Origin of the sequence: Tardiphaga robiniae, assembly GCF_001618955.1 — a bacterium.
GTDB lineage: Bacteria > Pseudomonadota > Alphaproteobacteria > Rhizobiales > Xanthobacteraceae > Tardiphaga > Tardiphaga robiniae_A.
On sequence record NZ_LVYV01000009.1, the window covers coordinates 1 to 111,037 of the forward strand.

The window sequence follows — 111,037 nt, forward strand, 5'->3', positions numbered from 1 at the left end:
CAAGGTCGCACTCATCGCCGTTGCCCGAAAGCTCCTCATCACCGCCAACGCGCTCGTCAAAGCCAACAAACACTATGACGGAGAGACCCAGCCTCATTGACACACAAGACAGTCGCCGGGTTCGCGTCCGGCAAGTGCCGGCCGCGCCCCGGAATGACAGCGTGGGCGGCCCAAACATTTTTTCCTATTCTCCTTGACAACATCCCCATCAGGTTTATATTCCCCGTCGTCCTGCCCCACCGAGAGGGGCGATCGCGATCGTCACGTTCGCGGGGTGGGATGCGGTGGACGCCGGAGATGCGGCGTCGCGCGGTTTGGGGGGTGACGTCTGTCTTCGGGCAGGACGGATCTGCGCCAGCACTGCCACTGGCAAGGAGACGGCCGGCCTTCGGATGGAAAGACCCTCTGGACAGTGTGACGGACGACCAAGTCAAAACGCGTTCGGCCCAGTCGCTTGAGGCTCCCTTCCCATCGCCTTGGGACTTTAATTCGGTGATCGGATCGTTCGCTGAGGCAAGTGCAAGCAACCGAAAAAACACCGCATGCGGAACGCCGGGCAATCGCTCGTGCTTCCGAAAGTCCTGATGCATTATCCTTGCGGAAGACCGCATCAGCATCAGGCCCAAGGGTGCATCGGGCACCCGGCGTTCCGCACGCCCTCTTGATTGAGGGTGGGAAGGAATGCTCATAGCTCGGACGCTTCGGCGCCGCGAGACTGCGAAATCGTGCCTGATTGGCAATCTCCGGCCGCCTGCGTTAACAAGCGACAAGCAATGGAGCACTGCATGAACGATCTCTGGCGCCTGTCGGCAACTGACCTCTCCGCACTCATTCGCGACCGCAAGGTGTCCGCCAGGGAGGCGACGGTGGCTGGCCTCGCGCGGCTCGATGCAGTGAACCCGTCCATCAACGCGGTGGTCGACCATCGCCCCGAAGAGGCGCTGGCACGGGCGGATGCGGTCGATGCCGCCATCGCTGGTGGAGAGGATGTCGGTCCGCTCGGTGGCGTGCCGATCACGGTCAAGGTGAATATCGATTACGCGACCTATCCCACCTCGAACGGCGTGAAGATCCAGAACGAGATCATCGCGACGACCAACAGCCCGGTGATCGACAATCTGCTGAAGGCCGGCGCCGTCATCATCGGCCGCACCAATTGCCCGGCATTTTCCTATCGCTGGTTCACCACCAATCAGCTCTATGGCGATACCAAGAACCCGCGCGATCCCTCGCTGACGCCGGGCGGTTCATCCGGCGGCGCGGGCAGCGCGGTTGCGGCCGGTATCGGACACATCGCCCATGGCACCGATATCGCGGGCTCGATTCGCTATCCTGCCTATGCCTGCGGCGTGCACGGTCTGCGTCCGACCGTCGGTCGCATCGCCGCCTATAATCAGGCGCTGCCCGAGCGCATCATCTCCGGCCAGATCACCGCGGTGTCCGGTCCTCTGGCGCGCACCATCAACGATGTGCGCCTCGGCCTCGCCGCGATGTCGCAGCCCGATGCACGCGATCCCTGGTGGGTGCCGGCACCGCTTGAAGGCCCGCCACGCGCGAAGCGCGCCGCCATGTGCCTGCGGCCCGATGGTCTCGCCATCACCGCCGATGTGGAAGCTGCCGTGCGCGATGCCGGCAAGCGACTGGAGCGGGCAGGGTGGATTGTCGAGGAAGTCGAGAACACGCCGGCGCTGCGCGAGGCCGCCGCGCTGCAGACGCAGATCTGGTTCGGCGATGGCTATCAGGGCATGCTCGATGCCGCCGAGCGCGAGGGCGATCCCGCGGCGCTGGTCTGCCTGCGCGGCCAGAAGGACAAGCTCGTCGATTTCGACAAGGGCGGCCTGTCACGCCCGCTGGTGCGACGTTCGACCTTCGTGCGCGACTGGGAGATGTTCCTGCAGATCTACAGCGTGGTGTTGATGCCGATGTCCGGCGAACTGCCATTCCCGGATCATCTGGATATGCAGGGCCAGGAATCGTTCGATCGCGTCTGGGCCGCGCAGATGCCGCAGATCGGCATTCCCTTCATGGGCCTGCCGGCGCTGAGCGTTGCCACGGGCCTTGTCGGCCGTGCGCCGACCGGCGTGCAGGTCGTCGCCGGCCGCTACCGCGAGGACCTGTGTCTGCTGGCCGGCGAAGCCATCGAGGCCGGCGGTACCCCGCCGATGCCTTGCGACCCCGTGACGGCCTGAGAAGGGATTAGTTCGATGACTGGCATCTCCGATTTCTCTGCGTATGCGCTGTCCGGTGAACCGGTCGCGCTGAAGCAGTTTGAAGGAAAGGTGCTGCTGATCGTCAATACCGCCAGCGCCTGCGGGTTCACGCCCCAATATGCCGGGCTGGAAAAACTGCAGCAGGATTTAGCGCCGCGCGGATTTTCGGTGCTGGGCTTTCCCTGCAATCAGTTCGGCGCGCAGGAGCCCGGCGATGCGAAAGCGATCGAGAGCTTCTGCGAGACCAATTATCACGTCACCTTCCCACTGTTTGAGAAGATCGACGTGAATGGCGCTGACGCCCATCCATTGTATAATTACCTGAAATCTGAAAAGTCCGGATTGCTGGGTTCGGGAATCAAATGGAATTTCACCAAATTCCTGATCGACCGTTCCGGACGGGTCGTCGAGCGTTTTGCGCCGACCACCAAACCTGAATCACTGCGAGAGAAAATCGAGGCGCTGCTATGACCGATAACACCAATGCATCAGCCGATCTGCCCGATCGCCTGTCCACCGATCCGCGAAGCCCGTTCTACAATGCCGAAGTGCTGCAGCGCGATGTCGGCATTCGCTTCAAGGGCGCCGAGAAGACCAATGTCGAAGAATATTGCGTCAGCGAAGGCTGGGTGAAGGTGCCCGCCGGGGCGGCAAAGGACCGGTACGGCAATCCGCTGCTGATCAAGCTGTCGGGGCCTGTGGAGCCGTATTTCCGCGACTAGACGCACCAAAGCGCCGAAAGCCCTGCTGCGGGAAGCTGACCTGTTCGCAGCAGGCGCTGACTAGCAAAAAGGCGTTGCCCGCATAAATTTGAAGCTTAAAGTAATTGCAGTTTCCGGCTAGGCTGCGTCCGTCAGCATGATGGACACAGTCGGGCCGTCGTGATTGCAATGCGTGCATGGCAAATGAAGGACCGGGAATGCAGGTGGTGTCGCTACGTTCGGACGCTCACGCCGAGTCGGACCCTCTGTCCGGCCGCAAACCCGCTTCAGCCATGATCGAGATCGAGCACGTCTCGCAGCGCTTCCAGACCTCCGGCAAGCAAAGCCATCTGGCGCTGTCGGATATCAACCTCACCATCGAAGACGGCGCCTTCGTCTCGATCCTCGGCCCGTCGGGCTGCGGCAAGTCGACCTTGCTCTATATCGTCGGTGGCTTCGTGCAGCCCACCGATGGCGTTGCCAAGGTGAAGGGCAAGGCGATCACGGGACCGGGTCCCGATCGCGGTCCGGTGTTTCAGGAATTCGCGCTGTTTCCGTGGAAGAACGTGCTCGGCAATGTCATGTATGGCCTGCGCCAGCAGGGCGTGAAGAAGGCTGAAGCGGAAGCGCGCGGCCGCAAGCTCCTGGAAATGGTCGGCCTCAAGGGCTACGAGAATTTCTATCCGAAAGAACTCTCCGGCGGCATGAAGCAGCGCGTCGCCATCGCGCGCACGCTGGCCTATGATCCCGCCGTGCTGCTGATGGACGAGCCATTCGGCGCACTTGATGCGCATACCCGCACACGGCTGCAGAACGACCTGCTCGACATCTGGGATCGCCAGCGCAAGACCGTGCTGTTCGTCACGCATTCGGTCGAGGAAGCGGTCTATCTGTCCGACAAGGTGATCGTGATGTCGCGATCACCGGGCTCGATCAAGGAGATCGTCGATATCGATCTGCCGCGGCCGCGCAAGCGCGCCGATCTCTTGCTCGATGCGCGTTTCCAGAAATACATCGTCGATATCGAGAAGATGATCGACGACGGCGGCAAGGACGATCTGTGATGACTGCGCGCGGCGTGCTGAAGACATTGTCGCCGCTGTTCGCCTGCATCGGCTTGCTGTGTGTCTGGCAGGTTGCGTCGTTGCGGCTCGATACCGAAAGCTTTCCGACCGCGCTGGAGGCGATCAAGGCCATTCCATCGATTCTCGGGGACAAGGGATCGTTGCTGAACATCCTCGACTCCATCCGTCGTATGGCTATCGGCCTCGTGCTCGCGGTGATGTTTTCAATCCCGCTCGGTCTGCTGATGGGGCGCATCAAGGCCGTGGCGTCGTTCTTCAATCCGCTGATGATGATCATCTATCCGGTGCCAAAAGCAGCGCTGATGCCCATCATCATGCTGTGGATGGGCGTTGGCGACGTCTCCAAGATCCTCGTCATCTTCCTCGGCGTCAGCCTGCCGATCATCTATCATGCCTTCCAGGGCTCCAAGGCCGTCGAAGAAAAGATGCTGTGGTCGGGGGCGGCGATGGGCATGTCGGCGCCAATGCGCATGCTCCGCATCGTGCTGCCCGCAGCGCTGCCTGAAATTCTCACCGGCTGCCGCACCGGTCTGGTGCTGGCATTGATCACGATGATCACCTCGGAGATGATCGCGCGCCAGTCCGGTGCCGGCAACATCCTGTTCAACTCGCTCGACATGGCGCAATACGATACGGTGTTTGCGATGATCCTGATCATCGGCGCCATGGGCATCGTGTTCGATGCGGCGTTCGAGAAGCTTCGCCTGTCGCTGGTACGCTGGTCGCAGCCGCGCGACGACATGCCTCTCAGCTTTACGTGAGCGCAACATGAACCAGGAACGCATCAATTCGGTTCTGCTGGGCATCACGCCGATCGTGCTGTTCATCGCGCTGTGGCAGTCGCTGATCTCCTTCGGCTTCGCACCGACGAGCTTGTTGCCGCCGCCGGGCGCGGTGTTTGGAAAGCTCGCGAAGGACTTCTTCAACGGCGACTTTCTGCACGACATCGCCGCGACGCTGATCCGGCTGTTCGCCGGCTTCGGCATCGCCGTGGTCGTCGGCGTGTTCATTGGCCTTGCGGCGGCGGTGAGCCCGGCGGTCAATGCCGTGGTCAAGCCGCTGGTGCGGGTGCTGGCGCCGATCCCGAAGATCGCGCTCTATCCCGCGCTGTTGCTGATCCTCGGCTTCGATCACGCGTCCAAGATCACGCTGGTGACTGCCGACGCGCTGTTTCCGATCCTGCTGTCGACCTATTACGGCGCGTCGATGGTTGAGCAGAAGCTGATCTGGTCGGCCATGGCGGCGGGCACGCCGCGCTGGCAGATCCTGTTCAAGGTCGTGCTGCCGGCCGCGATGCCGTCGATCCTCACCGGCTGCCGCATCGGCCTCGTGATCTCCTGCATCGTGGTGTTCCTCGCCGAGATGATCACCTCGACCGACGGCCTCGGTCACATGCTGGTGCAGGCCGCGCGCACGTTCCAGACCGTGGACATGTTTGTGCCGCTGATCATGATCTCGATGCTCGGCCTGATCCTGAACAGCCTGCTGCACTGGCTGCGCAGCTATCTGCTGAGGGGCTTCCCGGAAGTATGAAGTATAGAGGCAGCTCTGCCGCTATTACTCGCTAGCCTTTATAACTAAAACTCGTCATGGCCGGGCTTGACCCGGCCATCCAACTGTCTTCGGCATTTGCGGCAAAGATGGCTGCCCGGGTCAAGCCCGGGCATGACGAGAGAGTAGAGCGCGGTGCCTCAAAGCACCGGCGGCTTCTGCAACTGGAAGTGCTTCAGCAAATCCACAAACGCCGATAGCCGACCCTCGCGATAGGCATCGACATCGAGCCCCTCGTAATTGAGAAAGCCTTCGCCGGTCTTCAGGCCGATCTTGCCCTCGGCCATGTTGCGGCCGACGATCTCCGGCGATGCATAGCGATCGTTGTTCAACGCGCCGGTCAGATACTTGCTGGCGTAGTACAGAATATCGCCGCCGCCCCAATCGACGAATTCGAGCAGGCCCAGCACTGCGAAGCGGAATCCAAAACCGTACTTGATCGCCTTGTCGATATCCTCGGGGCTCGCAACGCCTTCCTCGACCATGCGCGCGGCTTCGTTCATGGCCATCGCCTGGATACGCGGTACGATATAGCCGGGCGTCGCGGCGCAAACCACCGGCACCTTGCCGATGCCTTCGAGCATCTCCTTCACCCGCGCGGTGATTGCCGGATCGGTCTTGGCACCGGGCGAGATCTCGACCAGCGGCACGAGATAGGCCGGGTTGAGCCAATGCGCGTTGAGAAAACGCTCTGGATGCTCGACGGCGCCGGAGATGTCGTCGACGAGAATGGTCGATGTAGTCGAAGCGATGATCGGCGAGGGGCCGGCAAGCTTCGATGCACGTGCCAGCGCATCGCACTTCTGGTCGAGCACCTCAGGCACGCCCTCGAAAATAATCGCCGAGCTGCTCAGCGCGGCGCCGGCGCCTGCTTCCGGCACGACGCTGACGCGCGACACCAGCGTCTCGATGTCGGCCTCGGTGAGCAGGCCGAAGCGCGCCATGCTGGCGAAGGTCTTGCGGATCTCGCCAAGTGCTTCGGCTTCCAGCGCCTTGAACTTGTCGGCCTCGCGCGCCTTGAAATCAACGATGGCGACATTGTGCCCTGCATAGGCAAAAGCAACAGCAATGCCGCGGCCCATGCGACCTGCGCCGAGACAGGCGATGGCGGGACGGGCGCTCATGCGGCAAAGCCTTCGCGCAGCAGCTTCAGCAAGCCGTCGCGATCCAGCTTGCCGAAGCCGAGGCTCTCGAGCGTGCGGCCACCTTGCAGGAAGTTCTCTCCGCAGATCGCGCCGCCAATGGCGAGGAACGCCTTGACCAGCGGGGTCTCGACGCCGGCGAGCTGAGCGCAGGACAGGAAAAACGACAGGCCGGTGCGCAGATCCTCGCGCATGTAGCGATGCTCGGTGAGCACGATGTGCTCGCGCCAGTCGCCGCTGTCGGTGAGGCGATCATGCGAGCCGCGGCCATACATCCACTCTTCGCCTTCCTTGGCGTAGTGATCTGCCAGCGGGAAATGCGCGCCATTGTAGCCGAAGGCCTCGCGGATCGCGATGCGCTCGGCGTCGAGCTGGTCGGTGACGCGGCGGATCGCGGGCTGCGTGCCTTCCTTGTGGATGTCCCATGTCGGGAAATGCTCAAGCGGGCCGGCATTCATCACGATCAGCGGCGGATGGATGATCGGCCCGGCATTCATCAGTGCGCCCGACAGCGCATCGCCGCACGGTTCGATGACGCCGGGGAAGGCCTTGTCGATCACCTTGCAGGCATAGTCGGACATCGACAGCGGGAACACGCCGGTCGGTAGCCGCTTGGCGCGGATGGTGATCGCGACCTCAAACGGGCCATGCTTGCGCGCCAGCCAGGGCAGCGTGCCGGTCTCGGCGAAGGCGACCTTGGCAGTGTTGCCGGCGTCATGCGCAGCCTTGGCAAAAATCATCGAGCCGAAGGTGGCCGGCGGCAGATAGACGACCTGGCCGTCCGCAAGATGCGGCGCGATCCGCTTGGCGATATCGGGCTGCGCAAAGGCGGGCGCCGGGCAGAGGATCAACTCGACGTCCTTGATCGCTTCCGTAATGTCCGCCGTTACCAGCGTCAATTGCGTATTGTGCGTGCCCTGCGCATTCTTGACCTTGATGCGTGAGCCAGCCTTGTTGTGTTCAGCGACAGCCTCGGCATCGCGCCGCCACAGGCGGACGTCATGGCCCTGCAGTGCGAAATCACCCGCGGCCGCGAACGAACCGTTGCCGCCACCCAATACTGCGATCTTCAATTGGTCTCTCCGTCGCTCGGCGTTGCCGCCTGAACCTGCTTCAGTTTGAAATGCTGCACCTTGCCGAGCGCGGTGCGCGGCAGGTCTGTGACGAACACGATGTCGCGCGGCTGCTTGTAGCGCGCGAGCTGCGTCAGGACATGCGCCTTCAACGCTTCGGCGCTCACGCTGCAGTTCGGCCGCAGCAGCACATAGGCGACGGGCACTTCCTGCCATTTGGGATCGGGAACGCCGACGACGCCGCAATCGGCGACATCGGGATGCTCGAGCAACACGCGTTCGACTTCGGCGGGATAGACGTTCTCGCCGCCGGAAATGATCATGTTCTTCTTGCGGTCGTGGACCCAGAAGTAGCCGTCATCGTCTCGGGTGCCGATATCGCCGGTGCGATACCAGCCGTCATGCAGCGCCTCCCGCGTTGCCGCTTCGTTGCCCCAGTATTCGTAGAACACGTTGGGGCCGCGCACGGCGATCTCACCGGTCGCCTTGGCGGGAAGTTCATTGCCGTTGTCGTCGATGATCATGGCTTCGCAGCACAGGCCGGGCAAACCCGTCGATCCCGCGCGCGCGAGATCACCGCCGAGCCGCGTATAGACCGAGATCGGGCAAGTCTCGGTCGAGCCATAGACCTGCAGCACGGGAATGCCGCGCGCCGTCAGGCGCTCGATCAGATGCGGTGGCACAATGCTGGAGCCGGTGGACACGGCCTTGAGGCAGGACACGTCGGTCGCAGCCCAGCCGGGATGCTCGCTCATCGCCTGAATGATCGCGGGTACCCAAACGGTCAGGGTGGGTCGCTCCCGCGTGATCGCTTCCAGCGTGGAGTCGGGCGTGAAGCGCGCATGGATTGTCACGGTGGCGCCGTGATGCAGGGCCGGCGTGGTCTGGATGTTCAGGCCGCCCACGTGGAAGAACGGCAACACGGTCAGCACATGATCGTTCGACGTGAGGCCATGCATGTGCTGGCTCATCACGCCGTTCCACAGCAGCGCTTCCTGACGCAGCACGGCGCCTTTGGGGCGGCCTGTGGTGCCCGACGTATAGACGATCAGCAGCGGGCAGGAGAGGTCGGTATGTGGATTGCGGCCGTCGCCGGAGGCGCACGACAGCAGGGTATCGAAGGTCTGGCCGGGCGCATCAGGTGTGAAGTCGAGCGCGACCACGCGGGTGTCCGGCAGCTCTTTCGCAAGCGACGGAAGGATCGCCACAAAGCCTTCTTCCAGCACCAGCACCTTCACGGAGGCGTCGGAGAGGATGAACAATTGCTCGGCGACTGCGAGCCGCCAGTTCAACGGCACCATGATCGCGCCGAGCCTGGCGCAGGCATAGAGCAGAACCAGATAGTCGGGCCGGTTCATGCTCAGGATCGCGACGCGATCGCCGCGACCAACGCCGCATTCCGCCTTCAGTGCCTTCGCGGTCGCCTCGATCCGCGTATTGAACGCGGCATAGCTGAGCGTCGCCCCCTCGAAATGAATCGCGGGCTTGTCCGGCGTGAACGCGGCATTGCGTGCGATGAGGCTGGAGAGATCCACGATTACTCGTCTTTCTCACCGGCCTCGTAGAGTGCTTCGCGGCCGATGCGGTCGAGGCAGAGTTCGGCCGTCCAGGGCAGCATCAGCGCGCCGCAGCGGCTGTCGCGATAGATGCGCTCCAGCGGCAGCGTTTTCAGCATGGCCTGACCGCCGCAGGTGCGGATTGCCAGTGCCGCCAGTTCGTTGGCGCCTTCCATTGCGGTGTATTGGGCGGCGTAGGCGCGCAGCACCTGCTCCTTCGACGGATTGGCGCAGGCCTCGGTCACGGCCTGGAACCAGGTCGACTTGAGCTGCTCGAGCTTGATCTGCATCTGCGCCACGGCGATCTGCTTGGTCGGATACATCCGGCGCTTGACTGGCGGCATGCCCGGGATTTCGCCGCGGAGATACTTCACGGTGAAATCATACGATGCCTGCGCGAGACCAACATAAGTCGGCGACAGCGTCAGGAACATGTGCGGCCAGCGCATCGCGGCCTGGAAGTAGACGCCGCGCGGCATCAGCGCTGCATCTTCCGGCACAAAGACGTCCTTGAAGATCAGCGTACGCGAAACGGTGCCGCGCATGCCGAGCGGATCCCAGTCGCCGACGACGGAGACGCCTTCGGACTTGGCGGAAATCGCCAGATACAGCGTGTTGCGGCGCGAAGCCTTCTCGCCCTCAGCGACCTCGGTGCAGAGCACGCCGTAGTAATCGGCGAAGCCCGACAGCGACGCGAAGATCTTCTTGCCATTGACGATCCAGCCACCTTTGACGGGCCTGGCTTCGGTGCCGAATGCAACGCCGCCTGCGGCCGCTGCGCCGCCTTCCGAGAACGGCTGCGAATAGATCGCGCCGTCTTCGACGATGCGCTTGTAGTGGATGGCGCGGCGGCGGTGCTGTTCAGCGCGCATCTGGTCATCCATGTCGAGGTCGTCGGCCAGCGGGCCGGACCACAGCGTCGAGCACACATGCATGTTCCAGGTCAGCGCGGTGGCGCCGCAATAGCGGCCGATTTCGGCAGCAGCGAGCGAATAGGTCTGATAGCCGGCGCCCGACCCGCCGTTGGCTTTCGGGATCGAGATGCCCAGCAGACCCGCCTTGTGCAGGTCCTTGTAGTTCTCCAGCGGGAAGGTGGCCTCGGTATCCCACTTCGCTGCGCGGCCGGCGAAATTGGCCTGGGCCAGTTCGCGCGCCTTGGTGATCAGCCCGGCCTGTTCTTCATCGAGGCGATAGGCCTTCGGATCGAACATCGGCTTGTCGAGAACGATGCTGTCGAGGTCGGGCTTGCTGGCAGGCTTGTTCATGATGATGACCCCGAAAGGTTGTGGCTGGTTTTGAGGAAGTCGGCGAGTACTTCGTTGAATTCGTGCGGACGTTCGAAACTGGCGAGATGGCCGACGCCCTCGAGTTCGACATAGGTCGACCCGGGCACGAGGCCCGCCATCTTTGCCATCGTCTTTGCCGGCGCGTTGTTGTCTTTCGAACCGGATAGGACTAAAGTCTGTATTTTGATGTTCGCGATGTTCTTGCGCAGATCGAAGCCGATCATCGCCTTCATCGAGGCGCGGTAGGTGTCGGGCTTCACAGACGCCATGCAGTCGCGTGCGAGTTCAAGGCCGGCAGGATCCGGATTGTCGCCGATCAGGCCTGCCACCAGCTTCGGCGCCATCGACACCATGGTCTCGCCACGGTCGAGCGGGCCAAGCCGGGCGTCGATGAAATTCTTCTGCCATTCGCCGTCGGAGCTGCCAAAGGCCGAGGTGGTCTGCGCCAGCACGATGGCGCCGGCGAGATCGGGATAGTCCACCATTAGCCGCTGCACGATCATGCCGCCGATGGAGTGGCCGACCAGCACCGGTTTCCTGGCTCCAATCTGCGCGAGGAAATCCTTCAGGGCTTCGGCGAAGGCCGGGATGCTGGGCGTCTCAAGTTGCTTCGAACCGCCATAGCCCGGCGAGTCCCAGCCGATGGCGTAGTAGCGGTCGCCGAACGCCTCGATCTGGTTACGCCAGCCGCGGCCGGCGCCACCGATCCCGTGCAAAAACACCAGTGGCGTTGCTGCGGAATCGCCTTTGGCTTCAAAGCCGAAGCGGCCGTCCTTCGTCGTCAGGGCTGCAGAATTTGGCATGCATAGGCCTCCTGTGCTGTCGGACAAGGTGATCCTAGCATGTCCGAGATATATGAAAAGCGATAGTTTTAGACTTAAAGGGTTGTGGATTGCCTCATCCGGAGGCACGTCGTTGTTAGAGGTTGGGTCTCCGGGTGATGGATCCTGCGCCTGCCGCTTGGCGATGTTGTGATGTTCGGCCATCGCCCTTGTCCGAAACTTCTTTAGGTTTAAAACAATGTCGATTGCCGATGCATCGAGGGAGGAAGCCATGTCCGATCAGTCATTTTTGTCCTGGCCGTTTTTCGAGGACCATCACCGCGAGCTGGCCACGAGTCTGTCGCGCTGGGCCAAAACGACGCTGCCCGGTCTGGTCGATCACCATGACGTCGATGGTTCCTGCAAGCGTCTGGTGAAGGCGCTGGGTGACGGCGGATGGTTGCGCGCGGCGGTGCCGGCAAGCCATGGCGGAATGTATCCGACATTCGACGTGCGCTCGCTATGTCTGATTCGCGAGACACTGGCCTATGAGACTGGTCTTGCCGACTTCGCCTTCGCGATGCAGGGACTTGGCACCGGGCCGATCAGCCTGTTCGGTTCGGAAGCATTGAAGTCGCGCTATCTGCCGCGCGTCGCCAGCGGTGAAGCCATTGCAGCTTTCGCATTGTCAGAGCCCGATGCGGGTTCGGATGTCGCTGCGATGACGACAACGGCGGTGCCTGATGGTCCGGATCATGTCCGCATCAATGGCCTCAAGACCTGGATCTCGAATGGCGGCATTGCCGACCAGTATGTCGTTTTCCTGCGCACCGGCGAATCCGGCGCGCGTGGCATCAGCGCCTTTGTGGTCGATGCGGACACGCCGGGCTTCACGATCGCGGAGCGGATCGATGTGATCGCGCCGCATCCGCTGGCGACGTTGAAATTCGAGGATTGCCGTGTGCCCGTGGCGAACCGCATCGGCAAGGACGGCGAGGGCTTCAAGGTGGCGATGGCGACGCTCGATGTGTTCCGCTCGACCGTCGGTGCGGCCGCGCTGGGTTTCGCGCGTCGCGCGCTTGACGAAGCACTGCATCGCTCGGTCACGCGAAAAATGTTTGGCCATACGCTCGGCGATCTGCAACTGACGCAGGCTGGACTTGCCGAGATGGCGACCTCGATCGATGCGTCGGCGCTGCTGGTCTATCGCTCGGCCTGGACCAAGGATCAAGGCGCAGCGCGCATCACCCGCGAAGCCGCCATGGCCAAGATGTTCGCGACCGAAGCGGCACAGACAGTGATCGACCGCGCGGTTCAAATCTTCGGCGGCATGGGCGTGCAGTCGGGCGTCAAGGTCGAGGAGCTCTATCGCGAGATTCGCGCGCTGCGCATCTATGAAGGCGCAACCGAAGTCCAGAAGGTCATCATCGGTCGCGAGCTCATCAAGGCCGCGCAGACCAATTGAGCGGAAAAGGCGAGCCGATCACGGCTCGCCTCACATTTCACGCGGCTGTCGCGTCCGCTTTGTAGTTCGGCGCGGAGGCGAGAAATCTGGCATAGGCGTCGGCATCCGGCGGCGTGAATTTCTCGACCAGCGCGCCGCGCCGTTTGCTGGTGGCGCCCATGTCGTCGAGCAATTCGTCGAAATGCTTGAAGTGATAGGGCGCCACACACAGTCCGCCATAGACACCGGCCGCCGGACGCTCAACGCGCTTGAAGTGCAGTATCCTGTCCATATCCTGATGCATCTCGGCAGGCGTTGGCTGTTTCGCCAGCTTGCCGTCGGCATAGCGCACCAGCCAGTTGGCGGCCATTTCCGCCGTCAGTACCGAGCAGAAGCTGGAGTTGAAGCCGACGAAACCCATGTCCGCCAGATCCGGATTGGCGATCACGCGATACAGCCGATACTGCCCGTCCGACTGAATCAGCTTGTCGCGATATTCCTGCGGCAGGAACGGTACGCCGAGCTTGAAGCCGATCGCGAGAACCGCGACATCGGCCTCGACGCGCTGGCCGCCTGACATCATGATGGTCTTGCCATCGTAATGATCGAAGGTGCCGCGGATAGCCTTGATGCGTCCGTCGGCAATCATCGGGAAGAAGTTCGGCGTGGCGATCGGCACCGAGCAGTTGATACCGTCCTCGATGCGGCCTTCAGGTACCATGTCGCATTTCTTCAGCTTGAGCTGGGTCTTCAACATCGCCTCCAACCCGCGCCAATTGGCCCAGATGAACGGCTTGGCGATGGCGTGATTGAGCCGCGAGAGCGCACTCAGGCCCCAGCCCCGAAACATCTCTTCCTGCGCTCGGATATAGAGGATGCGCTTGAAGTTGATGAGGCCGCCGATGAAATAGGGAATGCGCCAGACAGGCTCGCGATAGACAAAGGTAACGGCGCTGGCGCCGGCATTGACCGAATGCGCGGCGATATCAGTGGCCGATTTCGATCCGCCGAGCACCACGACCTTCTTGCCTTTGACGATGGATGAATCCGTGTGCTCCGCCGAATGCAGGATGATACCGCCGGCGGCCTTGAACTTGTCTTCGCCGGGATGATGCAATTCCTTGCGCTCGTTGAATTGCCCGGTACACACCGCGGCGAAATCGAATGTTTCCTGCGCGGTGTTGCCAGCAGCATCGCGTGTCTCAAGTGTCCAGCCGGGGAGGCCATCTTCGCGGCGTTTCATGCTCACGACGGTCGTGTTGAAACGCATCAGCGGAATCAGATTATGATCGCGTGCATAGTCTGTGAGATAGGCATGGACCTGCGGCCCCTTCGGCCATTCCGGATAGCTGGCCGGCATCGGCTTGTCGGTGAAGCGATAGAGTTCCTTGGGGCTCTGGGTCTGCACCTCTGGATAGGAGCGCGCCGGCTCCCAGACGCCGCCGAGGTCGCCGCTGCGTTCCAGGACCGTTACCTTGTGACCGCGTGCAGCAAAAGATTTAGCGGCGGCAAGGCCGGCGATGCCGGCGCCGATGACGCAAACATTCTTCTGTTTGACCATGGCTTATCTCCTGTTTGAATGCAGCGACGGGTCGCGGGCGCGCGGGTTCCCGCGCGCAGGCACTGGCCTGCGCGGAACGTCCGCGATGTGTGACGTTAGGTCCGGTCGCCGAAGCTAGTCGTTGGCTTCCGGCGGCAGGAAGTTTACTTCATGCTCGGCAGAGACGCGGACGATGGCTTCGATATCGCTCATATTGTGCAGTTGCTTGAACAGGGCTTCGAGCTTCTGCGTCGGCGAGACCCAGAACAGTGCGCGGGCAGGTTTGTCCGACTTGTTGAAATAGCCATGCGGAATGCCGCGGGGCAGGCGGACCAGGTCGCCGGCATGGGCGCGGACCCACTGGCCGTCCAGCTTGAGGTCGAGCACGCCTTCCTGCACCAGGATGAATTCTTCCTGGGTCGGATGGATATGCACCGGCACGAACTGGCCGGGATCGCTGTTGGTCTCGAAGGCAAAGGTGGAGTCGGTCACGGCCTTTGGAAAATAGACCTGCCCGAGAATATTCCACGTGGTGCCCCCATATCCGGTGCCGTTCTGGGTGATGCCTTTTTCAAGTGCCGCCATGGTCCTGCTCCCTTGGGTTTCACGTCCGCAAGGATGCTGCGTGACCTCGGGGCCTGTCTCTAGCCGTTGAACGAATCCGCTATCCAAACGACGAAATAATTACCGGTAGGGGGAGGGGCGCAGGCGCGTTGCGCTGCACACTCATCTTTGGAAGACGCTGGCCTGCGCATTCGTTGTGCAGCACGGCAATATTTACAGCGGGGCGCCGACTATGCGGCGTGACGGGACATGGATAGTCTAGGCTTCAAATAACGCAGGCGATCGGACCATGGTGTTGGACGCAGCCGTATCAGGGAATGCCCAGCCGGTCCGCGCCGCAAGGCTTGCGGCATTCTCTCGCGTTTTCACCAGGGATATCGACGAGGCTGCCGACTCGATCGGGCGCATCTTCTGTCCGCATGCGCTGGATCCCTTGCAGCGCTCATGGCCGGATTTTCATGCGCTCCACAATTGCGCGGCGTTCGATGGCTTCTCGGTAAACTACGTCTCCTATGGCGGTTCGGTATCGATCGACCCCGGCTGTCTCGACCGCTTCTTCCTGTTGCAGATCCCGCTGCATGGCGGTGCCCGGATCAGTACCGGCGGCCGGACGATCGAGGTCTCGGCAGGGCGTTCCGCGTCCTTGCTCTCGCCGACAATGCCTACAAAGATGGTCTGGCAGGACGATTGCGCAAAATTGATCCTGCTGGTTGAACGACGGCTCGTCGAGGAGCGCGCGGCGGCGCTGGCGGAGAGATCCGGAGCGGTCATTGAGTTTGATCCGGAGGTCGATCTCAATACGCCGTTCGGTCTCGCGATCCGGTCCCAGATCGAATATCTCGTCGATCTCGCGGAGCATCGTGGGCCGGGGCAGCGGATCTCGCCAATGATGGCGGCGACCCTGCGTGACTCCGTGATTGGACTGTTGCTGACCGGTCAGCGACATACGCTCACCGACACCATCGATCGCTCCCTCGCGCGCCTTGGTCCGCTGCCTTCAGTGCTGAGAAAGGCACGGGACTATCTTGAGGCTCATGCCACTGATTCGCTCGATCTCGATCGGCTCGCTCGCGCAGCTGGCATCGGGATACGTTCGCTGCAGCTCGGCTTCCAGAAGCATTTCGGCATGTCGATTTCCGATGCGCTGCTGGATATCCGGCTGACGCATTTGAATGCACGGCTGCTGCGGGCTGTGCCGGGCGAGCGTGTCATCGATATGGCGTTCGATCTCGGCTTCACCCATCCGAGCCGGATGGCCAGCTTCTACCGCGCCCGTTACGGCGAGAGCCCGTCGGATACGCTCCGCCGTAGCCGCTAGCAGCATGGCCTGCCTGTTTCTTGCAAAAGCTTGAAGTCTAAAATAATATCCAGACAGGCTCATGGAGAGCCTGCGGAAGGTGACGCATGTCCGGACTGTCTCGCTCCTCCCACGCTTTGGTGACCGGCGGTGGCCGCGGTATCGGCCGCGCCATTGCGGCATCCCTGGTGCAGGCCGGTGCGACCGTCACCATCATGGGCCGCAATCTTGCAGTGCTGAACGAGGTCGTTGCGGCGGGTGACGCGCATTATGCTGTTGCCGCCGATGTGTCCGATCAGACCGCGCTGAATGCTGCGATCGCCGATGCTGGGAAGCGCCAGCCGATCGATATTCTCGTGGCCAATGCAGGCGCCGCAGAATCCGCGCCCTTTATGAAATCCGATGCAGCGCTGTTCCAGCGCATGATGGACGTCAATTTCATGGGTGTCGTCTATGCGACGCAGGCTGTGCTACCCGAAATGGTCAAGCGCAAGAGTGGCCGCATCGTTGCTGTTGCTTCGACGGCTGGCCTCAAGGGCTATGGCTATGTGAGCGCCTATAGCGCTGCGAAGCACGCCGTTATTGGAATCGTGCGCTCGGTGGCGCTGGAAGTCGCCAAGAGCGGCGTCACCGTGAATGCGGTCTGCCCAGGCTTTACCGAAACCGATCTGCTCGAAGGCAGCATCGACAACATCATGAGCAAGACCGGCCGCACGCGCGAACAAGCTGTTGCCGAATTGGCCAAGCATAATCCGCAGGGGCGTCTGGTGACGCCCGGCGAAGTCGCCGATGCGGTCCTGTGGCTGTGCGGCGCTGGTGCCGGTTCCATCACAGGACAGAGCATCGCCGTCGCTGGCGGCGAAGTCTGATCGAACCGCAACAACAAGAACCGAACTGTCTTCAGGGAGCCAACATGTCTGTCATGGTCAAGAACAAGGTCGCCAATCCCGTCACGTTGCCGCTGGCCGAGTTCAAGCCTGAGCATTTCCTGCTGGTGGTGGCCGATGGCATCGCGACGGTGACGCTGAACCGGCCCGAGCGCAAGAATCCGCTGACCTTCCAGAGCTACCGCGAGCTGACCGATTTCTTCCGCGCCTGTGCGATGGATGACGACGTCAAGGTCGTGGTCGTCACCGGCGCCGGCGGCAACTTCTCGTCGGGCGGCGACGTGTTCGAAATCATTGGCCCGTTGATTGAGATGAACACCAAGGATCTCACGGCCTTCACGCGCATGACCGGCGATCTGGTCAAGGCGATGCGTGCCTGCCCGCAGCCGATCGTGGCGGCCGTGGAAGGCATCTGCGCCGGTGCCGGCGCGATCATGGCGATGGCCTCCGACATGCGTCTGGCTGCGACCGGCACCAAGGTCGGATTCCTGTTCAACAAAGTGGGGCTGGCCGGCTGCGACATGGGCGCTTGCGCAATCCTGCCGCGCATCATCGGCCAGTCCCGTGCGTCGGAGCTGCTCTATACCGGCCGCTTCATGACGGCCGAGGAGGGCGAGCGCTGGGGCTTCTTCAGCCGCATCGTCGCGCCTGCAGAGGTGCTGAGCCAGTCACAGACACTGGCGAAACAGATTTCCGAGGGGCCGACCTATGCCAACACCATGACCAAGCGCATGCTGTCGATGGAATGGGCGATGTCGGTGGAAGAGGCGATTGAAGCCGAGGCGGTGGCGCAGGCGCTGTGCATGACCACGGAGGATTTCGCCCGCGCGTTCCACGCCTTCGCGAACAAGCAGAAGCCGAAGTTCGAGGGTAATTGAGACACACGCACCGTCATGCCCGGGCTTGACCCGGGCATCCATCTTTGGCGGCAATGCGGGTGGTAAGATGGATGGCCGGGTCGGCCCGGCCATGACAGAGTTTCAACAGGTCGCCTCGCGCCGATTGACAATTTGATGTGCATCAAAGCTGCCGAATTGCCGGTTTGTCAGGCTTGCCAGGAATTGTTTTAGGTTTAAAATATCTCCATCCAGGCACGACTGCGGAGGCTGTCATGAAGATCGCGATTATCGGTGGCGGGCCGGCGGGCCTCTATTCTGCGATCCTGCTGAAGAAGCAGCGGCCGCAGGCAGAGATCACGGTTTATGAGCGCAACCGTCCTGACGACACCTTCGGCTTCGGTGTGGTGTTCTCCGACGCCACCCTCGATAATTTCGAGAAATACGATCTTCCGAGCTATCAGCGCATCACCCAGGAATTCGCTTACTGGGACGATATCGCCGTGCACTTCCGCGGCACTGTCCATCGCGTCGGCGGCAACGGCTTCTGCGGCTGTTCGCGCCGCACGCTGCTGATGATCCTGCAGGACCGGGCTCGCGAACTCGGTGTTCATCTGCTGTTCGAAGTCGATATCACCGACGAAGCACGTTTCGCCGATGCCGATCTGATCGTGCTGGCTGACGGCATCAACAGCCACTTCCGCAACAAGTATATCGAACACTTCGCGCCCGAAGTAGATTTGCGCTCGAACAAGTTCACCTGGATGGGTTCAACCAAGCCGCTCGATGCTTTCACCTTCCTGTTCCAGGAAACCGAGTGGGGGCCGTTCATTGCGCACGCCTATCAGTATGAGGCTGGCCGCTCGACCTGGATCTTCGAGACCGATCCGGAGACCTTCAAGCGCGCCGGCCTCGAAGGCCTCGGCGAGCAGGAATCCGCTGATCGCATGCACGATATCTTCAAGGGCTTCCTTGGCGACCACAAGCTGTTGATCAACCGCTCGATGTGGCGCAATTTTCCGATGATCCGCAACAAGCGCTGGGTCAAGGACAACATGGTGCTGCTTGGCGACGCCAAGGCGACCGCGCATTTCTCTATCGGTTCGGGCACCAAGCTGGCCATGGAAGATGCCATCGCACTGTATGATGCAATGGCGAAGGCACCGACCGTCGAGGCCGCGCTGCATGACTATGAACACGGTCGCCGCGAGGAGGTCGAGAAGATCCAGCATTCGGCGGACGTGTCGCTGGTCTGGTTCGAGCACGTGGATCGCTTTTGGGACTTTGACCCCGTGCAGTTCGCTTTCGGCGTCATGACCCGTGCCAAGGCGATTACCTACGATAACCTGACGCTGCGCGCGCCGGACTTCGTCAAGGAAGTCGACAAGTCGTTTGCGCAGAAGGTGCAGGCGCAGGGCTTCGACGTCGATGTCGATAAGCCGGAAGTGCCGATGTTCCAGCCGTTCAAGATGCGGGATATGGTGCTTGCCAATCGCGCCGTAGTGTCGCCGATGTGCATGTATTCGGCGGAAGAGGGTGTGCCGAACGATTTCCATCTGGTGCATTATGGCTCGCGTGCCATTGGCGGCGCCGGTCTCGTCTTCACCGAAATGGTCTGCGTCGGCCGTGACGCACGCATCACCCCCGGCTGTGCTGGTCTGTGGACCGACGAGCAGGAAGCGCAATGGAAACGCATCGTCGATTTTGTGCATAGCACGTCGGCTGCGAAGATCTGTCTGCAGCTCGGCCATGCCGGTCGCAAGGGTGCGACCAAGCTGATGTGGGACGGCATGGACCGCCCGCTCGCCGATGGCGCTTGGGACATCGTGTCGGCGTCGCCGCTGCCGTATTATCCGGATAGTCAGGTGCCCGCAGAGATCGACCGTGCGGCCATGGATCGCGTCAAGGCAGAGTTCGTGGCCGCCACGATCCGCGGCGAGCGCTGTGGCTTCGACATGCTCGAGATGCACACGGCGCACGGCTATCTACTGGCGAGTTTCCTGTCGCCGCTGACCAACAAGCGCACCGATGAATATGGTGGCTCCCTTGAGAACCGGCTGCGCTTCCCCCTCGAAGTGTTCGAGGCCATGCGTGCGGCCTGGCCGGCGCATAAGCCGATGTCGGTTCGCTTCTCGGCGACCGATTGGGCCGAAGGTGGCAACACCGGCGACGACGCGGTGCAGATTGCCCGCGCCTTCGCCGAGGCTGGCGTCGATCTCGCCGATATCTCGACAGGGCAAACCGTCAAGGAGTCACGGCCGATCTACGGCCGTATGTTCCAGACGCCGTTCTCGGATCAGGTCCGCAACGAGGCGCGCGTCGCCACCATGTGCGTCGGCAACATCACGTCAGCGGATCAGGTCAACACGATCCTGGCCGCCGGCCGCGCGGATCTCGTCGCGCTCGGCCGTCCGCACCTGACTGACCCGTCCTTCACCATCAAGGCGGCGGCCTGGTATGGTGCAAAGGACGCCTATTGCCCGCCACAATATATGCCCGGCAAGGACCAGATTTTCCGCAACAGCGTCAGGGACAAGCAGGATTTCGAAGACCTGAAAATTAAGGCTAAGCCGAAGACCCGCGCCGAGATGCGGGCGGAGGCCGCTAAGCCACTTGCAGCTGAATGACTGGGCATGCGAGTTTATTGATCACAATCGTAGGATGGGTAGAGCGAAGCGAAACCCATGACTGCGGCGCGTATCGTTGATGGGTTTCGCAAGGGCTCTACCCATCCTACGGCATTGTATCGAGTGGAGTTGAGCTGATGAAAGCAATCATCGTGGGTGGCGGCGTTGGCGGTTTGACCACCGCCTTGATGCTGCGGGCGCGGGGCATCAATTGCGAACTCTACGAACAGGCTGACTCAATCCGCGAACTCGGCGTTGGCATCAACACGCTGCCACACGCGATCCGCGAACTCGCTGGTCTCGGTCTGCTCGATCGGCTCGATGCGGTGGCGATCCGCACCGATGAGCTGCATTATTTCAACCGTCACGGGCAGGAAGTCTGGCGCGAGAAGCGCGGCTTTGGCGCCGGCCACGACGTGCCGCAATTCTCGATCCATCGCGGCCGTCTGCAGAGCGCGATTCATCGCGCGGTGGAAGAGCGTCTTGGCACCGAGGCGATTCATACCGGTCGTCGGCTCGGTTACTTCACGCAGGATGAAGGTGGCGTCACCGCTTATTTCTTCGATCGCAATAACAATCACGTCGAGACCGCGCGCGGCGACATCCTGGTCGGCGCCGACGGCATCCACTCCAAGGTCCGCAGCACGCTGTTCCCGAATGAAGGACATCCGGTCTGGAATGGCCTGATGCTATGGCGCGGTGCGCGCGACTGGCCGGCTTTCCTCACCGGCAATTCCATGATCGTTGCTGGCGGTCTCCACGCCAAGGTCGTGGTCTATCCGATCGCCGAAGGTGAGACGCCGGGCAATCGGCTGACCAACTGGGCCGTGCTGGTGAAGACCGGCGAGGGTGGCACGCTGCCTCCGCGCCGCGAGGACTGGTCACGTCCCGGCAAGCGCGAAGAACTGATGCCGCATGTGGCGCGTTTCAATGTGCCTCATATCGATGTGCCGGCGCTGATCACGGCGACGCCGGAATTCTGGGAATATCCCTGCTGCGACCGCGATCCGCTGCCGTATTGGTCCGGCGGCCGTGTCACGCTGCTTGGCGACGCCGCGCATCCGATGTATCCGGTCGGCTCCAACGGCGCCTCGCAGGCGATCCTCGATGCGCGCGCGCTGGCTGACTCGCTGGCTCATGCCGAACATCCGCGCCAGGCGCTGATGGCCTATGAGCGCAAGCGCCTGCCGATGACGGCCGAGATCGTGCGCTCCAATCGTCGCGGTGGCCCGGAGGGCGTGATCGATGCGGTCGAGCAGATCGCGCCGGATGGTTTCGACAATGTCGAGAACGTTCTGAGCTACGCGCAGCGTGAAGCGATTGTGAAGGGCTATGCGCACAAGGCTGGCTTTGCTGCGCAGCCCGGGCTAGCGGTGGTGAACGGCTGATCCAACCGCTACATGCGCGATCAAGTTGATACGAAAATGGCCGGGCAGAGCCCGGCCATTTTGCGTCGATGTCTGTAGCTAATAGCGCCGCGCCTTACGCGCCGGGAGGCGGCGGCAGGAAATGGATGTTGTATTCGGCGGCGAGCGCCACAACGTCCTCGGGCTTCTGCTCTTTCATGTTGTGGATCGCCCAGAACAGATCATAGAGCCGGCGGCTTGGCGAGACCCAGAACAGCACCTTGGCGTTCTGATCGGACTTGTTGAAGATGCCGTGCGGAATGCCGCGCTGCAGGCGCACGAGATCGCCCGGCGTGGCCGAAGTTTCGGAGCCGCCGAGGAAGAAGTCGAGCTTGCCTTCGAGGATGTAGAGATACTCATCCTGGTCGGGATGGATGTGCGGCGGCACGAAGGTGCCGGGCGGGAAAGTGGCGTGCCACGAGAACGAATCCTCGCTGCAGTTCTTCGGCACATAGGTCTGGCCGAGGATGTTCCAGGTGATGCCCTGCATGCCTTCATTGGCGCGGGTGATGCCGGCGATCTCGGTCTTCATGGTTGGTCCTTCCTTGGGTCACGCATTACGACGCATCGGGTGGTACTCGAAAACAGTTGATCAAACGTGGAGGAAACGGTCCTTCACGGTGGAGTCGCTCTTCAGTTGCTCGGATGTGCCGGTCCACACCACGCGGCCCTTTTCGATCACCACGTGGCGATCGGCGAAGCCGGCCAGCGCATCGACATTCTTGTCGATCACGAGAATGGACTGATGCTCGGCTTTGAGCTTCTTCAGGCAATTCCAGATTTCGAGGCGAATGAGCGGCGCGAGGCCTTCGGTGGCCTCATCGAGAATGAGCAGTTTCGGATTGGTCATCAGCGCCCGGCCGACCGCTAGCATTTGTTGCTCGCCGCCCGACAATTGCGTGCCGAGATTGCTGCGGCGTTCCTTGAGACGCGGAAACAGCTCGTAGATTTTGTCCAGCGTCCAGCGCGCCGGCGGATGGCGCACGGCGGCCGTGGCGATCAGGTTCTCTTCCACGGTGAGCGTCGGGAAGATCTGGCGACCTTCCGGCACGAGGCCAATGCCCGCCTGGGCGATACGATAGGACGGCAAACCGGTCATCGGCTTGTCGTCGAAGGTGACGGTGCCACCGGTGGGATGGATCAGGCCCATGATGGCGTTGATGGTGGTCGTCTTGCCCATGCCGTTGCGACCGAGCAGGGTAACGACTTCACCGGCATTGATGGTGAGCGAGATATCGAACAGCACCTTGGCCGCGCCATAGGCGGCCTGGAGATTTGAGACTGAGAGCATCAGGCGGCCTCCTCGCCGAGATAGGCAGCGCGCACTTCCGCGTTGTCGCGAATGCTCTGCGGCGAACCGGACGCGATGATGCGGCCATAAACGAGGACCGAGACGCGATCGGCGAGCGCGAATACAGCGTCCATATCGTGTTCGATCAGCACGATGGGAAGCTCCTTGCGCAGTTCCTGCAGCGTGTTGATAAGCCGCTGCGATTCATCGTGGCTGGTGCCGGCAAGCGGTTCGTCGAGCAGCAGCAGCTTCGGTTTCGCCGCCAGCGCAATGGCGATTTCGAGCTGCCGCTTTTCGCCATGAGACATCTGCCCGGCCGGCACGCCTGCGCGGGCGGCGAGGCCGAAGCGCGACAACAGCGCTATCGCGGCGTCATTTAATGCCGGCTCCTTCGACGCATTACCAAAGAAGCTGAAGCTTGAGCCGCTGCGTGCCTGAACGGCGATGGCGACGTTTTCCAGTGCCGAGAAGCGCGGCAGGATCGAGGTGATCTGGAATGAGCGCACCAGGCCCATCCGCGCGCGTTCCGCCATCGGTAGCCGCGAGACATCCTGGCCGTCAAAGATGATGCGCCCGGAGTCCGATTGTGCGTGGCCGGAGATCTGATGAATCAGCGTGGTCTTGCCGGCGCCGTTGGGGCCGATGATGGCGTGCAACTCGCCGGCTTCGATGTTCAGCGACACGTCGTCGGTGACGCGCAGCGCGCCGTAATTCTTGCAGATGTTCTGCAGCTGAAGCGGAGCATTACTCATGACTTGCTCCCGAACAGGCCGGTGATGCCGCCGCGAGCATAGAGCACAACGAGGATCAGGATGGGTCCAAAAATCAAAGCCCAGTTCTCGGTGTAATGCGACAGGATATCCGCCAGCAGGCTGAATACGGCCGCGCCGATGATTGCGCCATGCAGCGAGCCGAGGCCGCCAAGGACCAGCACGAAAATCAGGTCGCCCGAGCGCTGCCAGGCCGTATAGGCCGGGCTGACGAATTCGGTCTGGTTGGCGAGCAGAAAGCCCGACACGCCGGCGATCATACCGGCGATAACATAGGCCGTGAGCTGATAGCGATAGGGCGCAAAGCCGATCGCTTCCATCCGTACCGGGTTCTCACGGATGCCGCGCAGTACCCGGCCGAAGCGCGACGCAACGATGGCACGCAGCAATAGATAAGCGCCGAGCAGCACGCCGAAGGCGACGTAATACATCGCCACGTCGTTCTTCATGAACTTTGAGCCGAAGAACATGCTGCGCGACGCCAGCGTCAGGCCGTCGTCCCCGCCATAGGCGGCCAGCGAGGTGCCGAGGAAGAACAGCATCTGGCCGAACGCCAGCGTGATCATGATGAAATAGACGCCCTTGGTCCGCAGCGATATCGCGCCCGTGAAAAAAGCGAAGATGAGCGAGACACTAAGCGCAACCGCGAGCTGGATGAAGCCATCGGTGATTCCATGGCTGGCAAGGATCGCGACGCTATAGGCGCCGAGGCCGACATAGGCGGCATGGCCGAACGAGATCATTGCGCCGTAGCCGATCAGCAGATCGAGCGACATGGCGGCGAGCGCCAGGATCATGATGCGCGTGACCAGCGCCAGGATGAAGCTCTGCGATCCCCACAGCACCGAGAGCGGCACAAGGGCGAAGATCGCGAAAACGATTAGCGGCAGCAGATAGGCGCGGTTGGCACGCCGAGGCGTTGCGAGGGCCGGCGAAGCGTGGGCGTCGAGGTCGACGAGATTGTTCATGGTCTGCTCCCGTTACTGCTTGGACGGGAACAGGCCGGATGGCCGGAAGAACAGCACCGCAGCCATCAGGATATAGATCAGCATCGGCGCAATGGCGCGGCCGGTCTGGCTGGCCGCCGAGGGATCGAGCAGCAGCTTGAGCAGCGTGGGCGCAAAGAAACGTCCGAGCGTATCAACGAGACCGATCAGCAGGGCGGCGATGAAGGCGCCGCGGATCGAGCCGATGCCGCCGATGACGATCACCACGAAAGCAAGAATGAGCACGTTGTCACCCATGCCGGGCTCGACCGAGAGGATCGGTGCGACCATGGCGCCGGCGAAGCCCGCGAGCATGGCGCCGACGCCGAACACGATGGTGAACAGCAGGCGAATGTTGACTCCGAGCGCGGAGACCATAGCAGCGTTGCTGGCGCCGGCACGCACGAGCATGCCGAGCTTGGTCTTGTTGACGACGAGATAGAGCGCGAGGCCGACAGCAAGACCGACGGCGATGATGACGAGACGCCACACCGGATAGAGCATGCCGTCGGTGATCTCGATCGCGCCCGACAGTGCATCGGGAATTGCGACGTTCAGCGGCGCGGCGCCCCAGACATACTTGACGGCCTGATTCAGGAAGATGATGACGCCAAAGGTTGCAAGCACCTGATCCAGATGGTCGCGATCATATAGATGTCGAAAGATCAGGACCTCCAGTACGAGCCCAAAGATCAGTGCGGCGGGCAGTGCCAGCGCGAGGCCGGCGACGAAACTGCCGGTCATGGCGGTGAAGGCGGCGACCAGATAGGCGCCGACCATGTACTGCACGCCATGCGCAAGATTGATGAAGTCCATGACGCCGAACACCAGCGTCAGGCCGGCGGCGATCAGGAACAGGATCAATCCAAACTGCAGGCCGTTCAGGATCTGGACGAGGGCAAGCGTGAGGGTCATCAGATAACTTGGTTTCTATACTGAGATAAACACGGGCAGATAAAACACCGGGCCGTCCCGCCTTCGCGGCAACGGCCCGGTGATGACTGATCGCCAGGGCGATTACTGCGCGGCGCAGTCCTTGGCGTAGCGATCGCCGTAGTTCGAGAACACCTTCTCGACGATCTCGGTCTGGAACTTGCCGTCAGCGCGCTTGGCGACCTTGGTCAGGAAGAAGTCCTGAACGGGATAGCCGTTGTTGCTGAACTTGAAGCTGCCGCGGATCGACGGGAAGTCGGCCTTCTTCATAGCCGCGGCCACCTTGGCCTTGTCCGAGAGATCACCCTTCACGGCAACAACGGCGCTGTTGATCAGCATCGCTGCGTCATAGGACTGGAAGGCGTAGGTCGCCGGCACGCTGTTATAGGCCTTCTCGTATTCCGCGACGAACTTCTTGTTCTGTGCGGTGTCGAGGGTGGGTGCCCAGTTCGAGCCACCGAACATGCCGATCGCGGCGTCCTGCTGAGCCGGCAGCGTCGATTCATCGACGGTGAAGGTCGACAGGAACGGGATGCGGTCGAGCAGGCCGGCCTGCTTGTACTGCTTGACGAGGTTCACGCCCATGCCGCCGGGCATGAAGGTGAGAACAGCGTCAGGCTTCATCGATGCGATCTTGGAGAGCTCAGCCTGGAAATCCAGCGTGCCGAGCGGGATGAAAGACTCTTCGAGAATCTCGCCCTTGAAGTCCATCTTCACGCCGGCGACGAAGTCCTTGCCGGCCTGATAGTTCGGGGTCATCAGGTAGATCTTCTTGTAGCCGCGCTTCTGGGCGACGTTACCGAGTATCTGGTGGATCTGGTCGTTCTGATACGATGTCACATAGAAGTACGGATTGCACTCCTTGCCGGCGTAGCTCGACGGGCCGGCATTCGGCGAGATCAGGAAGGTCTTGTTCTCGGTGACCGGCTTGTGGATCGCGCCCAGGATGTTGGAAAAGATCGGGCCGACCACGAAGTCGACCTTGTCGCGCTCCAGAAGGCCTTTGACCTTAGTGACAGCGACGTCGGGCTTGAGTTCGTCATCGATGACGATGACCTCGACGTCCTTGCCGCCCATCTTGCCGCCGAGATCCTTGACCGCGAGATTGAAGCCGTCGCGGGCCTGCTGGCCGAGCACGGCACCGGCGCCCGACAGCGACACGATCACGCCGACCTTGATCTTTTCCTGCGCCATGGCCGGGATGGCCGAAACGCTCATCATCAGGGCGGCCAAACCGGCCAATTTGAGAGACTGCTTCATTAACTTCTCCTCCACTCGGCCGCGACAGGCAGCCGAAAAACGTGCCAACCCAGAATTCTGTTCTTTTGCCTAGATTATGCTCACGACGGGCGCAGCCGCAAGCAATGTAAATGACTTCCAGGCGTCAGAAATCAGCCGAATACGCTATGCAAACCGTAGGCCAATTTATTTGAACCTTAAAGAAATATTCAAAATCGACGGCGGTCAAGTCTGCGGCGTTTTGGCTTGCGGTCGGACGGAAATTCCTTGAAGGTCAAAGGATCGGTATGGGGCGGTACGAGATTGTGGATTGCCGGTCTCTCGGCCGCCGCAGGAGCTTCAAGCAGGTAAGATTGCATCATGATTCTCGATTCCGAGACCAAGGCCGTCGAACTTCCCGATGATCACGGCGATGAGCTGCGCCTGTGGCTCCGGCTCCTGACCTGTACGACGTTGATCGAGGGTGAAGTCCGCAGCCGCTTGCGCGAACGCTTCGATGTCACGCTCCCGCGCTTCGATCTGATGGCCCAGCTCGACAAAGTGCCCGACGGTATGACCCTGTCGGATGTCTCGAAGCGGATGATGGTGTCGAACGGCAACGTGACCGGCCTGGTCGAGCGTCTTGTCGAATCCGGCCACGTCGATCGCCGCACCTCCGACACCGATCGTCGGGTGCAGGTGATCCGGCTCACCAAACTCGGCCGCGCCGAGTTCCGCAAGATGGCCGAAGAACACGAGACCTGGATCGCCGAAATCTTCAGCGATCTGGCGCCGAAGGATGTCCGCGAGCTGATGCGTTTGCTGGCCAAGACCAAGGCTTCCGCGCAGAAGGCGGCGCAAAAGGCAGCGAACGGAAAAGCGCCGTAAACGCGACGCGGTGAGTGCAGTGATCGATCTCGAAGCCGAATACAACAATCGCGCAAAAGTCCCGGAAAGCTCTGTGCTGATCGCTGGCTGGGCACAGGACGCCAAAGCCTATCGCTACAGCTTCCAGGGCAAGCGCGTTATTCCCTATGGCACCGGTGCGCGCCACAACATCGATTACTTTCCGGCCGGGGGGGAAGGTCCGATCGTCGTCTTCATTCATGGTGGCTATTGGCAGGCGCTGGACGCCTCGTTCTTCAGCCATCTGGCGCGGGGGCTGAATAGCCATGGCATCAGCGTGGCGATCCCCAGCTACGATTTGTGTCCGAACGTCTCGGTCGGCGACATCATTGTGCAGATGCGTGCGGCGACCCGCGAACTGGCAAAGCTTGGTCGGCGGCTTGTCGTGTCGGGGCATTCCGCGGGCGGTCATCTCGCCGCCTGCATGCTGGCGACGGATTGGCGCGCGCTCGATTCCGCGCTGCCGCAGGACCTGATTGTTGGTGCTTATGCGATCTCCGGCCTGTTCGATCTGGGGCCGCTGGTGCCGACGTCGATCAACAATGCATTGCATTTGAACGATGCCGGCGCTCGTGGGGTGAGTCCGCTTTACTGGCCTGCGCCATTGCGTGGCTGTCTCGATGCGGTCGTCGGCGGCGATGAGGGCGCCGAGTACTTCCGGCAGAGCCAAAGTATCGTCGATGCCTGGGGTGCCCATATTCCCACGCGCTTCGAGGCGCTTCCCGGCGCAAATCATTTTACCGCCGTCGCGCCGATGTCCGATCCGCAGTCCGCCATGGTGCTGCGTCTGAAGGCGCTGGCCACGCTTTAGGCGCGGTTGCCTAAACAAACTGCGCAAATCGACGTTGTCAGCCGAAAATTTCGGCGTGCCGCAGGACTCCGTAGTTGCGGAAAACTGTTTTAAGTCTAAAATGATATTAGGATGACGTTGCCGGGCATCTGACGTGACGGGAGCATTGCAATGGCCGCTGATACTCAGCTGACAAAGCCTTATACGGCGCATGTTGATACGTTTGCGCGGGACAATATGCCCCCGCCGGAACAGCTGCCGGAGTTTTTGTTCACCCGGCCCGAATTTCATTATCCGCCGCGCATCAACTGCGTGGTGCCGTTTCTCGATCGCTGGGTCGCCGAGGGGCGCGGCGATGCGCCGTGCATGATCGGCCTGAACGAGAGCTACACCTATCGCGAGCTCTATGAGCTTGTGAACAAGATCTCCAACGTGCTGGTCAACAAGCTCGGCCTTGTCACCGGCGGCCGCGTGCTGCTGCGGTCGGCCAATAATCCGATGATGGTTGCGACCTATCTCGCGATCATCAAGGCCGGCGGCGTTTGCGTGTCGACCATGCCGCTGCTGCGCGCCAAGGAACTGTCTTATCCGCTGCAGAAGGCGAAGATCTCGCTGGCGCTGTGCGACAGCAAGCTGTCCGACGAGATGGAGAAGGCCAAGGCGGTTTCGCCTGAACTCAAGCGCGTTGTCTATTGGGGCGCGGGCGAGGCCGAACTCGACAAGATGATCGCCGAGGCCGGCCCGGAATTCACCGCCGTCGATACTGCCTCGGATGATATCTGCCTGATCGCCTTCACTTCGGGCACGACGGGCGATCCGAAGGGCACCATGCATTTCCATCGCGACATGCTCGCGGTGTGCGACGGCTTTGCACGCAACGTGCTGCGTGCCAGCCCGGAAGATCGCTTCATCGGTTCGGCGCCACTGGCCTTCACGTTCGGTTTCGGCGGCGTACTGTTCCCGCTGCATATTGGCGCGTCCTTCGTGGTGCTCGAGAAGGCCGGCCCGGAAGAGCTGCCGTTGGCCGTTGCCAAGCACAAGGTCACGGTCTGCTTCACCGCACCAACTGCCTATCGCGCCATCCTCGGCAAGATTGATCAGTACGATCTTTCGACGCTCCGCAAATGCGTGTCGGCCGGCGAAACGTTGCCGAAGGGCACCTATGATGCATGGCTGAAGGCGACCGGCATCAAGCTGATGGACGGCATCGGCGGCACCGAAATGCTGCATATCTTCATCTGTGCCATCGAAGAGGAGATTCGTCCGGGCTCGACCGGCAAGCCGGTGCCCGGCTATGTCGCCAGGATCATCGACGACGAAGGCAACGAAGTGGCACCCGGCACGTTAGGCCGTCTCGCCGTGAAGGGCCCGACCGGCTGCAAGTATCTTGCTGATCCGCGTCAGCTTAAATTTGTGCAGAACGGCTGGAATATCACCGGCGACACCTTCCTGATGGATGAGGACGGCTACTTCTGGTACCAGTCGCGCTCGGACGACATGATCGTGTCGGCGGGTTACAATATCGCTGGCCCCGATGTCGAAGCGGCTTTGCTCACCCATGAAGCAGTTGTCGATTGTGGCGTGGTCGGTTGCCCCGATGCCGATCGCGGCATGATCGTGAAGGCTTATGTCGTTCTGGCTCCCGGTCAGGCGGGGAGCGACGCGCTGGCGACCGAGCTTCAGAACCACGTGAAGCGCGAGATCGCGCCTTACAAATATCCGCGCGCCATCGAATTCGTGACGCAACTGCCCAAGACCGAGACCGGCAAGCTGAAGCGCTTTGCGCTTCGCCAGCAGGCCGCGGCGGGCGCGTCACCGACCGTTGCCGCATAAGTTTGAAGAACTGTTTTCAGGGAGGATTGCCCGGTGAATGCACCTAAGGGCCCGACATTGACCGTGGTGCCAAACGCAAAGGGCGATGCCGTATCGTCTGCGTCACGCGTGCTGCAGCCGAGCGGATGGCCGATGCCCAAGGGCTACGCCAATGGCATGACTGCCGATGGCCGCATCGTCGTTACCGGTGGCGTGATCGGCTGGGACGCCGAGGAGAAGTTGAAGCCGGATTTCGTGTCGCAGGTTCGTCAGGCACTGCAGAACATTTCCGAGATCCTCGCGGAAGGTGGCGCGAAGCCCGAGCATCTCGTGCGGCTGACCTGGTATGTCGTCGATATGGAAGAATATCTCGGCAATCTGAAAGCGCTCGGTCAGGCCTATCGCGAGATACTTGGTGCACACTATCCGGCCATGGCGCTGGTGCAGGTCGTGCGTCTGGTTGAACTCGCTGCGCGCGTCGAGATCGAGGCGACTGCGGTGGTGCCGCGCTAAGCGGCGCTACTTAGCCTCGATAAACTCCGTCGGGCTCTTGCCCGTCACTTGCCGGAATGCGTGGGAAAACGCGGAGAAGCTTGCATAGCCCAAATCGGCAGCGAGCTGCTTCACCGACGCGTTGCGGTTCATCGACAGTCGTTCGATCGCCTCTGCGATCCGCGCGCGTTGACACCAGCTCTTGAAGCTCAATTGCGTCTCTGCCGAAAAAAGCCGCGATAGTGTACGTGCAGACGTGCCGACGGTGCGCGCCAATGTTTCGATCTCGTAAGTCTGCGTCGGATCGGCCAGCACCATCTCCGCCGCGCGTCGGCAGCGCGGCTCTTGCGGCAGCGGCATGAAGGTGGCTGGATCGCCAGCCTGATGCAGTTCGAGCATGGCAATCTCGATCAACAGCTGATTGCGCGCGACGTCATCGCGCCCATCGAATAGCGCCAGGATCGACTCGTGCAACAGGCGCGACACGCGAACCACGAACTCCGCTGCGAGATCGCCATTGCGTCGGTCCCGCGCCAGCCAGTCGACGTTGAAATACAACGAGCGCATCTCGATGTCGGCCAGAACGTCGATGGCGTGGGGCAGGTGGGCCGGCACCCAGACCGCGCGGTCCGGTGGCACCAACCAGCGGCCCTTTGGAGTCGTGACCTGCATAGTGCCCGCAGCGGCGAACACGAGTTGCGCCTCGCGATGGGCATGGGTGTCCAGCCGGATGCCCTTGCGGTAGCGCGTCGCCAGGATGTGGACGCCATCGATCGCCGGGCGCCGGCGCTCGGATAAGTCCACGATTGGCGGTTCGGCGACATTCATTGGCAACATCCCGTTAGAGCAAGCTCATATAACGACATTCCAAGATTGCCAAGGAATCGATTCATGAACGTCCCCAGCCGGGTCATCACCCTCGTCAATGTCGCCCATTTCATCGACCATTACGCGATGCTGATCTTTGCGGCAGCGGTGCTCGTGATGGGTCCGGCCATGAATATGACCTATACCGAGCTGCTGCCCTATGCGACGCCGGGCTTCATGGCGTTTGGCGCCGGCTCGTTGGTGACCGGTTGGCTCGGGGACCGCTGGAGCCGTCGCCATATGATGGTGATCTTCTTCTACGGCATCGGTCTGTCGATGATGGCTGTCGGCCTGGTGCAGACGCCTTTGCAGCTTGGTGCGGCGCTGTTCTCGGTTGGCCTGTTCGCGTCGATCTATCATCCGGTCGGTACGGCGATGATCGTCTCCTATGCCGACAAGCTCGGCAGCGCGATGGGCATTAACGGCGTGTTCGGCAATTTCGGCGTGGCATCTTCCGCACTGATCACCGGCGTACTCGGTCAGTTCCTCGGCTGGCGCTGGGCCTTCATCATTCCCGGCCTCGTCACTGTTGCAGCTGGTGTTGTCTTCATGCGCGAGGTCGCGCATGAAGATCGCTCGGGATTCAAACAGGCCGCGGCGCAAGCGCGCGTCGCGAAGTCCGACATGTGGCGTGTGATCCTTGCTCTGTTGGTCACGGTGGTCGCGATCTCCACCGTCTTCAACGCCATCACCGTCGCGCTGCCAAAACTGTTTGCCGAGCGCTTGTCCGAATTGACGGACAGCCCGGCATTGCTCGGCATCATTGCCGCCTGCGTTTACGTCTTCGGCGCGGCAACCCAGTACAACATCGGCAAGCTGATCGATAAGCACTCGCTGAAGGCGGTGAGCGTTCCGTTGTCGCTGGTGCTCGCGCCGTTCCTGTATTTCGCAGCGTCGCAGTCAAACGTTTCACTGATTGTCGTCGCGATCGGCATTATCATTGGTCTGTTCGGGCAGATCACCGTCAATGAGGCGATCGTTGGCAAGTATACAAGCGAGGAGTGGCGGTCGCGCGCTTATGCCGTGCGCTACTTCGTCGGCTTCACCGCAGCAGGTGCTTCAGTCGGCCTCGTCGCATGGTTGTACGAGCAGGGTGGCTTCATCATGATGTTGCACGCTTTTGCCGCCTTGTCGGCGCTGGTGATCGTCGCCGCATTGATTTTGCCGCGGGAGTTGCCGCCAGCAAAAGCGCCTGTGGCGTAAACCTCTCGCTTTCCACTGGCGAGCAGCGCGGGACCGGTCTAGTCAGGCGGTGGCAATGCCATTCGCCTCCTGAACGGCGGCAGGCGAAAGTGGCATTTCGCGCACATCATCATCGCGATCGCAGATTTCCGAATGGTCTCGGGAATTGTCTGGTGTCTGTGGTGTTGCATGATGGGTGCTGCTTTTTGACTCTGACGACCGAGACGCGAGCCGCCGGAACCGTTTTGCTGGATACGTCCGTGAACTTTGAAGTGCTCGTCGACGAAATTTATGAAGCCGGGATTCTGCCGGAGCGTTGGCCACAGGTATTCGACCGGCTTGCGGAGATTGCGGATGCGGAAGGTTCGCTGATTTTTGCGGCGGCGCCGGGCACGCCGCGCTGGATGTCATCGGAAAAGATTCGCGAACGAATTGATCGCTGGACGAAGGGGCCCTTCGCTCACAACAACCCGCGCGCTGAGCGATTGATTCCGAACACCGAGCCGCGATTTTTGACTGATCTTGATCGTTTCACGGTGGAAGAGCTCGATAATGAGAGCTTTTATCGGGATTTGCTGCGGCCCGGAGGGCTCGGATGGTGCGTTGGCACCTCGATCAGATCGCCGTCAGGAGACATGCTTGTCTTGTCGGTTGAGAAGGCGTTTGCGAAAGGGCCAGTTCCTCGGGCGATTGCGGAGCAATTCGACCAGCTTCGGCCGCATCTGGCGCGGGCTGCTGTATTGGCCGGGCGCCTCGGTTTCGAACGCGCGCGTACCGCTGTCGCGACGATGGAGATGATCGGGCTGCCCGCTGCAGCGCTAACGCAGGCGGGACGGGTGGTCGCAACCAATCCCGGTTTCCTTGCCAGCACGGCTACGGTCAGCGTGGGCGCGCAGGATCAGGTGCAATTCAGCTATCCGACCGCCAACACGCTATTCCTGGAGGCGCTCGCCAAGCCTGTGTCTCTGGCCAAGACGGGCCGATCCATTCCCATCGCAGGTACTGACAAGAGCCCGCCTTTGATCGCGCATGTGCTGCCGCTCCGTCTGGCTGGCCTGGATGTTTTTGCGGGCGCTGTCTCGATCCTGTTCCTGACGCCGATCACTCAGCAGCGCAGCCCGGGTCCGGAGCTTTTGCAGGCTCTGTTCGATTTGACGCCGGCCGAAGCGCGGATCACCAGCCTCCTGATTGATGGCAACTCAGTCGACTCCATCTCGAAAATGCAGAGCGTCAGTCTGAATACCGTGCGGACTCAGCTGAAATCCGTCTTCATGAAAACTGGCGTTGATCGGCAGGTGGACCTGGTTCGGCTTCTGGGCCAGCCGCGAGTTCAATTGATCCCGGATCGGGACGCCTGAAAAATCCACGAAAAAGGCCGGCACGATGGCCGGCCTTGATGCGTAGTATGTCCCGTGAAAATCGTGCAGTCGTCAATACACGGTCCGCCGAAGCGGTAATAGGAAACCGCTGTCATGTTGCTGACGCGGCCGCTAAACGATTCCCCGGTATCGACGTAGGTTATTCCTGCGACATCCGCGTCACCAATTTGGGTGAAGCGCCCGACTATTTGTATACAACGCAGGGTTTCAGGAATTCACGTGAACAAAATCACGCAGCAGCGGGTAGATCTCGTTGTTCCAGCGGCGTCCGCTGAATACACCGTAATGGCCTACACCGGCCTGCATGTGATGGACTTTGCGATAGGCTCGCACGCCGGTGCATAAATCCTGGGCTGCCAGAGTCTGGCCGATCGAGCAGATATCATCCTTCTCGCCCTCGACCGTCATCAGCCCCATGCGTTTGATCGATGCGCAGTTCACGGTCCGGCCCTTGTAGGTCAGCTTGCCCTGCGGCAACAGATGCTCCTGGAACACGTCGCGGATGGTGTCGATATAGAACTCTCCCGGCAGATCCATCACGGCGAAATATTCGTCGTAGAACGTCTTGATGACTTCCGCCTTCTCGGTCTCGCCCTTGGCGAGATGGTCGGCGAGATCGACATGTGACTTGATGTGCCGCTCGAGATTCATCGAGACGAATGCAGTCAACTGAATGAAGCCGGGATAGACTTGCCGGAACGCGCCTTTGCACTGGAACGGCACGTAGTTGATCATGTTCTCTTCGAACCACTTCAACGGTTTGCTCTTGGCGAACTCGTTGACCTTGGTCGGCTGAATGCGTGTATCGATCGGGCCCGCCATCAGTGTCAGGCTTGCCGGGCGCGCCGGGTGATTGTCCTCCGACATGATGGCAGCTGCGGCCAGCGCTGACACGGACGGCTGGCAAATCGCGACCATGTGCGAACGCGGACCGAGCTCATTCATGAATGTGATCAGGTGCTCGGTATATTCGTCGAGGCCGAACTTGCCCTGATTGAGCGGTATGTCGCGCGGGTTGTGCCAGTCTGTGATATAGACGTCATGATCCTGCAGCAGGGTCTTCACGGTGCCGCGCAGCAGCGTCGCGAAGTGGCCGGACATCGGCGCCACCAGCAGCATGCGGGGCTGTTCCGGCGCATTCTCTTTCTTGAAGTGTAGCAGCGATCCGAATGGCGTCTTGAAGGTGACTTCTTCCGTCACCTCGTGCTCGTCGTTGCCGACCATCACCTTGCCGATATCGAATTCGGGCCGATGATAGGTGAGGGCGGAGCGTGAGATCAGCTCAAGTGCTGCCGCGAGGCGGCCGAACGGTTTCTCGGACGTGCCGGCCGGGACGAGATTGAGGTACTTCAATGCGGCAGATGCACCGGTGCGCCAAGGTGCTGTCAGATCCATGTGATTCTGGTAGGCCTGATACATCATTGACATCATCCGGAGCTATCCCTGCTTTGTTGCTATGCAATATTGAAGCCAGAGAAGAGTCAATTCGTCTGGAAAACTGGCATGTGGTTTGCTGAATAAAATTAAAGCAGCACAAGCAATGGGCAGCCGGGAACCGGTTACCCCGAGGGCTGACGGGCTGCCTGGGTTCGGGCGTAAGGGGGATAAGTCATGGCCAACGCAACACTCACCATCAGCAGCAAGAACTACTCGTCGTGGTCATTGCGAGGGTGGCTGCTGACAAAATTCTCAGGCCTTGAGTTCGACGAAGTCGTTACGGCGCCGGACGATGCCTCCGCCAAGGCCGAGATCCTGTTGCTGTCCTCATCGATCCTGGTGCCCTGCCTGCGCCATGAAGGGGCGGTGGTCTGGGATACGCTGGCAATCGCCGAATATCTCAACGAGATCATGCCGGAAGCCAAGCTACTGCCGGCGGACCGCATCCTGCGGGCGCATTGCCGCTCGATTTCGGGCGAAATCCACTCCGGCTTCACGACATTGCGGGCGTCGTTGCCGGTCAACATCAAGGGGCATTTTCCGAACTTCAAGGTGTGGTCGCGGGCACAGGCCGACATCGACCGGATCTGTACGATCTGGCGCGAGTGTCTGTCGAAGTCCGGCGGCCCTTTCCTGTTCGGCGCCCGCAGCATGGCGGACGCCATGTATGCGCCGGTGGTGACGCGCTTCGCGACCTATGACGTCAAGCTCGATCCGCAGCTATCAGCCTATGCCAGCACCATAATGAACCTGCCCGAAATGCAGGAATGGATTGCCGCGGCCAGGCAGGAGCCTACCGATATCGAAGAGCTCGAGGTTGAGTACTGATTGATAGTTCGGCAATGCCGCGCCGGCTTACGGATCGGGCAGGGCGTGCTCAACTTGTATCCAGAATTTGTAGCGCTCGCCCGGGGATTTGTGCAGTTTGGCCGCCAGATCATCTGCTAACGAGCGCGATTGGTATCAAAACGCCTTTGACGCCAGCTGGCGCGATTTTCGCATAGCAGCAATTTCTCGCGAGCCGCATTGCGTTGGCTGCCGATCGGTTGTGCGCCAATCACAGTTCGGTCCCCGGGTGTTTTTAAACACGTTGGAGGATCCCATGAATGTACATGCTGCGATCGACCTCAAATGGCCTGGGCTTAAGCACCCGAACGGCGACCCTCTCCGCCTGAATCATGGGGATTTCGTAGCGATCGATCGGCACAAGGACACGACATACGAGGCGACCTATCGCCCGCAGGCACTTTATAGCCGCGCCAATGAGGGCTTTCACGCCAACAACGAAACCTTCCTCCTCCATGAGGTCGCGACCAATCTGCCGATTTATCGCGAAGACACCGGCCCTACCGACTTCCATCTGCATCTTCCACCAGGCGGCTTCCAGCTCGTGCTGGTCACGTCTGGCATGTTCACCTTCGATTACGATGGGCGCTTCTACAATGTCGGCCCTGGCGCAGTGATGCTGCAAAGCGCGATCGTGCATCGTCAGCTGTTCTACACCTGGTCGGGATTGTCTACCGAGGAGAACCTGAAGACGCCGCAGACGGTGGTGCCCGATCCCCTCTCCATGGGCTACTCCGGCAAATTTCTCGAAGCCTTCGTAACCGATCCGACGACCTTCCCGAACCCGACAATCGTGGGTCCGGATCAGATCAACGAAGCCGAGACGCCACGCGTGGCCTGGACCCTGCTCTGCATGATCGCCCCGACGATGCAGGCTTCTGGCTTCAGGATCCGCTGGCGCTGGATGCGCTCTTCAAGCTGCTGGCTGATGACACCATCAAGTCGGCGGCGCCCGTCTATGTGCGCGATATTGGCATCGAGGCTCCGAGCGGTCATCTTGTCACCGGTCACATCATCGCAACCGATCCGCATGGCAAGTCCCTCTTGCCGAAGAGCTCCTCGGCGGCCGTGGATGCCGCCTCTTTCGCGAAAGGTGAGGTTGTCATCTATCGCGTCATTCGCGGCAAGGCCGAATTCAGGGATAGTGCCGGAAAGACGTTCGAACTTGCGGCCGGTGACGTGGTGACGGCGGGCAAGAATTCGACCAGCCTCATCGGGATGGGCGAAAATACGCAAGTCCTCCGACTGGGCCTTCTGAAGGGCATGGAGCAGCTTCGCAGTTGGACGCCGACCCAGCGCGATGAAATCGACGGCCTGGCGGCCAAGATCATTACACAGAAGGATATCCGTCCCCTGCGAACCGAGGGCAAGCCTGTCGGCTATCTGTACGCGTAATCGCCGGTCGGCGCAGTGCACCGCCGCCCCCTAAGCAGGCAAACGGCTATCACGCTGTACGTGGCAGCCGCCATCCGACCACGCGTGCCTCGACCATGCTGCCCGTCTCGGCATTGCGCCATTCGCCATCTGTGAAGACGCAAGGAAAGGGGAGCTGATAGGTGCCGCTGTGGTCCTCGCACAACACTTGCACCGCCTGATCAGGCTCAGGATCACCCTGGCCATCGAATTCGGCCAGCCGTCGTTCACGCGTCGCCATGAGGTGCTCCGGTCAAGGAACGGGCGGGCATCTTCTTCGTTCCCATCACACCTGGTTGACAGCCGGGCGCCAGCACCGCTTGGTCTTGGCGGCATGACGGACATGATGGGGACAACGATGCGCCGCCGAACAATCCTTGCGATGACATTGGTGACCATTTTGGGCGCCGCCAAGGCGCAGGCGCAGGATGTGCCGGGAATCGAGATCTGCACGGTCGAAAAGACCATGGAGCGCCGCACCAGCTGCCTGCAAAGCAACGTCAATTTCCTGCAGCAGACGCTGGGCAAGCTGCGGCTTGATCAGCAACAGCGGCTGGATGCGGCCAATCGGCAGGTCGAGGCGCTGAAGGCTACCGTCGTTGCCCTGCAGAAAACCGTGGAGGAGCTGCAGGCGGCGCAGAAGAAGCCGGTGTCGGCTGCGAAGGAAGCTCCGGCCGCCGCGAAAGACGCGCCGGCGGCCAAGGATGCGCCAGCGCCTGCCAAGGATGCGGCGAAGTAGGGTGCTCTCGTCCTACTCGCTGCTCAGCACGGGTCCGAACAGTTCCCAGCGTTCGCCCTTGAAACGCATCATCTGCAACTGCTGCAGCGGGCTGTAGTCGGTTGGGCTGGTCTTGACGCGGGTACCGGGCAGGAAGATGCCGACCTCATAATCGAGGCTCGTGGCCTGCTTCATCACATTCTCCCGCGTGAGCGTGTCACCGCAACGTTCAAGGATATGCGCCAGCGTGCGCGCGATGCCGAAGCCGTACAGCGTGTAGATGTCGTTCTTGTCGCCGTCGGGATAATACTTGTCCATGAACGCGAGCCATTCCTTGATGGTCGGATCGTCCTTCCACTGCGGATCGGTCGGGTCTTTCATATAGGCCGCGCTGATCACGCCCTGCGCATTGTCGAAGCCTGCCGGCTTGATCACCGAGCCGACCGATTGCGACACGTTGACCAGCATCTGCACCGGCTTCCAGTTCAGCTCGGCCACCTTCTTGATCGCCTGCGCGGCAAACTTGGGCGAGGCAATGTTCAGGAACACGTCGGGGTTGGCGGTCCTGATCTGGACGATCTGCGAATCCACTGTCGGCGAACTGGTCTCGAAGCTCGCCTGTACCGTGATCATCTTGTCGGCCTTGTCGCCGAGCCCTTCGCGCACGCCGCTGAAATAGTCCTTCCCCATGTCGTCGTTCTGGAACAGTACGCCGATCCTGGCATCGGGATGGTTCTTCAGGATCCACGCCGCCCAGATACGCCCCTCATTGTGGTAGCTGGGCGACCAGCCCATGGTCCACGGGAAGTGCTTTGGGTCGGCCCATTTCGAGGCGCCGGACGATACGAAGAGATGCGGCACCTTCTTGATGTTCATGTATTTCTGGATCGCGGAATTCGTCGCCGTCCCCAGCGGATTGAACAGCAGCAACACTTCGTCGCTCTCGACCAGCTTGCGCGCCTGTTCCACTGTCTTCGGCGGCGAGTAGGCATCATCATAGCTGATGAAATTGATCTTGCGGCCATTGATGCCGCCCTGATCGTTCAGCATCCTGAAATACGCCGCTTCGGATTTTCCGATCGAGGCATAGGACGATGCCGGCCCGCTATAGGGCATGATATTGCCGACCTTGATCTCGGTGTCGCTGGCACCCGGATCGTATTTCTTCTGCGCGTGGGATGGCGTAGCGAGCGAGCCGAACATGAGCGCGGAAAGTGCGAGAGTCATCCCGCGGGGCAATGTCCTGAGCATCGTTTCCTCTGACGTCATTTATTTCCGCAGTGCGGTCTATCCAAATGGACGACCAATCGCTGCAGCTTGCGTCGAGTATGCACGAATGAGGAGAGGGGGCCAGCAACGAGAGCGCGTGGCTCAGCACGCGTGCGTCCCCTCTGGCTCAAGAGAGGGGACGCCGGAGCGTATCGCTTACGAGTTCTTCTCGCCGGACATCAGCGGACCGAACAGTTCCCAGCTTTCGCCCTTGAAGCGCTGCATCTGAAGCTGCTCCAGCGGGCTGAAGTCGGTCGAGCTGGTCTTGATCTTGGTACCCGGCAGATAGATGCCAATCTCCATGTTCAGGCTCGCCGCCTGCTTCATGATGTTTTCACGCGTGAGGTCGTCGCCGCATTGCTTGAGCACCTGGACGATGCCCTGCGAGACGCCGTAGCCGAACACGGTGGCGCCGTCTTCCTTGTCGCCCTCGGGATAATACTTGTCCATGAAGGCCGACCATTCCAGCATGCCGGGATCGTTCTTCCATGTCGGATCCTTGGGATCCTTCATATAGGCCGCGCTGAGCACGTCCTGCGAGTTGGCATAGCCCGCAGGCTTCATCACGCTGCCGACAGATGCCGAGACATTGGTGACGATATGAACGGGCTTCCAGCCCATTTCGCCGATCTTCTTGATCGCCTGCGCAGCGAATTTTGGCGTGGCGATGTTGATGAAGACATCCGGATTGGCTGCCTTGATCTGCACGATCTGTGAATCCACCGTCGGTGAAGCAGTCTCGTAGGGCACCTCAGAGACGATGTAGTCCTTGGCCTTGTCACCAAAGCCCTCATGGAGTCCGATGATGTAATCCTTGCCGAAGTCGTCATTGGCATAGAGCACGCCGACTTTCTTGCCGGGATGATTTTTCATGATGTATTGCGCGTAGATGCGCGCCTCGGCCTGGTAGCTCGGCTGCCAGCCCATGGTCCATGGGAAGTTCTTCGGATCGGCCCATTTCGCGGCGCCCGTCGAGACGAACAGTTGCGGCACCTTCTTGGTGTTCATGTATTTCTGGATCGCCGTATTTCCCGGCGTGCCGAGCGGGTTCATGATGAACAGCACTTCGTCATTCTCGACCAGCTTGCGCGCCTGCTCCACCGTCTTCGGCGGGCTGTAGCCGTCGTCATAGCTGATAAAAGTGATCTTGCGGCCGTTGATGCCGCCCTTCTCGTTGATCATCTTGAAATAGGCGGCCTCGGTCTTGCCGATCGTTGCGTAGGAGGACGCCGGGCCGCTATACGGCATGATGTTGCCGATCTTGATCTCGGTATCGGTGGCGCCAGTATCATATTTCTTCTGCGCGTGGCTCGTGGTGGACGTAAGCGCTGCGACAACGCCGGCGAGCAAAGTTGCTCGCAGAACTTTCCAGTCATGCTGCATGGTCAAGTGTCCTCCCTATGCTTCGATCAACCGTCTCGGCCTGTCTGTGCAGGCTGTTGTGATGCGGCTCGAATGCCGGGAGTATGCACCAAGCCTCGAAGTTGGAAAGCTGACTTAATCAGCAAAGCGTGACGCGGCGCACAACGCCGCGTCGGTGTGTTTGTGCGTTGCGCTCACTTGCCGGTGAATTTCGCCGGGCGCTTCTCGAGAAACGACGCCATGCCTTCGCGGAAATCCGCTGTGCGAAACAGCGGCAGCAATTGCAGGAACACGTGATGGACGTGGTCGCCAAAGCTCTCGGACAGACCTGAGCGCATCATGCGTTTGGCAGCCTGCACTGCGAGCGGCGCATTGGCGGCAATCTCGGCCGCCACTGCATTGGCGCGCGTCATCAATTCCGCATCATCAACCACCTCGTTGGCAAGGCCCATTTCGAGGCTTTCGCGCGCCGACAGTGTGCGGCCTGTGAAGATCAGCTCGGCTGCCTTGGCCCAGCCAATCATGCGCGGCAGAAACCAGGTGCCGCCGGATTCAGGCACCACGCCACGTTTCACGAAGGCCGCGGCGAATTTGGCACTCTCCGCCATGATGCGCATGTCGCAGCCGAGCGCGACGTCCATGCCATAGCCGGCGGCGGCACCATTCATGGCGCATATGGTCGGCTTCTCCATGTTGAACATCACGATCGGGGGCGCGGTCTTGAGATCGAGCGTGGTGCGGCTGTTGTTGGCGTCATTGGTGGAGCCGATGCCGGTGCCCTTGGTGGCGCTAGCCATGTCCAGCCCGGCGCAGAAGGCGCGGCCGGTGGCCGTCAGGATCACCACGCGGACTTCGGGATCAGCGTCCGCTTTCAGGAACAGTTCGCTGAGCTGCGACAGCATCTCGCGTGAGATCGTGTTCAACCGTTGCGGGCGATTGAGCGTGACGGTCGCGATGCCATGGGCGACAGAGTAGAGCACTTCGTCATCGGCTTCAGGCGCAACTGCGGTGTCGGTCGGCATCGGGCTTCCTCGGATTTTTGTGTTTTCGTTGTCCGCAGCTAAAGCTGAATGGAAATTCCACGCAAGTGGCCATGCATTTGCGCGGCTTGGCAGCGCAGGACATGTTTGCTCTACTTCGGCCACGCTGCGTCACCCGCCGAAGGTGCGATAACAAACCAAGAAAATGTCAGGGAGTTTCCATGTCCAGCCCCAATATCCGCGTCCTCGCCACCGATCTCGCATTCCCCGAAGGCCCGGTGGTGATGCCGGACGGGTCCGTCATTCTGGTTGAAATCCGTGCGCAGCAGTTGACGCGAGTCTGGCCCGATGGCCGCAAGGAAGTGGTCGCGAAAATTCCCGGCGGCCCGAATGGCGCTGCGCTCGGTCCGGACGGCAAGATGTATCTCTGCAACAATGGAGGTTTCAGCTGGGCGGCATCGCGCGGCGCCATCATGCCCGGTGCGCCGGAGCCGCATGAATATATCGGCGGCTCGATCCAGCGCGTGGACCTCTCTAACGGCAAGGTCGAAACCCTGTTCGACAAATGCGGTGCGCATCCGCTGAAGGGGCCGAACGATCTGGTGTTCGACAAGCAGGGTGGGCTCTGGTTCACCGATCTCGGCAAACGCCGGCACCGCGATATGGATGTCGGCGCGTTCTATTACATGAAGCCGGGTGCCACCGAAGTCGTCGAAGGGCATTTCGGCATGTTGCCGGCCAATGGCATCGGCCTGTCGCCGGACGAGAAGACCGTCTATGTGGCCGAGACGCCGACGGCGCGGTTGTGGGCCTTCGACGTCGGCGCGCCGGGCGAAGTGAAGCCGAGCGAGGTGATCTATCGCGGCGAGCGCGGCCGTCCCATCGCGGGCCTTGGCGGCTATCAGATGTTCGATTCTCTCGCGGTTGAAGCCTCCGGCAACGTCTGCGTCGCAACGCTGGTCAGCGGCTGCATCTCGGTGATTGCGCCGGATGGAAAATTGGTGGAACAGATACAAACTGGCGACCGCGTCACCACGAATATCGCATTCGGCGGCCCCGAGCTGAAGACGGCCTATATCACGCTGTCAGGCAAGGGCGAGCTGATCGCGATGGACTGGCCGCGCGGTGGCTTGCCGCTCAATTTCTTGAACAAGTAGCCCGAGCGCGATCAGCAAAAGTGGAAGCCGGTTTTGCGTCCGATCGCGCGTCTAGAACGAAGGAAGACCGATGCCGTGGCTTGAACCCGTTACGCTCTCTGGCCCTCACGCCCGGCTCGAACCTCTTGCCAAAGATCACTGCGATGGCCTGATCGAGGCCGCCAAGTCAGGCGACCTTTCGAAGATCTGGTACACCGCGATCCCGACGCCGGAAAAGATGAGCGCCGAGATTGACCGTCGGCTCGCTCTGCAGGCATCAGGCGCGATGCTGCCATTCACGGTGAAGGATGCCGACGGCAAGATCGCTGGCATGACGACCTATATGAATGTCGATGCCGCCAACCGCCGGGTCGAGATCGGCTCGACCTGGTATGGCAAGTGGGTGCAGCGCACCGCGCTCAATACCCAGTGCAAGCTCCTGCTGTTGCAGCATGCTTTCGAAAAGCTGGATTGCATCGCGGTGGAATTCCGCACGCATTTCTTCAACCACCAGTCCCGTCGTGCCATCGAGCGGCTCGGCGCCAAGCAGGACGGCATCCTGCGCAATCATCAGATCGCGCCGAACGGCACGCTGCGCGACACGGTTGTCTATAGTATCTTGCCCGGCGAATGGCCGACGGTGAAGGCGCATCTGACCTATCAGCTGGACGAGAAGCCGCGCTGACGATCAGACGGCGGTGCGTCGCTTGCGGGCTGGCAGATAAATCCGGTCAATCAGGCGATTGCAATAATCGGGTGTCGGTATCTGTTCGCTGAATAGCGCGCGATAGATGATCGGCGCCACCACATGGTCAATCACCTCGTCGATGTCGAAGGGCGTCTCGCCGCGCGCTTTGGCGCGTGCGTTAAGGGTGGTGAGGTGATCGCAGGTGAAGCCCGCGCAGGCGCTGGGCAGTCCCTCCTTCAGTGCCGACAACACGTCCCGCATCAAGGCCTGGCCGACTGGGGACGACATCTCTTCGGCATATTGCTCGATGAAGGCGCGCAGATCGGTTTCGACCGCACCAGTGTCGTCGGGATCTGCGATCGGCCGCAGCCGCGCCACGGCGACGTCGGCGAGCAGCGCGGAGAGATCGCCCCAGCGCCGATAGATGGTCGACGGCGTCACGCCAGCCTCGGCAGCGATTTGCGGCACGGTGATCTGGTTTCGGGTGGAAAGAGCCCCCAATTTGCGGACAGCATCATGCACGGCGCTCTGTATCCGCGCGCTGCGTCCACCGATCCGGACCCGTTCCTTCACCGTCACATCGTTCTCCCACGGTCGCACCTGTGCGAAAACTGAGATCCTTAACGCAAAATATTTGCATTAAGCTCTCGGGCGACCTAGATGCCTAATGCAATTACTTAGCTTTTAGGAACGAGCCATGCAAGGCAGCGCCGAAAAGACGTGTGTTTCCAATGCTCAAGCATCACCCGCCAGAGCCGGTTGGGTGTTGAAGCCATCGGCCATGACGGCATTCAGTTTTGCCGGGGCCGCGCTGGTCGCGGCCAGCAGCAGCGCGGTGACGCCGCTGTACCGGCTCTACCAGCAGTCGATGCATCTCTCGCCGCTGATGATCACGCTGGTATTCGCGGTCTATGCGATCAGCCTGCTGGTGGCGTTGCTGACGGTCGGCGGCCTGTCCGATTATATCGGACGCCGTCCGGTCATTCTCGGCGGTCTGCTGCTCAATGCCATCGCGATGGTGCTGTTCTCCTATGCCAGTGATGTCGGGCAATTGATCCTCGCGCGTGCCGTGCAGGGCCTGTGCGTCGGCACGGCGACAACGGCATTGGGCGCTGCGATCCTCGATACTGACCGCAAGCGCGGACCGCTCCTCAACAGCGTGACCGCCTTTCTTGGCCTGATGGTCGGCGCGCTTGGCGCGGCGGCGCTCGTCACCTTCGCGCCCGATCCGCTGCATCTGGTCTATGAGGTTCTATTCGCGCTGACGGCCGTGATGATCGTGCTGCTGTTCGTGATGCCCGAGACCGTGTCGCGCAAATCGGGCGCGCTGGCCTCGCTGCGGCCGCATGTGCGCGTGCCCAGCCAATCGCGCGCCGCGCTGCTGCGCGTTGCACCGGCCACCGTCGCCACATGGGCGTTGGGCGGCTTCTCTCTGTCCTTGATGCCCACGGTGGTCGCAACAACGATGGGCGTCTCCGCGCCTTGGGTCGGCGGCGTCGTGGTCGCGACCCTGATGCTCGCTGCAGCACTGACCGTGGCCGCCCTTCGGCAGCTTCCGGCGCAGCGGTTGCTGGTGATTGGCACGGCCGCACTGTCGCTGGGCGTCCTCGTCTCGCTGCTCGGCATCTGGCAGCACAGCGTTGCGATGCTGTTTGCCGGTTCGGTGATCGCAGGTTTCGGCTTCGGCGCGTCCTTCGCCGGCTCGCTGAGCACGCTGCTGCCGACCGCCGAGGCGCATCAGCGCGCCGGTTTGCTGGCGGCGTTCTATGTGTTGTCCTATCTGGCCTTCAGCCTGCCAGCACTCGCTGCAGGTGTGGCTGTGCCGTATGCCGGACTGGCCGTCGTGGCCTATGTCTATGGCGCCGTGGTCATCCTGCTCGCGATCATGTCGATGATTGCGTCGCTGCGCGGTGAACGCTGACGGTCAGACAGCGTCCGGCTGATACAACGTATCCACCGTCACCGTGCCGACGACGCGCGAGACGCAGGGACAAATCTTCGTGTTGCCGCTCTTTTGGTGATCGCTGAAGAACACGTCGCGATGATCGATTTCGCCGTCGATGGCGAGGACATCGATGGCGCAGACCCCGCATTCGCCGCGTTGACAGTCGGACATCACTTCGTGTCCGGCATCGTTCAGCGCATCGAGCATCGAGCGGTTCTGCGGCACCACGATCTCGGTACCGGAGCCTTTCAGTCGCACGCGGAATTCCGCTGTTGGCAACAGGCCGCTTGACCCAAAGGTCTCGTAGCGCAGGTCGGCCGGCGCACGGCCTGCGCTGTTCCAGGCGTGTCGCGCGGCTTCCAGCATCCGCATCGGCCCGCACATGATCGCGATGGCGTCGGTGGGGAGGGCGGAAAATGTGGCATCGAGGTCCAGTCGCGCAGCTTCATCGCTGGCGTGAACGTCCAGTCGTTCGCCCAGCAGCTCACCCATCTCGTCGAGATATGCGGCGTCCTGGCGGGACCGGACTGCATAATGCAGACGCACGTCGACAGATCGCTTGCGCAGCGCATGCGCAATGCCGGTGATTGGCGTGATGCCGATGCCGCCGGCGATCAGGCAATAGGTCTTGCGGGCCCAGTCGATATCGAACAGCGACGATGGGCTGGAGATTTCCAGCCGGCCACCGGGTTGCAATGCCCACATCGCCTGCGAGCCGCCGCGGCTATCTGGGGCCAGCCGTACAGCGATGCGTAGCGTGTCGATCGCGCGTTCACCGACCAGCGAATAGGATCGCGTTTGCGGTTGCCCGTCGATCAGGAGGTTGACGTTGATATGGCTGCCCGGCGGATAGGACATCGGCGGCGCATCCGGTCGCAACGTGATCTCGCGGATACCCGATGTCACATCGCGAATGGCATCGACGCTGCACCACATCCAGTGTTCTGCGAAACGCATAAGGGTTCTCCCGGATCAGTCGGTGGGCGCAGACGTCAGCAGTGCCAGCGCCGGCAGTAAGTCGAGATGCGTGCGGTTGCGCAAAGCGAGCCGCAGATTGCGTACGGCGAGCCGCGCATGTTCGCGCATCACGGCTTCGGCGCGCGCGCCTTCGCGATTCTCGATGGCGTCGACGACGATGCGGTGATGTTCTTGGCCGATCAGCAGGATGTTGTGCGCTTCCGGCAGCGCTGACTGCGCCATCACGAAGGCGCTGGGCGAGGCAAAGGGCATCGCCGAAACACGATCTATCTGCCGGATCACCGGCGCGCTGCCGGAGAGATCGGTCAGCAGCGCATGGAAACGGGCGTTCATGGTGACATAGGCGGAGAAGGCTTCCACCGAGATCGGATCCTGCCGCACCAGTTGATCCAGATCCGACAGACATTCTTTCAGTGGTTCGAGGTTGCGGGCGCTGGCGCCGCGCTCCGCAGCGAAGCGGGCGGCGAGGCCTTCCAGCGTGCCGCGCAGTTCGATCGAGTCGAGAATGTCGCGCTCGGAAAACGCCTTCACCATGAAGCCGCCGGACGGGATCGCCTGCAACAGGCCCTCGTCCTCCAGGCGCACCAGCGCGAGGCGCACCGGCGTGCGCGACACACTGGTAATCTCCACGGCCTGCAGCTCGCTGATGCGTTCGCCCGGGCGCAGCGTGCCGGACAGGATCATGTCGCGCAGTGCCAACTGCGCACGCACGGTCTGCGAGACGGAGCGTTCGGTATCGCGTTCGCTCATGATTTTACTCTGCCGCCTGGAGTTTGGGTGGCGTGCTTTCCTTCGCCACCATGCGGTCGATCACCCGTCGGCACCACATCGCGCCGGCATCGATGTTGAGATTGTAGAAGACGCGGTCGGGATTCTCGTTCATCGCCTTCTGCTGTGCTTCGAGAATGATCTCGTCCTCGCGGAAAATACCCGCGACGCCTTCGCGGATTTCCGTGGTGATCTTCTGCTCGGTGATGCGGTGGTTGCGCACAAAGGCCCAGAAATAGTGGCAGGTGGTCTCGGTTTCCGGCGTCATGGTGTTGAGCACGAAGCCGTTGACGCCCTGCGAGCGATCGCCTTCCGGCGCGCCGGTTCCTGCCGGTGCGACGCCGACGTCGATATTCACCGTGCTCGGCGCCTGGAAGTGGATGATCTGCCAGCGATCGACGGGGCCGGGCTTGCGCAACTGCGCGGCCCAGAATGGCGGCGCTTCGATGCCCTTCATCCAGCGCGTCACGGTGACGGTCTTGTCGCCATGGGTGACATCGAAAGGAGATTCAGCGACGTCGTCCTGACCGATGCTGGAGCCGTGCACGAAGGTCTCGTGGGTGAGATCCATCAGATTGTCGACCACGAGGCGGTAGTCGCACTTCGCGTGAATCGTCTTGCCGTCGCCGGCCCATTCCGGATCGTCATTCCAGTGCATGTCCGGCACTAGTGCCGGATCTGCCAGCGCCGGGTCGCCCATCCACAGCCAGATGAAGCGATGCCGCTCGACCACGGGATAGGAGCGCACGCAGGCGGAGGGATTGATGGTCTCCTGCGAGGGCATAAAGGTGCAGCGGCCCTGCGCATTGTATTTCAGACCGTGATAGCCGCAGACAACCGTATCGCCCTCGAGACGTCCCTTGGAGAGCGGCACCAGTCGGTGCCAGCAGGCATCCTCCAGCGCGCTAACGCCGCCATCGGAGCGTCGGTAGATCACCACATGCTTGCCGCAGATCGTGCGTGGGAAAAGCTGGTGCTTGATGTCGGCATCCCAGGCGGCGGCGTACCAGGCGTTCAACGGGAATGAAGCGGGCATCGTATTCCTCCGTGGCGCGGTTCTTGGATCCTGCCTGTATACAGATTTGGCGTTTGAAGGGACGATATCTCAATAAAGTGGGGATGAAAACCGATTTATGTATACTTAATTTGGCAAATACTTGCAAAATAGGTATTAAAAAACCGCCCCTAAGGGCGGTTTTTCGTGAAGGCTGTATACCTCGATGGTGGATCAGACTTCCCGTCTGTTCAAAAACGCCAGCCGCTCGAACAGGTGCACGTCCTGCTCGTTCTTCAACAGCGCACCATGCAGCGGCGGGATTAGCTTGCGCGGGTCGCGCTCCCGCAGCATCTCCGGTGACATGTCCTCATTCACCAGCAGCTTCAGCCAGTCGAGCAGTTCCGACGTCGACGGCTTCTTCTTGAGGCCAGGCACGTCGCGTACCTCGAAGAAAATACGCATCGCTTCGGCGACGAGGCGATGCTTGATGCCGGGGAAGTGGACCTCGACGATCTGGTTCATGGTGTCGATGTCGGGGAACTTGATGTAGTGGAAGAAACAACGGCGCAGGAAGGCGTCGGGTAATTCCTTCTCGTTGTTCGATGTGATCATCACGATCGGGCGCTTTGCCGCCTTGATGGTCTCGCCGGTCTCGTAGACATGGAACTCCATGCGGTCGAGCTCGAGCAGAAGGTCGTTCGGGAATTCGATGTCAGCCTTGTCGATTTCGTCGATCAGCAGCACCGGTCGCTCTGCATGGGTGAAAGCTTCCCACAGTTTGCCGCGCTTGATGTAGTTGCCGATATCTGAAACGCGGGGATCGCCGAGCTGGCTGTCGCGCAGGCGCGAGACGGCATCGTATTCGTAGAGGCCCTGCTGTGCCTTTGTGGTCGACTTGATGTGCCAGGTCAGCAGCGGTGCGCCCAGCGCCTTGGCGACTTCTTCGGCCAGTACGGTCTTGCCGGTGCCCGGCTCGCCCTTCACCAGCAGCGGGCGTTCGAGCACGATGGCGGCATTGACCGCGACCTTGAGATCATCGGTCGCGACATAGTTTTCGGTGCCGGTAAACTTCATGGAGACTTTGCCTTGTTCTTCTTGTCGCGCGGACGCGCGCAGCCGAAAATGATGGGAATCGCGGTAGGCGATCGCAGAGTGAGGGGATGCGACGTTAGCGCCGGATCAGCGACAGGATGACGAGCACGATCACCGCGCCGATGGTGGCGTTGATGATGTCGCGGATCGCCCCGACGCCAAGGCTCACACCCAGGCGCGGCAGCAGCCAGCCAGCGACCAGTGCGCCGATGATGCCGATCACGATATTGCCGAGCAGGCCGAAGCCGGCGCCACGAACGATCAACCCGGCCAACCAGCCGGCAATGGCACCGATCAGCAATGCTGCGAGAATTCCCATGGATCAATCCTTCGCGGGCGACATCAAGTGACGCGCCATTCCTGTTGTGATCATCAGCCGTCGGCCAATTTGGCCAGCCGGCACGTTTCCGGGCGAAGTTTAATTGAATTATTGGTCAGGTCCAGCCACCATTCCGGGCACTTCGCGGGACCTTTTGCGATGACGAAGAACATATCATGGCGGGGAAAAGCCGGGCGGTCTGGCGGCAATTGGCGGATCAGCCGTTGTGCGAAAAGCCCGCGCTGAAATATTCGCGTTTCAGCGCCGAATTGGCGACAACGCAATCTCGACCACGTCGTTTGGCCTCGTAAAGCGCCAGATCGGCCTCGCCGACCAGGGCGGCTTCGTTCGAGGTCAGGCTGTTCCGGCTGGCAACGCCGACGCTGATCGACAGGTGGCCACGGGTTGATGCCATATTTGGAATCTCCAATGCCCTGACCCGAAGGCGCAGGGCTTCCGCGATAGTGATCGCATCGGCCTCGGATACGTCCGGCAAAATGATGGCGAACTCCTCGCCACCATAGCGTGCGGACAATGCCGGCGTATTGATCGTGGCGTCGGCGATGACGGCCGCGACGCGTTTCAGGCATTCGTCGCCGGCCTGGTGGCCGTTGCTGTCATTATAGCCCTTGAAGTTGTCGACATCGATCAGCAGCACCGACATCTGCTCATGCTGCTCATAAACGCGGCGCATAAAGCCGTCGAGCGTGCGCCGGTTTGCCAGTCCCGTCAGCCCGTCGGTGGTCGCGAGTTCGGCGAGTTTGGAATTCAGCGCGGTCAACTCGTCCTGCATCCTCTTGCGCAAGGTGACGTCGCGCAGCACGCCGACAATCTCGACCTTTTCGCGATCCGTCGCGCGCATGGCCAGCTTGAAGTTTACTTCTACCCACGCCAGTGACTTGTCGTGGCGATAGGTCCTGAAGATCACCGTGCGGTTTGCGGTGAGATCTGTAAGCTGCGCGCTGGCAGCCTTCACGGTTTCGACATCGTCCGGATGCACCAGTTCAAAGCAGGACCGCCCGAGCAGCTCGTTCGGACTGTGTCCCAGGACGAGTTCGACCGAGTGCGAGACGAAGACGATGTTCCCGAAGCGATCGAGCAGAATGATGACATCAGCGATGTTGTCGGCAAGCAAGCGATAGTGGGACTCGCGCTCGCGGAGCGCGTGTTCCATGTTGAGCCGGAAGCGAAACTGGGTCGATAGCAGGGCGGCGAGGAGGATCACGGTGCAGAGCAGGACTGAAGCAACGATAACGTCGGAGAGCAGATTGCTCTTCCATATCGCCAGCACCTGATCTTCCGGAATCGCGACCGTGACGATCAGCGGATACTGCGTGGTTTGCTCGTAGCTGAAATATTTGGTGATGCCGTCGAACGGCGAATCGATCTTGTAGAAGCCTGCCAGACTCTGTTTCAGACGGGTCTGAATGAGCTGAGTTCCGGAGAGGTCCTTCCCAACTTCCATCGATGGCCAGTGAATCAGCAGTATGCCGTCGCTTCGGATCAGGCTGATGCCGCCGCTCTCGCCGATCTGGAATGTTTTGTAGAAATCGCTGAAGTACTGGTTGTCGATTGCGCCCGTCAGCACACCTTTGAAGGTGCCGTCGGGCCCGTCGATCCGCTTCGACAGGATGATTGACGTGCGGCCGGTTAGCCGCGACGTGATGGGAGCGTTGATTCTGATATTGGAGTCGATGTGATCGCGATGATAGGTGAAATAGTCGCGGTCGGAATTATTGTGCGTTGGCGTTTCCGGCAACGAGGAATAACGCCAGTTCCCCAGCGTATCGAATACACCGATTTCGCGGAGCTGTGGCAGTGCATTCGCCGTATTGGCCAGAAACGTGTTGAAGCGATCCGGCTGCGGGTTTTGGTACTTCAGCAGATCAGCCATCCCGCTCATGGCGATATCGATGGCCTGTATCGAGCGCGAAGCATGTTCGACCAGCGAATGTGCGAGGTTTCGACTATCGGTCTCGCTTTGCGCCAGCACGGCTTGGCGGGCATCGAGCGCCTTCCAGACGACAAGCCCGAGCACGCACGCACTCATCGCCAGCACGAACAGCGTGACGATCACACCCGGCGCGGAGAGTCGGCTCGGCGAACTGCTGGTCGGTGTCGTGGGCACGGTCATTCGGTTCTATGTTGACTGCAAAACAGGCCATCACCATGGCCGTCGTTGCTTTCACGATAGCTAAGAATGCCCGCTGATGGCGGGACACCGCGTTGCGTGGTTACTGACGCCGGAATTGTTGAAACAAATACCTGCAATCTGACAAACGATTGCTTGACCATGCCGCGGAGCGGAATTCGCCCCGGTTTGACTGACAAATCTCGCTTATTTCGGATGTGCGCCGCGATGGCGAGCCACGGAGCTGTGTAGGCTTCTACCACATCCGGCCCTTGACGGACGCGGGTGGTCGGGCAATCTGTCAATCATGTTCTTGCAATTCTTCACATCGCTGCGCGATGCGCAGGTCCCGGTGACCCTGCGCGAATATCTCACGCTGATGGAGGCGCTCGACGCCGACCTCGCTGATCAGTCGGTGGAGAATTTCTATTATTTGTCCCGTGCAGCGCTGGTGAAGGACGAGCGCAATCTCGACAAGTTCGATCGGGTGTTCGGCACGGTCTTCAAGGGGCTTGAGAGCCTGCTCGACGCTATGGAAAAGGCAGAGATTCCCGCCGAGTGGCTGAAGAAACTCGCCGAGAAATATCTTACCGAGGAAGAGAAGAAGCAGATCGAGGCCATGGGCTGGGACAAGCTCATGGAAACCCTGCGGAAGCGCCTTGAAGAGCAGAAGGAACGTCATCAGGGCGGCAACAAATGGATCGGCACCGCCGGGACCTCACCGTTTGGCGCCGAAGGCTACAATCCCGAAGGCATCCGTATCGGGCAGGAGAAAAGCCGTCACCGGCGCGCGGTGAAGGTCTGGGACAAGCGCGAGTTCAAGGATCTCGATGGCAATGTCGAACTTGGAATCCGCAATATCAAGGTGGCGCTGCGCCGTCTGCGCAAGTTTGCCCGCACCGGTGCGCCGGATGAACTCGATCTCGACACCACGATTCGGGAGACCGCCAATCACGGCTATCTCGACGTCCACATGCGGCCGGAACGGCGCAACGCGGTCAAGGTGCTGGTGTTCTTCGATATCGGCGGATCCATGGATTCGCATATCGAGCAGGTCGAGGAACTGTTTTCGGCGGCGAAGAGCGAATTCAAGCACATGGAGTATTTCTACTTCCACAACTGTCTCTATGAAGGCGTGTGGAAGCAGAACAAACGCCGCTTCACGGACCGCACGCCGACCTGGGACGTGCTGCACAAATATGCCCATGACTACAAGATAGTGTTCGTCGGCGACGCCTCGATGTCGCCTTACGAAATCATGGTGCCCGGCGGTTCGGTCGAGCATGTGAACGAAGAGTCCGGCTCGGTCTGGCTGGAGCGCATCACGCAGACCTATCCGAATGCGGTGTGGCTCAATCCTGTCGCCAAGCGGCACTGGGACTACTCGGAGTCCACGACCATCATTCGGCGGCTATTCTCGGAACGGATGTATCCGCTGACGATTGAAGGTCTCGAAGGTGCAATGAAGGAACTGGTGCGGAAAGCATGACGCAGACGATTACCCGCGGCTACAAGGCACTGCTCGACGAAGCCAACGCGCAGATCGAGACCATGAGCGTCGAGGACGTAATGAAAGCGGCGGAAAGCCCGGATGTGGTTATCGTCGATATCCGCGATCCCCGCGAGATCGAACGCGAAGGCAAGATCCCCGGCTCGTTCTCCTGCACCCGCGGCATGCTGGAATTCTGGATCGATCCGGAAAGTCCCTACGGCAAGCCAATCTTCCAGGAAGACAAGAAGTTCATCTTCCATTGCGCCAGTGGCTGGCGCTCGGCGCTGGCAGCGAAGACGGCGGCCGATATGGGCCTGAAGCCGGTGGCGCATCTGGGCGGCGGCTTCACCGCCTGGCGCAATGCGGGCGGCGCGGTCGAAAAGGTCGAGCCGAAGGCGTCGAAGTAGTCGATATTTGTCGTCATTCCGGGGCGCGCGTAGCGATAGCTACGGGCGAACCCGGAATCTGGAGATAGCTTAACACCGCGAGATTCTGGGTCCGCGCAAGAGCGCGTCCCGGAATGACAGAAGAAAGAAGCAGCATGACGTCCAGCACCGATCCTCTCGTCTCCACCGAATGGCTCGCCGCGCATCTCGGCGATCCCAAAGTGAAGGTCATCGATGCGTCGTTCAAGATGCCCGGCGTGCTGCCGCTGCCGGTCGATGATTATCTGGCGGCACACATTCCCGGCGCTGTGTTCTTCGATGTCGATGCGGTCTCCGATCACTCCGTGCCGTTGCCGCATATGTATCCGGATGCTGACCAGTTCGCGCGCGACATCGCCGCGCTCGGCATTTCCTCTGATGATACGGTCGTCGTCTATGATGCGGGTGGCTGGGTCGCGTCGCCGCGGGCGTGGTGGATGTTCCTCTCTTACGGCCACGCCAATGTGAAGGTGCTCGATGGCGGGCTGAAGAAGTGGAAGGCCGAAGGCCGGGCGACGGAAACCGGAAAGTCGTCACCGAAGCCTGGCACTTTCAGCGCCACGCTCGACAAGTCGTATATCCGCAGCAAGGCGCAGGTCGTTGCCAATCTGGATTCGCGCAAAGAGCAATTGATCGACGCGCGTGCCGCCAATCGCTTCGAGGGAAGTGTCCCTGAACCGCGTGCGGGCATTCGCTCCGGTCACATCCCCGCCAGCCGCAACCTGCCTTACAACGTGCTGTTCGACGCTGCGACCGGCACGATGAAGCCGCTCGAAGAGTTGCGCCAAGCCTTCACCGGCACGGGGCTCGATCTCGACAAGCCCATCGTCACTACATGTGGCTCGGGCGTATCTGCGGCGGTGTTGACGTTGGCGCTTTATCGTCTCGGCGTGCGCGGTTCAGCGCTCTATGACGGCTCGTGGTCGGAATGGGGGCAGCCCGACGGTCCGCCCGTCGCGACCGGACCGGCGTAACCGGGGTCGAGGTCAGCGCGCGACCGGCAATCCGAACGGGTCGGTTGGCTGTGGTGCAGCGGCCGCCATAGGCCTGGCGGCCACACGCCGCTTTTTGACGACGATGCGCTTCTTCACGATCTTCTTGGCGGGCTCTGCAGCAGGCTTCGCTTTTGGTAACGGAACCGACTCGGTATCGATGGGCGGTCCGCCCAGCATCGCAATTTTCGTCGAAGACAATCTTGCGTCATCGTAGGTCAGCGTCGCCGTCGGCTGTGGCCCCGCTGCTACCTCTGCTGCGGCGGCCGATGCTGGAACGGCGGCAGATTCGAGAGGAGGGGCAGCAACTGGTTCGACGGAGGTTGCTGGTGCGATGGCAACCGTCGTTAGAGGTTCCCGCTCTTCGATCTTCGTCGCTTCCGACTTCGTTGCAACTTCAGGCTTCGGCGTCGCCGCCACCGGGGCAGTAATCTCGACAGCCGGTGCGGCCAGCGTCGACAGGGGCGCGGCGGTCTCGGGCAATGCGATCTTTTCCGGCTCCGCAGGAGCCGCGTTGGGGGGCACTTGTTCTGCCGCCGATGTTACGGAGACTGCTGGCGGCGCGAGAGTCTCAGGGGTGGGAGCTGGTGCCTCGACGCGCAGCATGGCCAATGTCGGCGGAGCTTCGACGGGCGGTTGCGCAAAGACGGTCTGCGGCGCGCGCCTGGTCGGAATGGTCGCGAATTCCTGATGGGCAGAGCGCAGCAGGGCTGCGGCACCAAGGCCGAAGACCACCAACGAGACTGTGAGCAGGATGGCTGCGAACAGAAATCGGAAACCCGGAAGCATGAATGGCAGTTCCGCCTTCGGACAGACCGTGGAAGGCTTTCGAACGATGGGAACGCGGTGACAACACTGGGAGCTGCCCGTTCCGCAGAATCGGCTGCCGCCAAAGCGTCGCGAATCAGGACCATTTCAGGATAATGCACGGCCTCAGGAACCGTTTGTTAAAAAGTGAGATGCACAACTGAGGACGCATTCCTGAGCAGTGATTTCAGCGGAGGTGAGGCAAGATAGCCACGCCGGCGTGTGATCTCGCGAATATGACCGAAATGGGAAGCTTTTTTCCGGAATTGTCTTGAATGCGCCGCTATCCTGCGCGATCTCACAGCATGTTCCGGTTTTTGCTTGAGCTTATACAAGGGCGATGATGATCAAGCGTGTTTTGACGACATTGGCGACCGTGGCTCTCGGTAGCGTCGCGGGTCATTCGCTTGCGGTGGCGCAGGGCTATCCTGTGGGCACGCCAAGCGGCTATTCGATCCCGGCCGACCCAAACTACCCCCCGGGCGGCTATCCGGCCAATTCGCGCGCCGATCGCGCGCTGGACGCCATGCCGGATTTTGATGCGCTCGACGAAGATGACGCGCCGCCCTCTCGCGGTGGCCGGCCGATAACGGGGCTGTCCGCGCCCGGAATTGCGCCTCAGAGCCCGGTGATGTCTCCGGATGATCCGCGCTATGGTCGCCCTGCTGGTGCTGCCCCGGTTTATTCCGATCGCGCCATGCCGCAGGGCCCGGTGATGTCGCCCGACGACCCGCGTTACGGTCGCCCGATGGCGCCGCCCGCGGTGGTCTATTCGAACCGTGGCAACGGCGATGGCGCAGTGCGTCCGCCTGAAGGCATGGGCGGGCAGGGTGCCCCTGTGACCGGCTCGGTGCAAGGACAGGGTCTGGGCGCCAATGGCAGCTCCGTGATGGTGGCTTCGCTGCCTCCGGAAGATCAGCCGGAAACCGGTCCTGCGCAGTTGCCGCCGCAGTTCCGCCGGCAGGAAGTGAATTTCGTGACGAAGGAGCCCGCGGGCACCATCGTCGTCGATACGCCGAACTACTATTTGTATTATGTGCTCGGCAACAATCGCGCGATGCGCTATGGCGTCCGTGTCGGTCGCGACGGCTTCACCTGGAACGGTGTGCAGAAAATCACCCGCAAGGCGGAATGGCCGGATTGGCATCCACCGACCGAGATGATCGAGCGCCAGCCCTATCTGCCGCGCTTTATGGCCGGCGGCGAAGGTAACCCGCTCGGCGCCCGCGCCATGTATCTCGGTTCGACGGTCTATCGTATTCACGGCACCAACCAGCCGTCGACGATCGGCAAGTCCGTGTCGTCTGGCTGCTTCGGCATGCTCAATGACGACATCTCGGATCTGTTCGAACGCACCAAGGTTGGCACCCGCGTGGTGGTGATGCCGGGCAAGGCTCCGGCGACCACGGCTTCGGCTCAGCCGGTCCCCGGTCCGAGCGCAAATGCCGCTCCCGCGCCGCTCCCCGGCACCCAGCCGACATCGGTTCAGCCGCTGCCGGCTCCGGTCAGCATTCGCTGATTGCGGTCAACTGATTTCAGGAAAACGGGCGCCGTGTGGATCACACGGCGCCCGTTTTCTTTTGTGCTGTGAAAGCTGTTGTCAGTTGAGCTTGCGGACGGGCGCGCTGTTCAACCAGCCGCCGATGTCCTCGATCATCTCCGCATAGATCCGCTTGTAGTTTTCCGCTGTGACGTAACCGAGATGCGGCGTGATCACGACGTTGTCGAGCTTGCGCAGCGGGCTGTCGAGCGGCAGCGGTTCGTGGGAATAGGTGTCGACACCTGCACCGGCAATTTTCCCGGCCTGCAAGGTCTCGAGCAGTGCGACTTCATCCACGATCGGGCCGCGTGCTGTGTTGATGAGATAGGCGGTTGGTTTCATGCGTGCGAGATCCGCCCGTGACACCAATCCGCGCGAGCGATCACTCAGCACGAGGTGGATCGTAATGATGTCGGCCTGGGCGAACAGTTCTTCCTTGGTCGCGTAGGTCACGCCGGCTTTTTCGCAGGCCTCGGGTGTGAGATTGGTGCTCCAGGCAATCGTCTTCATGCCCAGCGCGCGGGCAATGCCGGCGACCTGACTTCCGAGCTTGCCGAGGCCAATGATCCCCAGTGTCTTGCCTTCGATATCCTCGCCGATCGTCACCTGCCAGGGCTTGCCGGCCTTCATGCGTGCGTTTTCAAAGCCGATCTTGCGGGTCAGTTCCAGCATCAGGCCGATGGTCAGGCCGGCCGTCGGATTGCCCACCATCGCGGTACCGCAGACGGTTATGCCACGAGCCTTCGCAGCCTCGAAATCGATCGCGGCATTGCGCATGCCCGAGGTGATCAGCAGCTTGAGTTTCGGCAGCGCCTCGAACATCGCGCGCGGAAATGGCGTCCGCTCGCGCATGGCGCAGATGATCTCGAAATCCTTCAGCGCTGTGGCTGCCTCGTCTGCCGACGCGAATGGCTTGTCGAAGACCGTGACCTCGATGCGATCGTCAAGCACGCTCCAGTCGCCGAGTCTCAAGGCCACGTTCTGATAGTCGTCGAGAATTGCACAGCGCAGCCGCGTCATGGGATCGTCCATCCGGTGTGGTGATGACGGCAGAAGGCCATCAATGATCGCCCATGGTGCCGCGCCCTAGGTGAGTGCGCAAGGCACAGCGGATCACGGTATGTTGGTGTTAGTAGGTTCGCGCACCTTGCCCGGCGTGGTGCGAACCCGATCGTCCTCGTCTCTGAGCCTCTTGTCGATATTCGTCTTCAGCCGTCTGCCCAGCCGCGTCCTCGTCAACAACAGAAGCCCGCCAGCCGCGACGAGCAAGCAGACGGATGCAACGGCAAGATTGCTTTCGTCAAATTTGATGGGACGGCTGGCGTTCGGATCGAACAGACGGAACCCGATCGCGATAAAGACTGCGCCGCCAATCAGGGTATAGAGGATCTTGTCCATTGATCGCTCGCATCTGGCCGGACAGGTCGCAATGGCTTGCGCCATGAAGACATTCGCTCAAGATACGGCTGCGGGGACCCGTTGTCACTAGGATCAGAGAGGCCTTGTTCAGTCGCGCCCGTTATCCTTGGCGCGACAGGCGGGGCCTGGGCCGCGCATGTAATGCTGCTCGGGCCGGTAAGGATCGAAGGCGGCGACGAAGAACAGCTGCCAGAACGTCCGGATTTCGTGGAGTAGGCCTGGGCGCGCCGCGCGGGTTTCGGCGGCGGCTGGAGAGGGGACTGATGTAATGATCGCCATGACGAGGCTCCGCCTGTCTGCCCGCGACTTCAGTCGCGAGGGGCATGATTGATCGCCCTGGGAGCACTCTTGGCGGAAGTCGTTAAAAAGCGGTTTTAATTGTCATAATGGCTGCCTCGAAGAAGTGCAGAGTTACCAAATCCTTAAGACCCCCGGTTGCCCTTTCAGGGCCACGCCGCTACATCAGCGACAACCCATTTTTCACGCCCGCGACGGTTTTCAAGGATCACGATGGCTCGCCAATTCGTCTACTTCATGCAGGGTCTGACCAAGGCCTATCCGACCCGCAAGGTGCTGGATAACGTCCATTTGTCGTTCTACCCGGACGCCAAGATCGGCGTGCTCGGTGTCAACGGCGCCGGTAAGTCGACGCTGCTCAAGATCATGGCGGGCCTCGACAAGGAATACACCGGCGAGGCCTGGGTCGCGCAGGGCGCGCGCGTCGGCTACCTCGAACAGGAACCGCAGCTCGACGCGTCTTTGAACGTCCGCGAGAACGTCATGCTTGGCGTCGCCAAGCAGAAGGCGATTCTCGATCGCTACAACGAGCTGGCGATGAACTATTCGGAAGAGACCGCCGACGAGATGACCAAGCTGCAGGACGAGATCGAGGCGCAAGGCCTCTGGGATCTCGACAGCAAGGTCGACCAGGCGATGGACGCGCTGCGTTGTCCGCCTGATGATGCCGACGTCACCAAGCTCTCCGGTGGCGAACGCCGCCGCGTCGCGCTCTGCAAGCTGCTGCTCGATGCACCCGAGCTGCTGTTGCTCGACGAACCGACCAACCATCTCGATGCTGAATCCGTGTCGTGGCTCGAAGGCCATCTGCGCAACTATCCTGGCGCGATCCTGATCGTGACCCATGACCGCTATTTCCTCGACAACGTGACGTCGTGGATTCTCGAACTGGATCGCGGCCGCGGCATTCCCTACGAGGGCAACTACTCGTCCTGGCTGGTGCAGAAGCAGAAACGCCTCGCGCAGGAAGGCCGCGAGGACGCAGCCCATCAGAAGACGCTGGAACGCGAGCAGGAATGGATCGCCTCGTCGCCCAAGGCACGTCAGGCCAAGTCGAAGGCGCGCTACCAGCGTTATGACGAGCTGCTCAAGAAGGCCAGCGAGAAGCAGACCCAAGGTGCGCAGATCACCATTCCGGTGGCCGAGCGCCTCGGCGACAACGTCGTCGACTTCGAAGGTCTCACCAAGGCCTATGGTGATCGCGTGCTGATCGACGATCTGACCTTCAAGCTGCCGCCCGGCGGTATCATCGGCGTCATCGGCGCCAACGGCGCCGGCAAGACGACGCTCTTCAAAATGATCACCGGCCAGGAGAAGCCCGATAGCGGCACGATCACCGTCGGTGAGACCGTTCATCTCGGTTATGTCGATCAGTCGCGCGATGCGCTCGACGGCAAGAAGACCGTCTGGGAGGAAATCTCGGGCAATAACGAACTGATCCTGCTCGGCAAGAAGGAAGTCAATTCGCGCGGCTACTGCTCGTCGTTCAACTTCAAGGGCGGCGATCAGCAGAAGAAAGTCGGCGCATTGTCGGGCGGTGAACGCAACCGCGTGCATCTCGCCAAGATGCTGAAGTCCGGCGCCAACGTCCTGCTGCTCGACGAGCCGACCAATGACCTCGACGTCGACACGCTACGTGCGCTGGAAGAGGCGCTGGAAGACTTCGCCGGTTGCGCCGTGATCATCAGCCATGACCGCTGGTTCCTCGACCGTATCGCGACCCATATGCTCGCTTTCGAAGGCGACAGCCATGTCGAATGGTTTGAAGGCAACTTCCAGGACTACGAGAAGGACAAGATGCGTCGTCTCGGGCAGGATTCGATCATCCCGCATCGCGTGAAATACCAGAAACTGACGCGCTGAGGAGAACTCTAAAATGGCCGACTGGAGCGCGCAGCAGTATCTGAAGTTCGAGGACGAGCGAACCAGGCCGGCACGGGATCTGCTCGCGCAGATTCCGCTTCTCGATGCCCGCAAGGTTGTCGACATCGGCTGCGGGCCTGGCAACTCGACGGCGCTTCTGGTCAATCGCTGGCCGCAAGCGTCGGTCATCGGTGTTGATACGTCGGCCGATATGTTGCGACAGGCGCGGGAACGTCTGCCCGCGCAGACGTTCATCGAGGCCAATATCGCCCATTGGGTGGCGCCGGCCGGCTCCGATGTCTTGTTTGCCAATGCCGTGTTTCAGTGGGTGCCGGATCACATCAAGCAGCTGAAGCGTCTGGTCGGTGCTTTGCCTCCGGGCGGCGTGTTGGCCGTGCAGATGCCGGACAATCTCGACGAACCCTCGCATATCCTGATGCGCGAGGTCGCCTATCTCGAGCCGTGGCGCGCGCAGCTCTCGAAGGCTGCGGAGCTGCGTGACTCATTGCCGAAACCCGGGGCCTATTACGATGCGCTGCGGCCGCTGTGTTCCCGCGTCGAGATCTGGCACACCGTCTACAATCATGCGTTGGCCGATGCCACTGCGATCGTGGAATGGGTGAAGGGCACCGGGCTGCGCCCGTTCGTCGATCCGCTGGAGCCGCCGGAGCGCAAGGCTTACATCGCTGAGTATACCGCGCGCATCGCCGCCAGCTATCTGCCGCAGGCGGATGGCAAGGTTCTGCTGAAATTTCCGCGGATCTTCATTGTCGCTGTCAAATAGCTGATGCGGCCAGTTGCCGCGCATGCACGACATCATCGCGTCCAGAACGCGCCGCTATAAGATCGGCGCTTTCATTGCATTCCGATTCGACCCATAGCGAGCCCCCCATGTCCATGACGCCCGAAACGCCATTGCCACCCAGAGGAAAAGGCGGGGCGATGCGGCCGATTCCTGCGCTGATCTTTGGCTCGCGCTGGCTGCAGCTGCCGCTCTATATCGGCCTGATCGTGGCGCAGTGCGTCTATGTCGTGCTGTTCCTGAAGGAACTCTGGCACCTCATCGCGCACTCGTTCGATTTCAGCGAGCAGCAGATCATGCTGGTTGTGCTGGGCCTGATCGACGTGGTGATGATCTCCAACCTGCTGGTGATGGTGATTGTTGGCGGCTACGAGACCTTCGTGTCGCGGCTCAACCTGCAGGGCCATCCGGACGAGCCTGAATGGCTGAGCCACGTCAACGCAAGCGTGCTCAAAATCAAGCTTGCCATGGCGATCATCGGCATCTCCTCGATCCATCTGCTGCGTACCTTCATCGAGGCCGGCGCGCTGGGCTCGTCCCGCGCCGGCAACTACACAGAGACCGGCGTGATGTGGCAGACTATCATCCATACGGTGTTCATCCTTTCGGCAGTGGGCATCGCCTATGTCGATCGGTTGTCGAACCTTGCCACGGAAGAAGCGCGGCGGCAGGGCGCCCACGAACTGGCCGGTGGCCATGGCAAGCATCATTGAGGGCGACGGTCCGTATTCTGAAATATGCACTGCTGGCGCTATTTCTGTCGGGCAGCGCCTCGGTTGCCCGCGCCGCCGACGCGGGTTTCACCAGCTTCATCGCCTCGCTCTGGCCCGAAGCCCAGCGGGCCGGCGTCTCGCGCAAAACCTTCGATGAGGCCACACGCGGGCTCGAGCCGGACTACAAGCTGCCCGATTTGCTGTTGCCCGGCCGTCCTGCCACCGGTGCGCCGTCGCAAGCCGAATTCGTCCAGGTGCCTACCGACTATGTGAAGGAAGCCAGTATCATCCGGCTGGCCGGCGAAGGGCAACGGCTGCTGCTGAAGCACCGCGCGACACTCACTGCGATCGAACAGCGCTTCGGCGTGCCGGCGACGATCATCCTGGCGATCTGGGGGCGCGAGACCGACTACGGCCGCCATGCGCTGCCTTATGATGGCATTCGCGTGCTGGCGACGCAGGCTTATGTCGGCCGCCGCAAGGACCAGTATCGCGGCGAGTTCATCGCAGCATTGAAGCTGATCGAGAGTGGCGACGTGACGCGCAAGGATCTGCGCGTGTCTTGGGGCGGTGCGACGGGGTTCACGCAATTCCTGCCGTCGGAACTGGGCAAGCACGGCGTCGATTTCGACGGCGATGGCCGTGTCGATATCTGGAAATCAATCCCGGATGCGCTGGCATCCGCGGCGCAGCAACTCACCAACAAAGGTTGGCAACGCGGTCTGCGTTGGGCCTATGAAGTGCGCGCGCCGGCCAATGCCGACTGCACCATGGGTGTTCCGGAAGTCACCCGGCCGATTGGGGAGTGGATTCGTGCCGGCTTCATTCCGGTCCGTGGCGAGAAGCTCAGCGCGGCGGAGCAGGCGCAGCCGGCATCGCTGCTGCAGCCGGAGGGCATCTATGGTCCGGCTTTCCTGACGACAAAGAACTATTTTGTCATCAAGGAATATAATTTCTCTGATCTCTATGTGTTGTTCGTCGGCCATCTCAGCGACCGGATCGCTAACTCGCAACCCTTTGCGACGCCGTGGTCGGCTTCGAACCAATTGCGCAGCACCGATGTTGAGGCAATGCAGCGGCACCTGACGCGGCTCGGCCTCTACGCCGACAAGATGGATGGCAAGGCCGGCATGAAGACGCGCGCCGCGCTCGGAGCCTATCAGAAGTCCGCGGGTCTCAAGGTCGATTGCTGGCCCAGCGAGACGGTGTTGCGGGCGATGAACGCGAGATAGTCGCACCTTCAATCGCCCAACGAAAAACCCGGCCGCGTAAACGGCCGGGTTTTGAATTTGGATCGCGCGCGCGAATGCGCAGTCGTCAGGTCAGATCAATCGCAAACTTCGACCGGACGCGAACGCCAGACGCCGCGATATTCGTCCCAGACGCGCTGGCGGACGACACGGCATTCCGGCTCGACATAAACCGGAGCCGGGGCATAGCCGTAGCCATAGGCCGGAGCCGGACGGCTGGCTGCAATGGCGCCACCGAGGAGAGCGCCACCGATCAGGCCACCGGCAACGCCAGCGGCGATGCGGCCACCGTCGGCCTTTGCGGCAGGCGCAACAGCAACCAGCGAACCGGCAACCGTCGCGGCGGCGAGCAAGGCGGAAATCGTCTTCTTCATCTCAGGTCTCTCCAGAAGGGCGCCGCAAGCGACGCACGGTTAAAGGTCTACTCACGCTGCGATTCGAACTGACGGTCTCACTTAGAAGCGCCCAACCGTCAATCCGATGTAAACGTTAGCCAGTCAGTGATCCGAAAAAGCGGTTTTTTCGGGCCATTGCAAGCATCACGCACTGGAAATGTCGTAGGTTTCCGATGCGTGACAGGAGATCAGAGTGATCTCAGAGATCACATGATCCCGGAGGTCATACGATCTCAGCCGCAAACGCGAACGCGGCGAATGCGCCAGCCATAGCCGTCCCAGAAACGCTGACGTTGCCAGAAACAGTCGCCGTAATAGCCCGGGCCGGCCACATAGGCAGGACGGCCGTAATAGCCGTAGCCGGGACCATAATATCCCGAGCCGGCAGCGATCGCGCCACCAAGCAGGGCGCCGCCAATCAGACCTGCAGCCACCGCGCCACCGCCGCCGTGTCCACGCCAGTGCTGCGCGCTTGCCGATGTAGGAGCCATGGCGGAAACGGCTAGGGTGGCAACGGCGGCAATGGCCATCAGAGTTTTCTTCATGGCATTCCCTTTCTCAATCGGGCTTCGCTCACAAATAGCGCTGCCTGACGCGAAAAGTTTCATACTTCACTTGAATGATCAATGAACGGGACCGCGCGATCCAGGTTACATCTTGATATTAAAGCCATTCCGGACGGAGTTCCGTGACCCTCCCCAAGGGCATGCGGCGTTGCAGGAGGTTGCTGGATAGGGGCGTCTGTTGGCTAGCCGTCTTCGGATCACCGCGGTTGCGAGTCTCAAACGAATTTTAGATTCGTTCCAATTTCTCCCATGCGATCAGTAGTTTGGAATAGCTTCAAAGTCGGCGTTTTCCTTTTGCATCGGGTCGGCCTCTTACATATCCAAGAGGGGTCCTGACCCGCGAGTTCGCCTTCATCTCATGATCGTTTGTTCCTGCAACGTCTTTTCCGACCATGATGTCCGTAGTGCCGTTGCCGGAGCGCGTCCGCCGCGTACGCCGGGGCAGGTCTATGGATGCCTCGGTTGCAGCGCCCAGTGCGGACGGTGCGTACGGACGATCAAGAAGATCATGGACGAAGCGCTGGGCGCTTGTGCCAAGTCCTGCTGTGCCGGCTGCCCGCATACGGCGGCCCATGGGCAGTCTCACACCGAGACTCATGCGCATATCGAACTGGCAGATATTGCCTCGATCGAAGCGGCAGCCTAAGTTCTTATAAATCCAACAGCTTTCCAGCCTCTCCACGCCTTTTGCCGAATTGAGCAAAGAAGGGTTGTCCTGTCGGTGAATCTGATTTAGAAACATTCTAAATTCAGATGAGGGCCTGTTTCGGACGGGTTCAGCAGACAGGAGAACATCATGAAGGGCGACCCGAAGGTCATCGAATTCCTCAACAAGGGCCTGCGCAGTGAGCTCACAGCGATCAGCCAGTACTGGCTGCACTTCCGGCTCCTGAATCACTGGGGCTTGGTCGACATGGCCAAGATGTGGCGCAAGGAATCCATTGAAGAGATGAATCACGCGGATCGTTTTACCGACCGCATTCTCTTTCTGGACGGCTTCCCGAACATGCAGGTTCTCGATCCGTTGCGCATCGGCCAGACGGTCAAGGAAATCATCGAATGCGATCTCGCCGCCGAAATCGGCGCCCGCACGCTTTATGAAGAAGCCGCCACCTATTGCCACGGCGTCAAGGATTACGTCTCGCGCGATCTGTTCGAAAAGCTGATGAAGGACGAGGAAGGTCACATCGACTTCCTCGAAACCCAGCTCGATCTGATCGAGCGGATCGGTATCGATCTCTACACCCAGAAGCACATGGGTGGCCTTGAGAGCGAGTTCTAAGCCTGGATCGTCTGCGGCGTCTCAATAGACGCCGGACAACGTCGTCCGCCCCTGTTCCGGCAGGGGCGGTTTCGGCATATCGCATTTGGAGAAGGCCGCGCGGATCGCGGCAGTCGATCCCTCCAGCGGATATTCGACGGCCGTTCGGCCCCCATTGATCGACCTGATCCGGACATACAACGTCTTCGCACCGGCAAGCTCGCCGACGAAGGTTGCGATCTCTGCCTTGTCTTCAATGACGATGATCTGGTTTCCCCGCACGACCCGCGAGCCGACGTCGTCGTGACCTGGCTTGCCATCGAATCGATAGCCGAGCACCGTGTTGCGGTTGCTGCCGATCTTGAAATCAAAGGCGAAGCGGATCAACGGCGCGCCATCGATGCATGTCAGCAGCAATGATGAGACGCGCGGGAAGTCCACATTGCTGTTTGACGCTTCAGCAAAGACATAGGCGCTCGGTAGTTCGGCGCCCGTGACGCGGTCGATCTGGTGCGGGATCAACCATTCGCCGGCATATGTTTCGCCCCGTTCTGTCACGAACGGATCGCGCGCGCAGCCGCCTAGGATAAGGCCCGCGACCGTCGTTAACTGGATCAACGCAACGCCACGCACAACGCTCTCCCCAAGCGCTGTCATCATACAACCTTAAGATGAATATTTCAACGGCGGTTGTTAGTGGGCCGCTGGTGGCCTTGCGGTCTGCATCCTTGATCGGATAGCGGATCCTACAACTACAGTTGTTGGCGATAGGCGACGTCGATCTGTTCCTGGGTCATCGGCTCACCGAGTTTGGTCTGGTCGTGAACCATTTCGGAGATGCTCGGCATCACCGAGCGCTTCACCTGCACCTCAGGCGACCACAGCTTCGAACGCATCAGCGCCTTGCCGCAATGAAAATAGGCTTCGGTCACTGTGATGCTCAACACCGCGCGCGGGAGCTTGCCGAACTCTTCCATCGACGCCATCAGTTCCGGGTCTTTAATCAGCCTGGCGACGCCACTGACACGCAAGGTGTCGTCGATGCCCGGAACGAAGAAGATCAGCTGCACATGGCCGCTGCCAGCCATCAGATTCTGGAACGTATCAATGCGATTGTTGCCGGGACGGTCCGGCATCTGCAGCTCGGTCGGCGAGGCAATCCGAACGAAGCCGACGCCGCCACCGCGCGGTGAGGCGTCGACGGTGCCGTCGGGACCCGACGAGGCAAGCACGCAGAACGGGGATAGCGAGATGAACTTGCTGGAATGCATGTCGAGCGTCGGTCGCGCCTTGGCGATCACGCGCGGATGCGGCGTTGGATAAATGGTGCGGAGTTCGTCTGCTGCGACGTCGGTCACGTCTGCTCTCCCGATATGATTTGATAACGCAAAACTAGCATGGTGGCGCCTTGCGGAAAAGTCGCGCAGACAGCACCGCAACCGACGCCGGAGTCACCACGTGACTCCATAACGAATGTTGTTTGCCGATTTGGCCCGTTCGCTATGAGCCTGTGGCGTCTTTGTGTGGCTCGGGCCAATTGATGGCGCCGGCCCACCAACGCAATCGTGCGGGTATCACGAGGGCAAGCGATGCGGCGATTTCAATGACGCCGCTGGCGATGATGAGTTCGCGCGCGAAGGGCACCCAAGCGGGCGTGATGAGCAACACATTCTCCGGCATGGCGAGATACGCAATGCCGGCGCCATTGGACGCGTTGACGTCAGTTGGATCATTCACCTGTCTTCGCGATCAGGCCTTGTCGATGATGTGGGTGTTGGGACGATCACTGCCCGAGGCCGTTTCCTCGTGCCACTGCCCTTTTTCGTCCTCATAGGCAATCACCTCGGTGCGTCCCGGCACCCTCTGCTCGGCCGCGGCGCGCTTGGCGGCTGCGGTGGCGAGTGCGTGCGTCGCATACGGCTCGGAGAAGACGGCGCCAACCTTATAGGCCCAACCGCCATCATGCTCGACGATCACATAGGTCACTTCCGTCATGGTGGTCTCTCTTTATCCTGTAGTGCCCGCGGCGAGGCGACGGCGGGGCCAGAGTGACCTAACGCGCCGCGCGCAGAATTGGCCTCAAATAGGGCCCGATTGCCCGTGGATTGCAAGGCCGCACCCTGGCACCGTTCGTGATCGTCATCACACGGCGTCAGCCGGAACGAAACAGCTGATGATGATCTCGCCGCGATGGCGCACATACCAGACGACGGCTTCGCCAACGGGGTTGCCGCGATCGCGGATCACGGCGCGCCTCGGCACCTCCGTCCATATGCCTTCGATCGGCACCCAATAGGCGCCGTTGCGGACGTCATATTCGGTGCGATGGCCGTCGGAGATATCGCAACACGGCACGCCATTAGGGCTGATGACGCTTTTGAACCAGTTCCGGATATCGTCGGGCACATCGCTGAACTGGCCGCGATCGATGGCGTGAGCGGTCGTCGCCATCACGGTAAGCGCTGCCAGCAGCACCACTTGAATCAATCCCCGCATGCGAACCTCACGGTGTTGCATCACGCGCGGACGCCGGGTGCCGCACGGGACGACTCGGATTCTTGCGATGATTAAGCCCGAGCTATGGCGGCGACGCCTGCCCAAAAATTATACCCGGAGCGACGAGCTGGGGATCGCTGCGCTGCAGTATCGATCTGTCGGTCTCCTGACTCGCGCTGCCGTGCTAGCATCTGTGTCAAGCGGCCCGATCAAATGGCTGCGCCGGGGAGGATGACGATGCCCAGCCGTTCTATGCGCGCGTTGTGCGCTGCTGCTGTCGTGACATGTGCTTCGCTTGCTGCCGTGACCGCGTTCGCCGCTGATTATCCGGCGCCAAAGCAGGGCGACTGGATCGCGAAGGATTTCAAGTTTCATACTGGCCATGTGATGCCGGAGTTGAAGCTGCATTACACGACGGTGGGTGAGCCGAGCGGCCAGCCGGTGCTGGTGCTGCATGGCACCGGCGGTTCGGCGCAGAGCATATTGACGCCTGCTTTTGCGGGCGAGTTATTCGGCGCGGGCCAGCCGCTCGATGCCACAAAATATTACATCATCATTCCCGATGCGCTCGGCCACGGCAAATCGTCGAAACCCTCTGACGGGATGAAGACTGCATTCCCGAAATACAATTACGACGACATGGTCGATGCGCAGCACCGGCTGCTGATCGACGGGCTCGGCATCAAGCATGTGCGGATGGTGATCGGCAATTCCATGGGCGGCATGCATGCGTGGATCTGGGGTACGAAATATCCCGATATGATGGACATCCTGGTGCCGATGGCGTCGCAACCGACCGAGATGAGCGCACGAAACTGGATGATGCGGCGTATGATGATCGAGACCGTGCGCGCCGATCCGGATTACAAGGCCGGAAACTACACATCGCAGCCCGGTATGATCAAATATGCCAGCGTGATGTATGGCATCGCGACAGCCGGCGGCACGCTAGCCTATCAAATGCTGGCGCCGACCGGCGAGGCCGCCGACAAGAATGTCGATGACCGGCTGAAGGCGCCGTTTGTCGCCGATGCAAATGATTTCATCTATCAGTGGGAATCGTCGCGCGACTACAATCCATCAGCAGGCCTGGAGAAGATCGCATCCGTCGTGCTCGCGATCAACGCTGCCGATGACGAGCGCAATCCGCCGGAGACCGGGTTGATGGATGCCGCGCTGAAGCGGATCAAACATGCGAAGATGTTGCTGATTCCGGCGAGCACCGAGACCCGTGGTCATCTCACCACGGGTGGTGCTAAATTCTACAAACAGCAATTGCAGGAGTTGCTGCAGACCGCGCCGCAGCGGACCATGTAGGCGAGGGCAGGACGGCACGGACCATGTCCGTACCGCTTCAACGACGATGTGTCAGTCGTCCTTGTTCTTGTGTTTGCGCTTCTTCTTTTTCTTCTCGCCGTCACTGTCGTCAGCCGTCTCGTCGGTTGCTGTGGTGTCGGCTTCGATCAGCGCAGCGACGCGCTCGACGACTTCCTGCTGCTGCTCAAGCCGCAGGGCTTCCTCGCGCTCCTGCGCTTCGCGCGCGCGCATCTGGCGATGATCCTCCCAGGCGTCGAACACCATGTGCAGCCACGGCATGATCTGCTCAAGGTTCGGTAGCGCGCCGGGAGGACCTTGCTCGCCGCGCGGCCCGGCTTCGCCCTGCACGCCCGGCTTGCCTTGAAGGCCCTGTTCACCCCGTGGTCCCTGCGGTCCGGCTTTGCCCTGCGGTCCGATCGGACCGGGTTTGCCGTTGACGCCAGCCTTGCCTTGGGGGCCTGCTTCGCCGCGCTTGCCCTGCGGCCCCGGCTTGCCATTGGCGCCGGCTTTGCCGGCCAGGCCCGGCTTGCCCTGCGCGCCATCCGGCCCCGGCCGTCCAGGATGGCCCTGCGGTCCGGGAAGCCCCGGTTCGCCGCGGGGGCCGCGTAATCCGGTTTGGCTGATCGTATCTTTTGCCACGCCTCACACTCCGTATTGATTCTGTCCGGCCGCTTTTAACAGGGGATGGATGACGGCTTCAATTCGCCGCTGCTGCCATGCCACCACGGACATTCCCCGTTGCGCGTCACCACATGCGGACTAGCATCGACTGCCACTTGACCAGCTGGCACCCGCGGCAGTTTGGCGTGGCGGCGAACAGAAGATCAGGGAGGAGAACATGCGGAGAGGGCAGGTCCTGTGGTTGCTGTGCGGCGCTGTGGCGCTGCTGGGGGCAGCTGCGCCGGCCGCGGCTGCCGGACAGCTCGCCGTCGCGGTAGCCGATTTCGACTATAGCGACACCTCCGGCGAGGAGGCAGACTAGTCCGCGCAGCATCGCGACCGCATGACCATCTTTGCTGCACTGCTGCGCGACGGGCTGGCGCAGCGCGACTACCGCGTGGTGCGCCCGGCATGCCCGGAGCCCGCCTGCACCGCCATCAGCATGGCGCCCGACGATCTCGTCGCCGCAGCGCGGCGCGACGGCGCGCGTTACCTCGTCTATGGCGGCATCCGCAAGATGAGTACGCTGGTGCAATGGGGCGAGGTGCAGTTGTTCGATGTCGAGCGCGAACAGCTGGTGATGCGCCACGCCGTCACCTTCCGCGGCGATACTGACACCGCGTTCCGCCGCGCCGCCGATTTCGTCAGCGAGACGGTGAAGGATGCGATGGCCGGCCGATGAGCATCGTCAGAACGTGCAGGATCACGTTCAATGCGCCGCTGGACGCGTCGCGCAGCCTGCGGGTTATCGATCACGCATCCAGTAGCGAAGCTACACACTCGATCTCGATCAGCATCGCCGGATTGGGCAGGGCCTGAACCACGCAGGTGGTGCGCGCCGGATACGGCGGTGGTCCGAAGGCTTCGGCATACAGAGCATTCATCGGAGCCACGTCGGACGCGCGCGTCAACAGCACGTTGACCTTGACGAGGTGCGAGATGTCGGTGCCGGCATCCTTGAGCACCCGTTTGATCGTGCGCACCACAAATCCGAACTGCGCCTCGAAGTGTTCCGGCAATTGGCCATCAGCGTCGAGGCCGGGAATGCCGGAGACGAACAGGAGATCGCCGACCCGCGCCGCATAAGACAGCGGCGGCGCCTTGATTCCGGGAGGGGGCGGAAAGTGCTGGATGGGCATGATCAGGCCTCGCGCTCATGTGTGACGAGGCAGCGTAGCAGGTCTACGCAAGGTGCGCCCGCGAATTGCCGAGTCCTGTCGAACCGGAACGGGATCCGCGGCGACTTACGCTCTCATCAGGGCAACGGGCGACGACATATGAAATCATATCTGGCGCTGCTGACTTTGTTGGCCCTCACGAGCGCAACGCATGCCGGCGAGATACGCCGCGGCGCATCCATGCAGGTGAAACCGGATTCGATCTGGTTTGAGGATCGCGCGAATCTGGCGCGATGGCAGGCGCTAAAGAAAGCCGGCGATTCAAAAGCTCTGGCGTCGTATCAGGATGGCCTGCTGCAGGCGCGCGAGGCATGGCAATTCACCAGGCCGCTCACTGTCAGAATTCGCGGCTTTGAGCCGAAGGCGCATCTGGTCGATGTCGAGATGCAGACCGAAGGCCGGTTGCAGGGCTCCACATGGGCGCTGGATACCAGCGCGCTCCTGCAATAGCGCCATCAGCTATCCATGTGCCGGCACGTCCGCGCCATCGGCCGAATACTGCCTGATCTTGTTGCGCATGGTGCGAACGGACACCCCGAGCACGCGGGCGGCATGGGTGCGATTGCCATCGCAGCGCGCCAGCGTCTGCAGCATCAGCTCGCGTTCCACCTCATGAACTGTAGCGCCGATCAGCATCGTCACGACCTCGCTGGGATCTGACGAGGGCGCAAACATGTCCATTTCAGCCGGCGAATCGTCACGCGGGCGGCCAAGGGACTCGTAAAGGGATTCCTGGATCATGGGTATCTCCCGATCAACGCCTGCTTCGTTGCGCGAAGCAACAACATCGAGAACGAACAGCCCCCAGCCGTTGCGTTGCGGCAGGTTGGGCGCGATTGGTTAATGAAAGGTTAATCAATGGGTACCATTGGGTGTACCGCCAGAGCTTTGCAACAAAGAAAGTCGCTTTGTCTGCCCTTGGCGCCTTGGAACCGGCATTTCGATAAGCGCACAGAATCCGCGCTAGATATTGGCACCGCGGTTATAGGCTTCAATCAGGTGGTTATAGTCGCGCAGCAGTCGAGCAGGGGAGCCCTCCCAGGCGATCGATAGGCCCCCGGGGCGTTCACCTAGGTAACACCCATTCTCATTAAATAAGACTTTACACCTAGGTTTAAAGTCTCTATTATGGCCTCGAATGAGAGGAGGATGCAATGAATGCTCTGTTAGATTTCAAGCGTGGCCTGTTCTTCATGGCGGACGAACTCAGCGATATCAAAAGGGAGCTGATTTTCAGGCGGTTGCTCCGCTTGACTATCAAAGCTGGCTACAAGGATGATCAGGATCGGGATGAGCTTGGTAGGTGGACTAGCGAGGGAGGCGTCACGGTCGAGACTTCTGATGGATTCCTTACGGGAATTCCAAGTATCGATGAAACCTCCCAGGCTCTAAGCGATACGCTGGTTAGCGTTATGGAGACGTTGGAGTATCTGCCAACGATGAGCGCATCTCAGTACGGAATCGCTGTTCATGCCGCGTTCGGTGCGGCGGTGAGCCTACAAGATTTGCCCGGTGTCGGAGATATCGAACGAAGCTTCAGTCTTGACGCCGTAGATCCGACTTATGGCATGGCCGGAACGATCAGGACCGATTTGACCCTTCGCGATATTCAGGGCGACGTCATTGCGATCTACGATGTAAAAACCGGCAATGCGAGGATGTCTTCCGCCAGGGCAGATGAGCTTCGCGAAATGACGCGGTCATCGCCCAATACGCCTGTGTTTGAGCTGAATGTCGTTCGAGGGATTTCTCGAAAGTCGCGTGGTGCAATGTCCCGGTGTGCGATTCGCATCGTGTCGTTTTGCTCTAACTAAGCTTGGAGGAACAACAGAATGTCGATGGAAATATATGTTCTTTCCGAACGCCGCCTCGTTTCGATCCAGGAATGGCAAAGGTCAATCGATGCCACAGGAGTTTCAATGAAGCTGTCGACCGGGACGCCATTCGCTAAATTGCGAGGGGCGCTGCCTGTTTTATTAGATCGCAAACCTTCACATTTCGAATGCGATCACTGGGATGTGAAAGATTTCGTCCGTACTTATCCTGACGTTCAGTCTGGCCATCGAAGTGAATATGCTCTCGCGATACGTTGGGGGGCAGATGCCGATGCCGCATCCTCCGCTTATAGCGCCGCGGCTGGTTATGCCCGAGCAACTGGTGGTTTTATATTCGATTGCCAAGAAGGGGCCGTGATTTCGTTGGAACGCGCCATCGAAATTGCCGATGAATTGAAACACAGTGGGCCTGCAATAGAGGCTGCTGTGCGCACAGTTATGCAACGGTTCGGACGAGGTAAATGACCACCAATTTACCCGCTGGGGAATTTCACGGGCAGTGTTTGTGAAAATTCATCTCTCCGACAACAGAAAAGCCGGGCAATCGCCCGGCCTTTGGTTGGTGTTTGTTGTTCGGTCACTAACTCGGGGTAAGGAGGCGTCTTACAACGCCTTATTACTCTCCTTCACCGCCTCCGCCTGCACATAGACCTGCTGGCCCATGTCCTTGAACTTCTGGCTCATGCTGGCCATGCCGTCCTCGATCAGGCCACTCATCGACATGCCCATCGACGCCGTGCCGCCGAGGTTCAGCGCGGCCTTCTCGTTGTCGCCGAGCGTTGCCGCGTAGTCGCGCACGTCCTGCGTGATCTTCATCGAGCAGAATTTCGGTCCGCACATCGAGCAGAAATGCGCGACCTTGTGGGCGTCCTTTGGCAGTGTCTCGTCGTGATAGGCGACGGCGGTTTCCGGATCGAGGCCGAGATTGAACTGGTCCTGCCAGCGGAAGTCGAAACGGGCGCGGCTAAGCGCATCGTCGCGGAGCTGCGCGGCGGGGTGGCCCTTGGCGAGATCCGAGGCATGCGCCGCGATCTTGTAGGTGATGACGCCGACCTTGACGTCGTCGCGGTTGGGCAGGCCGAGATGCTCCTTCGGCGTCACATAGCAAAGCATCGAACAGCCAAACCAGCCGATCATGGCGGCGCCGATGCCCGAGGTGATGTGGTCGTAGCCCGGCGCGATATCGGTGGTCAGTGGCCCCAAGGTGTAGAACGGCGCTTCGCCGCATTCCTTGAGCTGCTTGTCCATGTTGATCTTGATCTTGTGCAGCGGTACGTGGCCGGGACCTTCGATCATCACCTGGCAGCCCTTCGCCCATGCCACCTTGGTGAGCTCACCGAGCGTCTCCAGTTCGGCGAACTGCGCACGGTCATTGGCATCCGCGATCGAGCCGGGACGCAACCCGTCGCCGAGCGAGAACGACACATCATACTTGCGCATGATGTCGCAGATTTCCTCGAAGTGAGTATAGAGGAAGCTCTCCTGGTGATGCGCGAGGCACCACTTGGCCATGATCGAGCCGCCGCGCGAGACGATGCCGGTGACGCGGTTGGCGGTGAGGTGGATATAGGCCAGGCGCACGCCGGCATGGATGGTGAAGTAGTCGACGCCCTGTTCGCACTGCTCGATCAGCGTGTCCTTGTAGAGCTCCCAGGTCAGCTTGACCGGATCGCCGTCGCACTTCTCCAGCGCCTGATAGATCGGCACGGTGCCGATCGGGATCGGCGCATTGCGCAGGATCCATTCGCGGGTGGTGTGGATGTTGCGGCCCGTCGAGAGGTCCATCACGGTGTCGGCGCCCCAGCGGATCGCCCACACCATCTTGTCGACTTCTTCCTCGACCGACGAGGTCACGGCGGAGTTGCCGATATTGGCATTGATCTTGGTAAGGAAGTTGCGGCCGATGATCATCGGCTCGAGTTCGGCATGGTTGATGTTGCAGGGGATGATCGCGCGGCCCCGCGCGATTTCCGAGCGCACGAATTCCGGCGTGACGAACAGCGGCACTTCGGCGCCGAAGCTCTCACCATCGGCGCGCGCGGCCTCGGCGCGCTCGAGCTGGACCTTGCGGCCGAGATTCTCGCGCTCGGCGACGTAGATCATCTCCTTGGTGATGATGCCGGCGCGGGCGAATTCATACTGGGTGATCATGTGATCGCCAACGCCGCGCAGCGGCTTGTGATAGGCCTTGAAGGACTTGGCGGCATGAGCTGCGCCGACATTGCCGTTATCTTCCGGCTTGATCTCGCGGCCCTGATATTCCTCGACGCCGCCGCGCTCCTTGACCCAATCGAGACGCGCGCGAGACAACCCGTTGTTGACGTCGATCAGCACGTCCGGATCGGTATAGGGACCCGACGTGTCATACACGGGCAGGTTCGGCTCGCCGGCGCCTTCGCTCAGGATGATCTCGCGCAGCGGCACGCGCAGGTCGGGCGCGCTCTCCGGGATCGCGTAGATCTTGCGCGACGAGGGCAGGTTGCCGGTGGTGACGGCGGGCAGGGTGGTGTCGGGATTGGAGCGGATGTTCATGGACTAATCCTCCGTTGTCGTTCTTGAAATGTCAGGCGGCTTTGGCGGATGCGCCAAGCCATTGATGGACGCGGGCGTCGGGGTCTGCGTGTTGGGTGACGTCGCTGACGACGGCGATGGAATCCGCGCCGGCGGCAAAGATCTCTGCGGCCTGTTCGAACTTGATGCCGCCGATCGCCACCAGTGGCAGGGTGCCGATGCGCTTCTTCCAGACCGAGATTTTCGGAATGCCCTGCGGCGCGAAGCGCATGGACTTCAACGTCGTGAAGAAGATCGGCCCGAGCGCGACGTAATCCGGCTTCGCGCGCAATGCGGTTTCCAGTTCTTCCTCGTCATGGGTCGAGAGGCCGAGCGTGATGCCGGCCTTGCGGATCGCGGCAACGTCCGCCTCGGCAAGGTCTTCCTGGCCGAGATGCAGATGCTGCGCCTTGAGGTCGATGGCGACGCGCCAGTAGTCGTTGACCACCAGCTTCGTCTTGGTGCCGTTGGTCAAGGTCAGCGCCTCGCGAAACAGCGTGGTCGCCGCTGCGTCGTCGAGATCCTTGGCGCGAAGCTGCACGGTGCCGACGCCCAGCTGCGTGAGGCGCTTCACCCAGGCGATGGTGTCGACGACGGGATAGAAACGGTCAGGATACGGCATGCCAGAACGGTGTCCCGATGACTGGAGTGGAAGGAGAAGCGAAGTCGCGCGCGCCCATCAGGCCCGCCTCGAAGCCAATGCGGCCGGCCTCAACGGCGAGGCGGAAGGCATTGGCCATGGCGACGGGATCGGCGGCCTTGGCGACGGCGGTGTTGAGCAGCACGGCGTCGTAACCGAGTTCGAGCGCTTCGGCGGCATGCGATGGCGCCCCTAAGCCGGCATCGACCACCAGCGTGATATCGGGCAGGCGGTCGCGCATCAGTTTCAGCGCGTCGGCATTGATGATGCCGCGCGCCGAGCCGATCGGCGCGGCCCATGGCATCACCACCTTGCAGCCGGCATCCACGAGACGCATCGCGACACTGAGATCCTCGGTGCAATAGGGGAACACCTCGAAACCATTCTTGATCAGGATATCGGCGGCTTCGACGAGACCCACCACGTCCGGCTGCAGCGTGTCGTTGTCGGCGATCACTTCCAGCTTGATCCAGGAGGTGCCGAACAATTCGCGCGCGAGCTTTGCGGTCGTGACTGCCTCACGCACGCTGCGGCAGCCCGCGGTGTTGGGCAGCACGGTGACGTCGAGTTCGCGGATCAGCGACCAGAACGCATCGCCAGTCTTGCCGCCTGCGGACTCACGCCGCAGCGACACGGTGACGATGCCGGCGCCGGAGGCGCGGATCGCGTCCTGCATGATCGCGGGCGACGGATAGAGCGCTGAGCCAATCAGCAGGCGGGATTTGAATTCCTTGCCGTAGAAACTCACCATCAGGAATTAGCCTCCCTGCCGTGGCGTGATGATCTCGATCTCGTCGCCTGCTTTGAGCGGCGTTTGCGCCCATGCGCTGCGCGGCACCACGTCGAAATTCAGCGCAATGGCGCAATGCGTGCCTTCGTAGTCCAGTTCCTGCAGCAGCGCGCCGACATGCGACGCCTCGATCTCGCGGTGCTCGCCATTGACGATCACTTGCATTGCATCACCTCATTGTCGATCTCGCCCCGCTGTACATAGTTGAGCGTCAGCTCCGCCAGCGCAGGCGCCAGCAGGAAGCCGTGGCGATAGAGGCCGTTCACTGCAATCGTGTTCTTGTCGATCGCAATGCGCGGCAGGTTGTCAGGAAAAGCTGGCCGAAGTCCCGAGCCGAATTCGAGAATGCGCGCTTCGGCAAAAGCCGGATGCACGGCATAGGCTGCGCCGAGCAGTTCGAGCGCGGAGCGCACGCTGACGCCGGTGTCCTCGCCTTCGATGGACGTCGCGCCGAGCATGAAGCGATTGTCGGCGCGCGGGATCACGTAAAGCGGCCATCGAGGATGCATCAGGCGGACGGGGCGCGAGAGCTGCACCTCGTCGGTCTCGACGATGATGATTTCGCCTTTAACGCCGCGCAGCTTCGGCGTGCTGGCATCATCACGCGCCGCAAGCCCGCGGCAATCGATCACGAGACCGTCGAGATCTTTCGGCTGCTGCTCGCTGTTGTATTTGATGATGCCGCCGGCGGCGGTAATCCGGGCGTGCAGTTGCGGGAGCACGCGGCGCGGCTCCACATGGCCTTCGCCGGGATAGAACAGCCCGTCGCGAAACCGGCCTTCGAGCGAGGGCTCGATCTCGGCGACGCCAGCCGCATCGAGCCGCGTATGGCTGGAGGTCATTTTCGCGAAACGCTCGAAATCGGCGCGGTCACGCGCATGCGCCACGACCAGCGAGCCGTTGAACGGTGTGTCAGGCAATTCCTCGCGCCATAGGTCCAGTGCGCGCAAGCCCAGGCGAGAGACGACGGGCTCGGAGACTTCGGCCTCGCACCAGGGCGCCAGCATGCCGCCGGCCCAGTGGCTGGTGGCGTCGCGCATAGCCTGGTCGCTGCGCTCGTGCAGCGTCACAGCGTGACCGGCCTTGGCCAGCATCAACGCCTGCCAAGCGCCGGCAATGCCAGCGCCAATGACTGATATCGATTGACCCGCCACGGGAGAGTCCCCGCGCGGAGATTGCGTAGTCTGAAACATCCCTGTCCCTTCGCCGGCATGACCCGGATCAGGTTCAAAGGGTCACCGCGGTCTCGCGCGTCTCTTCCGGAACAGGAAAAGTGCAAGCTTGCGGTATCTCAGCTCCTCGTCGGAGCCCCCCTCGGAACGACTCTAATGTAAACCTATGGATGGGCGTGTCAACGCGCCCCAAGAAGCCCTAAGATTCCACCCGATCACGCACAATTACGGCTTTGGAGCCTGCGCGTTGGCATTGGCCGTGTTCTGCAGGTGCAGGCGCTCGGCGTCCTTGGCGAAGAGTGGCTGATGCGGCGGCGCGGAAACCTCGCGGCGCTGGCGCTTGGCGGCATAGTAGTAGCCGCCGGCATAGTAGGACACTGCGCGGTTGTGATTCCCGTTCGCGGCGCGGTAGGCGCCGGCGAGATATTTCACCGCGTAAGTGAGATTGGTGTTGGGATCGCGGAGGCCTTCGGCGGTGCCGGTGTAGCCTACGCCGCGCGCGGTCGCGAGCTTGATCTGCATCAGGCCGATGGTGCCGCCGCGGCCGATCAGATTGGGGTGATACTTGCTTTCGCGCACGATCACACGATGCACCAGCGCCTCGGGCACGCCATTGGCTTGGGCGTGGGTGGCAACCATGGCGTCGTAGTCGGCTTTTTGCGCGTGGCTGGCATTGGGGGTGGCAACGACAACAGCGACCAACAGGGCCAGCAAGACGTGGGACTTCATCAGGCGACTTTCGAGCAACTAGCTATTGGCGCATCGTTTGCGCCCCGAAGGTGGCAATTGAGGAGCTATTTGACGTCCGAATCGCACCTTTCTATGGCGATGTCCAACGGCAAAATGTGCGAATTTACCAACAATTATGCTCTGTCATGCTTTGTTTTGGGCGGAACCAGCCATTTTGACCAGATCGAGCGCCGGCCATGACGATGTCCCCCACCCACCCGGCTGAGCGCGTCTTTCCGCTAGCCCAGTTGCTGCCCGCTTTGGTTGGGATCGGCGTCTCCGCCTTGCTGGTCTTCGCGGGTGATCAGATGCTTAACGATCCCGACACCTATATCCATCTGGCTATCGGGCAATGGATGCTGGATCATGGTGCGGTGCCTCACACCGACGTCTATTCCTTTACCAAGCTCGGTGAGCCGTGGATATCGACACAGTGGCTTGCGCAGGTGCTGTACGCGCGCTGCTACGCGATCGCCGGGTGGGCGGGCCCCGTGCTGCTCGCGGCCGCCTCGATCGGTCTGACATTCGCGCTGCTGATGCGCTTTTTGCTTCAGCGGCTTGCTTTGACGCATGCGATCATCTTCGCCACCGTGGGACTCGCGTTGATGGCATCGCATCTGCTGGTGCGGCCGCACGTGCTGGCGATGCCGGTCATGATGGCATGGGTGGGTACCCTGGTCGCAGCAATGGACCGCCGTGTCGGACCGTCGTTCTATGCGCTGCCCCTGATCACGCTGTGGGCCAACATGCACGGCGGTTATGTGCTCGGGGTTTTGTTGGTGGTGCCGATGGGGCTCGATGCCGTGTTGAATGTCGCGCGGCCGCAACGCGCGGCGCTGGCGTTACGCTGGGCCGCTTTTTTCGTTGCGGCCTTGGCTGCGAGTTGCGTCACGCCATATGGCTGGGACTCGCTGCTCGCGGCGCGGCGCATTCTCGGTCTTGGCGAAGCATTGGGGGTGATCGGTGAGTGGCGTCCCGCAAATTTCGGCAATGTCGGCCCCCTTGAACTGACTGTGCTCGGGGCGGTTGCGCTGGTGTTGTGGCGCGGTTTCACGCTGCCGCCGATGCGTGTCGTGCTTGTGCTCGGCTTCGTGTTCATGGCGCTGAGCCATATCCGCAATGCCGAGGTGATGGCGCTATTGGCGCCGCTGGTACTGGCCAAACCGCTGGGTCAACAGATTGGCCGATCGCATGGAACGGGATTTACCGATGTGCCGCAACAGCGCAGTGTGGTGTTCGCCGGCATTGCCGTCTCCATGATCGCAGCAACCTTGGCCTTTGCACCGATCCGTCACTACGCGCCATCGGCGTATGCTGCGCCCGCGGCAGCAGTAACCGAACTCAAGAAACTCAACCTCAGCCGCGTTTTCAATGATTACGATTTCGGCGGTTATCTGATCTCGCGGGGGGTACCTACCTTCATCGATGGCCGCGTCGAGCTATATGGCGAGAAATTCATGGTCGATCACAACAATGCCAGCGGTCTGATGGAGCCCGACAATCTGTTCCGGCTGCTGAAGGACTACGACATCGAGGCGACCTTGCTGCGAACCCAAAGCGCGGCGACCAAGCTGCTTGATCGCGTCGATGGTTGGGAGAAGGTCTATAGCGATGACATCGCTACGATCCATCTGCGCAAGCCGGGTGCGGTCCACAGCATCGCGCCTGCGGTGAAGGCGAACTGAGCGCTACGCTGCGGCTCTATCCGTATCGCGTGCCGGCAGTGCGATACGCACGATCAGGCCACGCGGCTGGCGATCCAGCAGTGTCAGTTCGCCGCCATGGGCCAGCGTTACGGCGCGGGCAATCGAGAGGCCGAGGCCAAAGCCGGCAGCTTCATGATCCATGTTGCGGGCGTCGTCGCCGCGCACGAAAGGCTGCAGCATCGCGCTCTTTTGTGCGTCCGAAATGCCAGGACCGTCATCGGCGACGTCGATGATGGCGCCGCCCTCGGACATCGTCAGAGAGATATTCGCTTCGGAGCCGAACTTCACGGCGTTCTCGACCAGGTTGGTCACTGCGCGATGTAGATCGTCGGGTCTTGCCATTGCCATGGCATGGGACGGCCCCTGATAGGTCACCATATGCCCGATGTCAGCAAACTGGTCGGCGATCAGCTGCAGGGTTGTGGCGATATCCGTCAGCGTCATCTCTTCCAGCCGGCGGTCATTGCGCAGGAACGACAGCACGGCTTCGAGCATCGATCGCATCTGGTCGAGGTCGCGCAGCATGTGGCGGCGATGGCCGTCGTCCTCGATGAATTCCGAACGCAGACGCAGCCGCGTAATCGGCGTACGCAAATCATGGCTGATCGCGGCCAGCATCTTGGTGCGGTCGTCGATGAGTGTGCCGATGCGCTCGCGCATCCGGTTCAGCGCGCGTGCCACCGATCGAATTTCTTCGGGGCCGCGTTCGGGGAGAGGTTCGGCCGAGCCGCTGAGGCTGAATTCTTCGGCCGCTTTTGCAAAGGCCGAAAGTGGTGCCGCCAGCATGCGGGCCGCCCACAGGCCCAGAAGCGTCAGGCTGATCACAACGAACAGAAACGTCAGAACCCAGGGACCGCCCAGAAAGAAGCCTGGTCGCCGCTCCGGCAGGCTATTGAAGGAGAACATGTCGCCGTCCGGGAGGGTGATCCCGATCCGGTCCGGCGCGCCATCGATCGTCAGCAGTCGCGCGTCGGAACCAAGCAGCCGGCGTAAGCTGTGACGCGGATAATCTGGGCCATTGTCGGTGGTAATCGTTGCATCCCGAGGGACCGGCCGGATGTCGAAATGAGGAAAAGCCTTTTTCAGATTGACCAGCAGTTCCGGGCGATCGGCGATCGGTGTCGCCTTCAGCAAGCGAACGATCGCGATCAACTCGCCATGGCCGCGATCCCGCTGCGCATCATTCGGGTCCGGCCGCATCAGCGTGAACAGCAGCGAGAGGACGATGTGGATAGCCACGATCGACATCACCACCAAGGCGGTGATCTGGCCGCTGATCCGACGCAGATTGAGGACGCTGAACATCTCGATGAAACTAGTTGGTCGTCGCCGTCGCGACCGCTTCCACCGTCGGCGTGAACATGTAGCCGCCCGAGCGCACCGTCTTGATCATTTGCGCGTCCTGCGGATCGACTTCGATCTTGCGACGGATGCGGCTCACGAGCACGTCGATGCTACGCTCGAACGAGCCGGCGCTGCGGCCTTGCGTGAGATCGAGCAGGCTGTCGCGCGACAGCACCCGACCGGAGCGCTCGACAAAGGCGCGCAGCAGATCGAATTCGGCCGAGGTCATGGCGACGCGCGCGCCTTGGGGATTACGCAATTCGCGAAGGCGCAGGTCGATCTGCCAGCCGGCGAATGACAGCGCCGTGGCGTTCGGCGTGGCGCTCGCATTGAGCGCCGTGGCCTGTCGGCGCAGCACCGCATTGATGCGTGCCAGCAATTCGCGCGGATTGAACGGCTTTGGCAGGTAATCGTCGGCGCCCATTTCGAGGCCGAGAATGCGGTCCACGTCCTCCCCGCGTGCGGTCAGCATGATGATCGGCAGTTGCGACTCGGCGCGCACCTTGCGGCACAGGCTGAGGCCGTCTTCGCCGGGCAGCATCACGTCGAGGATCAGCAGGTCGACGCGGGTGTCGGCCATCACCTTTTCCATCTCGCGCCCGTCGGCGGCGGTGGTGACGTTGCAGGAATTGGTACGCAGATACTTTGCGATCAGCGTACGGGTTTCGCGGTCGTCTTCTACGACCAGGATGTTCGGTACGTTTGCCATGCGAACTCTTTTGGCCGGGATCGGCGCGGGCTGCAGAAGTTTTTTGTTTCGGACTATTGCTGGTGGCTGGGGCGCAACAAACCGCAACATGTCAGCAAGGCGATAACAAGACCTCGTTAAGAAGGTTAACCGCAAGTTGCGAGCACTAAGCAAGCACCTTGGAGCAGATCATGACCTCTATCTCGGCTGCGTCCAGCAGTTCCTACCAATCCCCCCTTCAAAAACTGCAGCAGGAGCTGCAGGCCGAGCTTTCCTCCGGAAAGATCAGCAGCGGCGATCAGGATGCGCTGTCCTCTGCTTTAACCGATATCGACTCGTCGCTGCAGGCCGACCGTTCGAGCCAGAGCAGCGGCAGCCGGTCGTCGCCGGACGAGATGAAATCGAAGATCGACGATCTCATCAGTGCCCAGGTGTCCAGCGGCAAGCTGACCTCGGACCAGGCCACCGAATTGCAGGGCGTGTTCCAGTCCGCCTTCGCCGATGGCGGCCCGGGTGGGGCAGGAGGCTCCAAGGGTGCCGGCGGTCCACCCCCCGGCGGCCCTCCGCCGTCGGATAGCGCCGATAGTACCGACAGCACCGATGATACGGACAGTGCGACCAGTATCTCCGATATCATGAAGCAGTTCCTGGACTCGCTGAAGCAATCGCTGGAGGCCTCGTCCTCGAGTGCCTATAGCGCAAGCGGGACCAGCACGACGGCATCCAGCAGCAAGGCGTCATTCACCGCGCTGCTGATCGACTACCAGACCTGATACGAAGACCGCGACGCGTACGACCAGGCAGACGCCACCATCTTTCCCGCAAGGGAAGGGTGGTGGTTTCTTTTGTGCACGTCACTTTCGCGCTATTGCCGGAACAAGGAACACGTCCGGGCATTGTTATCCCTTCAATTGATTTATGGAGGCGACAATGACTCCCGACGTCATGATGAAGCCGCATAGCCTGATTGCAAGTGACCGGATCGAAGGAACGGCGGTGCGGCGTCCGAACGGCGAACGCATCGGGCATATCGAACGGCTGATGATCGACAAGATCAGCGGCAAAGTGTCCTACGCCATCCTCAGCTTCGGCGGCTTTCTCGGCCTTGGTTCGAACCTGCTGCCGCTGCCTTGGGCGCGATTGACCTTCGATCGCAAACTCGATGCGTATCAACTCGATATCAGCGAAGAGGAGTTGCGCAGCGCGCCGTCATTTACCGAGAAACGCGAGTTCGACTGGGGCGACAGGTCGCAGGAAGAAGCGCTACATCGCCATTATGGCGTCGCACCCTATTGGGGCGAATTCTAACGACCAATTTAGGTGGAACCGGAACAGTCATTGTATCTCCGCGTTGGTTTTGGACATCCACAACGACAGGAGGAACATATGTTCAAGAAATATATGACGGCTGGTATCGTTGGTTCGGCGCTACTGGCAACCGCCGCTTTCGCGCAAAGCCCGAGCACTACGACAACGACGACAGCCCCCGCCGCTGCGCCGGTCACCGCATCTGATACGACGTTCAATGGTAACTGGCGTACATCGAAGGTGGTCGGTCTGAGCGTGTATAACGAAGCCAATGAGAGCCTCGGTTCGATCAACGATCTCCTGACCGACAAGCAGGGGAACATCAAGGCGGTGGTGATTGGCGTCGGTGGTTTCCTCGGTGTCGGCGAACGTCTGATCGCCATACCTTATGACAAGATCAAATTCGTGAACGAGCCGGTCGCAACAATGGCATCTTCAACTGGCGGTTCGTCGGGCATGAAGTCGACCTCGCCCCCGAGCGGCATGACCACGGGTGCAGCTCCCGCAGCCGCCGCGCCGGCCAAGGCGAATCCCTGGTACCCCGACCATGCCGTGCTAAGCAGTGCCAGCAAGGATCAATTGAAGGCGATGCCTGAGTTCAAGTATGCGATGTAAGGCCGTTTTGCGCCACGTTGTGACAACGCGAGCCAAGAACCAGTAGGCTGACGATAAGGGCGCGCCCGTTTTGCGGGTGCGCTCTTCGCCGCGTCATCGCGTTAAACCTACAGCCCCGGCAATGCCGTCACATTCACATTGATGGCGCCGTCGGCCTCCGCGATCACCCGCAGCGTTTTGGAGTCGAACGCGATCCCGCCAAGGCGGAGGCTGCTGATCTCGGCGCCGACGCGGATGCCATTTTCGTTCTTTTGGAAATCCGCGATGACGGCGGCGATCTTCTTTTGCGCGTTCGAGGCAAAGGGTTTCAGATCGATGGTCGCACGTTCGGCCAGCGTCTTCTGTAGCAATGGCATGGCTGCACGAGCTGCCGCGCCGAGCAGGCCGAAGGCCGCTTCTGATTCAACGGCAAGTTCCAGATCGGTAAAGCGCAGCGTCTGTGCCGCCTGATCGAGCGCAGGCCTGCCCCAGACATGGACGGTTGCTTCGCCGCCAAGACCGAACCAGCTCTGCTTCTCCTTGGCATTCACCAGCAACGAGATGAGCAGGCGGTCGCCGGATGCCGAGACAGTTGCCTTTTTCACCGTCACAGCGACCGCGCCGGAATTGTCTTCCGGGAATGTCTTGCCGGCGAGCTGCGCCTCGATGATCTTGTTCAGTTCAGTGAAAGGCATGTCCACGGGCACACCGATGCTGAGTTTGCCGGGGCCGGGCGGCACGATGGTGAGTGTGGCAGGGAACGGACAATTCGGCTGCGTCTGTGTTGAGGTCACGCGTGTTTCGGCCTCGACGCCGAGTGTCAGCGTCATATTGCTGGCGTCGATGCGCGGCTGGGCGGCGACGGCACGCGTCGGCTTCAGTTCGATGAACAGGTTCTGCAATGCGCTCGCACCTTGCAGCGGGATCGACCGGCAGAGTTTGGCCCATTCACGCCGTGCATTCTGCTCGAAGGCGGGATCGTTGCGTAGGCGCTGCTGCAGGGCGATGATCTGCTCATTGACCGCATTGTCGATCATCGGCTTGACCTGCGCCGGCACATTGATGCGGGCACCGGCGACCGCGACATTGGTATCGCCGAGTGTCACCTGAGCGGCCAGGTTCGGGTCGATCCGCCAGTTCGGGGTCAGCCGTGGCTGCGCCGAGACCACCACATTGCCGCGGATTTCCGCATTGGCATTGACGTTCTTGATGTTGATGTTGCCAAGCTGCTTGGCCACATTGCCGCCGAGCAGGTTGCCGAGCGCGCCACCCAGTGCGTCGCGCACATTCGTCGAGATCGCGCCGGTGACATTGAGCGTGCCGGTCAGTGGCGTCGACATGGTCAACGTGTCCTGCGCGCCGGTCGCCGCGATCGGACCCCGTGCGGCCGTCCACTTGATATCGGCATCCTGCAGCAATTGCTGTACAGGATTGTCAGCCGTGCCGTTGAAGCTGCGCGGCGCGCCGCGGTCTGCGGCATCGCGGATCGCGGTGAGTGCAATGGCGACCGGTGCGACGATGCTTGAACTGCGTGCGGGTGAGGGTGGCAGTGGCGGCAATGCGACCAGCACCGGCGCCGAGCCGGCGCCGCGCGGCGCCACATAGTCCATCACCTTGAGTGCGACCACGAAAAAGACGGCGACCAGCACGGCGCCGATCAGAATTGGTTTCAGACGCATGATGTCCCCGCTCGAAAACGCGGGGACATTACAATGCTGTGGTGACGCGCGCCAGTTAGGAGCCGCGCCTCAGATTAGCCGCGTTTGCCGCTTGCGCTGTCCGCACGGCGATCCATCGGCAACACGATGACCTTGGTGCCGACAGTGACGCGGGAATACAGATCAGACACGTCCTGATTGGTGAGGCGGATGCAGCCCGACGACACCTGCGTGCCGATGGTCTCCGGCATATTGGTGCCGTGGATGCGATAGATGGTGCCGCCGAGATACATGGCGCGGGCACCAAGCGGGTTACCGGGGCCGCCGGCCATGTGGCGCGGCAGATAGGGCTGGCGTGCGATCATTTCAGCGGGCGGGGTCCATGCCGGCCATTCGGCCTTGCGGGTCACGGTTTGTACGCCGGACCAGGTGAAGCCATCGCGGCCGACGCCGATGCCATAGCGGATCGCCTGACCGTTGCCGAGCACATAATAGAGATAGGTGTTCGGAGTATCGACGATGATCGTGCCGGTGGCCTCGCGGGTCGGATAGTTGACGATCTGCCGCCTGAAGCGCGCGGGCTGTTCGATGGCCGGGCGTTCGTCATCCACCTGCGGGGACTGCATATAGGGTGCAGGCTCGCTCTGGACTGGCGGCGCCATGAAGAACGGAAACAGCGGCAGCGGCGCTGCGGCTGCCGGGTGGGCAAAGGAGAATGCGCCGGCAAGGAGCGCGCCGATTGCGACGGCAGCACGGCGAATTTTTCGTTCGAAAGAAGCGAGGGTAATCATGGGAATCTCCGTTTGAGCGCCTGTGGGTGAGCGCCCGTTCGGCGCCTCGTTGGCAGGAGATGTACCCAGCGGCGGTTTCAGGAGATTTGCGTCAATTCGGCAAAACGGTTTCGTCGCGGCGGAGAAATGTGTCGTCGCGGCGCGGGCGGACAACATTGTTGCAAAAGGGATGACTGCCGGCGCGCCGATTTGAATCAAGCGCGCCGGGTTTCGAGCGTCACTCGTTAACGGTGGTATCCGGGCGCCAGGTCAGCAGCCGGTTCTCGATCATGGTGAGGATCCATTCGGCCAGCAGCGCCACGATCGCGATAACGATCATCGCGGCGAACACGCCGTTGGAATCGAACGAGCCCTGCGCCGTGGCGATCAGCAGGCCCATGCCTTCGCGGGCGCCCAAAAACTCTCCGACGATGGCACCGACCAGCGCGAAGCCGAACGAGACATGCAGGCTGGCGAGAATCCAGGACAGCGCCGAAGGCAGCACCACCGCGCGGGTCATTTGCCAGTTGCTGGCGCCGAGGATGCGCGCGTTGGCGATCAGGTTCTTGTCGGCCTCGCGTACGCCCTGGAAGGCGTTGGCGAACACCACGAAGAACACCATCACGACCGCGAGTGCGATCTTCGAGGCCGCGCCGAGGCCGAGGGCGACGATGAAGATCGAGCCGAGGACAACGCGCGGGATCGAATTCGCGACCTTGATGTAGATCGAGAACACGTCTGACAGGAGCTGGTTACGCCCAAGCGCGATGCCGCACAGGATGCCCATGGCCGAGCCGATCAGGAAGCCGGCGCCGGCCTCATAGATTGTCACCCAGATCTGCTTCCATAGCGGTCCGATCGAGGTGCCGTTCTCGGTCCAGTCGATCAGCTTGGTGACGATGCCGGATGGCTGGCCGAAGAAGAACGGATCGATCACGCCGAGGCGGACGCCGAATTCCCAGCCGCCGATCAGGAATACGAGAACGGCAAGCCGCAGCGCCAGCACCAGGCGTTGATGGCGGCGCATGCGCTGGACGGCGGTTTCGATACGGCCGTCGGTGACGAGGGGGGCTGTCACTGTTGTCTCGGTCATGTCAGTGTCCCCGCGCGTCAGCGCCTCGTGCGCGCAGTACTTCCTCGCGCAGGTCGTCAGAGATCTTGCGCGCAATCGCGATGAAGCGTTCGTCGTAGCGCAGCGTCGCGACATCGCGCGGACGCGGCAGGTCGATGGTGTGGACGGACTTTACCCGCGCCGGTCGCGTAGTCAGCACGGCGACGCGATCGGCGAGCAGGATCGCCTCATCGAGATCGTGGGTGACGAACAGTACCGCGGATTTCGCCTGCGCCCACAGCTGCAGCAATTCTTCCTGCATCAGTTCGCGGGTCTGCACGTCAAGCGCGGAGAACGGCTCGTCCATCAAAAGGACCTGCGGATTGTTGATGAAGGTCTGCGCCAGCGCGACGCGCTTGCGCATGCCGCCAGAGAGCTGATGCGGATGATGATGTTCGAAGCCCTTCAGGCCGACGCGAATGATCCAGTCGCGAGCGGTAGCCTCCGCCTTGTCTTTCGCCACGCCGCGAAACAACGGCCCGGCCATGACATTGCCGAGCACGTCACGCCACGGAAACACGGCATCCTGCTGGAACACGAAGCCGACGCGCCGATCAACACCGGTCACCGGCGCATCGAACAATGTGACTTCGCCGCCTTGCGGGCGGGCGAGGCCGGCGATCAGCCCGAGCGTCGTCGACTTGCCGCAACCGGTGGGGCCCACCACGGCCATGAATTCGCCGGGCGCAATGCTGAGGTCGAAATCCTCCAGCGCGGAGAGAACGTCACCCGAAGGCGTGACGAAGCGGCGCGCGACGTTCTTCAGCGCGACGGCGGAGGGCGATGCAATTGCTGACATGCTCAGTTCGTCGCGTTGGCTTTGACCACGAAATCCGTGGTGTAGGTCTTGGCGAGATCGATGGTCTTGCCCTTGAGGTTGGGCGAGAAGCTGTTCAGCACACTCAGCACCGACTCCGGTGCGCCAGCCGGCATCATGCCGTCCACGGAGTATTGCGGCTTGCCTTCGCGCAGACCTTGCACATAGAGATCGAGTTCGCCGGCATAATAGTCCTTCGGCATTTGAGCTGCGATCTCTTCGGGCGAGTGGGTATTCATCCACTTCAGCGTCTTCACGAAGGCATTGACGACTTTCTGCGCCGTCTCCTTGTTCGCTTCCATCCAGGCGCGGTCCATATAAAGACACGCGGCCGGATAATCGCCGCCGAGTGCAGCGCGGGTGCTTTCCGGTGTGCGCAGATCGATGCCGACTTTTGCCGTGCCGTTCTTGACCGCGCGCGCCACCGTCGGCTCGGTGGTCATGCCGGACACGATCTTGCCCTGCTGCATGGAAGCCAGGAACGTATCGCCGGCGCCGACCGGCACCAGCGTGTAGTCCTGCATCTTCAGCCCCGCCTTGGCGGCGAGTGCGCGGGTCAGGAAGTCGGTGGCAGAGCCGAGACCGGTGACGCCGAGCGCCTGGCCCTTCCAGTTGGCGGGATCCTTCAGCTTGTCGGCGTCGGCGGCTTTCACCAGCACGACTTCGCCAGGTGCGATCGCGAATTGCACCACCGAGGTGATGAATTTGCCCTTGGATTGCAGGTCGATGGTGTGATCGTAGAAGCCGACCACGCCCTGGACTTCGCGGGCGAGCAAAGCGGTGGCCGCCTGCGAGCCGGAGGTGGAGTTGAATAGCTCGACGTCGAGCCCCTGTTCCTTGAAGAATCCGAGCTGCGCCGCGAGTTTCGCCGGCAGATAGATCTGCTTGTCGATACCGCCGACCATGATCTTGATCGGGGTTTGCGCCGCAGCAGGGGCTGTAAGTGCAGCGGCGAGTGATACAGCCGCAATGGTTGCGGCAAAGAATTTGCGCATAGGCGTTTCCTGACTTCTGAATTCGGCGCCGGTCTGCTGCGCGGGCGGTCGTCCCGGTCCACGCGCAAGCGCCCGTAACGGGGGGCATCAGGCCCCGGCCTGCGTCAAACTGTCAATCGGCTATTGGCAGGTCACGACAGCAAAAAGCGCCCGCTCCGGGGAGCGGGCGCCATAGGTGAGAAAGCTTCATGAGATTAGGGCTCTACAGCACGCCCAATACGATAGCGCCAACGAAGGCGATTGCCGCATAGGCGGCCACAACGCTCAGTTGACCGAACATAGTCATGGGAACCCTCCCTTTGACGTTGTCGCGCTGAGTAACGCGAAAGCTGGCGGTCCGTTCCCGCAGAAAAGAGAAGGAAGCCGGCCAATTGCTGCTGTAGCGGCATGAGCGTCGGCAACATGGTAAATCAAACGTGAATTCAATGCGTTGAAGAGTCTTTAAAACATTTCGACCACCTTGCGCGAATGACGCGCAGAGTTCGTTTGTATCTCGTCGGCTCCGTCGTCCTTGTTTCGCTTGCGGGTTGCGGACGCGGTCTGTTTCAGACCCAGGAACGTGAACCATGGCGTGCCGAGGCAGAAGTCGCATGTCTCAAATCCGGCACGGTGAAAGAGGGCGCTGATCTCGTTCGGATCAACCCGATTTCCGGGCCCGGTGTCTGCGGCGCAGAATTTCCCTTGAAGGTGGCGGCGCTCGGCGAGGCCAGCAGTAGCTACGGCTTTGCCGATGAAACCCTGCGACCGCCGGGCGGCATCAGCGGTGCAAGCCAACCGCGTTGGCCAGTGCAGCAGCAGCCACAGACCATGGCGCGTCCCGCGAACAGCTATCCAAGCTCCTATCCGCAAGCTGCCGCGCCGCAGCAGCCATCCTATGGCGGTTCGTCCTATGGCGGCGCTGCCAATAACGGGCCGATCTCGCTAAATGCGCCGGGCGTGCCGCCGGACAATGAAGACGAAATCGAACTGCCGCCGGAAGGTTCGCCGCAAACAATGTCGTCGCCGCAGCCGCAGCCGCGCGCGCCTTACGGCCGTTACAGTTCTGGTGTGCAGCAGAGTCAGCCGCCGCAGGATTATGCCCCGCAGCGTCTTGGACCGGGACAGGGCAATGTCACGGGCTCGGTTGGCCCCGTCGTCGTGAAGCCGACGGCGACGCTGGCCTGTCCCATCGTCTCGGCACTCGACAAGTGGCTCGCGGAGTCCGTGCAGCCGGCGGCGATGCGCTGGTTCGGCGTCCGCGTCGCCGAGATCAAGCAGATCTCCGCTTATTCCTGCCGCGGCATGAACGGCAACTCGCGCGCGCACATCTCCGAACATGCGTTCGGCAATGCGCTCGATATCTCCGCCTTCGTCCTCGCCGATGGTCGCAGTGTCTCGGTGAAGGCAGGCTGGAAGGGGATGCCGGAAGAGCAGGGCTTCCTGCGCGACATTCAGGGCGGTGCGTGCCAGGTCTTCAACACCGTGCTGGCGCCGGGCTCCAACGTCTATCACTACGATCACATTCATGTGGATCTGATGCGCCGGCCGAAGCGCCCGGTGATCTGCCAGCCGGCGGCCGTGTCGGGCGAGGAGATTGCCGCGCGCGCGCAAAGCCGCAATCCCTATGCCAGCCGCAACAACAATGACTACGGCGGCGTGACCGGCTCGATCGGGCGCACGGCCAAGAAGTCGACGCGCAAGTCGCCCGATGACGAGGACTTCTACGAAAACGAATAGACGAGCGCGTCAGATGCGGTAGGCCGCAAGGAACATCCGCACGGCGCTGTCGACGACCTTGTCGATCTCCGCGCGCGTCGGTGTCGGCTTGGCCTGGAAGATGAAGGGCTGAAACAGCGTCGCCTGGCAGGACATCATGAATTGCGCGGCGGCCAGTTCGGTATCCTTGATTTCCAGTTCCTTCGCAGCGACGCGGGCATCGAGATAGGTCGCGACCTGCCGGATCGCGTGTGCCAACACCGCTTCATAAAAGCGTTTGCCGACATCGGGCATGCGCTCCGCGATCGCCATCACGGTACGGATCGCCGAGCCGCCGCCGGGCCGACACAGCAACTGGATATAGGCGCGGCCGAATTCGCCGAGCGTGGTCACCGCATCGCGTTCCGGATCGAGATTGAAGACGGCCTTGCCCTGTTCGAGCTTCTCCTGCTCGACGATCGACTCGAACAGCGCGCTCTTGTCGGTGAAATAGACATAAAGCGTGCCCTTGGAGACGCCGGCGGCACGCGCGATCTCGCCCATGCTGGCGCCGTCGAAGCCCAGATCCAGGAAGACTTTTCGCGCGCCGTCGAGAATTTGGCGGCGCTTGGCGCTGTCTTCCTCGCCGACGGGCGAGAGGGGGGCAGGGTGGGAGGCAACCATTCGTTCAGCCTGTTCGATGAATCAGCGGGATATCGCCCGCGATGAAACCGGAATAACGCGAAATCGTGATGAACTGGCCAAACTCTATCTTGACCGAACCGTTCGGTCAATTTACATATTGCCGCAGCAAGCGGGACCCGGCATGTCCGGTGGTGTCCGCATTCTCACGTTTGAGGAGGCCGGAATGGCCGGACCACGCGACCAGGCTGCCCGTATCATTCGCCCCGAAGGCGAGGCTGACAGCGCGCCGGTGCGCGTCGTGTCGCCCGCAGCGGATGAACCCGCAGCCCGCGGTCCTGCGGATGCGCCCGCACCTGAACAACCCGCCACAGCAGCACCGGCCGCGACCGCGCAGACCGCTGCTCCAAAATCCGGCAAGAAGAAAAAAGTGCTGCTCGGTGTCGGCGCGCTGCTCGCCGTCGCAGGCGTCTATTATGGCGTGAACTATTATCTGGTCGGCCGCTTCATCGTGTCGACCGACGACGCCTATGTCCGCGCCAGCAACACCACGCTGGGTGCGCGCGTCTCGGGCCACATCGCGCAGATCCTCCCGGGCGACAACGTCGCGGTGAAGGCCGGCGAGGTGATCTTCAGGATCGATGACGGCGACTATCGCATCGCCGTCGATGCCGCCAAGCGCAAGATCGACACCCAGAAGGCCACCATCGAGCGGATAGGCCGTCAGGTCGGCGCGCAGGAAAGCGCCGTCGAACAGGCGCAGGCCCAGCTCGCATCCGCCGATGCGGCTGCCAATCGTGCGTCGCTTGAATTCGATCGTCAGGAAACGCTGAGCAAGCAGGGTTTTGCCTCACGCTCGGTCTATGAGACCTCGCAGTCGAACCGTGATCAGACATCCGCTTCGGTGAAGGCTGCGAAAGCCTCCGTCGATGCAGCCAAGAGCAGCGTCGAAGTGACGAAGGCGCAGCAGAACGAAGCGCGTGCGCAGCTCGCCGAATTGCAGAGCGCGCTGGACAAGGCCGTGCGTGATCTCGACTTCACGGCCGTGAAGTCGCCGGTGGATGGCATCTTCTCCAACCGCCTCATCTCGACCGGTGATTTCGTTTCGATGGGGCAGCGCCTCGGCAATGTCGTACCGCTCAACGACGTCTATATCGATGCCAACTTCAAGGAGACGCAGCTGCGCCGCCTGAAGCCGGGCCAACCGGTCTCGATCGAGCTCGACGCTGACTCCAGCCGCGCCATCGAAGGCACGGTGGAGAGCCTCGCGCCGGCCGCGGGCTCGGTGTTCACGCTGCTGCCGCCGGATAATGCGACCGGCAACTTTACCAAGATCGTGCAGCGCGTGCCTGTGCGCCTCAGGGTGCCGGCTGACGTCGCCAGGGAAAACCTGCTGCGCGCCGGCATGTCGGTCTATGTCCGCGTCAACACCAAGCCGGGTGCCGAACCCGCGCGCTAAGTCAGGACAAGCAGATGTCCACGACCACCACCGTGTCAGGCGCACCGCCGGCCGCTCCGGCCGCGGACTATGTCGCGCCGAAACGCCTGATCGCGTTTCTGATCATGGTGTTCGGCATGTTCATGTCGATTCTGGACATCCAGATCGTCTCGGCCTCGCTGTCTGAAATCCAGGCCGGATTGTCCGCGTCGTCCAGCGAAGTCTCCTGGGTGCAGACCGCCTATCTGATCGCGGAAGTGATCGCGATTCCGCTGTCCGGCTTTTTGTCGCGCGCACTCGGCACGCGGCTGTTGTTTGCGATCTCCGCCGCCGGATTCACCTTCGCCAGCCTGATGTGCGGCTTCACCTCGTCGATCGAGCAGATGATCCTGTGGCGCGCGATCCAGGGCTTCCTTGGCGCCGGCATGATCCCCACCGTGTTCGCCTCAGCCTATACGGTGTTTCCGCGCTCCAAATTCCACATCGTCGGCCCGATCATCGGCCTCGTGGCGACGCTGGCGCCGACCATCGGACCCACGGTGGGCGGCTACATCACCGATGCGCTGTCCTGGCACTGGCTGTTCTTCATCAACGTGGTGCCCGGCATCGGCATCACCATCGGCGTGCTCGCCCTGGTGGATTTCGACGAGCCGCATTTCGAGCTGCTCGATCATTTCGACTGGTGGGGCCTCGGCTTCATGGCGGGTTTCCTCGGTTCGCTGGAATATGTGCTGGAAGAGGGGCCGCGTAACGATTGGTTCCAGGACACGTCGATTGCGATCTTCGCGGTCATCTGCTTGCTGTCGGCCATCGCATTTTTCTGGCGCGTGCTGACGGCACGGGAGCCCATCGTCGACATCCGCGCCTTCACGGATCGCAATTTCGCGCTGGGCTGTCTGTTCTCGTTCTGCGTCGGCATCGGGCTCTACGGCCTGACCTATCTCTATCCGCGTTATCTCGCGGAGATCCGCGGCTACAGCGCGCTGATGATCGGCGAGACCATGTTCGTCTCGGGCGTGGCGATGTTCCTGACGGCGCCGCTGGTGGCGCGCCTGATGCAGAAGATCGACATGCGCTATCTCATCATGTTCGGCCTGATTCTGTTCGCCACAGGCACCTGGCAGATGACATGGGTGACGCGCGATTTCGATTTCTACGAACTGCTCGTGCCGCAAATCCTGCGCGGCATCGGCATGATGATGGCCATGGTGCCGATCAACAACATTGCGCTCGGCACGCTGGCGCCGCAGATGCTGAAGAACGCCTCCGGCCTGTTCAACCTGACGCGCAATCTTGGCGGCGCACTCGGCCTCGCGCTGATCAACACCGTGCTCGATCACCGCACCGACTTCCACATCACGCGGCTGCACGACAAGGTCACCTGGGGCAATGCGCAGGCGGTCGAGATGCTCAACATGTTCACCCAGAAGTTCCAGGGCATGGGCGACGCCTCGCGGATGGCTATGAAGCAGCTGTCGCAGATCGTGCATCGTCAGGCCGTGGTGATGAGCTTTGGCGACGCGTTCTTCGCGCTGTCGGTGTTCTATGTCGGTCTCAGCCTCATGGTGATGCTGCTGAACAAGCCCAGCAATCCCGCCAATGCGGGCGGCGGGCACTAAGCGCGGCTGGAGCGGTTCTATCGCCAATCAGCGATTGAAGCCGGCCATCATGTTGCCAAAAGTCGGCGGCACATCTATAAAACTACCTTCCATTGCTCGAACCCGAGGGAGAGTCTGCATGAAGTCGATTGATCTGCTCTCCGGAATTCTCGGTTCGGTGCACGCATGCGGGTTTATGCGGGCTCGTTGAGCTCCGGTTCCGCCTCTGCCGGTCGGGCCTGATGTCCCGATCATCCTGATTTTTCCCGTTTCTGTACTTTTAGGACGCTCGCGCTCGGTCTGGCCGTTGCGCGTCAAACCATGGAGCCGGTCTGCGCAGGGGTGCTGCCGGATGAAGTCATGACTCTGAAATCGAAGGACCGCGCCGCCGCCATCCGCGTGGTGATCCCTTTCGTGATCCGGCATTGGTTCCGGCAGCCCGGGCGCGCGGCGACAGTTGCTGTCGGTCTGCTCGGCGCAACGGTGGCCGATCTGTTCATGCCGCTGTTCTCCGGGCAACTGGTCGATGCCGTCACCAAAGGCGGTGCCGATCCGGTGGCCCGGCAGGCGGCATTTACAGCCTTTGGCGCCATCGTGGCGCTTGGCGCGATGTCGATGCTGCTGCGGCTACTTGGCATCCACGCCATCGTTCCGTTCACGCTGCGTATCATGTCGGATCTGTCGCGCGAGGCTTTCGCGCGCGTGCAGCGTTTCTCGACGGACTGGCACGCCAACAGCTTCGCGGGCTCCACGGTGCGCAAGGTCACGCGCGGCATGTGGGCGGTCGATCTGCTCAACGACACGCTGTTGATGGCGCTGCTGCCGTCGCTGGTGGTGTTGCTTGGCTCGATGCTGCTGCTCGGCTGGCACTGGCCGGCGCTGGGCGGTGTGATCGCTGTCGGCACGGTCGCCTATATCGCCATGACCGTGTGGTTCTCCACGCGTTACATCGCGCCGGCCGCACGGGTGTCGAATGCGTGGGACACCAAGGTTGGCGGTACGCTGGCGGATGCCCTGACCTGTAACGCCGTGGTGAAATCCTTCGGCGCGGAAAGCCGTGAGGACGGTCGGCTGGGGCAGGTGATCGGCCGCTGGCGCGTGCGCGTGGCGCGCACATGGTATCGCTACAACACCACGAGCACGGTGCAGCTCGCAGTGCTGCTCTGCGTGCGCACGGCGGTGATCGGCGGCGCGCTATGGCTGTGGCTGAACGGGCAGGCCACGGCAGGCGATGTCACCTATGTGTTGACGAGCTATGTTGTGATCCACGGCTATCTGCGCGATGTCGGCATGCACATCAACAACCTGCAGCGTTCGGTGAACGACATGGAGGAGCTTGTCGCGATTCATGATGTCGCGCTGGGCATCGCCGATGCTCCCGATGCCCAGCCGGTTGCCATCACCGGTGGACGCATCCTGTTCGATGACGTGACGTTCCACTATGGCGGTCACGCCACGCCGCTCTATGACGGACTTTCGGTCGACATTCGCGCCGGCGAACGCGTCGGTCTGGTCGGGCGTTCGGGCTCCGGCAAGACGACATTCGTGAAGCTGATCCAGCGGCTCTACGATGTGTCGGGTGGCCAGATCATGATCGACGGCCAGAACATCGCCGAGGTCACACAGGAATCGCTGCGCAGCCGGATTGCGATTGTGCAGCAGGATCCGATCCTGTTTCACCGTTCGCTGGCCGACAACATCGCCTATGGCCGGCCCGGCGCCAGCATGGCAGCGATTGAACAGGCGGCACGGCTGGCGAATGCGCATGACTTCATCACCCGGCTGCCGAAAGGCTACGGCACGCTGGTCGGTGAGCGTGGTGTGAAACTGTCGGGCGGCGAGCGGCAGCGTGTCGCTCTGGCGCGTGCATTCCTGGCGGATGCACCGGTGCTGATTCTGGACGAGGCGACATCGAGCCTCGATTCAGAGTCGGAGGCGTTGATCCAGGAGGCGATGGAGCGGCTGATGAAAGGCCGCACGTCGATCGTGATCGCGCATCGCCTGTCGACGGTGCGCAGCCTCGATCGCATTCTGGTGTTCGATCACGGGCACATCGCGGAAGAGGGCACCCATGCCACGCTCACAGCGCGACCGGGTGGCATCTATCGCGGCCTGTTCGAACGGCAGGTGCTGGATCTCGATCGCACCGCCGCCGCGGAATGATATCAGGAAGGAACGGGGGCCGCCGTTGGCCCTCGTTCGCATTTTGGCGCATGTCGTGAATGCGTTCGTCCCCCGTGGGCGAGCCGATCGTGGCGACACCCGCACGGTGACGCCCGTCGTCGCAAAATCGGATGTCGTTGACAGTTCCTGCTTTGCGCAACACTCTGTCGATCCTGCGACCAGTATAGACCGTATTGGGGCTCGACGATGGATTGCTCGCCGGAGATTCAGACATGGTCGACTGCTCTCGTCGAGCCGGAACGACGGCTGGATTACTGGATTTCCGCTGTCTGCGAAGGCTTTCTGGAGATGGATATCGCCAGCCTCGCGCCCGCGAGCTTTGCGTCCGAACTACAACGCGGGCAGCTCGATGTGATTGGGGTCAATCATGTTCGAGGGGATCCCCAGCATGTCTATCGCACCAGACGCGCCATCGCGCGCGGCCAGTCCAATTTTTACTATCTGCTTTGCAAGACCGACCGTAACTGGTCGGCCACGCAATGCGAGAGAACGGCGATGTTGCGCCCCCATGATCTTCTTCTGGTGGATTCGAGGCGCCCCTATGAATTTCATTTTCCAGTGACGTCGGACACGATTTCGCTGGAGCTGCCGATGGGATGGGTCGAGCGTTGGCTTACCGCGCCCGAGCAGCATCTTGGCCGGGTGATTGATGGACAGTCTGGCTGGGGACTGGCACTGAGCGGCTTCGTTCGGCAATGGTCACCGGAACTGGCCGTTCGCAGTCCGCTGCCGGCGCCTCTCCTCGTCGATCAATTGGGAGCCCTGCTGGCTCTGGCACTGGAAGGCGATGTGACGCAGTCGCCGGCGGAGACGTCCGGCACGGCCGCGCTAATTGATCGGATTCGTCGCGCTCTGCGCGAACGCTATGCCGAGCCCGGCCTCACTGCAGCGTCGATTGCCACGCAACTGCAAATATCGGAGCGCACGCTACATCGCGGTCTCGCCAGCGCGTCCGTGACCTTTAGCGGGCTGCTCGCCGACTGCCGCATGTCGATGGCCCGCAAGATGCTGGCCGAGCCGCGCTTCGATCGTGTGAGTATCGGCGGCATCGGGCAGAAGGTCGGCCTGACAGATCCATCACATTTTATCCGCCAGTGCCGCAAATATCTGGGGGTGACACCCGGCGAGTTCAGGCGCCGACGATAGCCTGTGACGCAAATCGTCGATTGGGCTGGCACAATCCGGCCATCTGCCCGGCATGTCGGTGATTATGAATGTCCGGGAAACATCGGGAGGATTGCATGGCAGATCTATACGTCCTGGTTCACGGCGCCTGGCACACGGGACAGGAGATGGACGCGGTCGCCGGTCATCTGCGGGCGAGCGGGCATGTCGTTCATTGCCCGACGGTCGCTGGCAACAACGCGAATGACGACCGCAGCACAGTTGGGCTTGCGCAGGCTATCGCTTCGATCGCTGATTATATCGAGAAAGAAAATCTGCGGGACATACGCCTTGTCGGACACAGCTATGGCGGCATGGTGATTTCGGGCGTCGCGGACCGTATGGCAGAACGCATCAAGCGGCTGGTCTATGTCAACGCCTTCGTTCCGCTGGACGGACAGTCGCTCAACGACATGGTGCCGCCGCATTACCTTGGCCTGTTCGATTCCATCGCTGCCGCCAACAACAACGCGGTGATGCTGCCGTTCGAAATCTGGCGCGACGCTTTCATCAACGATGCCGATTTCGGACTGGCGAAGTCAGCCTATGAGCAACTCAATCCGCATCCCTACAAGACATTCACCGACAAGATTTCGCTGAGCAAGCCTCTCGCCGAACTTGCGGTCGGGAAATCCTACGTGAATTGTCAGCAGGACATTGCGCTGCCACACAGCCTGCCATGGCATCCCCGACTATCCGAACGTCTTGGTCTGTTTCGGCTGGTCGAATGTCCGGGTAGCCATGAAATGTTCTTCAGCAATCCTGCACGCCTCGCAGAGGCGATCATTCAGGCAGGACGGGACTGAAGCAGATTTCGGTGTGGTCATCGGCGCCAAAACTGGCGAAGGGCCCGGCGTTTTGCGCCGGGCCCTTCGTTGTTCAGAAAGTTATCAGCCGGCCTGTAAGCCGGGTTCTGTAGGGCATCGCCGATTTGCACCGGCGATACGTGACGGCCATTCCTCTGGGACCATAGTTGCCTATGGCCTCAAGCAACCTACCCGGACAGCGAGCAAGACATTGCCCCGCAGTGTTATCGCTCAAGGTGAGCGAACTGACTGCTTTGCCGTCCCTATTCGGTTTTGCTCCCGGTGTGGTTTGCCATGCCGTTTCCGTTGCCGGATACGCGGTGCGCTCTTACCGCACCTTTTCACCCTTACCGCACCAACTCCTTGCGGAGGGAGGCGAGGCGGTTCGTTCTCTGTGGCACTTTCCCTGGGGTCGCCCCCGCCGGACGTTATCCGGCACCGTATGTCGATGGAGCCCGGACTTTCCTCTCCCGCAGCCTTTCGACCATAGCGGGAGCGGCCGTCCAGCCGACTGACGGCACAGGCATGGAGGCTCAGGGCCGTGGCGTCAAGCCAGGAACGCGCGCAGTCTTTGCCAAAATAAATTATCCTGAAGATGTCGTTCTGCTGCCGGTCCGTTCGACTGACCGCATGATCCCGGAAAGTGGAAACCAGTTTTCGGACCCGATCATGCCCATGTCACGGCGAATGCGCCGCTCAAGAGGAGAGAACGCAATGCAGTATCTGCTGATGATCTACCAGAACGAAGCCGAGTACGCGAAAATGGACGCCGCCACAGGCAAGAAGATGCTTGAGGAATATGGCGCGTTCACCCAGTCCATCGTCCAGAGCGGCAATTTTAAGGCCGGTGACCGGCTGCAACCGACGACCACAGCGACCACGGTGCAGGTGCGCGACGGCAAGATGCTCACCACCGATGGTCCGTTCGCCGAGACGCGCGAACAGCTCGCTGGTTACTATCTGGTTGACGCGAAGGATCTCGATGCCGCACTGGCGATTGCGGCGCGGATTCCCAGTGCGCGGGTCGGTTCAATCGAGGTGCGGCCGATCTGGGTCTATAACTGACACCATGACGCTGGCCGAAATCGACAGGATCTTTCGCAACGAGGCGGGTCGCGCGCTGGCGACGCTGATCCGCCTCGTCGGCGATTTCGATTTGGCTGAAGATGCGTTGCAGGATGCTTTCGCGGTTGCGCTTGAAAGATGGCCAACGGCTGAGCCGCCGGCAAATCCGCGCGCGTGGCTTGTCAATGTCGGCCGCAACAAGGCGATCGACCGTGTCAGGCGGCTGGTCTCGTTTCGCGACAAGCAGCAACAGGTGACGCACGAGCTGTTGCTGAATGCGGGCGCAGATGACGATCGCTGTGACGACGCCGTTCTCGACGACGACATGCTGCGGCTGATTTTCATCTGTTGCCATCCGGCTTTCGCCGTGGAGGTGCAGGTGATGCTGACGCTGCGAACCGTCTGTGGATTGAGCACCGCTCAGGTGGCACGGGCGTTTCTGATCGGCGAAGACGCCATGGCGCAGCGTCTGGTCCGAGCCAAACAGAAGATCCGCATCGCCGGAATTCCCTATGAAGTGCCTGTGCGAGATGCGCTCGAACAGCGCCTGCGCGGCGTGTTGGCCGTGATCTATCTGGTTTTCACCGAAGGCTACGTTGCCACGTCAGGTGACGATCTGATGCGGCCGGACCTGGCGCGGGAAGCAATCCGGCTGGCTCGTTTGCTTGATGCGCTGATGCCGCAGCGACGCGAGATCAAAGGCCTGCTGGCGCTGATGCTGCTGCACGACGCGCGCCGCTCCGGTCGTGCGACGGCAGATGGCGATATCGTGCTGCTGGAAGCGCAGGATCGGTCGTTGTGGGATCACCAACAGATTGCCGAGGGGTTGCGGCTGGTCGAGGACGCGTTGCACGCTCCGGGCCGACCCGATGACTATGTGGTGCAGGCCGCGATCGCGGCGTTGCATGCGCAGGCGCCGAGCTATCAAGCCACCGACTGGCCGCAGATCGCCGGGCTCTACGAAGTCCTGCTGCGGATCAGGCCATCGCCGGTGATCGAGCTCAACCATGCCGCCGCGGTGGCGATGGTCGATGGTCCGCTGCGTGCCCTGAATCTGGTCGACGCATTGCAGGCGAGGGGCGGACTCGACGGCTACGATCTGCTGCCGGCGGTGCGCGCCGACCTGTTGCGCCGTCTTGGCCGGCGCGATGCCGCCCGCGATGCGTATCATCGGGCCAGTGCGGCCACACAACTTGAGCCATTGCGCCGGCTTTACGCGCGGCGATTGGCTGAGCTGGACGAGATGACCGATCCGGAGATCTAGGCTGTCGCTTCGCTGGGCAGGCTGGCGAGCAGGGCCTGCAGCGTGGTCAGCGTCGAGTGGTCCACGAGACCGTCGACGCGCTCGGGACGGAAATGGCGCTGGAAGGCGGTGACCACTTCCATGGTCGGAGCATTGTACTGGCCATCGGTCTCGATGCCGTAGCCATAGCGCGCCAATGCATGCTGCAGCGCCAGTACGTCGTCGCCCGCAGTGCCGAGTTTCATGGTTTCGCCGCGCACGATCGGCGCCGGCATCACCCAGTGGCCGACGCCCGAATTGGCCAGCGAGTGCCACGGGAATTTTTCGCCGGGATCCTTCTTGCGCGAGGGCGAGACGTCGGAATGACCGAGCACGCGATGCGGCTGCAGGTCATGACGCAGCATGATGCCGCGGCACAGCGCGGTGACGGCGGCGATCTGCCGGCTCGGAAAATCCGGATAGCCCCAGTCATGACCGCGATTGATGATCTCGATGCCGATCGAGCAGGAATTGATGTCCTCTTCGCCGGCCCAGAAACCGACGCCGGCGTGCCAGGCCCGCTTGGCTTCCGGCACCGTCTGCACGATACGACCGTCCTCGAGCACGATGTAATGCGCCGAGACATCGGTGCCCGCGCTGCACAGGCGCGCGATCGCGCCTTCCGGATCGGGCATGCCGGTATAGTGCAGCACGATCATGTCGGGCACGAGGCCCTTGTTGCGGTCACCGAAATTCGGCGACGGGATCACATCGGAAACGACGGATGAATCCGGGGTAAAGGTCGGCATGTCCGCGGCGCCCTTGGGAATCGGGAGGGCGCGTTGACGCTTGGAGTCGGATCCAGCGGGTGCGGACGAAGGTGAAACCATCAGAAAACTCAAATCAGTCACGGGAACAGCAGCACATTCGGGTTGTGCCGCAGGCGCGTACTATCCCCGACTGGCACCTTGCTATGCAACAACTGCATGACAGTTTTGCCCCATTTTTATCCACTGTGGGCTTAAAGCATCAGCACTACGATGAAACCGGCACTTGCAATTGATCGATTGCTCTCCAACCCATCAACGCTTTCTTAACGCTAAGTGCCGTTACTGAGTGGTGAAGAGCCAACCTGAAAAGGGCGGCCAAAGTTCCATTTTGACGCTCAGATCCCGGCGTTCTGATCCCATGGCAATCCCGAAAAATCCATGCGGACATCAGGCCTTTCCCGCGCCAAACGCGGGTGGCGCGTCGAATGGAACCCGCAATCGCGCGGCGACCGGGCTTTTCAGGAGGAAAAGCCAGGCGGCGCGCCGACAGTTGAGGCGACATGGGCCTGTTCGTGTCCAGTTTGATTTTGCGCCTCGATGCGAAGGAACGGAACGCGCTGCCTGCACGCCTCCGGCCGGCGCGCGCATGAGCAAGCCCGATACAAGACATATCTCCGTTCTCGGCGTTGAAGCTGTCGACATGCTGAGCCCGCGCGCCGGTGGTATTTATGTCGATGCCACGTTCGGCGCCGGCGGCTACTCCCGCGCCATTCTCGCGACCGAGGGAACGCGCGTCATCGCCATCGATCGCGATCAAACTGCGATTGCGGGTGGTTTCGATCTGGTCGACGCGTCTGACGGCCGTCTCACGCTGGTCGAGGATCGCTTCTCCAATCTCGCCGATGTGTGCACCGCGCAGGGCGAGCCACTGGTCGATGGCGTCGTGATGGACGTTGGCGTGTCGTCGATGCAGATCGATCAGGCCGAACGCGGCTTTTCGTTTCGCTTCGACGGCCCGCTCGACATGCGCATGAGCCAGTACGGCCCGACCGCGGCCGATGTGGTGGCGAAGGCCTCCGAGGCCGATCTTGCTAATATCATCTATATCTTCGGCGAGGAGCGGCACTCCCGCTCCGTTGCGCGTGCGATCGTCGCCGCGCGCAAGGAAGCTGACATCGAGACGACGAAACAGCTCGTCGATATCGTGCAGAAGGTCGTGTGGGCCAAGCCCGGCGAAATCCATCCGGCGACGCGGACGTTCCAGGCGCTGCGCATCTTCGTCAATGCAGAACTCGATGAACTTCACATCGCGCTCGCCGCTGCCGAACGCGTGCTGAAGCCGGGTGGTCGGCTGTCGGTGGTCTCGTTCCATTCGCTGGAAGACCGCATCGTCAAGAATTTCATGACCGAACGCAGCAAGACCGGCGGCGGATCGCGGCATCTGCCGGAGGTCGCGCAATCCCGTCCGCGCTTCTCGCTGGTCAACAAGCGCCCGATTACTGCTGGCGAAGACGAACTCAAGGCCAATCCGCGCGCCCGCTCTGCGAAGCTGCGCGGCGCCGAGCGCACCGATGCGCCGGCACAGGATGCCGGCCCGTTGCCGGGCTGGCCGACGCTCGCCTCCATGATGAGGGGAGGCTGATCATGCGGATCATCCACCTTCTCGTCATCGCTGTTCTCGTCTTCGCCGCTGCCTATGTCTATCGCATCAAGATGGAATCCACCGTGCGCACCGAGAAGGTGCTGCGCCTGCACGCCGATATTCGTGAGCAGCGCGATGCGATTGCGTCGCTGCGCGCCGAATGGGCCAAGCTGGATGCGCCGATGCGGCTGCAGGGTCTGGCCGAACGCCATCTGAAGCTGCAGCCGATGACGGCGCAGCAATTCGACACGATGAAGAATCTGCCGGATCGGCCGCCGAATTTCGCCAAGCCGGGTGAGCCAGATCCGATCGGCGCGATGATCCACACCATCGATCCGGATATCGTGACCGGCTCGCTGCCGGCGCCGGAGGATCCGCAGTGACAGGTCCGCAACTCGACCCGAACAAACCGATCACCCGGCCGCCGGAGCCCTGGCGCCAGCGTCTGATCCGCAGCCTGCTCTACGGGCGCAACGTCGATCGTGCGGCGAAGGCACGCGCGCGCGTCGGTCTTGCGATGATCGCGTTCGGCGGCGTGTACGGCATCATTGCCGTGCGTCTCATCATGTTCGCTGTCAACGGCGACACCCATGCGGAGCGCCGCTCCACGCGTGACGCCATCGCCACCGCACGTCCCGATATCGTTGACCGCAACGGCGCGATCCTGGCGACCGACGTCAAGTCACCATCGCTGTTCTCGGAGCCTCGCCGCATCATCGACAAGGACGAAGCGGTCGAATTGCTCACTGGCGCATTGCCCGATCTCGACGGCGCCGAAGTGCGCGAGCGGATCATGAGCAAGAAGGGCTTTGCCTGGCTGAAGCGCGAGATCACGCCGCAGCAGCAGCGCGACATTCATCGGCTGGGCATTCCAGGCATCGGCTTCCTCCGCGAGAACAAGCGCGTCTATCCGAGCGGTGCGGCCGTCTCGCATCTGATCGGTCTGACCAATATCGACAATCAGGGCATCGCCGGTATCGAGAAATGGCTCGACAGCAACGGCCTTGCGGATCTGCATCGCGCAGGCTTTGCCTCCGATCGCCTGCAGAAGCCGGTCGAGCTCGCCGTCGATCTGCGCGTCGAGCACGCACTGCGTGACGAACTGCTCAAGGCCAAGGCGAAATACAGCGCCAAGGCGGCGTCGGGGCTCGTCTCCAACGTGAAGACCGGCGAGATCGTCGCCATGGTCTCGCTGCCCGACTTCGATCCGAACAATCCGAAGGAAGCGCACGATCCCGATCGCATCAACCGCCTGACCACCGGCGTCTATGAAATGGGCTCGACCTTCAAGACGCTGACGCTGGCGATGGCGCTCGACAGCGGCAAGGCCAATCTCAATACGATGTATGACGCGCGCTATCCGCTGAGCTATGGCAAGTTCAAGATCCACGACACGCATCCGGTGCCGCGTCCAATCTCGCTCGCCGAAGTCTTCACGTTCTCGTCAAATGTCGGTGCTGCGAAGATCGCGCTCGGGCAGGGAGTCGAGGCGCACAAGGCGTTTCTGAGGAAGGTCGGCCAGCTCGATCGGCTGCGCACCGAGCTGCCGGAGAGCGCAATGCCCATCGTGCCGAAGCGCTGGGGTGAGCTCAACACCATCACCATCGCTTTCGGCCATGGTATCGCTGTGGCGCCGCTGCAGGCGGTGATGGGCATCAATGCCATGGTCAATGGCGGCTTGCTCATTCCGCCGACCTTTCTGAAGCGCACCGAAGAGGAAGCGCGGGAGATCGGCAAGCGCGTCGTCAAGAAAGAGACCAGCGATAAGGTGCGTTACATGATGCGCCTGAATGCCGAGACCGGTTCGGCGCGGCAGGCTGAAGCCAGGGCCAAGGGGTACTATCTTGGCGGCAAGACCGGCACGGCCGAGAAGGTCGTCAACGGCCGCTATTCGAAGAAGCAGGTGCTGAATTCCTTTACCGCCGTGCTGCCGATGGACAATCCGCAATTCCAGGTTCTGGTGATGCTGGACGAGCCGAAGGCACTGCCGGAAACCCATGGTTTCATCACCTCGGGCTGGAATGCTGTGCCGACGGGGGGCAATGTGATCGCCCGTATCGCGCCGCTTTTGGGGCTTGAGCCGCGCTTCGATCTGGCGCCGTCCGACCGCCTTATTCTTGCGACATCCAAGGTGACTCAGTAACGCCGCATCTGCGCTTTACAGCCGGTGCAAAATGCGGTTTGCGTGGCGTTGCGGAACCCGATGCGTCCCTCGATCTGGCCTGCCCGGAGCAGCATGAAACTACGCGATTTGTTCAACCCTGATGCCGTGATGGAGCAGTCCGCAAGGGACGTCACCGTCACCGGACTGGCTGTGGACAGCCGCGCAGTGAAACCGGGCGATCTGTTCTTTGCACTCGCCGGTGCGAAGACCGACGGTTCGCGTTTCATCGCACAGGCACTGGCGTCGGGTGCCGTCGCTGTCGCCGGCGACCACAAGCCCGACGATCTGTCCGTACCCTTCGTGCGCACGCCCAATCCGCGCCTTGCGCTGGCTCTCGCGGCGTCGAAATTCTATCCGCGTCAGCCTGAGGTCGTTGCCGCCGTCACCGGGACATCAGGCAAGACCTCGGTCGCATCCTTTGCGCGCGAGATCTGGGGCCGCCTCGGATATGCCTCCGCAAGCATCGGCACCATCGGTCTCGTGTCGCCGAAGCGCACCGTCTATGGCTCGCTGACCACGCCGGATCCGATCTCGCTGCACAAACAGATCGACGAGATCACCGGCGAGGGCGTGACGCATCTCGCGCTCGAAGCGTCGTCGCACGGCCTCGATCAGTTCAGGCTTGACGGCGTGCGGGTCTCTGCCGCCGGCTTTACCAATCTGTCGCGCGATCACATGGACTACCATCCGGACGTCGCGCATTATCTCAGTGCCAAGCTGCGGCTGTTCCTCAATCTGGTCGCGGACGGCGGCGTCGCCGTGATCGCCGCCGATCACGAGCATTCGCCGCAAGTGGTCCATGCCGCGCAGTCCCGCCACTTGCGCCTGATGAAAGTCGGTCGCAAAGGCGACGGCACAGGCGAGGGTATTCGCCTTGTCGATGCCACGGTCGAAGGCTTCGCGCAGAAACTCACGCTCGAGCATCGCGGCAGGACCTATGCGATCACGCTGCCTCTGGTCGGCGAATTCCAGATCGAGAACGCGCTTGTCGCGGCCGGTCTCGTGATCGGTACCGGCGGTGATGTCGATCAGACCTTCGCCGCGCTCGAACATCTCGAAGGCGCCAAGGGGCGTCTCGAGCAGGTCGGTGCGCACAACGGCGCTCCGGTCTTCGTCGATTACGCCCACAAGCCGGATGCGCTCGCGAAAGCACTGCAGGCGCTGCGCCCTTATGCGAAACGCAAGCTCGTCGTGGTGTTCGGCGCCGGCGGCGATCGCGATGCCGGCAAGCGGCCGCTGATGGGGGAGATCGCCAGCGAAAATGCCGACAGCGTGATCGTTACCGACGACAATCCGCGCAGCGAGAATCCTGCAACCATCCGCGCGGCGATCATGGCGGCTGCGAAAGGCGCCACCGAAATCGGCGACCGCGCCGAGGCCATCCGCGTGGCTGTCGAAGGTCTGCAGCCCGGCGATGCCCTGCTGATCGCCGGCAAGGGCCATGAAACCGGACAGATCGTCGGCGATCGCACGCTGCCCTTCAGCGATCACGAGGCCGCCGCAGCGGCGCTTGCCAAGAGGACTGCATGAGCGAGTTTCTTTGGACATCGGCCGCGATGGCCGACGCGATGCACGCGATCACGCAGGGCGCGCTGCCGGAAAGCATCACGGGCATCTCTATCGATACCCGCTCCATCAAGCCCGGCGAGGCCTATTTCGCCATCAAGGGCGACGTGCATGACGGCCACGCCTTCGTCGAAGCTGCGCTGAAAGCCGGTGCTGGTCTTGCTGTCGTGGAAGCCGCGCAGCGCGACAAGTTTCCCGCCGATGCGCGCCTGCTGGTGGTCGACGACGTGCTCGCAGCGCTCGTCGAACTCGGCATCGCCTCGCGTGCACGTCTGAAGGCGCCGATCATCGCAATCACCGGTTCGGTCGGCAAGACCTCGACCAAGGAAGCGCTGCGCCGTGTGCTGGAAGCGCAGGGCAAGACGCATGCCTCGGTCGCGTCGTTCAACAATCACTGGGGCGTGCCGCTGACACTGGCGCGCTGCCCGGCAGATGTGCGCTTTGCGATCTTCGAGATCGGCATGAACCATGCCGGCGAAATCGAGACGCTGGTGAAGATGGTGCGACCGCATTTTGCCGTCATCACCACCGTTGAGCCGGTGCATCTCGAATTCTTCGCCGGCGTCGAAGCCATTGCCGACGCCAAGGCCGAAATCTTTTCGGGGCTTGAACCCGATGGCGTCGCGATCCTCAACCGCGACAATGCGCAATTCGCGCGTCTGCAGAAGAGCGCCAAGAAGGCCGGCGTCTCGCGCATCGTCTCGTTCGGCGCAGACAGCAAGGCCGAGGCACGGCTGCTCGATGTCTCATTGCATCCGACGTGTTCGGCCGTGCATGCGAACGTCCTCGGTCATGATGTCACCTACAAGCTCGGCATGCCCGGCCGCCATATGGCGATGAATTCCCTGGCAGTACTGGCCGCGGCCGAATTGATGGGCGCTGATCTCGTTCATGCCGCACTGACGCTGTCGCAAGTGGTGCCCGCCGCGGGCCGCGGCGTCCGCCATGTGCTCGAAGTCGGCGGCGAGGCGACGCTGATCGACGAGAGCTACAATGCCAATCCGGCGTCGATGGCGGCAGCCATCAACGTGCTGGGCGCTGCGGCAGTCGGGCCGAAGGGTCGCCGCATCGCGGTGCTCGGCGACATGCTCGAACTCGGCCCCGATGGCGCGAAACTTCATGCCGGGCTGCTGGACGCGGTGCAGTCCAATGGCATCGATCTGGTATTTTGCTGTGGTCCCCTGATGCGCAACCTTTGGGATGCTCTTTCCACGGGCAAGCGGGGCGGCTATGCCGGGGATGCGGCGGCGCTCGAATCGCAGGTGCTGGCCGCGATCCGCGCCGGTGACGCCATCATGGTCAAGGGCTCGCTCGGCTCGAAGATGAAACCGATTGTCTCCGCGCTCGAAAAGCGCTTTCCCGGCAACGCCGCGCTCGACGATGCCGCGGTATAGGGCGGACTGAATGTTCTACTGGCTGATCGATTTTGCGGGCACCGTTCCGGTGTTCAACGTGTTCCGCTACATCACCTTCCGCACCGGCGGCGCGGTGGTGACCGGCGCACTATTCGTGTTCCTGTTCGGCCCCTGGATCATCGACAATCTGCGCCTGCGTCAGGGCAAGGGCCAGCCGATCCGCACCGACGGCCCGCAGTCGCATCTGGTCAAGGTGGGCACGCCGACCATGGGCGGGCTGATGATCCTGTCGGGCCTCGTGGTCTCCACGCTGCTCTGGGCCAATCCGCGCAATCCCTATGTCTGGATCGTGCTGGCGGTCACCCTCGGCTTCGGCTTCGTCGGCTTCTATGACGATTATCTCAAAGTGACTAAGCAGAGCCACAAGGGATTTGCCGGTCGCACGCGTCTGCTGATCGAATTCATCATTGCGGGTGCCGCCTGTTTCGCCTTCGTCAAGCTCGGCCGCGATCCGCTGTCGTCCTCGCTGGTGATCCCGTTCCTCAAGGACGTGATCGTGAATTTCGGCTGGTTCTTCGTGCTGTTCGGCGCCTTCATCGTCGTCGGCGCCGGCAATGCCGTGAACCTCACCGATGGTCTCGACGGTCTCGCCATCGTACCGGTGATGATCGCGTCTGCCTCGTTCGGCATGATCGCCTATCTCGCCGGCAACGCGGTGTTTTCCGACTATCTGCAGATCAACTATGTCGCCGGTACCGGCGAACTCGCGGTGCTCTGCGGCGCGGTGCTGGGTGCTGGCCTCGGTTTCCTCTGGTTCAACGCGCCGCCGGCCTCGATCTTCATGGGTGACACCGGCTCGCTGGCGCTGGGCGGCATGCTCGGCTCGATCGCGGTGG

At 61.5% G+C, this 111,037-nt stretch carries 111 protein-coding genes, 1 other RNA gene, 2 pseudogenes and 1 riboswitch (1 of these 115 cut by a window edge); of the genes and pseudogenes, 58 read left to right on the plus strand and 56 right to left on the minus strand.

Features of this window, described 5'->3' with window-relative positions; translation table 11 throughout:
• The first annotated feature begins 785 nt into the window (after nt 1–785).
• The 6 genes from A4A58_RS11715 to A4A58_RS11740 all read left to right on the plus strand — a co-directional run bounded on the left by A4A58_RS11715 (nt 786) and on the right by A4A58_RS11740 (nt 5,529).
• Nucleotides 786–2,189 (plus strand): amidase family protein, encoded by a 1,404-nt coding sequence (locus A4A58_RS11715; protein ID WP_068732333.1) that lies wholly within the window; start codon nt 786–788, stop codon nt 2,187–2,189.
• A 15-nt stretch (nt 2,190–2,204) separates the two neighbouring features.
• Nucleotides 2,205–2,681, plus strand: a complete 477-nt coding sequence (locus A4A58_RS11720; protein WP_068732131.1) for a glutathione peroxidase — start codon at nt 2,205–2,207, stop codon at nt 2,679–2,681.
• A complete protein-coding gene (locus A4A58_RS11725) occupies nt 2,678–2,932 on the plus strand; it encodes a DUF3297 family protein (protein ID WP_068732134.1) in 255 nt (84 codons plus the stop codon). The genes A4A58_RS11720 and A4A58_RS11725 overlap by 4 nt, the downstream gene beginning before the upstream one ends.
• Nucleotides 2,933–3,129: 197 nt before the next feature.
• Nucleotides 3,130–3,975: an ABC transporter ATP-binding protein gene (locus A4A58_RS11730; protein ID WP_068732136.1), complete on the plus strand. Its 846-nt coding sequence runs from the start codon at nt 3,130–3,132 to the stop codon at nt 3,973–3,975.
• Nucleotides 3,975–4,757: an ABC transporter permease gene (locus A4A58_RS11735; RefSeq protein WP_068732138.1), complete on the plus strand. Its 783-nt coding sequence runs from the start codon at nt 3,975–3,977 to the stop codon at nt 4,755–4,757. Before A4A58_RS11730 ends, A4A58_RS11735 begins: the two co-directional genes overlap by 1 nt.
• A gap of 7 nt (nt 4,758–4,764) precedes the next feature.
• Complete coding sequence (locus A4A58_RS11740; protein WP_068732140.1) at nt 4,765–5,529, plus strand: ABC transporter permease; 765 nt, start codon at nt 4,765–4,767, stop codon at nt 5,527–5,529.
• 158 nt (nt 5,530–5,687) lie between these two features.
• Here A4A58_RS11740 and A4A58_RS11745 read toward each other — a convergent pair whose 3' ends face one another.
• From A4A58_RS11745 to A4A58_RS11765, 5 genes are read right to left on the minus strand one after another with little or no spacing between them, the layout of a single operon-like run.
• Complete coding sequence (locus A4A58_RS11745) at nt 5,688–6,671, minus strand: 3-hydroxybutyryl-CoA dehydrogenase (protein ID WP_068732142.1); 984 nt, start codon at nt 6,669–6,671, stop codon at nt 5,688–5,690.
• Complete coding sequence (locus tag A4A58_RS11750) at nt 6,668–7,762, minus strand: NAD/NADP-dependent octopine/nopaline dehydrogenase family protein (RefSeq protein ID WP_068732144.1); 1,095 nt, start codon at nt 7,760–7,762, stop codon at nt 6,668–6,670. The genes A4A58_RS11745 and A4A58_RS11750 overlap by 4 nt, the downstream gene beginning before the upstream one ends.
• A complete protein-coding gene (locus tag A4A58_RS11755; protein WP_068732146.1) occupies nt 7,759–9,297 on the minus strand; it encodes a class I adenylate-forming enzyme family protein in 1,539 nt (512 codons plus the stop codon). The genes A4A58_RS11750 and A4A58_RS11755 overlap by 4 nt, the downstream gene beginning before the upstream one ends.
• A 2-nt stretch (nt 9,298–9,299) precedes the next feature.
• Nucleotides 9,300–10,583: an acyl-CoA dehydrogenase family protein gene (locus A4A58_RS11760; protein ID WP_244499743.1), complete on the minus strand. Its 1,284-nt coding sequence runs from the start codon at nt 10,581–10,583 to the stop codon at nt 9,300–9,302.
• On the minus strand, nt 10,580–11,407 hold the full coding sequence (locus A4A58_RS11765) for an alpha/beta fold hydrolase (protein ID WP_068732148.1): 828 nt from the start codon (nt 11,405–11,407) through the stop codon (nt 10,580–10,582). Before A4A58_RS11765 ends, A4A58_RS11760 begins: the two co-directional genes overlap by 4 nt.
• 250 nt (nt 11,408–11,657) lie before the next feature.
• On the opposite strand from A4A58_RS11765, the gene A4A58_RS11770 reads away from it, so the two are divergent.
• The gene (locus tag A4A58_RS11770; RefSeq protein ID WP_068732337.1) at nt 11,658–12,830 is read left to right on the plus strand and encodes an acyl-CoA dehydrogenase family protein; all 1,173 of its coding nucleotides are present in this window, start codon (nt 11,658–11,660) and stop codon (nt 12,828–12,830) included.
• Nucleotides 12,831–12,867: 37 nt separating this feature from the next.
• On the opposite strand, the gene A4A58_RS11775 is transcribed toward A4A58_RS11770, so the two are convergent.
• Nucleotides 12,868–14,370 carry a flavin-containing monooxygenase gene (locus tag A4A58_RS11775; protein ID WP_068732150.1) on the minus strand — a complete coding sequence of 501 codons (1,503 nt, stop codon included), beginning with the start codon at nt 14,368–14,370 and terminating at the stop codon, nt 12,868–12,870.
• A gap of 114 nt (nt 14,371–14,484) precedes the next feature.
• On the minus strand, nt 14,485–14,934 hold the full coding sequence (locus A4A58_RS11780; RefSeq protein ID WP_068732152.1) for a cupin domain-containing protein: 450 nt from the start codon (nt 14,932–14,934) through the stop codon (nt 14,485–14,487).
• A gap of 268 nt (nt 14,935–15,202) precedes the next feature.
• Here A4A58_RS11780 and A4A58_RS11785 point away from each other — a divergent pair, with 268 nt between their 5' ends.
• From A4A58_RS11785 to A4A58_RS11805, 5 genes are all read left to right on the plus strand, one after another.
• Nucleotides 15,203–16,231, plus strand: a complete 1,029-nt coding sequence (locus A4A58_RS11785; protein ID WP_068732154.1) for an AraC family transcriptional regulator — start codon at nt 15,203–15,205, stop codon at nt 16,229–16,231.
• Nucleotides 16,232–16,317: 86 nt separating this feature from the next.
• Nucleotides 16,318–17,079 carry an SDR family NAD(P)-dependent oxidoreductase gene (locus tag A4A58_RS11790; RefSeq protein WP_068732155.1) on the plus strand — a complete coding sequence of 254 codons (762 nt, stop codon included), beginning with the start codon at nt 16,318–16,320 and terminating at the stop codon, nt 17,077–17,079.
• Nucleotides 17,080–17,132: 53 nt separating this feature from the next.
• Nucleotides 17,133–17,975 (plus strand): enoyl-CoA hydratase family protein, encoded by an 843-nt coding sequence (locus A4A58_RS11795; RefSeq protein WP_068732157.1) that lies wholly within the window; start codon nt 17,133–17,135, stop codon nt 17,973–17,975.
• Nucleotides 17,976–18,208: 233 nt separating this feature from the next.
• Entirely contained in the window at nt 18,209–20,560 is a 2,352-nt protein-coding gene (locus A4A58_RS11800) for a bifunctional salicylyl-CoA 5-hydroxylase/oxidoreductase (protein WP_068732159.1), read from the plus strand.
• 137 nt (nt 20,561–20,697) lie between these two features.
• Complete coding sequence (locus A4A58_RS11805; RefSeq protein WP_068732162.1) at nt 20,698–21,948, plus strand: flavin-dependent oxidoreductase; 1,251 nt, start codon at nt 20,698–20,700, stop codon at nt 21,946–21,948.
• Nucleotides 21,949–22,042: 94 nt separating this feature from the next.
• Here the strand turns inward: A4A58_RS11805 and A4A58_RS11810 are convergent, their stop codons facing one another.
• The 6 genes from A4A58_RS11810 to A4A58_RS11835 form a co-directional block, all read right to left on the minus strand.
• Nucleotides 22,043–22,498, minus strand: coding sequence for a cupin domain-containing protein (locus A4A58_RS11810; RefSeq protein ID WP_068732164.1), 456 nt, complete (start codon nt 22,496–22,498; stop codon nt 22,043–22,045).
• Between the two features lie 60 nt (nt 22,499–22,558).
• Nucleotides 22,559–23,257 carry an ABC transporter ATP-binding protein gene (locus A4A58_RS11815; protein ID WP_068732166.1) on the minus strand — a complete coding sequence of 233 codons (699 nt, stop codon included), beginning with the start codon at nt 23,255–23,257 and terminating at the stop codon, nt 22,559–22,561.
• Nucleotides 23,257–24,009, minus strand: coding sequence for an ABC transporter ATP-binding protein (locus A4A58_RS11820; protein ID WP_068732168.1), 753 nt, complete (start codon nt 24,007–24,009; stop codon nt 23,257–23,259). Before A4A58_RS11820 ends, A4A58_RS11815 begins: the two co-directional genes overlap by 1 nt.
• Nucleotides 24,006–24,995, minus strand: a complete 990-nt coding sequence (locus A4A58_RS11825; RefSeq protein ID WP_068732171.1) for a branched-chain amino acid ABC transporter permease — start codon at nt 24,993–24,995, stop codon at nt 24,006–24,008. The genes A4A58_RS11820 and A4A58_RS11825 overlap by 4 nt, the downstream gene beginning before the upstream one ends.
• Nucleotides 24,996–25,007: 12 nt before the next feature.
• Nucleotides 25,008–25,928: a branched-chain amino acid ABC transporter permease gene (locus A4A58_RS11830; RefSeq protein WP_068732173.1), complete on the minus strand. Its 921-nt coding sequence runs from the start codon at nt 25,926–25,928 to the stop codon at nt 25,008–25,010.
• Between the two features lie 102 nt (nt 25,929–26,030).
• Nucleotides 26,031–27,206: an ABC transporter substrate-binding protein gene (locus A4A58_RS11835; RefSeq protein WP_068732174.1), complete on the minus strand. Its 1,176-nt coding sequence runs from the start codon at nt 27,204–27,206 to the stop codon at nt 26,031–26,033.
• Between the two features lie 339 nt (nt 27,207–27,545).
• On the opposite strand from A4A58_RS11835, the gene A4A58_RS11840 reads away from it, so the two are divergent.
• From A4A58_RS11840 to A4A58_RS11855, 4 genes are all read left to right on the plus strand, one after another.
• Complete coding sequence (locus A4A58_RS11840; RefSeq protein ID WP_068732176.1) at nt 27,546–28,052, plus strand: MarR family winged helix-turn-helix transcriptional regulator; 507 nt, start codon at nt 27,546–27,548, stop codon at nt 28,050–28,052.
• 10 nt (nt 28,053–28,062) lie between these two features.
• Nucleotides 28,063–28,881 carry an alpha/beta hydrolase gene (locus A4A58_RS11845; RefSeq protein WP_068732178.1) on the plus strand — a complete coding sequence of 273 codons (819 nt, stop codon included), beginning with the start codon at nt 28,063–28,065 and terminating at the stop codon, nt 28,879–28,881.
• A gap of 144 nt (nt 28,882–29,025) precedes the next feature.
• Nucleotides 29,026–30,693, plus strand: coding sequence for an AMP-binding protein (locus A4A58_RS11850; RefSeq protein ID WP_068732180.1), 1,668 nt, complete (start codon nt 29,026–29,028; stop codon nt 30,691–30,693).
• Nucleotides 30,694–30,726: 33 nt separating this feature from the next.
• Nucleotides 30,727–31,185, plus strand: a complete 459-nt coding sequence (locus A4A58_RS11855) for a RidA family protein (protein ID WP_068732182.1) — start codon at nt 30,727–30,729, stop codon at nt 31,183–31,185.
• 6 nt (nt 31,186–31,191) lie between these two features.
• On the opposite strand, the gene A4A58_RS11860 is transcribed toward A4A58_RS11855, so the two are convergent.
• On the minus strand, nt 31,192–31,992 hold the full coding sequence (locus A4A58_RS11860) for an AraC family transcriptional regulator (RefSeq protein WP_081421843.1): 801 nt from the start codon (nt 31,990–31,992) through the stop codon (nt 31,192–31,194).
• A gap of 63 nt (nt 31,993–32,055) precedes the next feature.
• Between A4A58_RS11860 and A4A58_RS11865 the strand changes: the two genes are divergently transcribed.
• Both A4A58_RS11865 and A4A58_RS11870 read left to right on the plus strand, forming a co-directional pair.
• Complete coding sequence (locus A4A58_RS11865) at nt 32,056–33,234, plus strand: MFS transporter (protein WP_068732186.1); 1,179 nt, start codon at nt 32,056–32,058, stop codon at nt 33,232–33,234.
• A 239-nt stretch (nt 33,235–33,473) separates the two neighbouring features.
• Nucleotides 33,474–34,571, plus strand: a complete 1,098-nt coding sequence (locus tag A4A58_RS11870) for a helix-turn-helix transcriptional regulator (protein ID WP_204378175.1) — start codon at nt 33,474–33,476, stop codon at nt 34,569–34,571.
• Between the two features lie 228 nt (nt 34,572–34,799).
• On the opposite strand, the gene A4A58_RS11875 is transcribed toward A4A58_RS11870, so the two are convergent.
• Nucleotides 34,800–36,023, minus strand: a complete 1,224-nt coding sequence (locus A4A58_RS11875; RefSeq protein ID WP_086937031.1) for a polyhydroxyalkanoate depolymerase — start codon at nt 36,021–36,023, stop codon at nt 34,800–34,802.
• 180 nt (nt 36,024–36,203) lie between these two features.
• On the opposite strand from A4A58_RS11875, the gene A4A58_RS11880 reads away from it, so the two are divergent.
• Together A4A58_RS11880 and A4A58_RS11885 are read left to right on the plus strand one after the other, a co-directional pair.
• Nucleotides 36,204–36,857, plus strand: a complete 654-nt coding sequence (locus A4A58_RS11880) for a glutathione S-transferase family protein (RefSeq protein ID WP_068732190.1) — start codon at nt 36,204–36,206, stop codon at nt 36,855–36,857.
• Between the two features lie 274 nt (nt 36,858–37,131).
• Nucleotides 37,132–38,270, plus strand: a pseudogene (locus tag A4A58_RS11885) (hypothetical protein).
• Between the two features lie 49 nt (nt 38,271–38,319).
• Here A4A58_RS11885 and A4A58_RS11890 read toward each other — a convergent pair.
• A complete protein-coding gene (locus A4A58_RS11890) occupies nt 38,320–38,529 on the minus strand; it encodes a hypothetical protein (protein WP_068732192.1) in 210 nt (69 codons plus the stop codon).
• Between the two features lie 117 nt (nt 38,530–38,646).
• On the opposite strand from A4A58_RS11890, the gene A4A58_RS11895 reads away from it, so the two are divergent.
• Nucleotides 38,647–39,027 carry a hypothetical protein gene (locus tag A4A58_RS11895; RefSeq protein ID WP_068732194.1) on the plus strand — a complete coding sequence of 127 codons (381 nt, stop codon included), beginning with the start codon at nt 38,647–38,649 and terminating at the stop codon, nt 39,025–39,027.
• A gap of 12 nt (nt 39,028–39,039) precedes the next feature.
• On the opposite strand, the gene A4A58_RS11900 is transcribed toward A4A58_RS11895, so the two are convergent.
• From A4A58_RS11900 to A4A58_RS11910, 3 genes are all read right to left on the minus strand, one after another.
• On the minus strand, nt 39,040–40,233 hold the full coding sequence (locus tag A4A58_RS11900; RefSeq protein WP_086937033.1) for an ABC transporter substrate-binding protein: 1,194 nt from the start codon (nt 40,231–40,233) through the stop codon (nt 39,040–39,042).
• Between the two features lie 198 nt (nt 40,234–40,431).
• Nucleotides 40,432–41,658 (minus strand): ABC transporter substrate-binding protein, encoded by a 1,227-nt coding sequence (locus A4A58_RS11905; RefSeq protein WP_068732197.1) that lies wholly within the window; start codon nt 41,656–41,658, stop codon nt 40,432–40,434.
• A gap of 173 nt (nt 41,659–41,831) precedes the next feature.
• On the minus strand, nt 41,832–42,659 hold the full coding sequence (locus tag A4A58_RS11910) for an enoyl-CoA hydratase/isomerase family protein (RefSeq protein WP_068732199.1): 828 nt from the start codon (nt 42,657–42,659) through the stop codon (nt 41,832–41,834).
• Nucleotides 42,660–42,838: 179 nt separating this feature from the next.
• Here A4A58_RS11910 and A4A58_RS11915 point away from each other — a divergent pair, with 179 nt between their 5' ends.
• Complete coding sequence (locus A4A58_RS11915; RefSeq protein ID WP_068732201.1) at nt 42,839–43,774, plus strand: SMP-30/gluconolactonase/LRE family protein; 936 nt, start codon at nt 42,839–42,841, stop codon at nt 43,772–43,774.
• A gap of 70 nt (nt 43,775–43,844) precedes the next feature.
• Complete coding sequence (locus A4A58_RS11920) at nt 43,845–44,438, plus strand: GNAT family N-acetyltransferase (RefSeq protein ID WP_068732203.1); 594 nt, start codon at nt 43,845–43,847, stop codon at nt 44,436–44,438.
• Nucleotides 44,439–44,441: 3 nt separating this feature from the next.
• Here the strand turns inward: A4A58_RS11920 and A4A58_RS11925 are convergent, their stop codons facing one another.
• Entirely contained in the window at nt 44,442–45,020 is a 579-nt protein-coding gene (locus A4A58_RS11925) for a TetR/AcrR family transcriptional regulator (protein ID WP_068732343.1), read from the minus strand.
• 202 nt (nt 45,021–45,222) lie between these two features.
• Here A4A58_RS11925 and A4A58_RS11930 point away from each other — a divergent pair, with 202 nt between their 5' ends.
• A complete protein-coding gene (locus A4A58_RS11930) occupies nt 45,223–46,362 on the plus strand; it encodes an MFS transporter (RefSeq protein WP_068732205.1) in 1,140 nt (379 codons plus the stop codon).
• 3 nt (nt 46,363–46,365) lie between these two features.
• Here A4A58_RS11930 and A4A58_RS11935 read toward each other — a convergent pair whose 3' ends face one another.
• The 6 genes from A4A58_RS11935 to A4A58_RS11960 all read right to left on the minus strand — a co-directional run bounded on the left by A4A58_RS11935 (nt 46,366) and on the right by A4A58_RS11960 (nt 52,674).
• A complete protein-coding gene (locus A4A58_RS11935; protein WP_068732207.1) occupies nt 46,366–47,343 on the minus strand; it encodes a PDR/VanB family oxidoreductase in 978 nt (325 codons plus the stop codon).
• 15 nt (nt 47,344–47,358) lie between these two features.
• Nucleotides 47,359–48,114, minus strand: a complete 756-nt coding sequence (locus A4A58_RS11940) for a GntR family transcriptional regulator (protein WP_068732209.1) — start codon at nt 48,112–48,114, stop codon at nt 47,359–47,361.
• A 4-nt stretch (nt 48,115–48,118) separates the two neighbouring features.
• Nucleotides 48,119–49,168: an aromatic ring-hydroxylating oxygenase subunit alpha gene (locus A4A58_RS11945; protein WP_068732211.1), complete on the minus strand. Its 1,050-nt coding sequence runs from the start codon at nt 49,166–49,168 to the stop codon at nt 48,119–48,121.
• A gap of 192 nt (nt 49,169–49,360) precedes the next feature.
• Complete coding sequence (locus A4A58_RS11950) at nt 49,361–50,203, minus strand: AAA family ATPase (protein WP_068732213.1); 843 nt, start codon at nt 50,201–50,203, stop codon at nt 49,361–49,363.
• 94 nt (nt 50,204–50,297) lie between these two features.
• On the minus strand, nt 50,298–50,540 hold the full coding sequence (locus A4A58_RS11955; RefSeq protein ID WP_068732215.1) for a GlsB/YeaQ/YmgE family stress response membrane protein: 243 nt from the start codon (nt 50,538–50,540) through the stop codon (nt 50,298–50,300).
• 217 nt (nt 50,541–50,757) lie between these two features.
• Nucleotides 50,758–52,674, minus strand: coding sequence for a diguanylate cyclase (locus tag A4A58_RS11960; protein ID WP_068732217.1), 1,917 nt, complete (start codon nt 52,672–52,674; stop codon nt 50,758–50,760).
• Nucleotides 52,675–52,978: 304 nt separating this feature from the next.
• Here A4A58_RS11960 and A4A58_RS11965 point away from each other — a divergent pair, with 304 nt between their 5' ends.
• From A4A58_RS11965 to sseA, 3 genes are all read left to right on the plus strand, one after another.
• Nucleotides 52,979–54,160, plus strand: coding sequence for a vWA domain-containing protein (locus tag A4A58_RS11965; RefSeq protein ID WP_068732219.1), 1,182 nt, complete (start codon nt 52,979–52,981; stop codon nt 54,158–54,160).
• Entirely contained in the window at nt 54,157–54,570 is a 414-nt protein-coding gene (locus A4A58_RS11970) for a rhodanese-like domain-containing protein (RefSeq protein WP_068732221.1), read from the plus strand. Before A4A58_RS11965 ends, A4A58_RS11970 begins: the two co-directional genes overlap by 4 nt.
• Before the next feature lie 134 nt (nt 54,571–54,704).
• A complete protein-coding gene (gene sseA / locus A4A58_RS11975; protein ID WP_068732345.1) occupies nt 54,705–55,562 on the plus strand; it encodes a 3-mercaptopyruvate sulfurtransferase in 858 nt (285 codons plus the stop codon).
• 12 nt (nt 55,563–55,574) lie between these two features.
• Here the strand turns inward: sseA and A4A58_RS11980 are convergent, their stop codons facing one another.
• Nucleotides 55,575–56,369 (minus strand): hypothetical protein, encoded by a 795-nt coding sequence (locus A4A58_RS11980; protein ID WP_068732223.1) that lies wholly within the window; start codon nt 56,367–56,369, stop codon nt 55,575–55,577.
• Between the two features lie 358 nt (nt 56,370–56,727).
• Here A4A58_RS11980 and A4A58_RS11985 point away from each other — a divergent pair, with 358 nt between their 5' ends.
• Nucleotides 56,728–57,906 (plus strand): L,D-transpeptidase family protein, encoded by a 1,179-nt coding sequence (locus A4A58_RS11985; protein WP_086937034.1) that lies wholly within the window; start codon nt 56,728–56,730, stop codon nt 57,904–57,906.
• Between the two features lie 81 nt (nt 57,907–57,987).
• Here the strand turns inward: A4A58_RS11985 and A4A58_RS11990 are convergent, their stop codons facing one another.
• The 3 genes from A4A58_RS11990 to A4A58_RS29645 all read right to left on the minus strand — a co-directional run bounded on the left by A4A58_RS11990 (nt 57,988) and on the right by A4A58_RS29645 (nt 59,625).
• Nucleotides 57,988–58,947: a D-2-hydroxyacid dehydrogenase family protein gene (locus A4A58_RS11990; protein ID WP_068732349.1), complete on the minus strand. Its 960-nt coding sequence runs from the start codon at nt 58,945–58,947 to the stop codon at nt 57,988–57,990.
• A 93-nt stretch (nt 58,948–59,040) separates the two neighbouring features.
• Entirely contained in the window at nt 59,041–59,325 is a 285-nt protein-coding gene (locus tag A4A58_RS11995) for a hypothetical protein (protein ID WP_068732225.1), read from the minus strand.
• A 108-nt stretch (nt 59,326–59,433) separates the two neighbouring features.
• Complete coding sequence (locus tag A4A58_RS29645) at nt 59,434–59,625, minus strand: hypothetical protein (RefSeq protein WP_081421838.1); 192 nt, start codon at nt 59,623–59,625, stop codon at nt 59,434–59,436.
• Between the two features lie 231 nt (nt 59,626–59,856).
• On the opposite strand from A4A58_RS29645, the gene ettA reads away from it, so the two are divergent.
• The 4 genes from ettA (at nt 59,857) to A4A58_RS12015 (ending at nt 64,253) form a co-directional block, all read left to right on the plus strand.
• Nucleotides 59,857–61,506, plus strand: a complete 1,650-nt coding sequence (ettA, locus tag A4A58_RS12000; protein ID WP_068732227.1) for an energy-dependent translational throttle protein EttA — start codon at nt 59,857–59,859, stop codon at nt 61,504–61,506.
• Between the two features lie 13 nt (nt 61,507–61,519).
• Nucleotides 61,520–62,290 carry a trans-aconitate 2-methyltransferase gene (tam, locus tag A4A58_RS12005; RefSeq protein WP_068732229.1) on the plus strand — a complete coding sequence of 257 codons (771 nt, stop codon included), beginning with the start codon at nt 61,520–61,522 and terminating at the stop codon, nt 62,288–62,290.
• A gap of 107 nt (nt 62,291–62,397) precedes the next feature.
• Nucleotides 62,398–63,021 (plus strand): TIGR00645 family protein, encoded by a 624-nt coding sequence (locus A4A58_RS12010; RefSeq protein ID WP_068732231.1) that lies wholly within the window; start codon nt 62,398–62,400, stop codon nt 63,019–63,021.
• A gap of 17 nt (nt 63,022–63,038) precedes the next feature.
• Nucleotides 63,039–64,253 carry a lytic murein transglycosylase gene (locus tag A4A58_RS12015; RefSeq protein WP_086937039.1) on the plus strand — a complete coding sequence of 405 codons (1,215 nt, stop codon included), beginning with the start codon at nt 63,039–63,041 and terminating at the stop codon, nt 64,251–64,253.
• Between the two features lie 95 nt (nt 64,254–64,348).
• Here A4A58_RS12015 and A4A58_RS12020 read toward each other — a convergent pair whose 3' ends face one another.
• Both A4A58_RS12020 and A4A58_RS12025 read right to left on the minus strand, forming a co-directional pair.
• On the minus strand, nt 64,349–64,645 hold the full coding sequence (locus A4A58_RS12020; protein WP_068732235.1) for a hypothetical protein: 297 nt from the start codon (nt 64,643–64,645) through the stop codon (nt 64,349–64,351).
• Between the two features lie 254 nt (nt 64,646–64,899).
• Nucleotides 64,900–65,211, minus strand: coding sequence for a hypothetical protein (locus A4A58_RS12025; RefSeq protein ID WP_068732237.1), 312 nt, complete (start codon nt 65,209–65,211; stop codon nt 64,900–64,902).
• Between the two features lie 379 nt (nt 65,212–65,590).
• Between A4A58_RS12025 and A4A58_RS12030 the strand changes: the two genes are divergently transcribed.
• Nucleotides 65,591–65,878 carry a (2Fe-2S)-binding protein gene (locus A4A58_RS12030; protein ID WP_068732239.1) on the plus strand — a complete coding sequence of 96 codons (288 nt, stop codon included), beginning with the start codon at nt 65,591–65,593 and terminating at the stop codon, nt 65,876–65,878.
• Between the two features lie 150 nt (nt 65,879–66,028).
• Entirely contained in the window at nt 66,029–66,514 is a 486-nt protein-coding gene (gene bfr / locus A4A58_RS12035; RefSeq protein WP_068732242.1) for a bacterioferritin, read from the plus strand.
• Between the two features lie 21 nt (nt 66,515–66,535).
• Here the strand turns inward: bfr and A4A58_RS12040 are convergent, their stop codons facing one another.
• The 5 genes from A4A58_RS12040 to A4A58_RS12060 all read right to left on the minus strand — a co-directional run bounded on the left by A4A58_RS12040 (nt 66,536) and on the right by A4A58_RS12060 (nt 68,989).
• The gene (locus A4A58_RS12040) at nt 66,536–67,150 is read right to left on the minus strand and encodes a hypothetical protein (protein WP_244499746.1); all 615 of its coding nucleotides are present in this window, start codon (nt 67,148–67,150) and stop codon (nt 66,536–66,538) included.
• Nucleotides 67,151–67,245: 95 nt separating this feature from the next.
• The gene (locus tag A4A58_RS12045; RefSeq protein WP_068732246.1) at nt 67,246–67,851 is read right to left on the minus strand and encodes an MSMEG_1061 family FMN-dependent PPOX-type flavoprotein; all 606 of its coding nucleotides are present in this window, start codon (nt 67,849–67,851) and stop codon (nt 67,246–67,248) included.
• A gap of 142 nt (nt 67,852–67,993) precedes the next feature.
• Nucleotides 67,994–68,230 carry a hypothetical protein gene (locus tag A4A58_RS12050; RefSeq protein WP_068732248.1) on the minus strand — a complete coding sequence of 79 codons (237 nt, stop codon included), beginning with the start codon at nt 68,228–68,230 and terminating at the stop codon, nt 67,994–67,996.
• 12 nt (nt 68,231–68,242) lie between these two features.
• Complete coding sequence (locus tag A4A58_RS12055) at nt 68,243–68,488, minus strand: DUF2188 domain-containing protein (protein WP_068732250.1); 246 nt, start codon at nt 68,486–68,488, stop codon at nt 68,243–68,245.
• 147 nt (nt 68,489–68,635) lie between these two features.
• Complete coding sequence (locus A4A58_RS12060; protein WP_068732252.1) at nt 68,636–68,989, minus strand: hypothetical protein; 354 nt, start codon at nt 68,987–68,989, stop codon at nt 68,636–68,638.
• 252 nt (nt 68,990–69,241) lie between these two features.
• Here A4A58_RS12060 and A4A58_RS12065 point away from each other — a divergent pair, with 252 nt between their 5' ends.
• Nucleotides 69,242–70,306 carry an alpha/beta fold hydrolase gene (locus A4A58_RS12065; protein ID WP_068732254.1) on the plus strand — a complete coding sequence of 355 codons (1,065 nt, stop codon included), beginning with the start codon at nt 69,242–69,244 and terminating at the stop codon, nt 70,304–70,306.
• Nucleotides 70,307–70,357: 51 nt separating this feature from the next.
• Here the strand turns inward: A4A58_RS12065 and A4A58_RS12070 are convergent, their stop codons facing one another.
• Nucleotides 70,358–70,945 carry a collagen-like protein gene (locus A4A58_RS12070; RefSeq protein WP_068732256.1) on the minus strand — a complete coding sequence of 196 codons (588 nt, stop codon included), beginning with the start codon at nt 70,943–70,945 and terminating at the stop codon, nt 70,358–70,360.
• A gap of 199 nt (nt 70,946–71,144) precedes the next feature.
• On the opposite strand from A4A58_RS12070, the gene A4A58_RS30785 reads away from it, so the two are divergent.
• The gene (locus A4A58_RS30785) at nt 71,145–71,288 is read left to right on the plus strand and encodes a hypothetical protein (RefSeq protein WP_158005676.1); all 144 of its coding nucleotides are present in this window, start codon (nt 71,145–71,147) and stop codon (nt 71,286–71,288) included.
• 15 nt (nt 71,289–71,303) lie between these two features.
• A pseudogene (locus tag A4A58_RS12075) lies at nt 71,304–71,648 on the plus strand (DUF2380 domain-containing protein); the annotation flags it as partial.
• A gap of 70 nt (nt 71,649–71,718) precedes the next feature.
• On the opposite strand, the gene A4A58_RS12080 reads toward A4A58_RS12075, so the two are convergent.
• A complete protein-coding gene (locus A4A58_RS12080) occupies nt 71,719–72,105 on the minus strand; it encodes a RidA family protein (protein WP_068732260.1) in 387 nt (128 codons plus the stop codon).
• A 138-nt stretch (nt 72,106–72,243) separates the two neighbouring features.
• Here A4A58_RS12080 and A4A58_RS12085 point away from each other — a divergent pair, with 138 nt between their 5' ends.
• A complete protein-coding gene (locus A4A58_RS12085; protein WP_068732262.1) occupies nt 72,244–72,594 on the plus strand; it encodes a hypothetical protein in 351 nt (116 codons plus the stop codon).
• A gap of 9 nt (nt 72,595–72,603) precedes the next feature.
• On the opposite strand, the gene A4A58_RS12090 is transcribed toward A4A58_RS12085, so the two are convergent.
• Nucleotides 72,604–72,825 (minus strand): helix-turn-helix domain-containing protein, encoded by a 222-nt coding sequence (locus A4A58_RS12090; protein WP_068732264.1) that lies wholly within the window; start codon nt 72,823–72,825, stop codon nt 72,604–72,606.
• A gap of 473 nt (nt 72,826–73,298) precedes the next feature.
• Between A4A58_RS12090 and A4A58_RS12095 the strand changes: the two genes are divergently transcribed.
• Nucleotides 73,299–73,958 (plus strand): hypothetical protein, encoded by a 660-nt coding sequence (locus tag A4A58_RS12095; RefSeq protein ID WP_068732266.1) that lies wholly within the window; start codon nt 73,299–73,301, stop codon nt 73,956–73,958.
• An 18-nt stretch (nt 73,959–73,976) separates the two neighbouring features.
• Nucleotides 73,977–74,444: a hypothetical protein gene (locus tag A4A58_RS29650; RefSeq protein ID WP_081421840.1), complete on the plus strand. Its 468-nt coding sequence runs from the start codon at nt 73,977–73,979 to the stop codon at nt 74,442–74,444.
• Between the two features lie 138 nt (nt 74,445–74,582).
• Here the strand turns inward: A4A58_RS29650 and thiC are convergent, their stop codons facing one another.
• The 6 genes from thiC to A4A58_RS12125 form a co-directional block, all read right to left on the minus strand.
• Entirely contained in the window at nt 74,583–76,511 is a 1,929-nt protein-coding gene (thiC, locus tag A4A58_RS12100; RefSeq protein WP_068732268.1) for a phosphomethylpyrimidine synthase ThiC, read from the minus strand.
• Nucleotides 76,512–76,542: 31 nt separating this feature from the next.
• Nucleotides 76,543–77,151, minus strand: coding sequence for a thiamine phosphate synthase (locus tag A4A58_RS12105; protein WP_068732270.1), 609 nt, complete (start codon nt 77,149–77,151; stop codon nt 76,543–76,545).
• Nucleotides 77,138–77,920: a thiazole synthase gene (locus A4A58_RS12110; RefSeq protein ID WP_068732272.1), complete on the minus strand. Its 783-nt coding sequence runs from the start codon at nt 77,918–77,920 to the stop codon at nt 77,138–77,140. The genes A4A58_RS12105 and A4A58_RS12110 overlap by 14 nt, the downstream gene beginning before the upstream one ends.
• A gap of 6 nt (nt 77,921–77,926) precedes the next feature.
• Nucleotides 77,927–78,124, minus strand: coding sequence for a sulfur carrier protein ThiS (thiS, locus tag A4A58_RS12115; protein ID WP_068732274.1), 198 nt, complete (start codon nt 78,122–78,124; stop codon nt 77,927–77,929).
• Complete coding sequence (locus tag A4A58_RS12120) at nt 78,115–79,152, minus strand: FAD-dependent oxidoreductase (protein WP_068732276.1); 1,038 nt, start codon at nt 79,150–79,152, stop codon at nt 78,115–78,117. Before A4A58_RS12120 ends, thiS begins: the two co-directional genes overlap by 10 nt.
• Nucleotides 79,140–79,284, minus strand: a riboswitch (TPP riboswitch). (Overlaps the previous gene by 13 nt.)
• A gap of 72 nt (nt 79,285–79,356) precedes the next feature.
• Nucleotides 79,357–79,860, minus strand: coding sequence for a lytic transglycosylase domain-containing protein (locus A4A58_RS12125; protein WP_068732352.1), 504 nt, complete (start codon nt 79,858–79,860; stop codon nt 79,357–79,359).
• A 197-nt stretch (nt 79,861–80,057) separates the two neighbouring features.
• On the opposite strand from A4A58_RS12125, the gene A4A58_RS12130 reads away from it, so the two are divergent.
• Nucleotides 80,058–81,545: a hypothetical protein gene (locus A4A58_RS12130; RefSeq protein WP_068732278.1), complete on the plus strand. Its 1,488-nt coding sequence runs from the start codon at nt 80,058–80,060 to the stop codon at nt 81,543–81,545.
• Nucleotides 81,546–81,548: 3 nt separating this feature from the next.
• Here A4A58_RS12130 and A4A58_RS12135 read toward each other — a convergent pair whose 3' ends face one another.
• Together A4A58_RS12135 and A4A58_RS12140 are read right to left on the minus strand one after the other, a co-directional pair.
• Nucleotides 81,549–82,871 (minus strand): ATP-binding protein, encoded by a 1,323-nt coding sequence (locus A4A58_RS12135; RefSeq protein WP_086937035.1) that lies wholly within the window; start codon nt 82,869–82,871, stop codon nt 81,549–81,551.
• 10 nt (nt 82,872–82,881) lie between these two features.
• Nucleotides 82,882–83,619: a response regulator gene (locus A4A58_RS12140; protein WP_068732282.1), complete on the minus strand. Its 738-nt coding sequence runs from the start codon at nt 83,617–83,619 to the stop codon at nt 82,882–82,884.
• Nucleotides 83,620–83,789: 170 nt separating this feature from the next.
• Between A4A58_RS12140 and A4A58_RS12145 the strand changes: the two genes are divergently transcribed.
• From A4A58_RS12145 to A4A58_RS12155, 3 genes are all read left to right on the plus strand, one after another.
• Nucleotides 83,790–84,371, plus strand: a complete 582-nt coding sequence (locus tag A4A58_RS12145) for a hypothetical protein (RefSeq protein ID WP_068732284.1) — start codon at nt 83,790–83,792, stop codon at nt 84,369–84,371.
• A gap of 157 nt (nt 84,372–84,528) precedes the next feature.
• Nucleotides 84,529–84,906, plus strand: coding sequence for a PRC-barrel domain-containing protein (locus A4A58_RS12150; protein WP_081421845.1), 378 nt, complete (start codon nt 84,529–84,531; stop codon nt 84,904–84,906).
• A gap of 78 nt (nt 84,907–84,984) precedes the next feature.
• On the plus strand, nt 84,985–85,521 hold the full coding sequence (locus A4A58_RS12155; RefSeq protein WP_068732288.1) for a PRC-barrel domain-containing protein: 537 nt from the start codon (nt 84,985–84,987) through the stop codon (nt 85,519–85,521).
• A 107-nt stretch (nt 85,522–85,628) separates the two neighbouring features.
• On the opposite strand, the gene A4A58_RS12160 is transcribed toward A4A58_RS12155, so the two are convergent.
• From A4A58_RS12160 to A4A58_RS12180, 5 genes are all read right to left on the minus strand, one after another.
• Entirely contained in the window at nt 85,629–87,179 is a 1,551-nt protein-coding gene (locus A4A58_RS12160) for a DUF4403 family protein (RefSeq protein WP_068732290.1), read from the minus strand.
• Nucleotides 87,180–87,253: 74 nt separating this feature from the next.
• Entirely contained in the window at nt 87,254–87,949 is a 696-nt protein-coding gene (locus tag A4A58_RS12165) for a L,D-transpeptidase (protein WP_068732292.1), read from the minus strand.
• Between the two features lie 217 nt (nt 87,950–88,166).
• Nucleotides 88,167–89,021 (minus strand): ABC transporter permease, encoded by an 855-nt coding sequence (locus tag A4A58_RS12170; RefSeq protein WP_068732294.1) that lies wholly within the window; start codon nt 89,019–89,021, stop codon nt 88,167–88,169.
• Nucleotide 89,022: 1 nt separating this feature from the next.
• A complete protein-coding gene (locus A4A58_RS12175; RefSeq protein WP_068732296.1) occupies nt 89,023–89,838 on the minus strand; it encodes an ABC transporter ATP-binding protein in 816 nt (271 codons plus the stop codon).
• A 2-nt stretch (nt 89,839–89,840) separates the two neighbouring features.
• Nucleotides 89,841–90,851 carry an ABC transporter substrate-binding protein gene (locus A4A58_RS12180; RefSeq protein ID WP_068732298.1) on the minus strand — a complete coding sequence of 337 codons (1,011 nt, stop codon included), beginning with the start codon at nt 90,849–90,851 and terminating at the stop codon, nt 89,841–89,843.
• Nucleotides 90,852–91,319: 468 nt separating this feature from the next.
• Here A4A58_RS12180 and A4A58_RS12185 point away from each other — a divergent pair, with 468 nt between their 5' ends.
• Nucleotides 91,320–92,567 (plus strand): extensin-like domain-containing protein, encoded by a 1,248-nt coding sequence (locus A4A58_RS12185; protein WP_068732300.1) that lies wholly within the window; start codon nt 91,320–91,322, stop codon nt 92,565–92,567.
• Between the two features lie 9 nt (nt 92,568–92,576).
• Here A4A58_RS12185 and A4A58_RS12190 read toward each other — a convergent pair whose 3' ends face one another.
• The gene (locus tag A4A58_RS12190) at nt 92,577–93,209 is read right to left on the minus strand and encodes a TetR/AcrR family transcriptional regulator (RefSeq protein WP_068732302.1); all 633 of its coding nucleotides are present in this window, start codon (nt 93,207–93,209) and stop codon (nt 92,577–92,579) included.
• A gap of 184 nt (nt 93,210–93,393) precedes the next feature.
• On the opposite strand from A4A58_RS12190, the gene A4A58_RS12195 reads away from it, so the two are divergent.
• The 5 genes from A4A58_RS12195 (at nt 93,394) to A4A58_RS12215 (ending at nt 100,357) form a co-directional block, all read left to right on the plus strand.
• Nucleotides 93,394–94,626 (plus strand): HlyD family secretion protein, encoded by a 1,233-nt coding sequence (locus tag A4A58_RS12195; protein ID WP_068732354.1) that lies wholly within the window; start codon nt 93,394–93,396, stop codon nt 94,624–94,626.
• A 14-nt stretch (nt 94,627–94,640) separates the two neighbouring features.
• Nucleotides 94,641–96,224 (plus strand): DHA2 family efflux MFS transporter permease subunit, encoded by a 1,584-nt coding sequence (locus A4A58_RS12200; RefSeq protein ID WP_068732304.1) that lies wholly within the window; start codon nt 94,641–94,643, stop codon nt 96,222–96,224.
• 339 nt (nt 96,225–96,563) lie between these two features.
• Nucleotides 96,564–98,366: an ABC transporter ATP-binding protein gene (locus tag A4A58_RS12205; RefSeq protein ID WP_068732356.1), complete on the plus strand. Its 1,803-nt coding sequence runs from the start codon at nt 96,564–96,566 to the stop codon at nt 98,364–98,366.
• Nucleotides 98,367–98,573: 207 nt separating this feature from the next.
• The gene (locus A4A58_RS12210) at nt 98,574–99,533 is read left to right on the plus strand and encodes a helix-turn-helix domain-containing protein (RefSeq protein WP_068732306.1); all 960 of its coding nucleotides are present in this window, start codon (nt 98,574–98,576) and stop codon (nt 99,531–99,533) included.
• 95 nt (nt 99,534–99,628) lie between these two features.
• The gene (locus A4A58_RS12215; RefSeq protein ID WP_068732308.1) at nt 99,629–100,357 is read left to right on the plus strand and encodes an alpha/beta hydrolase; all 729 of its coding nucleotides are present in this window, start codon (nt 99,629–99,631) and stop codon (nt 100,355–100,357) included.
• An 80-nt stretch (nt 100,358–100,437) separates the two neighbouring features.
• On the opposite strand, the gene rnpB is transcribed toward A4A58_RS12215, so the two are convergent.
• Nucleotides 100,438–100,872, minus strand: an RNA gene (gene rnpB, locus A4A58_RS12220) — RNase P RNA component class A.
• A 199-nt stretch (nt 100,873–101,071) separates the two neighbouring features.
• Here rnpB and A4A58_RS12225 point away from each other — a divergent pair.
• Nucleotides 101,072–101,422: a YciI family protein gene (locus A4A58_RS12225; RefSeq protein ID WP_068732310.1), complete on the plus strand. Its 351-nt coding sequence runs from the start codon at nt 101,072–101,074 to the stop codon at nt 101,420–101,422.
• Between the two features lie 4 nt (nt 101,423–101,426).
• Complete coding sequence (locus A4A58_RS12230; RefSeq protein ID WP_068732312.1) at nt 101,427–102,686, plus strand: RNA polymerase sigma factor; 1,260 nt, start codon at nt 101,427–101,429, stop codon at nt 102,684–102,686.
• Here the strand turns inward: A4A58_RS12230 and A4A58_RS12235 are convergent.
• Complete coding sequence (locus A4A58_RS12235; protein ID WP_081421842.1) at nt 102,683–103,534, minus strand: N-acetylmuramoyl-L-alanine amidase; 852 nt, start codon at nt 103,532–103,534, stop codon at nt 102,683–102,685. The two genes, A4A58_RS12230 and A4A58_RS12235, sit on opposite strands and share 4 nt — an antisense overlap.
• A gap of 526 nt (nt 103,535–104,060) precedes the next feature.
• On the opposite strand from A4A58_RS12235, the gene rsmH reads away from it, so the two are divergent.
• The 6 genes from rsmH to mraY form a co-directional block, all read left to right on the plus strand.
• Nucleotides 104,061–105,056 (plus strand): 16S rRNA (cytosine(1402)-N(4))-methyltransferase RsmH, encoded by a 996-nt coding sequence (gene rsmH, locus A4A58_RS12240; RefSeq protein WP_068732316.1) that lies wholly within the window; start codon nt 104,061–104,063, stop codon nt 105,054–105,056.
• A 2-nt stretch (nt 105,057–105,058) separates the two neighbouring features.
• Nucleotides 105,059–105,439, plus strand: coding sequence for a cell division protein FtsL (ftsL, locus tag A4A58_RS12245; protein WP_068732318.1), 381 nt, complete (start codon nt 105,059–105,061; stop codon nt 105,437–105,439).
• On the plus strand, nt 105,436–107,199 hold the full coding sequence (locus tag A4A58_RS12250) for a peptidoglycan D,D-transpeptidase FtsI family protein (protein WP_068732320.1): 1,764 nt from the start codon (nt 105,436–105,438) through the stop codon (nt 107,197–107,199). Before ftsL ends, A4A58_RS12250 begins: the two co-directional genes overlap by 4 nt.
• A 93-nt stretch (nt 107,200–107,292) precedes the next feature.
• Nucleotides 107,293–108,750: a UDP-N-acetylmuramoyl-L-alanyl-D-glutamate--2,6-diaminopimelate ligase gene (locus tag A4A58_RS12255; RefSeq protein ID WP_068732358.1), complete on the plus strand. Its 1,458-nt coding sequence runs from the start codon at nt 107,293–107,295 to the stop codon at nt 108,748–108,750.
• Nucleotides 108,747–110,180, plus strand: coding sequence for a UDP-N-acetylmuramoylalanyl-D-glutamyl-2,6-diaminopimelate--D-alanyl-D-alanine ligase (locus A4A58_RS12260; protein ID WP_068732322.1), 1,434 nt, complete (start codon nt 108,747–108,749; stop codon nt 110,178–110,180). The genes A4A58_RS12255 and A4A58_RS12260 overlap by 4 nt, the downstream gene beginning before the upstream one ends.
• Nucleotides 110,181–110,190: 10 nt before the next feature.
• Nucleotides 110,191–111,037, plus strand: the 5' portion of a protein-coding gene (mraY, locus tag A4A58_RS12265) for a phospho-N-acetylmuramoyl-pentapeptide-transferase (RefSeq protein WP_068732324.1). 236 nt of this gene lie beyond the right edge of the window; the window shows 847 of its 1,083 coding nt (coding positions 1–847); it begins with the start codon at nt 110,191–110,193; its stop codon lies beyond the right edge, outside the window.

What these genes read in the sequence shown, in the direction of transcription:
- A4A58_RS11715 (WP_068732333.1), top strand. Translation starts at nt 786, where the DNA reads ATGAACGATCTCTGGCGCCTGTCGGCAACTGACCTCTCCGCACTCATT.
- A4A58_RS11720 (WP_068732131.1), top strand. Translation starts at nt 2,205, where the DNA reads ATGACTGGCATCTCCGATTTCTCTGCGTATGCGCTGTCCGGTGAACCG.
- A4A58_RS11725 (WP_068732134.1), top strand. Translation starts at nt 2,678, where the DNA reads ATGACCGATAACACCAATGCATCAGCCGATCTGCCCGATCGCCTGTCC.
- A4A58_RS11730 (WP_068732136.1), top strand. Translation starts at nt 3,130, where the DNA reads ATGCAGGTGGTGTCGCTACGTTCGGACGCTCACGCCGAGTCGGACCCT.
- A4A58_RS11735 (WP_068732138.1), top strand. Translation starts at nt 3,975, where the DNA reads ATGACTGCGCGCGGCGTGCTGAAGACATTGTCGCCGCTGTTCGCCTGC.
- A4A58_RS11740 (WP_068732140.1), top strand. Translation starts at nt 4,765, where the DNA reads ATGAACCAGGAACGCATCAATTCGGTTCTGCTGGGCATCACGCCGATC.
- A4A58_RS11745 (WP_068732142.1), bottom strand. Translation starts at nt 6,671, where the DNA reads ATGAGCGCCCGTCCCGCCATCGCCTGTCTCGGCGCAGGTCGCATGGGC.
- A4A58_RS11760 (WP_244499743.1), bottom strand. Translation starts at nt 10,583, where the DNA reads ATGAACAAGCCTGCCAGCAAGCCCGACCTCGACAGCATCGTTCTCGAC.
- A4A58_RS11765 (WP_068732148.1), bottom strand. Translation starts at nt 11,407, where the DNA reads ATGCCAAATTCTGCAGCCCTGACGACGAAGGACGGCCGCTTCGGCTTT.
- A4A58_RS11770 (WP_068732337.1), top strand. Translation starts at nt 11,658, where the DNA reads ATGTCCGATCAGTCATTTTTGTCCTGGCCGTTTTTCGAGGACCATCAC.
- A4A58_RS11775 (WP_068732150.1), bottom strand. Translation starts at nt 14,370, where the DNA reads ATGGTCAAACAGAAGAATGTTTGCGTCATCGGCGCCGGCATCGCCGGC.
- A4A58_RS11780 (WP_068732152.1), bottom strand. Translation starts at nt 14,934, where the DNA reads ATGGCGGCACTTGAAAAAGGCATCACCCAGAACGGCACCGGATATGGG.
- A4A58_RS11785 (WP_068732154.1), top strand. Translation starts at nt 15,203, where the DNA reads ATGGTGTTGGACGCAGCCGTATCAGGGAATGCCCAGCCGGTCCGCGCC.
- A4A58_RS11790 (WP_068732155.1), top strand. Translation starts at nt 16,318, where the DNA reads ATGTCCGGACTGTCTCGCTCCTCCCACGCTTTGGTGACCGGCGGTGGC.
- A4A58_RS11795 (WP_068732157.1), top strand. Translation starts at nt 17,133, where the DNA reads ATGGTCAAGAACAAGGTCGCCAATCCCGTCACGTTGCCGCTGGCCGAG.
- A4A58_RS11800 (WP_068732159.1), top strand. Translation starts at nt 18,209, where the DNA reads ATGAAGATCGCGATTATCGGTGGCGGGCCGGCGGGCCTCTATTCTGCG.
- A4A58_RS11805 (WP_068732162.1), top strand. Translation starts at nt 20,698, where the DNA reads ATGAAAGCAATCATCGTGGGTGGCGGCGTTGGCGGTTTGACCACCGCC.
- A4A58_RS11810 (WP_068732164.1), bottom strand. Translation starts at nt 22,498, where the DNA reads ATGAAGACCGAGATCGCCGGCATCACCCGCGCCAATGAAGGCATGCAG.
- A4A58_RS11815 (WP_068732166.1), bottom strand. Translation starts at nt 23,257, where the DNA reads ATGCTCTCAGTCTCAAATCTCCAGGCCGCCTATGGCGCGGCCAAGGTG.
- A4A58_RS11820 (WP_068732168.1), bottom strand. Translation starts at nt 24,009, where the DNA reads ATGAGTAATGCTCCGCTTCAGCTGCAGAACATCTGCAAGAATTACGGC.
- A4A58_RS11825 (WP_068732171.1), bottom strand. Translation starts at nt 24,995, where the DNA reads ATGAACAATCTCGTCGACCTCGACGCCCACGCTTCGCCGGCCCTCGCA.
- A4A58_RS11830 (WP_068732173.1), bottom strand. Translation starts at nt 25,928, where the DNA reads ATGACCCTCACGCTTGCCCTCGTCCAGATCCTGAACGGCCTGCAGTTT.
- A4A58_RS11835 (WP_068732174.1), bottom strand. Translation starts at nt 27,206, where the DNA reads ATGAAGCAGTCTCTCAAATTGGCCGGTTTGGCCGCCCTGATGATGAGC.
- A4A58_RS11840 (WP_068732176.1), top strand. Translation starts at nt 27,546, where the DNA reads ATGATTCTCGATTCCGAGACCAAGGCCGTCGAACTTCCCGATGATCAC.
- A4A58_RS11860 (WP_081421843.1), bottom strand. Translation starts at nt 31,992, where the DNA reads ATGAATGTCGCCGAACCGCCAATCGTGGACTTATCCGAGCGCCGGCGC.
- A4A58_RS11865 (WP_068732186.1), top strand. Translation starts at nt 32,056, where the DNA reads ATGAACGTCCCCAGCCGGGTCATCACCCTCGTCAATGTCGCCCATTTC.
- A4A58_RS11875 (WP_086937031.1), bottom strand. Translation starts at nt 36,023, where the DNA reads ATGATGTCAATGATGTATCAGGCCTACCAGAATCACATGGATCTGACA.
- A4A58_RS11880 (WP_068732190.1), top strand. Translation starts at nt 36,204, where the DNA reads ATGGCCAACGCAACACTCACCATCAGCAGCAAGAACTACTCGTCGTGG.
- A4A58_RS11890 (WP_068732192.1), bottom strand. Translation starts at nt 38,529, where the DNA reads ATGGCGACGCGTGAACGACGGCTGGCCGAATTCGATGGCCAGGGTGAT.
- A4A58_RS11895 (WP_068732194.1), top strand. Translation starts at nt 38,647, where the DNA reads ATGCGCCGCCGAACAATCCTTGCGATGACATTGGTGACCATTTTGGGC.
- A4A58_RS11900 (WP_086937033.1), bottom strand. Translation starts at nt 40,233, where the DNA reads ATGACTCTCGCACTTTCCGCGCTCATGTTCGGCTCGCTCGCTACGCCA.
- A4A58_RS11905 (WP_068732197.1), bottom strand. Translation starts at nt 41,658, where the DNA reads ATGCAGCATGACTGGAAAGTTCTGCGAGCAACTTTGCTCGCCGGCGTT.
- A4A58_RS11910 (WP_068732199.1), bottom strand. Translation starts at nt 42,659, where the DNA reads ATGCCGACCGACACCGCAGTTGCGCCTGAAGCCGATGACGAAGTGCTC.
- A4A58_RS11915 (WP_068732201.1), top strand. Translation starts at nt 42,839, where the DNA reads ATGTCCAGCCCCAATATCCGCGTCCTCGCCACCGATCTCGCATTCCCC.
- A4A58_RS11920 (WP_068732203.1), top strand. Translation starts at nt 43,845, where the DNA reads ATGCCGTGGCTTGAACCCGTTACGCTCTCTGGCCCTCACGCCCGGCTC.
- A4A58_RS11930 (WP_068732205.1), top strand. Translation starts at nt 45,223, where the DNA reads ATGACGGCATTCAGTTTTGCCGGGGCCGCGCTGGTCGCGGCCAGCAGC.
- A4A58_RS11935 (WP_068732207.1), bottom strand. Translation starts at nt 47,343, where the DNA reads ATGCGTTTCGCAGAACACTGGATGTGGTGCAGCGTCGATGCCATTCGC.
- A4A58_RS11940 (WP_068732209.1), bottom strand. Translation starts at nt 48,114, where the DNA reads ATGAGCGAACGCGATACCGAACGCTCCGTCTCGCAGACCGTGCGTGCG.
- A4A58_RS11945 (WP_068732211.1), bottom strand. Translation starts at nt 49,168, where the DNA reads ATGCCCGCTTCATTCCCGTTGAACGCCTGGTACGCCGCCGCCTGGGAT.
- A4A58_RS11950 (WP_068732213.1), bottom strand. Translation starts at nt 50,203, where the DNA reads ATGAAGTTTACCGGCACCGAAAACTATGTCGCGACCGATGATCTCAAG.
- A4A58_RS11955 (WP_068732215.1), bottom strand. Translation starts at nt 50,540, where the DNA reads ATGGGAATTCTCGCAGCATTGCTGATCGGTGCCATTGCCGGCTGGTTG.
- A4A58_RS11960 (WP_068732217.1), bottom strand. Translation starts at nt 52,674, where the DNA reads ATGACCGTGCCCACGACACCGACCAGCAGTTCGCCGAGCCGACTCTCC.
- A4A58_RS11965 (WP_068732219.1), top strand. Translation starts at nt 52,979, where the DNA reads ATGTTCTTGCAATTCTTCACATCGCTGCGCGATGCGCAGGTCCCGGTG.
- A4A58_RS11970 (WP_068732221.1), top strand. Translation starts at nt 54,157, where the DNA reads ATGACGCAGACGATTACCCGCGGCTACAAGGCACTGCTCGACGAAGCC.
- sseA (WP_068732345.1), top strand. Translation starts at nt 54,705, where the DNA reads ATGACGTCCAGCACCGATCCTCTCGTCTCCACCGAATGGCTCGCCGCG.
- A4A58_RS11980 (WP_068732223.1), bottom strand. Translation starts at nt 56,369, where the DNA reads ATGCTTCCGGGTTTCCGATTTCTGTTCGCAGCCATCCTGCTCACAGTC.
- A4A58_RS11985 (WP_086937034.1), top strand. Translation starts at nt 56,728, where the DNA reads ATGATGATCAAGCGTGTTTTGACGACATTGGCGACCGTGGCTCTCGGT.
- A4A58_RS11990 (WP_068732349.1), bottom strand. Translation starts at nt 58,947, where the DNA reads ATGACGCGGCTGCGCTGTGCAATTCTCGACGACTATCAGAACGTGGCC.
- A4A58_RS11995 (WP_068732225.1), bottom strand. Translation starts at nt 59,325, where the DNA reads ATGGACAAGATCCTCTATACCCTGATTGGCGGCGCAGTCTTTATCGCG.
- A4A58_RS29645 (WP_081421838.1), bottom strand. Translation starts at nt 59,625, where the DNA reads ATGGCGATCATTACATCAGTCCCCTCTCCAGCCGCCGCCGAAACCCGC.
- ettA (WP_068732227.1), top strand. Translation starts at nt 59,857, where the DNA reads ATGGCTCGCCAATTCGTCTACTTCATGCAGGGTCTGACCAAGGCCTAT.
- tam (WP_068732229.1), top strand. Translation starts at nt 61,520, where the DNA reads ATGGCCGACTGGAGCGCGCAGCAGTATCTGAAGTTCGAGGACGAGCGA.
- A4A58_RS12010 (WP_068732231.1), top strand. Translation starts at nt 62,398, where the DNA reads ATGTCCATGACGCCCGAAACGCCATTGCCACCCAGAGGAAAAGGCGGG.
- A4A58_RS12020 (WP_068732235.1), bottom strand. Translation starts at nt 64,645, where the DNA reads ATGAAGAAGACGATTTCCGCCTTGCTCGCCGCCGCGACGGTTGCCGGT.
- A4A58_RS12025 (WP_068732237.1), bottom strand. Translation starts at nt 65,211, where the DNA reads ATGAAGAAAACTCTGATGGCCATTGCCGCCGTTGCCACCCTAGCCGTT.
- A4A58_RS12030 (WP_068732239.1), top strand. Translation starts at nt 65,591, where the DNA reads ATGATCGTTTGTTCCTGCAACGTCTTTTCCGACCATGATGTCCGTAGT.
- bfr (WP_068732242.1), top strand. Translation starts at nt 66,029, where the DNA reads ATGAAGGGCGACCCGAAGGTCATCGAATTCCTCAACAAGGGCCTGCGC.
- A4A58_RS12040 (WP_244499746.1), bottom strand. Translation starts at nt 67,150, where the DNA reads ATGACAGCGCTTGGGGAGAGCGTTGTGCGTGGCGTTGCGTTGATCCAG.
- A4A58_RS12055 (WP_068732250.1), bottom strand. Translation starts at nt 68,488, where the DNA reads ATGACGGAAGTGACCTATGTGATCGTCGAGCATGATGGCGGTTGGGCC.
- A4A58_RS12060 (WP_068732252.1), bottom strand. Translation starts at nt 68,989, where the DNA reads ATGCGGGGATTGATTCAAGTGGTGCTGCTGGCAGCGCTTACCGTGATG.
- A4A58_RS12065 (WP_068732254.1), top strand. Translation starts at nt 69,242, where the DNA reads ATGCGCGCGTTGTGCGCTGCTGCTGTCGTGACATGTGCTTCGCTTGCT.
- A4A58_RS30785 (WP_158005676.1), top strand. Translation starts at nt 71,145, where the DNA reads ATGCGGAGAGGGCAGGTCCTGTGGTTGCTGTGCGGCGCTGTGGCGCTG.
- A4A58_RS12080 (WP_068732260.1), bottom strand. Translation starts at nt 72,105, where the DNA reads ATGCCCATCCAGCACTTTCCGCCCCCTCCCGGAATCAAGGCGCCGCCG.
- A4A58_RS12085 (WP_068732262.1), top strand. Translation starts at nt 72,244, where the DNA reads ATGAAATCATATCTGGCGCTGCTGACTTTGTTGGCCCTCACGAGCGCA.
- A4A58_RS12090 (WP_068732264.1), bottom strand. Translation starts at nt 72,825, where the DNA reads ATGGACATGTTTGCGCCCTCGTCAGATCCCAGCGAGGTCGTGACGATG.
- A4A58_RS12095 (WP_068732266.1), top strand. Translation starts at nt 73,299, where the DNA reads ATGAATGCTCTGTTAGATTTCAAGCGTGGCCTGTTCTTCATGGCGGAC.
- A4A58_RS29650 (WP_081421840.1), top strand. Translation starts at nt 73,977, where the DNA reads ATGTCGATGGAAATATATGTTCTTTCCGAACGCCGCCTCGTTTCGATC.
- thiC (WP_068732268.1), bottom strand. Translation starts at nt 76,511, where the DNA reads ATGAACATCCGCTCCAATCCCGACACCACCCTGCCCGCCGTCACCACC.
- A4A58_RS12105 (WP_068732270.1), bottom strand. Translation starts at nt 77,151, where the DNA reads ATGCCGTATCCTGACCGTTTCTATCCCGTCGTCGACACCATCGCCTGG.
- A4A58_RS12110 (WP_068732272.1), bottom strand. Translation starts at nt 77,920, where the DNA reads ATGGTGAGTTTCTACGGCAAGGAATTCAAATCCCGCCTGCTGATTGGC.
- thiS (WP_068732274.1), bottom strand. Translation starts at nt 78,124, where the DNA reads ATGCAAGTGATCGTCAATGGCGAGCACCGCGAGATCGAGGCGTCGCAT.
- A4A58_RS12120 (WP_068732276.1), bottom strand. Translation starts at nt 79,152, where the DNA reads ATGTTTCAGACTACGCAATCTCCGCGCGGGGACTCTCCCGTGGCGGGT.
- A4A58_RS12125 (WP_068732352.1), bottom strand. Translation starts at nt 79,860, where the DNA reads ATGAAGTCCCACGTCTTGCTGGCCCTGTTGGTCGCTGTTGTCGTTGCC.
- A4A58_RS12130 (WP_068732278.1), top strand. Translation starts at nt 80,058, where the DNA reads ATGACGATGTCCCCCACCCACCCGGCTGAGCGCGTCTTTCCGCTAGCC.
- A4A58_RS12135 (WP_086937035.1), bottom strand. Translation starts at nt 82,871, where the DNA reads ATGTTCAGCGTCCTCAATCTGCGTCGGATCAGCGGCCAGATCACCGCC.
- A4A58_RS12140 (WP_068732282.1), bottom strand. Translation starts at nt 83,619, where the DNA reads ATGGCAAACGTACCGAACATCCTGGTCGTAGAAGACGACCGCGAAACC.
- A4A58_RS12145 (WP_068732284.1), top strand. Translation starts at nt 83,790, where the DNA reads ATGACCTCTATCTCGGCTGCGTCCAGCAGTTCCTACCAATCCCCCCTT.
- A4A58_RS12150 (WP_081421845.1), top strand. Translation starts at nt 84,529, where the DNA reads ATGACTCCCGACGTCATGATGAAGCCGCATAGCCTGATTGCAAGTGAC.
- A4A58_RS12155 (WP_068732288.1), top strand. Translation starts at nt 84,985, where the DNA reads ATGTTCAAGAAATATATGACGGCTGGTATCGTTGGTTCGGCGCTACTG.
- A4A58_RS12160 (WP_068732290.1), bottom strand. Translation starts at nt 87,179, where the DNA reads ATGCGTCTGAAACCAATTCTGATCGGCGCCGTGCTGGTCGCCGTCTTT.
- A4A58_RS12165 (WP_068732292.1), bottom strand. Translation starts at nt 87,949, where the DNA reads ATGATTACCCTCGCTTCTTTCGAACGAAAAATTCGCCGTGCTGCCGTC.
- A4A58_RS12170 (WP_068732294.1), bottom strand. Translation starts at nt 89,021, where the DNA reads ATGACCGAGACAACAGTGACAGCCCCCCTCGTCACCGACGGCCGTATC.
- A4A58_RS12175 (WP_068732296.1), bottom strand. Translation starts at nt 89,838, where the DNA reads ATGTCAGCAATTGCATCGCCCTCCGCCGTCGCGCTGAAGAACGTCGCG.
- A4A58_RS12180 (WP_068732298.1), bottom strand. Translation starts at nt 90,851, where the DNA reads ATGCGCAAATTCTTTGCCGCAACCATTGCGGCTGTATCACTCGCCGCT.
- A4A58_RS12185 (WP_068732300.1), top strand. Translation starts at nt 91,320, where the DNA reads ATGACGCGCAGAGTTCGTTTGTATCTCGTCGGCTCCGTCGTCCTTGTT.
- A4A58_RS12190 (WP_068732302.1), bottom strand. Translation starts at nt 93,209, where the DNA reads ATGGTTGCCTCCCACCCTGCCCCCCTCTCGCCCGTCGGCGAGGAAGAC.
- A4A58_RS12195 (WP_068732354.1), top strand. Translation starts at nt 93,394, where the DNA reads ATGGCCGGACCACGCGACCAGGCTGCCCGTATCATTCGCCCCGAAGGC.
- A4A58_RS12200 (WP_068732304.1), top strand. Translation starts at nt 94,641, where the DNA reads ATGTCCACGACCACCACCGTGTCAGGCGCACCGCCGGCCGCTCCGGCC.
- A4A58_RS12205 (WP_068732356.1), top strand. Translation starts at nt 96,564, where the DNA reads ATGACTCTGAAATCGAAGGACCGCGCCGCCGCCATCCGCGTGGTGATC.
- A4A58_RS12210 (WP_068732306.1), top strand. Translation starts at nt 98,574, where the DNA reads ATGGATTGCTCGCCGGAGATTCAGACATGGTCGACTGCTCTCGTCGAG.
- A4A58_RS12215 (WP_068732308.1), top strand. Translation starts at nt 99,629, where the DNA reads ATGGCAGATCTATACGTCCTGGTTCACGGCGCCTGGCACACGGGACAG.
- A4A58_RS12225 (WP_068732310.1), top strand. Translation starts at nt 101,072, where the DNA reads ATGCAGTATCTGCTGATGATCTACCAGAACGAAGCCGAGTACGCGAAA.
- A4A58_RS12230 (WP_068732312.1), top strand. Translation starts at nt 101,427, where the DNA reads ATGACGCTGGCCGAAATCGACAGGATCTTTCGCAACGAGGCGGGTCGC.
- A4A58_RS12235 (WP_081421842.1), bottom strand. Translation starts at nt 103,534, where the DNA reads ATGGTTTCACCTTCGTCCGCACCCGCTGGATCCGACTCCAAGCGTCAA.
- rsmH (WP_068732316.1), top strand. Translation starts at nt 104,061, where the DNA reads ATGAGCAAGCCCGATACAAGACATATCTCCGTTCTCGGCGTTGAAGCT.
- ftsL (WP_068732318.1), top strand. Translation starts at nt 105,059, where the DNA reads ATGCGGATCATCCACCTTCTCGTCATCGCTGTTCTCGTCTTCGCCGCT.
- A4A58_RS12255 (WP_068732358.1), top strand. Translation starts at nt 107,293, where the DNA reads ATGAAACTACGCGATTTGTTCAACCCTGATGCCGTGATGGAGCAGTCC.
- A4A58_RS12260 (WP_068732322.1), top strand. Translation starts at nt 108,747, where the DNA reads ATGAGCGAGTTTCTTTGGACATCGGCCGCGATGGCCGACGCGATGCAC.